Origin of the sequence: Paenibacillus sp. CF095 (assembly GCF_900101225.1) — a bacterium.
GTDB lineage: Bacteria > Bacillota > Bacilli > Paenibacillales > Paenibacillaceae > Paenibacillus.
Genome location: NZ_FMZN01000006.1, coordinates 173,015 through 260,272, shown reverse-complemented (window position 1 = coordinate 260,272; position 87,258 = coordinate 173,015). Strand labels below are relative to the sequence as shown.

79 protein-coding genes and 1 riboswitch (1 of these 80 running past the window's edge) are annotated in these 87,258 nt (G+C 46.4%); of the genes, 17 read left to right on the top strand and 62 right to left on the bottom strand.

Annotated features, from left to right (window positions below; genetic code table 11):
• Window positions 1-513: 513 nt before the first annotated feature.
• Window positions 514-1,392 carry a nucleotidyltransferase-like protein gene (locus BLS69_RS28625; RefSeq protein ID WP_240768309.1) on the bottom strand — a complete coding sequence of 293 codons (879 nt, stop codon included), beginning with the start codon at window positions 1,390-1,392 and terminating at the stop codon, window positions 514-516.
• A 122-nt stretch (window positions 1,393-1,514) separates the two neighbouring features.
• On the opposite strand from BLS69_RS28625, the gene BLS69_RS28620 reads away from it, so the two are divergent.
• Window positions 1,515-1,895, top strand: a complete 381-nt coding sequence (locus BLS69_RS28620) for a DUF2614 family zinc ribbon-containing protein (RefSeq protein WP_091038591.1) — start codon at window positions 1,515-1,517, stop codon at window positions 1,893-1,895.
• Between the two features lie 261 nt (window positions 1,896-2,156).
• Here BLS69_RS28620 and BLS69_RS28615 read toward each other — a convergent pair whose 3' ends face one another.
• The 17 genes from BLS69_RS28615 to BLS69_RS28535 all read right to left on the bottom strand — a co-directional run bounded on the left by BLS69_RS28615 (window position 2,157) and on the right by BLS69_RS28535 (window position 15,913).
• Window positions 2,157-3,887: a glycosyl hydrolase family 18 protein gene (locus tag BLS69_RS28615; protein ID WP_091038589.1), complete on the bottom strand. Its 1,731-nt coding sequence runs from the start codon at window positions 3,885-3,887 to the stop codon at window positions 2,157-2,159.
• Window positions 3,888-4,027: 140 nt separating this feature from the next.
• Window positions 4,028-4,450: a peroxide-responsive transcriptional repressor PerR gene (perR, locus tag BLS69_RS28610; RefSeq protein WP_026081471.1), complete on the bottom strand. Its 423-nt coding sequence runs from the start codon at window positions 4,448-4,450 to the stop codon at window positions 4,028-4,030.
• A 167-nt stretch (window positions 4,451-4,617) separates the two neighbouring features.
• A complete protein-coding gene (locus BLS69_RS28605; RefSeq protein WP_036667994.1) occupies window positions 4,618-6,027 on the bottom strand; it encodes a DUF4097 family beta strand repeat-containing protein in 1,410 nt (469 codons plus the stop codon).
• A 26-nt stretch (window positions 6,028-6,053) separates the two neighbouring features.
• On the bottom strand, window positions 6,054-6,647 hold the full coding sequence (locus BLS69_RS28600; protein WP_091038588.1) for a hypothetical protein: 594 nt from the start codon (window positions 6,645-6,647) through the stop codon (window positions 6,054-6,056).
• Between the two features lie 147 nt (window positions 6,648-6,794).
• Window positions 6,795-7,505 (bottom strand): MgtC/SapB family protein, encoded by a 711-nt coding sequence (locus tag BLS69_RS28595; protein WP_017692302.1) that lies wholly within the window; start codon window positions 7,503-7,505, stop codon window positions 6,795-6,797.
• Between the two features lie 32 nt (window positions 7,506-7,537).
• Window positions 7,538-8,002, bottom strand: a complete 465-nt coding sequence (locus BLS69_RS28590) for a GNAT family N-acetyltransferase (protein WP_091038586.1) — start codon at window positions 8,000-8,002, stop codon at window positions 7,538-7,540.
• A gap of 96 nt (window positions 8,003-8,098) precedes the next feature.
• A complete protein-coding gene (gatB, locus tag BLS69_RS28585) occupies window positions 8,099-9,538 on the bottom strand; it encodes an Asp-tRNA(Asn)/Glu-tRNA(Gln) amidotransferase subunit GatB (RefSeq protein WP_062836483.1) in 1,440 nt (479 codons plus the stop codon).
• Between the two features lie 26 nt (window positions 9,539-9,564).
• Complete coding sequence (gene gatA, locus BLS69_RS28580; protein WP_091038584.1) at window positions 9,565-11,022, bottom strand: Asp-tRNA(Asn)/Glu-tRNA(Gln) amidotransferase subunit GatA; 1,458 nt, start codon at window positions 11,020-11,022, stop codon at window positions 9,565-9,567.
• Window positions 11,023-11,049: 27 nt separating this feature from the next.
• Window positions 11,050-11,337: an Asp-tRNA(Asn)/Glu-tRNA(Gln) amidotransferase subunit GatC gene (gatC, locus tag BLS69_RS28575; protein WP_036607033.1), complete on the bottom strand. Its 288-nt coding sequence runs from the start codon at window positions 11,335-11,337 to the stop codon at window positions 11,050-11,052.
• 205 nt (window positions 11,338-11,542) lie between these two features.
• Window positions 11,543-11,926: a hypothetical protein gene (locus BLS69_RS28570; RefSeq protein ID WP_024631336.1), complete on the bottom strand. Its 384-nt coding sequence runs from the start codon at window positions 11,924-11,926 to the stop codon at window positions 11,543-11,545.
• A 132-nt stretch (window positions 11,927-12,058) separates the two neighbouring features.
• Window positions 12,059-12,289 carry a hypothetical protein gene (locus BLS69_RS28565; protein WP_176873114.1) on the bottom strand — a complete coding sequence of 77 codons (231 nt, stop codon included), beginning with the start codon at window positions 12,287-12,289 and terminating at the stop codon, window positions 12,059-12,061.
• Window positions 12,282-12,617, bottom strand: coding sequence for a YxlC family protein (locus BLS69_RS28560; RefSeq protein WP_091038582.1), 336 nt, complete (start codon window positions 12,615-12,617; stop codon window positions 12,282-12,284). The genes BLS69_RS28565 and BLS69_RS28560 overlap by 8 nt, the downstream gene beginning before the upstream one ends.
• A gap of 2 nt (window positions 12,618-12,619) precedes the next feature.
• Window positions 12,620-13,150: an RNA polymerase sigma factor SigY gene (sigY, locus tag BLS69_RS28555; RefSeq protein ID WP_091038580.1), complete on the bottom strand. Its 531-nt coding sequence runs from the start codon at window positions 13,148-13,150 to the stop codon at window positions 12,620-12,622.
• Window positions 13,151-13,253: 103 nt separating this feature from the next.
• Entirely contained in the window at window positions 13,254-13,499 is a 246-nt protein-coding gene (locus BLS69_RS28550) for a hypothetical protein (protein ID WP_091038578.1), read from the bottom strand.
• 588 nt (window positions 13,500-14,087) lie between these two features.
• Entirely contained in the window at window positions 14,088-14,720 is a 633-nt protein-coding gene (locus tag BLS69_RS28545) for an MBL fold metallo-hydrolase (protein WP_036607016.1), read from the bottom strand.
• 6 nt (window positions 14,721-14,726) lie between these two features.
• Window positions 14,727-15,296 carry a thioredoxin family protein gene (locus tag BLS69_RS28540; RefSeq protein ID WP_017692292.1) on the bottom strand — a complete coding sequence of 190 codons (570 nt, stop codon included), beginning with the start codon at window positions 15,294-15,296 and terminating at the stop codon, window positions 14,727-14,729.
• Between the two features lie 2 nt (window positions 15,297-15,298).
• Window positions 15,299-15,913: an undecaprenyl phosphate transporter UptA gene (locus tag BLS69_RS28535; protein WP_091019353.1), complete on the bottom strand. Its 615-nt coding sequence runs from the start codon at window positions 15,911-15,913 to the stop codon at window positions 15,299-15,301.
• Window positions 15,914-16,073: 160 nt separating this feature from the next.
• Here BLS69_RS28535 and BLS69_RS28530 point away from each other — a divergent pair, with 160 nt between their 5' ends.
• Complete coding sequence (locus BLS69_RS28530) at window positions 16,074-16,421, top strand: dehydrogenase (protein WP_074096436.1); 348 nt, start codon at window positions 16,074-16,076, stop codon at window positions 16,419-16,421.
• 658 nt (window positions 16,422-17,079) lie between these two features.
• Here the strand turns inward: BLS69_RS28530 and BLS69_RS28525 are convergent.
• The 5 genes from BLS69_RS28525 to yyaC form a co-directional block, all read right to left on the bottom strand.
• Window positions 17,080-19,662 carry an O-antigen ligase family protein gene (locus BLS69_RS28525; protein ID WP_176873111.1) on the bottom strand — a complete coding sequence of 861 codons (2,583 nt, stop codon included), beginning with the start codon at window positions 19,660-19,662 and terminating at the stop codon, window positions 17,080-17,082.
• Window positions 19,663-19,853: 191 nt separating this feature from the next.
• Complete coding sequence (locus BLS69_RS28520) at window positions 19,854-21,101, bottom strand: class I SAM-dependent methyltransferase (protein WP_051447021.1); 1,248 nt, start codon at window positions 21,099-21,101, stop codon at window positions 19,854-19,856.
• Between the two features lie 95 nt (window positions 21,102-21,196).
• Entirely contained in the window at window positions 21,197-21,901 is a 705-nt protein-coding gene (locus tag BLS69_RS28515; protein WP_091038575.1) for a DUF6483 family protein, read from the bottom strand.
• A 204-nt stretch (window positions 21,902-22,105) separates the two neighbouring features.
• Window positions 22,106-22,897, bottom strand: a complete 792-nt coding sequence (locus tag BLS69_RS28510) for an alpha/beta fold hydrolase (RefSeq protein WP_091038573.1) — start codon at window positions 22,895-22,897, stop codon at window positions 22,106-22,108.
• A 60-nt stretch (window positions 22,898-22,957) separates the two neighbouring features.
• Entirely contained in the window at window positions 22,958-23,515 is a 558-nt protein-coding gene (gene yyaC, locus BLS69_RS28505) for a spore protease YyaC (RefSeq protein WP_091038572.1), read from the bottom strand.
• Window positions 23,516-23,673: 158 nt separating this feature from the next.
• Between yyaC and BLS69_RS28500 the strand changes: the two genes are divergently transcribed.
• Entirely contained in the window at window positions 23,674-23,898 is a 225-nt protein-coding gene (locus BLS69_RS28500; RefSeq protein WP_017692283.1) for a DUF1128 domain-containing protein, read from the top strand.
• A gap of 151 nt (window positions 23,899-24,049) precedes the next feature.
• On the opposite strand, the gene BLS69_RS28495 is transcribed toward BLS69_RS28500, so the two are convergent.
• Window positions 24,050-24,775 (bottom strand): pirin family protein, encoded by a 726-nt coding sequence (locus tag BLS69_RS28495; RefSeq protein WP_036607001.1) that lies wholly within the window; start codon window positions 24,773-24,775, stop codon window positions 24,050-24,052.
• Window positions 24,776-24,914: 139 nt separating this feature from the next.
• Window positions 24,915-25,934 carry an asparaginase gene (locus BLS69_RS28490; protein WP_091038570.1) on the bottom strand — a complete coding sequence of 340 codons (1,020 nt, stop codon included), beginning with the start codon at window positions 25,932-25,934 and terminating at the stop codon, window positions 24,915-24,917.
• A gap of 177 nt (window positions 25,935-26,111) precedes the next feature.
• Between BLS69_RS28490 and BLS69_RS28485 the strand changes: the two genes are divergently transcribed.
• The 4 genes from BLS69_RS28485 to BLS69_RS28470 all read left to right on the top strand — a co-directional run bounded on the left by BLS69_RS28485 (window position 26,112) and on the right by BLS69_RS28470 (window position 28,127).
• Complete coding sequence (locus BLS69_RS28485) at window positions 26,112-26,813, top strand: phosphatase PAP2 family protein (protein WP_091038568.1); 702 nt, start codon at window positions 26,112-26,114, stop codon at window positions 26,811-26,813.
• A gap of 134 nt (window positions 26,814-26,947) precedes the next feature.
• Window positions 26,948-27,205 carry a GlsB/YeaQ/YmgE family stress response membrane protein gene (locus BLS69_RS28480; RefSeq protein ID WP_017692278.1) on the top strand — a complete coding sequence of 86 codons (258 nt, stop codon included), beginning with the start codon at window positions 26,948-26,950 and terminating at the stop codon, window positions 27,203-27,205.
• Window positions 27,206-27,269: 64 nt separating this feature from the next.
• Entirely contained in the window at window positions 27,270-27,677 is a 408-nt protein-coding gene (locus tag BLS69_RS28475; protein ID WP_076212649.1) for a YtxH domain-containing protein, read from the top strand.
• 84 nt (window positions 27,678-27,761) lie between these two features.
• Window positions 27,762-28,127, top strand: a complete 366-nt coding sequence (locus BLS69_RS28470; protein ID WP_091038566.1) for a DUF5665 domain-containing protein — start codon at window positions 27,762-27,764, stop codon at window positions 28,125-28,127.
• 20 nt (window positions 28,128-28,147) lie between these two features.
• On the opposite strand, the gene BLS69_RS28465 is transcribed toward BLS69_RS28470, so the two are convergent.
• From BLS69_RS28465 to BLS69_RS28415, 11 genes are all read right to left on the bottom strand, one after another.
• Window positions 28,148-29,209 (bottom strand): magnesium transporter CorA family protein, encoded by a 1,062-nt coding sequence (locus BLS69_RS28465; RefSeq protein ID WP_240768310.1) that lies wholly within the window; start codon window positions 29,207-29,209, stop codon window positions 28,148-28,150.
• Window positions 29,210-29,310: 101 nt separating this feature from the next.
• Window positions 29,311-30,084 carry a sigma-70 family RNA polymerase sigma factor gene (locus BLS69_RS28460; RefSeq protein WP_047841571.1) on the bottom strand — a complete coding sequence of 258 codons (774 nt, stop codon included), beginning with the start codon at window positions 30,082-30,084 and terminating at the stop codon, window positions 29,311-29,313.
• On the bottom strand, window positions 30,081-30,533 hold the full coding sequence (gene rsbW, locus BLS69_RS28455; RefSeq protein WP_036606993.1) for an anti-sigma B factor RsbW: 453 nt from the start codon (window positions 30,531-30,533) through the stop codon (window positions 30,081-30,083). The genes BLS69_RS28460 and rsbW overlap by 4 nt, the downstream gene beginning before the upstream one ends.
• Before the next feature lie 18 nt (window positions 30,534-30,551).
• On the bottom strand, window positions 30,552-30,890 hold the full coding sequence (locus BLS69_RS28450) for an STAS domain-containing protein (RefSeq protein WP_036606989.1): 339 nt from the start codon (window positions 30,888-30,890) through the stop codon (window positions 30,552-30,554).
• A gap of 86 nt (window positions 30,891-30,976) precedes the next feature.
• Window positions 30,977-32,653 carry a response regulator gene (locus tag BLS69_RS28445; protein WP_091038563.1) on the bottom strand — a complete coding sequence of 559 codons (1,677 nt, stop codon included), beginning with the start codon at window positions 32,651-32,653 and terminating at the stop codon, window positions 30,977-30,979.
• A gap of 16 nt (window positions 32,654-32,669) precedes the next feature.
• Window positions 32,670-33,542 carry a CheR family methyltransferase gene (locus BLS69_RS28440; RefSeq protein WP_074096446.1) on the bottom strand — a complete coding sequence of 291 codons (873 nt, stop codon included), beginning with the start codon at window positions 33,540-33,542 and terminating at the stop codon, window positions 32,670-32,672.
• Window positions 33,543-33,628: 86 nt separating this feature from the next.
• Window positions 33,629-37,354 (bottom strand): response regulator, encoded by a 3,726-nt coding sequence (locus BLS69_RS28435; RefSeq protein WP_091038562.1) that lies wholly within the window; start codon window positions 37,352-37,354, stop codon window positions 33,629-33,631.
• Entirely contained in the window at window positions 37,351-38,520 is a 1,170-nt protein-coding gene (locus BLS69_RS28430) for a PP2C family protein-serine/threonine phosphatase (protein WP_047841574.1), read from the bottom strand. The genes BLS69_RS28435 and BLS69_RS28430 overlap by 4 nt, the downstream gene beginning before the upstream one ends.
• Window positions 38,521-38,869: 349 nt before the next feature.
• Window positions 38,870-39,214, bottom strand: coding sequence for a YflT domain-containing protein (locus tag BLS69_RS28425; protein ID WP_017692267.1), 345 nt, complete (start codon window positions 39,212-39,214; stop codon window positions 38,870-38,872).
• A 94-nt stretch (window positions 39,215-39,308) separates the two neighbouring features.
• A complete protein-coding gene (locus BLS69_RS28420; protein WP_091019329.1) occupies window positions 39,309-39,842 on the bottom strand; it encodes a hypothetical protein in 534 nt (177 codons plus the stop codon).
• Window positions 39,843-39,909: 67 nt separating this feature from the next.
• Window positions 39,910-40,419: a DUF948 domain-containing protein gene (locus BLS69_RS28415; protein ID WP_017692265.1), complete on the bottom strand. Its 510-nt coding sequence runs from the start codon at window positions 40,417-40,419 to the stop codon at window positions 39,910-39,912.
• A gap of 220 nt (window positions 40,420-40,639) precedes the next feature.
• Between BLS69_RS28415 and BLS69_RS28410 the strand changes: the two genes are divergently transcribed.
• Both BLS69_RS28410 and BLS69_RS28405 read left to right on the top strand, forming a co-directional pair.
• Window positions 40,640-40,804: a DUF1328 domain-containing protein gene (locus BLS69_RS28410; RefSeq protein ID WP_017692264.1), complete on the top strand. Its 165-nt coding sequence runs from the start codon at window positions 40,640-40,642 to the stop codon at window positions 40,802-40,804.
• Window positions 40,805-41,176: 372 nt separating this feature from the next.
• Window positions 41,177-41,695 (top strand): hypothetical protein, encoded by a 519-nt coding sequence (locus BLS69_RS28405; RefSeq protein ID WP_091038561.1) that lies wholly within the window; start codon window positions 41,177-41,179, stop codon window positions 41,693-41,695.
• Between the two features lie 91 nt (window positions 41,696-41,786).
• Here the strand turns inward: BLS69_RS28405 and BLS69_RS28400 are convergent, their stop codons facing one another.
• Window positions 41,787-42,674, bottom strand: coding sequence for a cation diffusion facilitator family transporter (locus tag BLS69_RS28400; RefSeq protein ID WP_047841577.1), 888 nt, complete (start codon window positions 42,672-42,674; stop codon window positions 41,787-41,789).
• 290 nt (window positions 42,675-42,964) lie between these two features.
• On the opposite strand from BLS69_RS28400, the gene BLS69_RS28395 reads away from it, so the two are divergent.
• Window positions 42,965-43,153 (top strand): hypothetical protein, encoded by a 189-nt coding sequence (locus BLS69_RS28395; RefSeq protein WP_017692261.1) that lies wholly within the window; start codon window positions 42,965-42,967, stop codon window positions 43,151-43,153.
• A 114-nt stretch (window positions 43,154-43,267) separates the two neighbouring features.
• On the opposite strand, the gene BLS69_RS28390 is transcribed toward BLS69_RS28395, so the two are convergent.
• From BLS69_RS28390 to BLS69_RS28365, 6 genes are all read right to left on the bottom strand, one after another.
• A complete protein-coding gene (locus BLS69_RS28390; RefSeq protein ID WP_091038559.1) occupies window positions 43,268-44,893 on the bottom strand; it encodes an ABC-F family ATP-binding cassette domain-containing protein in 1,626 nt (541 codons plus the stop codon).
• Window positions 44,894-45,108: 215 nt separating this feature from the next.
• Window positions 45,109-46,155, bottom strand: a complete 1,047-nt coding sequence (locus BLS69_RS28385) for an MBL fold metallo-hydrolase (RefSeq protein ID WP_091038557.1) — start codon at window positions 46,153-46,155, stop codon at window positions 45,109-45,111.
• 71 nt (window positions 46,156-46,226) lie between these two features.
• A complete protein-coding gene (locus BLS69_RS28380; RefSeq protein WP_091038556.1) occupies window positions 46,227-46,424 on the bottom strand; it encodes a cytochrome bd oxidase small subunit CydS family protein in 198 nt (65 codons plus the stop codon).
• Window positions 46,425-46,432: 8 nt separating this feature from the next.
• Window positions 46,433-47,467: a cytochrome d ubiquinol oxidase subunit II gene (locus BLS69_RS28375; RefSeq protein ID WP_091038554.1), complete on the bottom strand. Its 1,035-nt coding sequence runs from the start codon at window positions 47,465-47,467 to the stop codon at window positions 46,433-46,435.
• Window positions 47,464-48,810, bottom strand: coding sequence for a cytochrome ubiquinol oxidase subunit I (locus tag BLS69_RS28370; protein WP_091038553.1), 1,347 nt, complete (start codon window positions 48,808-48,810; stop codon window positions 47,464-47,466). Before BLS69_RS28370 ends, BLS69_RS28375 begins: the two co-directional genes overlap by 4 nt.
• A 384-nt stretch (window positions 48,811-49,194) precedes the next feature.
• The gene (locus tag BLS69_RS28365) at window positions 49,195-52,041 is read right to left on the bottom strand and encodes an ATP-binding protein (protein WP_165980413.1); all 2,847 of its coding nucleotides are present in this window, start codon (window positions 52,039-52,041) and stop codon (window positions 49,195-49,197) included.
• 345 nt (window positions 52,042-52,386) lie between these two features.
• On the opposite strand from BLS69_RS28365, the gene BLS69_RS28360 reads away from it, so the two are divergent.
• Window positions 52,387-53,085: a response regulator transcription factor gene (locus tag BLS69_RS28360; RefSeq protein ID WP_036668013.1), complete on the top strand. Its 699-nt coding sequence runs from the start codon at window positions 52,387-52,389 to the stop codon at window positions 53,083-53,085.
• A 49-nt stretch (window positions 53,086-53,134) separates the two neighbouring features.
• Here the strand turns inward: BLS69_RS28360 and BLS69_RS28355 are convergent, their stop codons facing one another.
• On the bottom strand, window positions 53,135-53,554 hold the full coding sequence (locus BLS69_RS28355; RefSeq protein WP_091038549.1) for a hypothetical protein: 420 nt from the start codon (window positions 53,552-53,554) through the stop codon (window positions 53,135-53,137).
• A gap of 242 nt (window positions 53,555-53,796) precedes the next feature.
• On the opposite strand from BLS69_RS28355, the gene BLS69_RS28350 reads away from it, so the two are divergent.
• The 3 genes from BLS69_RS28350 to BLS69_RS28340 all read left to right on the top strand — a co-directional run bounded on the left by BLS69_RS28350 (window position 53,797) and on the right by BLS69_RS28340 (window position 57,818).
• Window positions 53,797-54,939 carry a virulence factor gene (locus tag BLS69_RS28350; protein ID WP_047841582.1) on the top strand — a complete coding sequence of 381 codons (1,143 nt, stop codon included), beginning with the start codon at window positions 53,797-53,799 and terminating at the stop codon, window positions 54,937-54,939.
• Between the two features lie 147 nt (window positions 54,940-55,086).
• Window positions 55,087-55,302: riboswitch (Lysine riboswitch) on the top strand.
• A 117-nt stretch (window positions 55,303-55,419) separates the two neighbouring features.
• Entirely contained in the window at window positions 55,420-56,901 is a 1,482-nt protein-coding gene (locus BLS69_RS28345) for an amino acid permease (RefSeq protein WP_091038548.1), read from the top strand.
• 275 nt (window positions 56,902-57,176) lie between these two features.
• Window positions 57,177-57,818, top strand: coding sequence for a class D sortase (locus BLS69_RS28340; RefSeq protein ID WP_091038547.1), 642 nt, complete (start codon window positions 57,177-57,179; stop codon window positions 57,816-57,818).
• A gap of 133 nt (window positions 57,819-57,951) precedes the next feature.
• On the opposite strand, the gene BLS69_RS28335 is transcribed toward BLS69_RS28340, so the two are convergent.
• The 9 genes from BLS69_RS28335 to xylA all read right to left on the bottom strand — a co-directional run bounded on the left by BLS69_RS28335 (window position 57,952) and on the right by xylA (window position 75,306).
• On the bottom strand, window positions 57,952-62,463 hold the full coding sequence (locus BLS69_RS28335; protein WP_176873108.1) for a collagen binding domain-containing protein: 4,512 nt from the start codon (window positions 62,461-62,463) through the stop codon (window positions 57,952-57,954).
• 163 nt (window positions 62,464-62,626) lie between these two features.
• The gene (locus BLS69_RS28330; protein WP_091038543.1) at window positions 62,627-63,754 is read right to left on the bottom strand and encodes a transglutaminase domain-containing protein; all 1,128 of its coding nucleotides are present in this window, start codon (window positions 63,752-63,754) and stop codon (window positions 62,627-62,629) included.
• 392 nt (window positions 63,755-64,146) lie between these two features.
• Window positions 64,147-66,540, bottom strand: coding sequence for an S-layer homology domain-containing protein (locus BLS69_RS28325; protein WP_091038542.1), 2,394 nt, complete (start codon window positions 66,538-66,540; stop codon window positions 64,147-64,149).
• Between the two features lie 226 nt (window positions 66,541-66,766).
• Window positions 66,767-67,693: an alpha/beta hydrolase gene (locus BLS69_RS28320; RefSeq protein WP_256332445.1), complete on the bottom strand. Its 927-nt coding sequence runs from the start codon at window positions 67,691-67,693 to the stop codon at window positions 66,767-66,769.
• A gap of 168 nt (window positions 67,694-67,861) precedes the next feature.
• The gene (locus BLS69_RS28315) at window positions 67,862-68,488 is read right to left on the bottom strand and encodes a bifunctional 4-hydroxy-2-oxoglutarate aldolase/2-dehydro-3-deoxy-phosphogluconate aldolase (protein ID WP_091038541.1); all 627 of its coding nucleotides are present in this window, start codon (window positions 68,486-68,488) and stop codon (window positions 67,862-67,864) included.
• A 246-nt stretch (window positions 68,489-68,734) separates the two neighbouring features.
• On the bottom strand, window positions 68,735-69,805 hold the full coding sequence (locus BLS69_RS33045; protein WP_200869389.1) for a glycosyltransferase: 1,071 nt from the start codon (window positions 69,803-69,805) through the stop codon (window positions 68,735-68,737).
• A gap of 1,070 nt (window positions 69,806-70,875) precedes the next feature.
• Complete coding sequence (locus tag BLS69_RS28305; RefSeq protein WP_249913187.1) at window positions 70,876-71,592, bottom strand: glycosyltransferase family 2 protein; 717 nt, start codon at window positions 71,590-71,592, stop codon at window positions 70,876-70,878.
• A 219-nt stretch (window positions 71,593-71,811) separates the two neighbouring features.
• On the bottom strand, window positions 71,812-73,305 hold the full coding sequence (xylB, locus tag BLS69_RS28300) for a xylulokinase (protein ID WP_091038538.1): 1,494 nt from the start codon (window positions 73,303-73,305) through the stop codon (window positions 71,812-71,814).
• 684 nt (window positions 73,306-73,989) lie between these two features.
• Window positions 73,990-75,306: a xylose isomerase gene (gene xylA, locus BLS69_RS28290; protein WP_036606941.1), complete on the bottom strand. Its 1,317-nt coding sequence runs from the start codon at window positions 75,304-75,306 to the stop codon at window positions 73,990-73,992.
• A gap of 198 nt (window positions 75,307-75,504) precedes the next feature.
• On the opposite strand from xylA, the gene BLS69_RS28285 reads away from it, so the two are divergent.
• The gene (locus BLS69_RS28285; RefSeq protein WP_091038534.1) at window positions 75,505-76,671 is read left to right on the top strand and encodes an ROK family transcriptional regulator; all 1,167 of its coding nucleotides are present in this window, start codon (window positions 75,505-75,507) and stop codon (window positions 76,669-76,671) included.
• A 147-nt stretch (window positions 76,672-76,818) separates the two neighbouring features.
• Entirely contained in the window at window positions 76,819-77,016 is a 198-nt protein-coding gene (locus BLS69_RS28280; RefSeq protein WP_017692236.1) for a hypothetical protein, read from the top strand.
• Window positions 77,017-77,155: 139 nt separating this feature from the next.
• Here the strand turns inward: BLS69_RS28280 and BLS69_RS28275 are convergent, their stop codons facing one another.
• Window positions 77,156-77,386 (bottom strand): glutaredoxin family protein, encoded by a 231-nt coding sequence (locus tag BLS69_RS28275; RefSeq protein WP_036668031.1) that lies wholly within the window; start codon window positions 77,384-77,386, stop codon window positions 77,156-77,158.
• A gap of 62 nt (window positions 77,387-77,448) precedes the next feature.
• Window positions 77,449-78,390: a thioredoxin-disulfide reductase gene (trxB, locus tag BLS69_RS28270; protein WP_047841589.1), complete on the bottom strand. Its 942-nt coding sequence runs from the start codon at window positions 78,388-78,390 to the stop codon at window positions 77,449-77,451.
• Window positions 78,391-78,646: 256 nt separating this feature from the next.
• On the opposite strand from trxB, the gene BLS69_RS28265 reads away from it, so the two are divergent.
• The gene (locus BLS69_RS28265) at window positions 78,647-79,378 is read left to right on the top strand and encodes a ZIP family metal transporter (protein ID WP_036606933.1); all 732 of its coding nucleotides are present in this window, start codon (window positions 78,647-78,649) and stop codon (window positions 79,376-79,378) included.
• 123 nt (window positions 79,379-79,501) lie between these two features.
• Here the strand turns inward: BLS69_RS28265 and BLS69_RS28260 are convergent, their stop codons facing one another.
• The 7 genes from BLS69_RS28260 to kduI all read right to left on the bottom strand — a co-directional run.
• Complete coding sequence (locus BLS69_RS28260; protein WP_091038533.1) at window positions 79,502-80,311, bottom strand: alpha/beta fold hydrolase; 810 nt, start codon at window positions 80,309-80,311, stop codon at window positions 79,502-79,504.
• Window positions 80,312-80,443: 132 nt separating this feature from the next.
• Entirely contained in the window at window positions 80,444-82,459 is a 2,016-nt protein-coding gene (locus BLS69_RS28255) for a heavy metal translocating P-type ATPase (RefSeq protein ID WP_091038531.1), read from the bottom strand.
• A 350-nt stretch (window positions 82,460-82,809) separates the two neighbouring features.
• Entirely contained in the window at window positions 82,810-84,117 is a 1,308-nt protein-coding gene (locus BLS69_RS28250) for a homocysteine synthase (protein WP_091038530.1), read from the bottom strand.
• Between the two features lie 238 nt (window positions 84,118-84,355).
• Window positions 84,356-85,201: a sugar phosphate isomerase/epimerase family protein gene (locus tag BLS69_RS28245; RefSeq protein ID WP_074096473.1), complete on the bottom strand. Its 846-nt coding sequence runs from the start codon at window positions 85,199-85,201 to the stop codon at window positions 84,356-84,358.
• 37 nt (window positions 85,202-85,238) lie between these two features.
• A complete protein-coding gene (kduD, locus tag BLS69_RS28240) occupies window positions 85,239-85,991 on the bottom strand; it encodes a 2-dehydro-3-deoxy-D-gluconate 5-dehydrogenase KduD (RefSeq protein ID WP_091019283.1) in 753 nt (250 codons plus the stop codon).
• A 77-nt stretch (window positions 85,992-86,068) separates the two neighbouring features.
• On the bottom strand, window positions 86,069-86,827 hold the full coding sequence (locus BLS69_RS28235; protein ID WP_176873132.1) for a DeoR/GlpR family DNA-binding transcription regulator: 759 nt from the start codon (window positions 86,825-86,827) through the stop codon (window positions 86,069-86,071).
• Between the two features lie 260 nt (window positions 86,828-87,087).
• A protein-coding gene (gene kduI, locus BLS69_RS28230) for a 5-dehydro-4-deoxy-D-glucuronate isomerase (RefSeq protein WP_091038526.1) crosses the window boundary here: on the bottom strand, window positions 87,088-87,258 show its final stretch. The gene runs 669 nt beyond the window's last position; the window shows 171 of its 840 coding nt (coding positions 670-840); its start codon lies off the right edge, out of view; the stop codon is at window positions 87,088-87,090.

Genomic DNA, 87,258 nt, shown 5'->3' with positions numbered 1-87,258 from the left:
TGTATTAGGCATGCCGCCAGCGTTCGTCCTGAGCCAGGATCAAACTCTCCAATAAAGTATTGAAAAGAGCGATAAGCTCATTTTGAATCTGACGAGATTAAAAATCTCATTTGTGCTCCAGCCGATCCAAACCAAGGCTTGTTTCCAACTTTCGCGTTCATTCTGCAAGCAGAATGTTTACTCACTCGTTGTTCAGTTTTCAAAGATCAAACACGATTTGTTTCACTTCTTTTTCGTCTCAACCAAGTTTCGGCGGCGACTTAAATAATGTAACACATTTCGTTTGTTTTCGTCAAGAACTTTTTTGGATTTCTTTTTTTGAAGCTTTAGTTCTTCACTTTTCCTCTGAAGAATTTATCGTTTGTTGGCGATAATCTCGTTTGAGGAACGAAATATAATGTATCATATATCGTGAATGAGAGTCAACCTCTTTTTATAAATTATTAAACAAACAAAAAAGGAAGGTTTCCCCTCCCTTATGTGATCAATATAGCGTCAGGCTTCGGGAGGAGGTTATGCCTCAATCCAATACCGAATTTCCCTACCTTCTCCTTCGATCGATGGCCATCCTGCCGATTCTTTTACAATAGAACGAAAGACCAGCTTACGTATAACCAAAGGCAGATCTTCTCGAACAAATCTTAACTGCGGATGATGAACAAGTTCATTCATGCTCCACGGCTCCTTGCGACTTCTTAACACACGCAGCAGCAGTTCTGAGCATTCACTCATTTTGGACATTACGGAAAATTCACAGGCAAGCAGGACAAGCTCCACTCGCTGCTCCAGCGTCTCCGAGCTTACGGTAAGCTCTTGATATAGTTTCCATAAAGCGCGATCCAGATTCTGCACATGTGTCCAGACGGCATGATCCGGGTATATCCCCTGTTCAATCAATACAATTCTTGCCCAGTTCCCCAGAGCCTCTAATACATTGTAGTAGGCGTCTACAACATGACCTTCCTGAATATGACGTTTGGCCTCCACATACATTCTCAAGAAACTGGTGAATTCATGTAGCAGCTTCTGCTCACGCAATTCTGCCCCAAAGGTAGACAGTTCTTCTCGCAAATCACTTAGGGCGCTGTCCGCTTCCCAGATAATCTCACCTTCAATCAGACACTGGGTGAGATTATTATGATTCCCGGTAACTACACTACTCTTTAATTCATGACGGCTTGCATAGATCATTTGATAACGAAGATCACCATATCTGTAATGTCCCACCGCCGACTTCAATTGATCATCATTATGAACAACAAGTACTAATAATTCGAAATCTTGAATTAGGGAGCCGTGGAATCGCTCTCCCGGGTGGGAATAAGCGATAGCCCCAACTGCCCCTGTCTCTTCCGACTGTTCGGACAAAAAAGCAAGGTTCTTTAATTCCACGATTCCCTCCATACATTTCATGGCAGATAAGCGCCAAGTCAGTTATAATGTAATTCTACATCCAGACTGAAGTTTCCTTCTTTTCCAGGTCCAATACTACTCATACGATAGGAGCATTTTTCATGATTTTTAAATCAGCAAAAATTAATGCTTTTCGCACTTGGGGATTACTACTGACCATGCTAGGTATGGGCCTAATGATACTGGGAACAGCCGGGATTGTTTTTTGGGGACATGCAGGCAAGGTATTCGCAGCTGTAGGCCTCGTCATCGGACTGATTGCCATGATGGCCAGTCTAGCCATTTATTTCTGGGCGGGTATGCTCTCCACCAGTGCAGTACAAGTCGACTGTCCGGAATGCGGGAAGTTAACCAAAATGCTTGGCAAAACGGATCGTTGTATGTTCTGTCATACCATCCTCACCCTGGACCCTACTAAAGCCAACATGACCAGTCAACAACTGAAAGCGCCTTCTACACAAGCTCCCCCCACCGATGGTTAGCACGAAATGATCTCCAACCGCTAAATGTTTTACCTTAATTTCATTGAAGAACAAAAAAAGGCCCGGTATGTTTACCGGACCTTTTTGTACTTGGCTTATAAGTAAGCCCTTGTTGCTGTTATCAATAGCTAAAATATGAAGTTAAGTTATAAGTTCTACGACCAATAAAACGGTAGACTGTACGTATGATGGTATCCTAGGAGAAACTTTGAGCTTAGCGAAAACAAATTGAACCAAGCAGACACTCTGAGTTCGAGTAAATTATTTCTGGTAACCGGCCTGCTTCAATACCTCCCATGCAGAAGCATTAGCAAAACTCCGATTCCATGCTGCTACTCCGCCCAGTTTCAACGAAGCAATCAAATCCACCCGCGCCTGAAGGGACACGGCATCTTCGATCCATATTTTCTTGGTAGCTCCGTCTTCCTTATATTCCACATAGTTCTGTCCACTTGCCTGATCCAATTCAGGTTTGAGTTTCTTCTCTTTGATCAGCTCCACGATGGTATTCATGCCCACCGCTTTGGAAGACACTTTAACCTCACCCTGATCATTCGTCTCTTCCGTCCATATCCGTGTATAGAGCGGAACCGCCATGATCAACTTGTTAGAAGGGACTTCATCCTCCTCAAGTATACGTCTCATGGAAGCCTCGGTCCAAGGCAGAGATGCAACCGAACCTGCCTTAGGACTGGCCGCCCAATGTTCATCATAAGCCATCACAATAACATAGTCTGCAAAAGAACCTAATGCACGGCGATCCAGAAAGGCAGACCACATCTCACTGTTCGATTTTGGTGTTACATCGATTGATAACATCAACCCATGTATACGAGCCATCGCCTTGATCTCGCGCACAAACTGCGTAATATTCGGCCCGTCATCGGTATACACGTTCTCAAAGTCGATGTTGATACCATCCAGTTGATACGTCTGTGCATACTCTAACATCTGCTCAATAATATGCGTGCGTGTCTCGTAAGAAGCTACAGCTTCTTTGGTAACGTCCGGATCAAAGCTGTTATCCATGAGTCCCCATACTTCCATACCCGAACGGTGAGCCCAGTTCACATAAGCTTGGTTTCCCTTGCTTTTCACAGTGCCCTGTCCATCCGTAATATGAAACCATGTGGGGCTGACCACATTCACACCGGGCATTTTACCGATAGAGCCCACATCAGGCTGACGATTGTACACAGCTTCCCAAACCAGATTTACCGGTTTATTCTGCCACTTCTTCTCTGCTGCAGTCAGCGTATACTTGGGCAAGTCCACCTTCTTTTTCTCGGTGAGGACAATATAATCATTATCTACATATCCGGCATATCCATTATCGAGTTGAACAAAACTCTGTTTATCACCCGTCTGCCATACACGTACCCTTGCATCCTTATCCATATCGGCAATGATTGGTGAGGATTCTCCCCCACGTTTATATAACGGTACCGTCTTGTCCGCTTTGGATGATAATGTATCAATCTCTGCATACTGTATCATGTCTCCTCCACGCATCAGCAGCACAGCACCTGTTACTGAATCTTCCTGTACGGTTATGCCATATACTTCTTTCAAAGGTTTGAGCGGAATATAGGCTTCTCCGTCCTTAACCTCAGGCTTAACTGTCATAGGATAATCTTTGTGATTAAGTTCTGCTTGTGTGCTTCCATCTTTCATATGAAGGACTCGCTGAGGAGAGGCAATGATGATATCTCCCGATTCTGATTCATAACGTATGCCTGCATCAATCGCTTCTTGCAGCACATCTACAGGCAACTTGAGTTGATCTCCTGTACCCAGAGCGTCTCCATCCATCAGTTGCCCGTCTACAAAAATAGGCTGGCTTCTTCCTACCCAGTCGGGGTCTTCATGGGTCTGGTTCAACCATACATTTGTTATAAGCCAGTAAGCCCCCCCGGCGATCAGACAAGCCCCCAGAAAACCGGGCCAAAATGAACGTCGCTTCTGACGTGTATATCTGCTTTTTCTACCCAAACGTCTACCTCCGTTAATTATGCTGATCATAAGGATGTGCGCATAAGTTGTTATAAAGATGAGCCTTTTGCATAAATGCTAAAAAAAAACGTGAAGAATCCATACTGAATTCTGCACGTTAATATTGTAATTCAACTCTCTTAATCCCTGCAACTTTTGCAAACGCCATATACTTCCAATCGGTGACCGTGTACTTCGAATCCTGTACTAGACTCCGCCTGAAGCTCTACACTTTTGAGTGAAGGATAGCTGAAGTCTTCAATCTTGCCGCATTGATCACAGATAACATGATAATGATCCGTCACATTGGCATCGAAGCGACTTGAATTATCTCCGTATGTCAATTCCCGGACCATGCCAGCTTCCAGAAACATCTTCAAATTATTATATACCGTTGCCACGCTCATACTGGGAAATTGGGGTTCAAGGGCTCGGTAAATTTCATCGGCTGTCGGATGCCCCATGGATTCCATCAGATAGTTCAATATGGCATGACGCTGGGGTGTAATACGGACACCGGTCGTTTTCAGATGCTCCAACGCATGTTGGACACGTGTTGCCATAAAACCCACCGCCTTACCTTTCATTCTCTGGTGAAGAGTAAGTTACTGTCTCCTCGCTCAGAGTTGATTCCCGGCCATTAAGAACGACAATCCATCTTTCATGCCGTGTAATCTTGCCAGTGTACATTTATTGTACGGCGATTACAAGTTTATTGTCAACGCGGCGGTCAAGGAACCTCTGTAGAATCCTCCTGGGAATTTGGTCCGTCCTCGGTAGTCTGTTCCAGATTCTCAGCCGTATCTTCAGAATCAGGTGTAACTGTTTCAGGCGTAGATACAGCCGGGTTACTCTGAATGGTGAGATCACTGTTGCCTTCAATTTTCACCCTGTACTCGCCCTCACCGAGCTGGCCTTCTATGGTTTTATTCTGTACTTTGAATGGCAGATCCGTACTTAGATCTCCATAACTGCTGGAACCCGCAAGGCTGTAGTCTCCACGATCAGGAAGTAATACGTTAATGGCTCCCACCGCACTGTACACATCCCAGTCCCCTCCGACTTTGGTAGATACGATGTTAATGCTGCCATTAAGCGATTGGGCTTTGATTCCCAGATTGGCTCCATCCAGCGTAATATTGCCGTTGCGTGTCTCTGCGATGAATTCACCAACGGAGTCCGCAATACTGATACTTCCCACTTGTGTAGCAAGATCTACATCGCCGGAAATACCGCGAGCCTTCATGTCTCCACGGTTACTGTCCAGATCGACATTACCAATGGCATTGGCTACAATGACATCCCCGTTCAACGTTTTCCCAGAGATATCCCCAACAGCATTGGTAATCCGGATACGTCCGTTACCCGTTTCGGCCAGTATGGTACTAATGGCTTCCGGACGGTTTAACAATATGGCTCCATTGGAAGTTCGAATATCCAGATTAAAACGACGATCATCCGGGATCGTAATGGTAAGATTCATACGCGGCTGCGTTTTTTCATTGTCTCCATACGTCTTGCCTGTAGCTTTGATATAAATTACTTTTGTACCATCCGCCTCTACAAAAGAGGCTGCTGCAACGGCCTTTGCCTGTACTTCCGTCGTCTGATCTACCCAGATCACCGTCCGTACTTCAATCTCATCCGTATCTCCGCGTTGTACCGAGATATCTCCGTTGACACCTTCGACCACGAGGTCCGACGTATCCATGCGAACAGGTACACGAATCGTGCCCTTATCCTCCATATATCCTGCCGCTTGACTGTAGTCCATGGATGCCGCTCCGAGATTTAGACTCACTCTATTCCATAAATGCATGTAGTGATCCTGCTCGGTGACGATAAATACGGAAGCCGCCAAAATCAATGAGGTTAGAATGCCTTTGGCATCGGGTCTGAAACGTACTTTGATTTGCTCATCAGGATTGCTCGGGTTATCCGATTGCACCTTGTTTCTTCTGCGTGTCCATAGGAACAGCACAATATATTCAACACCTAAAACAACGAGCAAAAATGGCCACCAGTCCACCATCTCATATACATAGTCAGTTCCCCACCGTTTATCCAAAATCAACAGCACACCGACCGCTATGATTAAGGCGGCAGCCGTATAGCGGCCAACCCGGACTTTACGGTTCATCACGTTCCCTCCTTGTGTCGTTTCCACTACAATTTTTTCTTGTTCAACATAACCCAGAACTCACGACCAAACAGAAGCAAACCGCCTACGATCATGAGAACCGCAAATGAATATCCGCCGTACATGGCGAGAATCTCTTGAAACCAACGTGGTTTGCGAAAAAACAGCACCATCAAAGACCCTCCCACAATCAGAAGTAATCCAAACGATATGCCTCTCTCCCAAACCATCATTGCATCTCTCGTAGAACGTTCATTGGATATCGGCTTGTCCGAAGTTGCCTGGGTTACGGCTCTACGTCTGCGCATCATGACCCAATCTGCAGATTGCAACACATCATATACATTGTAAAAGTAAATAACCGGAATACACAAAGCCAGTAAGATGAGCAATGGCACATTGATCTGTATTCCAATGGATGAGAAGTACAATACTGCTGACAGATCAAGCAAAACAAGCAGCATAAAGGTCAAACCTCTCATGTACAATCTCAGATAAATATGACCCAGACCAGGAATAATGGCACTCAGTAATCCCGCAATAAACTTGTGAGTACGATTTCTGACCGGTTTGGTCTGAACTGTACGGGACTTTTTGTTCAATTGACGTCTCCGTTTCATAACATACTCCTCTCTTCTGATCTGACCTTCCGCTCTTCATGCATTTGGTTAGATAGTACCCTAAAGAGCAAGGAGAGTAACTGGAAGAAATATGGATATGACCAAAAACCCTCCGGCACTACTGGCCTGGGGAGGGTTGTAATTCATTTATTCGATCGACACCTTGGTAACGTGTTCCCATTGTCTTAACTTGGATACCAAGCCAACTGTTTGGAAATCATGCGGTACCTGAACATGTAACACAATCTCAATTTTACGTTCGACCGACACCATCTCTGCATAAGCCAGGTCTTGTTCATTCACGGTAATTTTACGAATTTTGATCTTCTCCTGCTCCATACATGAAGACAGCTGTTCCAGGAAACCAGGTTCTGACAAGGTATGAAGTGTAACAACATGCAGTTTGTTCCCTCGTAAATACCTTAGCTCTAATTTGTTAAATACCCAGAGATTAAGCAATACCAGAACGGTTGAAACGATAGAGGCAAAAAAGAATCCCGCACCTGCTGCGAGCCCAATGGCTGCAACAACCCAGATTGAAGCAGCTGTAGTCAGTCCGGTAATGGATTTACCCGTGAAGAGAATTGTCCCTGCTCCCAGGAATCCGACACCAGTAATTACAGCAGTAGCCAGACGTGCTGGATCGATCCTTACATTTAATTCATTAGCAAAATCTTTAAAGCCATAAACAGACAACATCATAATCAGTGCAGAGCCAAGACATACCAGGATATGGGTACGCAAACCGGCAGCATGATTGGACCGTTCCCGCTCCAGGCCTACGAGCCCTCCAAGCAGCATAGCCAGCAATAATCGTAATAAAATGTGCCACTCATCAATGAACCAGGGATCGCCCAAAGTCGGTATTCCTCCTCAAGTTGTTAATATTATTAAAGTTTATTCTTGTGAAAAGTCGTTAATTCCACTCCAGGTGCAATCTGTGTGACCTCCACGGGATTAAAACCAAATTTGGTGTACAGATTGACTGCGGGTTGGTTCAGCGTTCCTGTGGAGACGATATAACGCGGAAGATCCGCATGCTGTTCCAACACATACGTCATCAAAGATGCCGCAATTCCCTTGCGAAAGTGATCCGGGTGCACCATCATTCGTGTGATGGTCAGTGTATTCTCCTCTTCCTCCGCCACAGCGACAGCCCCGATAAGATCTCCGTCATCATGGATACAACCATAAAAGCTCTCTCCACAATCCCGCAGTGTCTCCATCGTATCCATCAAAGGAGGAATCTCCTGAAATCCGATGATTTCGGCTTCCAATCGATAAGCTACATGTTGTAGTCTCCATAACTGTCCCAACATCTCCAGATCACTCAGTGACAATGGTTGAATGTTCATATCCGTTCCCCCGTCCGAAATACATTTGTATCTATCAATACCAAAAAGAGGCTGTCACAGGGACGAGCCTCTTTCTGTCCGGCCTCACCGGAAGGATTAGCGGTTCAGTACATCTGCAAGCAGTTGGTTGGCTAAAGCAGGATTCGCCTTGCCTTTACTTTCTTTCATAACCTGACCCACAAGGAAGCCAATGGCTTTTTGTTTACCAGCTTTATAGTCTTCCACGGATTGAGGGTTATTCGCTACAACCTGCTCAACGATGGCAAGAATGGCGCCTTCATCACTAATCTGCACAAGACCCTTCTCTTCAACGATCTGCTGTGGAAGCTTGCCGCTCTCCAGCATTTCCTTGAATACCGTTTTGGCGATTTTGCTGTTAATGGTGCCCTTCTCCAGCAGCCCGATCATCTCACCCAAACCCTGACCTGTCAGTGGGACCTGAGTCACCTCAAGATTGCTCGTATTCAGGTAACCCAGCAAGTCGCCCATGATCCAGTTGGATACGGATTTGGCATCCTGAGTGAATTTCAAGCTATCTTCGAAAAGATCAGCTATAGCCTTGGATGAAGTAATAACCTCTGCATCATAGCTAGGCAATCCGTAATCAGCCGTGTAACGAGCTTTACGTTCGTCTGGGAGCTCAGGTATGGTAGCCTTGATGCGCTCTTTCCAGGCTGCATCAATATGCAGCTTCACGAGATCGGGGTCCGGGAAATAACGGTAGTCATGCGCCTGTTCCTTACCACGCATCGACAGTGTTTTTCCTTGAGCTTCGTCCCAACGACGCGTCTCCTGAACCACTTCACCGCCATCATCCAGAATTTCAGCCTGACGATATTGTTCATATTCGAGACCACGCTGAACACCACGGAAGGAGTTCATATTTTTCAGCTCAGCTCTTGTTCCCAGCTTCTCCTGTCCATGTGGACGCAAACTGATGTTGGCGTCGCAACGCAGTGAACCTTCTTCCATCTTCACGTCCGATACATCACAGTACTGCATGATCGCGCGCAATTTTTCAAGATACGCACGTGCCTCTTCCGGAGAAGAAATCTCAGGTTCAGATACAATCTCCACCAGTGGAGTACCCACACGGTTGAAGTCCACCAAAGACGCGTATCCGCCATCGATATGTGTAAGCTTCCCTGCATCTTCTTCCAAGTGAAGACGTGTGATGCCAATTCGTTTCGTTTCACCATTCACTTCAATATCAATCCAGCCGTTCTCACCGATTGGTTGATCAAATTGCGAGATCTGATAAGCTTTTGGTGAATCGGGGTAAAAGTAGTTTTTACGGTCAAACTTGCTGACATCAGCAATCGTACAATTCAGGGCCATCGCTGCCTTCATGGCGTAGTCTACGGCCTGACGATTCAGTACAGGCAGTACGCCCGGATGTCCGAGACAGACCGGGCAGGTATGCGTGTTCGGCGGAGCTCCAAAAGCTGTGGAGCAGCCGCAGAAAATTTTGGAGTTGGTATGCAACTCCACGTGGACTTCAAGTCCAACGACCGTTTCATATTTAGATGCGGACATTTCTATATTCCTCCGTTCCGGGCAGTCTACAGCTGCGGACGCTGCTTGTGGAATTCTGTATTTTGTTCAAACGCATGCGCTACACGCAATACGGTTGTTTCATCAAAAGCTTTACCGATAATCTGCAGGCCAACAGGCAATCCATCCGAGAATCCACATGGAATACTAACGGCAGGTACACCAGCCAGATTGACTGGAATCGTTAGAATATCGTTCAAGTACATTGTGAGTGGATCATCCACCTGTGAACCCAGTTTGAACGCCGTAGTTGGTGCAGTTGGTCCGATAATCACATCATATTTGGCAAATACATTGTCGAAATCCTGTTTGATCAATGTACGTACCTTCTGTGCTTTCAGATAATAGGCATCATAGTAACCCGAGCTGAGTGCATACGTTCCGAGCATGATACGCCGTTTCACTTCGGGACCAAAGCCTTGACTGCGGGACTGATGATACAGATCCAGCAAGTTGTCCGGATTGTCTGCACGCACGCCATAACGTACACCATCAAATCGAGCCAGGTTTGAAGAAGCCTCTGAAGATGCCAGCAGGTAATACGTAGCCACCGCATATTCGGTATGCGGAAGGGATACTTCTTCCCATGTTGCCCCGAGTCCTTCAAGAACTTTCAATGCAGCCAGAACCGTTTCTTTCACTTGTGGATCGACGCCTTCACCGATGTATTCCTTCGGAACAGCAATACGAAGTCCTTTGACATCACCTGTCAGTCCGCTCAAATAATCCGGAATTTCTACTTTTGCAGATGTCGAATCTTTGGCGTCATAACCAGCAATGGCTTGCAATACATAAGCAGAATCTTCAACATTTTTCGTCAAAGGTCCAATCTGATCCAAGGATGATGCAAATGCAACCAATCCAAAGCGGGAAACAAGTCCGTACGTCGGCTTTAATCCAACAACACCGCAATATGAAGCAGGCTGTCTGATAGAACCACCTGTATCTGATCCAAGCGTGAAGTATGCTTCTCCCGCAGCCACAGCTGCTGCAGAACCACCACTGGAGCCTCCTGGAACACGATCAAGTGCCCATGGATTACGTACAGGGGAGAAACTTGAATTCTCATTGGAGCCGCCCATGGCAAATTCGTCCATGTTGAGTTTACCAATAGTTACGGTGTCCGCAGCTTTCAATTTCTCGACAACTGTCGCGTCATACACCGGGTCGAAATTACGAAGGAATTGGCTACCGCACGTCGTGCGCAGTCCGTTTGTAACGATGTTATCCTTAATACCTACAGGCAGACCAAAAAGCAAACCTTTCTCCTCGCCACTAACCAGACGGTCATCCAGTTGACGTGCACGAGCGCGTGCTTGTTCTTCATCTAGTGCCAAATATGCCTTAACTTTATCATCATGCGCGCCAATGTTCTGATACGCCTGATCCACCAGATCGCTGACCGACAGCTCTTTGGCATGCAGCTTGTTATGTAACTCAGGCAACGATTGTTCAAATAAACTCACAGTTTTTGTCCTCCTTCCGGTTATCCGTTATTCCATTACAGCAGGCACTTTAAACTGCCCGTCTTCTTCTTCCGGTGCATTGCGCATCACCTGTTCAATCGACAGGCTTTCTTTGGTCTCATCTTCACGCATAACATTGCTTACGTGCAGAACGTGAGTGGTGGGTTCGATGTCTTCTGTATCCAGCTCATTCAGCTTTTCTGCATATTTTAAAATCGCGTTCAGCTGACCTGTCAGGGTCTGTTCTTCTTCAGCAGTCAAGTTGAGCCGGGCCAGCTTGGCCACATGCTGAACGTCATTATTCGAAATACTCATTAGCGGATGCCTCCTTCATTCGTTCTGATTCCCGAAACGACCTGAAACGAATCGCTCGTTTAACGGGCTAAAGTCTCAAGATAACTTTTTTCATTATAGGTGAGATAGTTCGACAATTCAATGCAAATGACCTGACAGGCTTCCGGGAAGCTAAAATCAAACTTATAAAATAAAAAAGAGCCGGCATCAGCCGACTCTTAAAATTCTAAATCCATGCACGCAGATTAACCTGCTTTATAAAATCCGCCTGTGACATAACATCGTTCGCGGTTTCCTCTTCCTCTTCCACAGCTTGAAAATCTCCGTTCATCAAATGATGAAACAGCTTCTCATTGTGTGTCGCAAGGGCGTAATCTATCAACGCTTCTCGCTCGACCCGCTCAGCTTCCTGCTTCAGCAGAACCTCTTCCAGATCGACGTCGCCGGATGGAACAAAAAAGTTCCGGTTCACCTGCGGCACTCGAAGCACGTAATCGAACGCATTGTCCGGATTCCGGTCATAAGCGATGATGAAACCATATTCCCCCACAGGAAGATTCTGCTCAAACGCATCCGCGACGATGACAACCTTCTCTCCTAATCGCAGCATCGTCTAACCTCCTGGTAGTCTATCATTAATATTTATTTGTATAGTCTACTAGAAAAGAATAACGATGTCTAGGAATACTAGAATTAAACAACATATTTGTGCAAAATCTTTTTTTCCATTTTTAAAATGATGTTATTTCGGATTTCGTCCACCTGGCTTGCGCTGTGATCGAATCACGACAAACCAGTATATAATAAGCGGCGTGGGAAATCCGGTGATTCCCCATAATCCCCATAACCAAGGGAAACGTCCACGTCTGCGTGCGTCCTGAAAGATCCATGTGCCTTGAACCAGGAGGAAAATGCCAAGCAGTATAAGCCATAGTGGAGAAATTTCATCCAATGAATAATGCATTTTATTCATGACGAACCTCCTTCCGGCGCCATCCTGCCCAGATCACAACTAAAATCACGGCAACAGCTGTACCAAGAGCCTGGATACTCAAATATAGAGCTGGAGCAGATACGAACAATAATGCCCCGAACGTAATAGCAAGCAATCCAACCAACCAGAAACATATCATCTCGATCCAATTGGCTCGACGTCTAATCTGTCTCCGTTCCCTGACTTGGGCTTCAAGTGCACCCAAAGAAGGAATACTTGTCGGCTCAAATGCATCATCCAGCAATTTCATGTGTTGCTGCAATCGTTCTACAACTTCTTGTTCTTGTGTATCATCTGATCTGCTCATCCTTATTCCAGCTCCTTTCTTAACTGACGGAGACCATAAGCTGTGCGTGACTTCGCCGTTCCCGCAGGAATACCCAGCATTTCCCCGATCTCGTCATACCCGTATCCATAATAATGCTTCAGTAGCACTGCAACACGATGTTCGGGTGTCAGTCTTGTCATCGCATCCATGACATCTGTCCATTCTTCATTTCGAGTCTCAAGCTGCCAGCGGAATCGACGTACGGCCTGATCCCGGATGAGAGCAAGCCAGTTCTGTTCTCTCTTCTTACGTCTTGTCTTATCGATATAGATGCGGGTCGCAATGGTGATCATCCATGATGAAAAGGCAGACGTGCCATCATATCGATGGATATTTTCCATACAACGAATCATCGTATCCTGCACCGTCTCTTCTGCGAGGTTAGCGTCCATCGTAACTTTGACAAGATACTTATACACAAACGTGTAGTGACGTTGCAACAACGCTGCGAGTGCGCTATCGTCTCCCGATACTGCTCTGCGTACCTCTTCAAGCTCAGCTGCCTTTATCATGATTATCACCTGCTTCCCGTTCAATCTGGAGTTAATACGACAGGCTCTGCAGAAACGTTCAATGGAATCAAAAAAAATTAAAACCCGACAATTTCCCGGGCAATCAGACTTGTTTCCGGTAATCTTGCAGCTTGTCGAACCATGGTTGGTTGCGGGCTCCGTTTCTTAAAACACGGCTTGTCCATATATTCTGCTGAGACTTCATCATTTCATTGGCCACGCTAGGGTTATGTATTAAAGCTCGCTCAGTACCCGGTTCTCTTTTCCCACTTTCCAATATACGACGGTTTTCTTCAATGATCGGATGCTCGACACGCTGATTCAACGGAATAACTCTTGGTTTCTCCACTTTGATATTCCCCACTCTCATGATCTATATAAGTTGAACTAAAGATTATTTACACTGACACTAGGATGACAGAATAACCTTCCAATCGCTGTTATCCCCAGATTTTTTGATTCCCTTTTCTTAAAGGGGAAAATCCGGGGATAGCTTATGCTTCCGATGCAGCTTTCTTTCAGAAAGCTTTTAGGCGAAGTGTATGCTTTCGAAGTAGCTTTCTTGCAGAAAGCTTGTAGCTTCGCTTTTTCAGTTTTTTCTGTCCTCTCCGTTATCGTGTAAATGATTAGTTCAACTTATATAATATTTTCTTAAATTCTTTTTTTCTAAATCAATCTGTACTTGCTATTGCTCTAAAACTGGCTTGTTATGAAGCGCATCTTACATCTCTATGTAGCGCTAATTCTGTGATAAAAAGGGGCTGAAAACAAAAAAAGAACGCAAACCGGGTATAGACCACAGTCTGCGTGCTTCGCGAGGTTGGGTGTTTCTTGGTAATGCTTCAGTTAGATGATGCCTTAACGCTTGTAACAACTAATTGCTATTCTAATGAAAAAGTTGTCACTTGTCCAGACTTTCTTCACATATCATGTCGGATTATCTTGCGGACACGTAAGGATTGTTCTGTTTCTCATAACCAATGGTCGTTTTTGGACCATGACCTGGATATACTTTAACTTCATCTGCAAAGGTGTAAAGCTTGTTCTGGATTGAATCAATCAGATCCCGTTCACGCCCTCCTGTCAGGTCCGTTCTGCCCACACCCATGCGGAACAGCACATCACCGGCAAACAGGTCGTTATCACAAAGCAAACTTACACTGCCTGGTGAATGTCCAGGTGTATGGAACACTTTAAACGTATGACCAATCAGATTCAGCTTCTGCCCTTCGTCCATGGCATATTCAGCAGGATCTGTCGAAAGCGGTGGTGTCGCCTGCGGCCAATTCAAAGATCCATTTAATTTCGGGGTGGTAAGCCAGTCGCTCTCCAAGTCATGAAGATAAACGGGACATCCCTTCAATTTACGGATCTCATCTACCCCGCCCATATGATCAAAGTGAGCATGAGTGAGGAGAATGGCTTCAATCTCCAAGTCTTGGATCGCCTTAAGCAGCGGCCCTGGATTCATGCCTGGATCGATAATGACGGCTTTGCCCGGATCATCTCCTTGTAGGAGATAAGCATTGGTCTGAAGCGGGCCTAGTGTAAACGTACGAATATTAAGCATATCGGCTTAGTAACCCGAAATCAGTTCACGCAGCTCACGGATAATGGCCGCATGTGACTCGGTTCCTTCCCCATAACGTTTACCAATCTCTTGACGCGCCACAGCCAAATTTTCTTGATAATCTGCTGCTTCACGATCTGGATTAAGGCGTTTGAATTCAATCATGACTTCCTGGACATGCTGCGGACGTGGTCCCCACTGACCTAACACATGTCCACCTGTATCTGCAAAAATAACGACTGGCACGGAACGGCCACCCATCGTCAGGAACTCATCCATCACTTCAGGATGGTTCTCCATGATCAAAACTTCAGTTGGGATTCCTGAGATTTCAAGCGCCTGGAACACAACCGGAATATTACGGACAACATCCCCGCACCAGTCAGCAGCCAGAATTAACACACGCAGATCATCGCGATGGTTCAGACTCTCAAAAAACTCACGATCCTCTTCGTTCGACCAAGTAAAGCTATCATAATTGGCCTGAAATTCACTTTGGTTCTTGGTCATACTTTCAATAAAATCCTTCGGTGGCAGACCTTTACCGAATTTGTGAGACAAGTTGGGTTTACCCATGACTAGACACTTCCTTTCTTTTTACGAGCATTCATCCATTTAATAAGTACATAAACGATCATAAGGGCGAGAGCGACAAGCAAAATAGGCATAACATATGGTGCCGCTTTCTCATCAATATGCTTCCATTGGTCTCCAAGAATCATCCCTAAATATATAAACAATGCAGTCCAAGGTATAACAGCGAGTGTAGTAAGCAAGATGAATTTGCCTGTGTGCATTTTCGTGATGCCAGCCGGGATGGAGATTGCATGTCTTACCACCGGAACAAAACGCGCCGTGAAAATGACACCTGTACCATACTTGCGGAACCACTCCTCGGAATGGTCGATGTGTTTTTTCTGGATGAGTATGTATTTCCCATAGCGTTCAAGCACAGGTCTGCCGCCATAACGGCCAATCCAGTAGATAAATAACTGGGCAATCACACCGCCCACCGTACCAAAAATCATAGCACCGAAAAAGTTGATATTACCTTGTGAAACGAGAAAACCTCCATACGCCAGCACAATTTCGCTCGGGATAACTTCCAACATTAATCCAAGCATGATTCCAAAGTACCCAAGACTTTGAATCCAATCGAACAATTGGCCAACAAGGTTATGAATAAAGTCCATCTCAACCCTCTTTCTCCATCCTGATTGGCGGTGCCCCTCCGCACCATGGATGTTCGTCCCTATTTTATCACAGGGCTGTGGACGTTGCTACTTCACGAGGTTGGGATAGTGTCCCGTTCGCAGCAGTCCGCATATGGTATGGGGAGAGGAGCGTGAGAAGATGTCACACAAGTCAATACCCGGTTCTCCGCCGGTCAAACATACGCAATCCGGTCAAAACCTTCCTTCCGCCAGAGGAATTCGAAGAGCATGCAGCAAGGAATTGTACCGGACAGCCAAAAGGCTAAAAGTATATGTCTCTCCCGAACGGATGAAGCAGGCAGAAGAATATTATTACGGTAAGGTGATCACAAATCTGCTCTGGATTGGGGAGAATCGCGACAACCGCAAGAAATTATGTGAGTGGTGGAACACGGATGTCAGTGCAGAGATCGCCGCGATGTGGGAAGTAGATGTTGAACCATTAAAAGATGCGTTTCAGCACGCATTTGGCGGTTATCGTCTGTAGGAATGCAAAAATGAGGCAGGTAGGTGTGTCTTCAAACCTACTGAAAGACGCAGCAAAGCTAAAGCGAATCTGAACATGTTAGGAACAGTCAAGGGCACTGTGTCCTTAACGTGTGATGATGTTAATGTGTCCTTCACGTACGAGTAAGCGATAGAGACAACAAAAATGCGATTTTCTCTTCCCGATGTAAAGCTTCACTCTAGGTGGGATTCGAGGGCGACCCCTTGCGGTTGGAGCAGAGCATGGAGCCGACCTCCAGGTGGGCTTGAATATAAGCTGGGAGTATGAACATAAGCTGGAATTATATTTTCATGCTCATTACTCAAGGCCATACTCAAGCCCAAGCCCATGAGCGGTAATGAATTTGAGGCGTCTTATTCAAGGATTTGAAGCACTCTTAGAAATCTAAGGAATCTGAGGCACGTTATATCGGAAATTTGGACTTTTATAGGGCTTTTGTTAGGGAATTTCTGGAAATAACATGTCTGATGTTCCTTACAATTTAAAAAGAGAAGCTAAAGGCCAAATAAGACGTCCTGTGTTCCTTAGAAAATCGCATCCTCTCCGCCAAGGAGCAGCCAGCTTGGACTCCCAGACTTTTTAGACGCTGACATCCATCATCATATAACTTGGATAAACGTCAAAATCCAGCAGTGATTCAAGGGCTCCGCTTGGTCAACTCTGAAGTAAACGGAGGAGAAGAAGCTGAAGCAAGCCTGCGCAGGTTCTCTCCATAGCCTGGAGCATGTTCTTCCAGTACAAAACGACGATCATTGCGAACGTTTCCTGCTTCCACTTCCTCAGCCAACAGTTGATATCGTTCATACATCTGGACACCAGCGGCGGCAGTCTGTCGGGCTCGATCCGTGAATCCTGCCTTCCATTCCCGCCTCGCTGCCTGCTCCATCCAATACAAAGCCTCGGATTGGCCAATGGCATCATACCGATTCAATGCAATCGCTTGTTTAAAATATACTCCAGCCTGCTGTCCTTCGCCGGATTGGGCTGCCAATCGTCCCAGTTCAATGTAAATCTGAGGGTCCATTGTGGAATGGGACAGGCTATTCAAAAGGAGTGATTCTGCTTCTCGTCCCGTGAGCGTTCGCGCAAGAGATATCACGATATCCGATCGATTCGGATTCGATTGAAAAGCAGCCATAAGATGCACCTTCTGTGCTGGAGTGCCATCCAGTTCAGACATCGCCTGACGGTACTGCACTTCTGCTACGGCATATCGGGAGGTCAGCCAGACTGTTCCACCAAGCCATAAAAGGATGATCATCACTGTGGATACCCTTATTAGCCGAGCAGTTACTCGCTGAAGAATATGAAAGAAGGAACGCATCGGGACAGTAGCTGGACGGGATTGGGTTGGTAAATATCGCAAGAAAAGAGATCTGGATTTAGATCTCAGTTTGAATCTGGAGGGAGTGTAGTCCGCAATTCCTTCGGATCGCTGGACCCCCTCTGTTTCCGTCTTCAATGCAGTTGCCCAAGCACCAAGCCAGATGAAAAGCATCCAAAATAATGTAAAGCTCCAGTCAAAGTCCATCGCCCCATGCAGGCCAAAAACAAGCACGGATGGAAAGAGCTGTGGTGCAAAATAAAAGATGCTTCGCAGGGTGAGGAGAAACCACCCTGCGACAAGCACGATGCCGATCAAGCCCGTGTCCAGGGCAAGATCGAGCAAGCCGTTGTGGACCTCGCCTCCAACATAAGGCGAGGATTGAATGGCGCGGAACATGTTGCGCCATGTGTCTCCCCCGTGGCCAAGCCATGCGGCCTCGGTCCACAGCTGGAGGGCGTCCCGCCACATCTGTAGGCGGGACACCCCAGTGCCGACACCCGCCGCGAGGCGATCGGCGGTGGAGGCCACGGCCATCAGTGCGGCGGCGGCTCCCGCTAGCACGATGGCCGTCAAAGCAGCGGCGCGCGGAGCCTTGGCGGCGCCGCTGTGCCATAGACGGCACAGCAGCAGCGTGCCGAGCAGCGCAGCTGCCCATGCCCCGGCCAGTGCCAGCAGGCCGGGCACGGGTGCAGGCGCCAGCTGAGCAGCAGCCAGCTGGCGGTACAGCCAGGCCGCGCACGCCAGTGGCGCGGCCATGGCCAGCAGCAGCGGCAGGCGGGCACCGCGCCGCTGCAAAGCAAAGGCGGCGACCACGGCGCAGCCGGTCGCCAGCCAAGCGCCGCGCGACTCGCTCAGCAGGAGCGCGGCTTGCGCGGGCATGAGCGGCAGCACTGCCGCGATGAGTCGCCCGGCCGGCACAGGCCGGGCTATGACTCGCGCGGCGGCTGTCAGCCGCTCCAATGCGTACATGCCAACAATGGCACCGTACGCATTCGGGTACTGCAATAATCCGCCGAGCCTTGCTCCGGCGGAGCTGATCTCGGGGTCAGCAGTCCGCATCACCCCGAAGGGCAGCGGCAATATCCCGCACACGGCAAAGATGCCGCTGAGCACAAGCAAGCCGCCTGCCATCTGCCAACCGCAGGCTAACCATCGCGCACCATCCGTGCGCGCAGCCAGTATTGCAGTGAGCAGAGTAAACATCGCAAGCAGGCTCCATCGCAGCATCTCATCCATGCTGCCCTGTTTACTCACCGAGCCTGCCCATGCATGTAGACCAAAACAGGTCATCATCCCCAGCGGCCACAATACCCGCAACATTCCCGGAAATCGAAATATTTTTTCAATGATTTGTTCAATGTTCCACTGACCCTGTACCAATGACATGGGTATTCGTTCACTCGCCTTCTGTGGACAAATACCTACAAGGAAAAGAAAAAATAGGATCAATATGCTTCCTGCTGCGATCAAAAGGACAGGGTACAGATCGGCCGAATAATACAGTCCCCCACTCAGACATCCTGCAAGCAGCAAGACAATGGAGAGTATGCCCAACCCAACAGTCCACTCCGATCCTGAATAACGTTTACACTTCAAACTTTGAGAAAAACTCCCTGACGCATCGGTCTGAATAGCTCCATTTGGAATATTTTTGTCATCTTTTTTATACGTATCATCTTTGTTGTATGTATCTTCCCTATTATATGTACTGTCTCTACTGCCCTTACTGTCTCTACCGTCCCTCTTGCCCCCATTACATAAGTCCCTGTTATCTATATATTCTGTACCCTCTGTATGGCGAGACCCGTCAAACACCTGATCAATCATTTCCTCATTCGCCGCATACCCTCGTCTATACCTTACAACTCCCTTATCCATTGTCCTATTCTTCATCCTTGTACCCCCTCCTTCCTTCCACCGCTCCATATGCATAACAAAAAGACAGAAGATCCCGATAACGGGTCCTTCTGCCTGATATACATCTGACAGTTATGATGTTGCTTGCTACGAAGCATGTGCACTCTATTGAAGTTTACATTCAGAGACCCTAACTGTAGTATGTCCCTGTATAGGCGTTGGCACACTCAGCAAAGGTCGCAATTTGCGGAATCTTGAACGGTTTCTTTGCTCGATTTTGATTTCCCGTTGGCCTGCTTGCCATCGCCAGGAAGCAAATCGGCACAAGCCCGCTCCAAATATGGATCGGCATGAATGAAATCACGGAAAGCCGTGTATTCATTCCACATCTCCGTCACTTCGCCAGCCTGACCGCGAACAGCACGAATCAATATGTTTTTAGGCGTATTCTCCATATCGATGAATTCAAGCAATTGTGTTTTGTATCCCATCAGATCAAGCAACTTGGCACGAATCCCATCCGTAGCCAGTGCAGAAAAACGTTCCTTGAGGATGCCATGGGACAACAACGGATTCATCACGGAGGCCTCTACTTGATCAAACAGTTCATGCTGACAGCAAGGAACAGACAAAATAACAGAAGCTCCCCAACGAACTGCCTTCTCCAAAGCAGCATCGGTAGCTGTATCACAGGCATGCAGCGTGACAACCATATCCACTTCATTCAATTCATCGTAGTCCGCGATGTCTCCAACCAGAAACTTCAGATCGCCATAATGCAATCGATTAGCCAGATCATTACAGTGTTCAATTACATCTGCCTTCAAGTCCAACCCAATAATCTTGAGTGAACGCCGTTGTTGTACAGACAGATAATGATATAACGCAAATGTCAGATAAGACTTCCCACAACCAAAGTCAACGATGGTCAATGGACGTCCTTCCGGCAGATGCGGAATGACATCCTGCACCATTTCGAGGAAACGGTTGATCTGTCTGAACTTGTCATACTTGCGGGCCAGCACACGACCTTCTTCGTTCATAATACCAAGTTCAACGAGGAACGAGACGGGTACTCCCTCTTCCAATACATATTGCTTCTTGCGATTATGCGACAGATCCACTGCAGTTTTGGAAGCAGATTTGGTCAGAATGGATACTTTATATTTTTTGCTGATCAAAATTTGATAGTCTGCCTCGGTCGTACAGAGCAGGCCTTGACGAAACGTCTCTTCGCATAACAAAGTCATGCGCTCAGCCGCTTCAGCCGGAGTCAAATTCTCGTGCAGCACTTTGTTGTTATAATGAAATGCAAATTGATAATGCAGCTGATTCTTCAGTGTCACCGGCTTGACTTGCACTTTGGTATACGAGACATTGTCCCGTCTGCGCAGCTGGCTCCAGGTCGCTGTAATCAGCGAATTCTGTTCAAAGATGTCTTGTATAAGCTTTCGCAATGAATCCACGGGGTACATCTCACTTTCGGTTTGGTTTGGTCAACCGTTACCATACCACAATTACGTTCCCTCTCCAAGTAAGGGCATGTAACAGGACTTAATCCTATCCATATTTAGGAGCTCATCTCTTGACGACTTAGTTCGGCTAACCCCTCTTCAACTTCGTTCCGTGGCAGACCGCCATGCTCCAGCTGTTCATCCGTGAGTTGGCTCAACCTTTCATAGAACGCCTGTACATCATCTCGGTAGCTCACCGGGAATTCAACACCAAGCTGGAGCAGTCTGTACCAACTGTTCTCTGCCTGGTCGTAACGTCCTTGTTGTTCACGATAGAGGGCAAGCTGTCTTTCAGTCCGGGCAGGAAGTTCATATTCTTTCGTAAGCCCCAATACACCCTCCACCCGTTCCGGTGCATTCAATAACTGGGGATTAGCACCATGATTCAATGCATACAGGTAAAAATGAAGTGATCTCATCAATCGAATGACAGCCTCATCCTCTGCGTCCATTCTCTCCTGATCATCGATGCCTTCCACTTTGGCCTTCTCTTGATAAATATAAGCTTCTTCTTCAATCAGCCTCGCGGCTTGCTGCAGATTGTCTACCTCAATCATTCCGCGAAAACGGAACATTTCAATAACATCCTCGGCTGGCAATGAGTTCAGTAGCGATAAGTTCAACCCAAACTGCCTGCGCATCAGCTCATCCAGTTCAGACAATGCCTCGGTGTGTTTACGTTGCTGTTTGAGCGTGAACACTTTGCCAATTGCTTCAGTCATTTCCTCCATCATGCGGAGCAGATAATCTTTTCTGAACATGCTGTATGCCCCCTCATCATTCGACCCTATACATCCAATCGCCCTAATATCGTTCCTTTATATTTATTTTAATTCATGCCATGACAAAAAGCCAAAAACATGATGCACGCGTCTGTACTCTGGCCATGAACACACTAAGCCCCTGCCTATCCCAAAGGGACGTGGCAGGGGCTCGGTTGAAATCATCATAAATCACTTCATCAATTACTTCGATAATCCAGCCATAAATTGCTTAATGACCTGAATTAACTCTTCAGGAGCTTCATACATGCTCATATGACCCGCACCCGCGATAACGGCTTGCACGATATGTGGCTTGTCACTTGTAAATGTGCGTTCTGGCGGGATAACAGCATCCTTCTCTCCCGCTACCAGCAATACAGGTAGAGGTGTAGCGGACAGCACATCGCGGCGATCCGGACGTTCTCGCATAGCAAGTGCAGCACCAACAGCACCTTGAGGAGCAGTCTGGTAACCAATTTCCTTCACACGTGTTACATGCGTAGATAGCGATTCCACATGTTCCGGTGCAAAAAGTCCGGGAACCAGTCCATCTACAAAATTCACGATACCTTCGGTCTGAATGGTGGATACAGCACGAAGGCGTTTTTCCTTGGCTTCTTCACTGTCCGGATAGGCTGTCGAATGAATAAGACCAAATGCATTCAAACGCTCCGGGTGACGCTGTGCAATCGAGAGCGTAATGTATCCCCCCATCGAGTGTCCCAGAAGGACCGCTTTTTCCACATTCAACTCATCCATCAACTGTAATACATCGTTGCCCATCTGTTCGATGGTATAACTTCCTACAGGTGCATCTGTTTTTCCGTGTCCACGCAGATCGGGGACGATACAGCGATAGCTGCGTGCCAGTTCAGGTACGACCTCATCCCAATACGATGAACTGCCACAGTATCCGTGGAGCAAAATGAGTGCTTCTCCCTTACCTTGTTCGGCATAACAAATCGTCGTTCCATCACACATCACTTTTTCCATATGAATCCCTCTCTCTGCGCGAATTAAATAATTCAGGTTGTATATTATTAAGCCTACATATCATGAATGAAACGTTTGTCTCCATTTCCCTGCTTCAATTGCGGCGTCTGCAATCGTTCGGGACATCCCCATGACCAGGTGAAGCGAGGTCATCTGCAAAATGGAATAGGGCCTTGGTCCATTCGCATTAACCACAGCTGCTACACTGTATTGTCCAACAGGAGGTAGCTTGCCTCCGACCGATTGGGCCGGAATGAGTGGGTTATTCGAGAGATAGTATGTACCTACCGCCTGCTTTGGACCCAGACATGCATCAATCGCTATGATGGCATGGTGTGCAGGAATAAGTGCCAATTTCTTTTCCAGCGTATCTGCATCACAAGGGGAAGACAGCGTGCCAATAACGTTCTCCATTCCGCTCTCTTGCAGTAAACTTCCTGTCAGTGGACCCAGAGCATCCCCGGTGGAACGATCAGTACCGATGCAGACAAACGTGATTTCAGCTGGAGAATGAAGTTGAACGATGTTTTTGAAAAATAAGATCAAATTCTCTGCAGGCACGCCTTTACGGACTTCCCTTCCTTGATGGCGAACCATTTCTCGCTTATACGCTGCCAAGCTGTATTCCCTCCAGTACACTCAGGTTTCCATGAAATCCTGTTGTTGTATCCATCATTGTAACCGATGCTTGGTTTCCTCGCAAAAGCATTAGCCTGAGCGCTTCCAATCATGATACAATAACAAGAGTTTCCGATACGGAAGGGATGAACTTAACGATGGATTTAACACAAGCAACAGCAGCCAATATGGAATATATGATTGAAGCGATCAAAACCAAACTTCGTATGGCAAGCGGTGCCGCCATGCAAGCTTCTTCATTCCCACTTGAGAAATATGAAGATCTGTTTGACCTGTATGAAATGATTTTGAGCAAGGAACATCTCAGTATCTCTGAAGTGGAAGCTGTCGCTTCGGAACTGGGTAATCTTCGTAAATCTTAGCAAAGTGTTGCTTTTGATCATTTGTGACTTCTATATGAAGTCCTATTCAAAAGCAAGCCTAAAAAGGACCTGTTTCCACATCACCGTGGGAACAGGTCCTTTTTCACATATTTATATTTCCAGACTATCCTTAACGGAATACATCCCATCCTTAAGGCAGGTCAACCAAAACAAATTCGGCAGGTTCACTGTCTGTGCTCGTGATTTGCAGATCACAGCTTTTGCGAATTCGTGCGGCATCGCCCGGCTTGAGGTTGAAGTTACCATCCGAACAATGAATCTCTACATGCCCACTGATCAGGAAAAGATGTGTCCGTCGATCTTCGTGTTGCGGGTACATCAACTTTTTCCCGGACTCCAAATGGGAAAGGTAACAGGTTACATCCTGGGAAATAGGCAATGCGCCTTCGCTTCCCTCGCCCCCTTGCCCGGATACAATCGGACATAGACGATTCAAATGCTCCTGCGGTTCTATTCTCCGATTCGTATAGGAAGGTTTCAGCATACGCTCCGATGGCAAAAACCACATCTGGAGGAAACGTACCGGTTCATCCGCTGACGGATTGGTCTCGGAGTGTTCCACTCCCGTCCCCGCACTCATCACCTGGACCGTACCCGGTTCTAGCAATTGTTCTGTTCCCATACTATCCGTATGTTTGAGTGTACCCGAAATGACATAACTGACAAGTTCAAGATCATGATGTGGATGTTTCTTAAAGCCTTCTTGCGGCATCAGCGTGTTTTCATTATGAGCCAACAGACAGCCAAAATGGGCGTTGCTTGGATCATCATAATCAGCAAAGGAAAAGCTGAATTCACTGTGTATCCAACCTCGATCCGACGTGTGCCTTTCTTCCGATGTCACCACTTTAATCATGTTCATCCACCTCCAAGGGTTTAGAGCTGCCACATCACCGCGGCAGTCCATGCGTGTATATGAATTGTATAGATGAATACCAGTTGGTATGTCATCTTTACCCGGGGTCCGGCAACTCTAATCACGCCCCTTCTTAAGGTTATACGCTATCTTCAAGTGAGTGGAGAATGAACTCACTATCTGCATGACCTACAAGGGTACCCGCATCATTTCGGATGTCCGAAGGGAACACTTCAGCCAATCGTGCAATGGTTCTCTCATTGGAATAACCAATCTGTTTCAGTATGGATTGGGTGATGAAGGCCCACTCTTCCTCGGAACCATCAAGCACCTTGAAGGTGATTCCCAGTCTTTCTTTTTTCAGACCAAAACCGAATACCCCCTTGAATCCACCCTTCGCTACAATGTTATCGTCTTCCAGCAGCACTGAATCTACACGCTCCGTGCCACCCACCATCAACGGATGTTCATTCATAGCTGATGTTATGGTTTCTACAGCTGTTCTTGTGGAAGGATCAGCGATAAGATCCGGACAAGCGAGCTTCAGATAAGCGTTCGACAATGCCGACAACGGCAAAGAAAATACCGGAAAGCCGCAGCCATCCGTCCCAAGCTCAATCTCTTTTTCTTCAATACCTGCCAGGTCGGCAAAGGTTTCAAGAATTTCTCGTTGTACCGGATGATCCGGTTCAGCGTAACTACCCAGATCAACCTGCTTCATCTGACTGTACCCCAGAATCCCCAGATGTTTTCCGGAGCAGTTGTGCAAGATGCGCCGTTTCTCTCCCTGTCCACGTAACCATTGATTACGGCTTTCTTCATTAAGCGGATAACTTGGTGCACAGATCAGGCATTCTTCTCCCAATCCAATTTTACCGGATAACTGCTCCAGCACCCGAATGTGTTCCGGTTCCGAACGATGCGAAGAGGACATAATGGCAATCTCCTGTGCTGACAGACCATAGTGACTGGCAATTCCTGCCCGAATACCTGGAATGGCTTGAAAAGGTTTGGCAGATGAGCGAGTGAATGCTCTAAAATGAGGATCGCCAGCCGAGTATACGATTCGGCCATACTCATCCGTAATACTTATGTGTCCGTAATGGGCGCATTCCATAACGCCTGCACGGTATTCTTTAATTAACAAGGCACTCTCCATGCGAGTTCTCTCCTTTGTGCTCCCGATTTCATCTCTGCTTTGCGTCACGACGCCGCATGGGATATCTTAAATAGTATAGTACAAAAGCGACGTTTTTACAGTTTTTTCGACAGGCATTTCGGGTATAGCTTTATCATCTATGTTCATCTACTACAATAACTGAAGGAGAAACTCATTATGCCGCGCAAAACGTATTCACCAGCCTCATTCAGTTCAACTCCCGGCACGTTATTACGTCCACTCCTCAACTGGGGTTTGATTGGTCTGGCCCTCAGCGCTTCGGTTGTATTCATCCTGGCAGGTCTGGGTGCCTGGTTGGGTGCTGATGTTATTATTCGTCTGGATGATCAAATTCAGCAATTATTTTATCTGAATTCAGATTCACGTCTTCATCTATTCCCTTACACTGCATTCATAACCGCACTGGGCTCATTCAAAATCTCTGCTGTGGCTGCAGGAGGTTTTGCTCTTCTTTTCATCATACAACGTAGTCCAAGGTTTGTTATATATGGATATGCGCTCACGGGAAGTTTTGCCATGATGTGGATTCTAAACACGTTATTGAAGGAATTTTTCAGACGAAGCAGACCTGAACTGGATCATCTGTTGGTCGTTCACGGGTACAGCTTTCCCAGCGGACATGCCATGATCTCCATGGGCTTCTACGGTATGCTCTTTGTAATCTGGGCCATTGAACGACAGCGACATAACTCTTCCGGTGTGTGGCTTCCTGTTCTATGTGGTATCAGTTTTATTTTCTTGATTGGCCTCAGCCGAATCATGCTGGGCGTTCATTATCCTACGGATGTATTTACTGGATTTACTGCTGGATTGGCATGGATCTTCTGCATGGTTAAGGGCATTAAACAAAACCGCTAAAGAATGAATTCCTCTGATTTCCAGTTCATTCATCCTCATCTTTATTGTTTCACAGGGTTGCACGGGGTTTATATACGAAGTAAGCAAACGCGAACAGACAACATCCTACATCAAGTTTAAAGGAGGCGGTTGTTATGTGGGGCATCATTATCAGCATTGTGATGGCTGTCATCATCGGTTTGATCGGAGATGCACTTGCCGGTCACAACATGCCTGGAGGCATAATCGGTGCAATGATTGCAGGATTTGCCGGAGCCTGGCTGGGAGCACTTTTGCTTGGTAACTGGGGACCAGTTATCGGTAACTTTGCCATCATCCCTGCCATCATTGGTACAGCGCTCTTTGTTTTCTTGCTGGGGCTTGTGTCCAGACTGCTAAGACAGGCTGCCTGATTCGGGCAACAAGGTGTTCGTTGTTTCGTATTTGTTTCTTAAATTGAAGAAGGAGTGATTAGACATGAATAAAGCAGAAGAGCAATATCCTGTACAGACGGGTTCAACTTTCGCAAAAGGTATTTTCATCGGGGGTTTGCTGGGAGCTGCAGCAGCACTACTCTTTGCGCCTAAACCAGGACGTGAATTGCGTGGTGACCTTTCCGAGAAAGTGGGCATCGTTACTGACCGCACCAAAGAAGTGGCAACTGTTGTAAGTGACAAAGCCACTGAACTGGCTAAAACGGTCTCTTCCAAAACTTCCGATATTGCAAAAACGGTAAATCAAGGCCGCAATGATGTAATGGACTCTGTGAGAAAAGCGTCCGCTGATGTGGCTAACGAAGCATCCCGTGCATCTGATGAAGTGGCTGCCGCTTCCGTTGAAGCGAAGGAAGATGCACGTAAAGAACTTAACTCGACTAGCCTGTAAGGCGATACAGATCGAGTGACCAATAGCCAGCTGCACTCCAGCTGGCTATTTTTTATCCAATGAGAGTTGAGGAGGACGAATACTATGAGTAAAGTTACAATCAACGGTAATACTCCAATTAAGGGAGCAACACCGACACAGCAGTATGATACAAGCGAGCATCCTTTTGAATTACGTCATGAGGTAAAGCGATTGAACACCCGTTTGGACCAGATTGCGGACAGTCTGGAGAGAGCACAGATCAAGGATATTATTGAGAATTATAGCAGTCCCAAAAAGCGGATTATTACCAATTTCACAGCGGGCATGGCACGAGGTCTCGGGCTGACTGTGGGTACCTTTGTTGTTCTCGGTTTGCTGGCATTCATTCTCAGCCAATTCGTGAATATGCCGATTGTGGGCCAATATATCGCTGACTTGCTTGGTTATATTGAAGATTACAAAAACTAAGAGGACTAACCAATAGTAGGCTATCCCTTACGTTTTTCCGTAGCTCCTTTTTTCTCTGTCTCTTCAGCTGAAGGCTGTGAGGATTTCACTTTGAGCAGATCTCCTGTCCAGCCTTTCATCATCAGCCATACATACATGCTGATCATGCTTAAGATAATGACAACAAGGACCAGTACAACTCCCCATGATTTGTCGATAAAGGGCAGGTTCTCAAAGTTCATCCCCCATATTGCGCCAGCTGCCGTGGCAGGTATGAACACAGCAGTGACAATGGTCAGCGTCTTCATGATCTCATTGCCACGTACACCGGAGATTGCATTATCAATGGAGATTAACGTATCGATCTCTTTCTCGTAGTGACTAAACAAACGTTCCATTCGCTCTACTCGATGTTGGAGCTGCTGGAAATATCGATTTTCATTTATTTCATCAAGGTAAGCCTCATGTGAAGCAGCCATCAGTTCCGAGTAAGGGATGAACAGATTACTCCAATACAATAATTCAAATCGAGCGGCGAGAATCTGGTCCATCAAGGTGCGGGCATTGCGAGATTCCATCTTCCGTTCCAGATCACGCAGGTTCATCTCAAAATGATCCATTCCCACATGGTAGTAATGCAGTATAGCTCGAAAAAGTACAAACATCCCGTCCCTGGCCTCACTACATTGCTGTAACATATGGGCACGTTCATCCGTCTTCATAATACCTCGTGTATTGTCATCCATATTCAAGGTAACCAGGTTATTACGATCGACATAAAAGAACATCTGATTATCTTTTCTTTTGTCATCTCTCTCATTCTTGATCGCATACAACAATGAACCAAATATGACTGGTTCTTTACCATTCACGAAACGGACGGACAAATAATTCGATTCGACTTCCGGAATTTTATAAAGCCAATATCGCATATCCGGAAACGCCTCTGTCAGCTCCTCCAAAGCATCGTTCATGCTATCGGTGTCAGGTGCAACCCAATCCCACCATTGCCAATGGTCCGAGCAAGATAACTTGTCACGGCGAGCTTCCAACTTGATTTGGTTCACAATCACTTTATCCACTCCTGCACTCATGTTCTTCATTACATACCCATCTTTTTGATCCCAAAAAGGACACGTATGCATTTCAGTGCAATGACGTGTCCTTCTTTATGCCGTACTCAACAACATTAGGGTTCCATTTTTCATAACATTGAAGCATTAGACATAATCTGTTTCAATTTCTCTGTAGCTCGCTTCTGAATACGAGATACACTCATCTGTGAAACACCAAGCTTCTGAGCAATTGCCCGCTGAGATTGGCCATCCTGGAATGCTAGAATAAGTACCTGCTGCTCTTGTTCCTTCAATTGTCCCAATGCCTGTTGCAAGTCCATCCGTTTTTCGACCGAATCATAGTCATTAACATCTGCACTGATCAGTTCACCCAATGTTGCTGCACTGTCATCCTGAGATAAAGGAGAATCCAGTGATACATAGTGGTAACATTCCCGACCAGCCAGAACTTCAATCGTCTCTTCTGCAGTCAAATCAAGGTATTCAGCAATTTCGTTCACACCGGGTGAGCGCTCCAGCTTAACGGTTAACTCATCAATGGCATGTTGCACAAGTGCTCCCTTTTCCTTAATCCTCCGGGGCACCTGAATATACCAGGATTTATCGCGCAAGTAGTTTTTCATATGACCGATCATGCTCTTCATGGCATAAGGTTCAAACGGAATACCTAGATTGATATCGTATTGCTTAAGCAAACGAATCAAAGCCATCTGCCCGGTCTGATACAAGTCTTCGTATAGATCGGGGCGATTCCGAGCGATTTTACCTGCTGCCATCTTTACCATTGGTTCATACTTACGGATGAGAACTGTTGCAATTTCATTATCTTGGGTCTGCTGGTATTCCCAGATCAAACCTATAGCTTCAGACATGGACTCTGGGGGAGTCACTTTTTCATTCATACTTTCTCCTCACTTCTTGCAAGACGTTTTACGAGTACTACTTTCGTACCTTTGCCCGTCTCACTTTCCACACTGACATCGTCCATCAAGGCTTGCATCAGGTAGAACCCAAGTCCGCCAATCTGTGCTTCCGTCAGTTCTTTGTCGTGTAGACCGGCACGTGACACAGCAGGGTTCATGTTTTCGAAGCTGGCACCTTCGTCCTTGACAATAATGGACAATGTTTCGCCATCCACTTCGAATACAACTTCAACCATGCCGCCTTCGTGTGAGTAGGCATACAATACAGAGTTGTTACAGGCCTCGGATACAGCAACTTTCATATCCTCAATGTCTTCATAAGAAAATCCCATTTTGGATGCTACTCCATAGAGATTGAGTCTTACAATATCAACGTAATCAGCTGTCGCAGGTAAATTAAGGGTGACTCTTTGAACTTCTGCATTCATTCCTTTTTCGATCCTTTCCTATTGGGAATTCTTCTGTGTGACAAAGAATTTGGCAATGCCCGTCATATCAAAAAGTTTCTGAATCTGCGCAGGAACTTCCTGTACTTCAAAGCGAGCTTCCATTCCATGTCTTGCCTTCAGAACAGATAACAGGATACCAATCCCTGTACTATCGATATACTTCAATTCTTTCATGTTGATCACAAGATCCTGTTCCTTGTTATCCACGAGCGGCTCCATCACCAAGCGGAAGTCAGGAGCAACCGACAAATCCAGTTCGCCAGTCAGATACACCGTGCATACGCCGTCCTGTGTTTCAGTTCTTGCATTGAATTTTTCATTTTTATTTGTATTCATTAGACATCTCTCTCCTGATCAATGGTTTCCTTACCTAATAACCCAACTTCAGCACGAGTGAAACAGAAAGAAGTTTGGAAAATGTTTCAATTGGCCTGATTCATGGCTGAAGGGCCTGGATCTAACATTTGTCGTTGTTTCTGAAACTGGGCTATTTTCTGTTTCACATTGCCCATTTTCACCGGTTTACTAATATAATCATCCATGCCGGCAGCAATACAGCGCTGCTGAATACCTTCCATCACGTTAGCAGTCATGGCTATAATGATTGGCTGATCAGACTGGGACAGGCTCTCTCGAATCCGCCGTGTGCATTCCAAACCGTCCATCACAGGCATCTGCAGATCCATAAACACATAGTCATAGGGATAACGGCTGCCGTTTACCATATCGAGTGCGCTCTGCCCATCTTCAGCAATGTCTGAGAGCAACCCAAGCTTACCGAGCATAATCGCCATCAACTTCTGGTTAATAGGATGATCATCCACGATTAATACCGTAGGATATTTATTCTCATTTTTCACATCCGTTGGCTTCTCTTCCCCGTTCCTCTGGATCAGTTCAGTTTCTACATAACGTTTCGCCTGAATTGTAAATACAAACGTTGCTCCCCGTTGCTCTGTTGTATCCAGATAGATCTGTCCACCCATCATTTCAACCAGAGTCTTGCATATTGCCAGTCCTAAGCCAGTTCCACCGTACTTACGTGTCATGGATGTATCCAGCTGGGAAAACGGCTGGAACAGGCGATCAACTTTGTCTGAAGCGATACCTATCCCGGTGTCTTTAACGGCAAACTCCAATGCCATTTCTCCATCCTTTTCTTCCTTAACTGACACGATCAGATACACTCCACCCTGATCGGTAAATTTGATCGCATTTGCAATAAGATTCAAGAGAACTTGACGGAGCCTTGCCATATCTCCATAGATTAATTCAGGGACAGAATCCTCCAGGAAATAATCCAGTTCCAAGTTCTTTTTGCCTGCTTCTGCAGCAAACAATCCCAACACTTCCCGAACACAGGAGACAATTTCAAAAGGATGCTCTTCAAGTTCCATTTTGCCGGATTCCATCTTGGTAAAATCAAGAATGTCGTTGATGACCGTGACAAGTGCATCCGCGCTGCGACGAACGATGTCTGCATATTCCTTCTGATCTTCCCTCAGTTCCGTCTCCATCAGCAGATCAACCATACCGATAACTCCGTTCATCGGTGTACGAATCTCATGACTCATCATCGCCAGGAACTCGGTCTTTGCATTGGCTGCAATTTCTGCTTCTTCCTTGGCCTGAATGAGTTGTTGGTTCATCTTCTCCAGTTCCTGTGTCTTCTGGTGAAGAAGCATGGTCTGTGTCTTCAAACGTTTATTGGTGATAAACATCTCCACAAACCCCTCGATTTTAGATTTCAAAATCTGAGGAATAAATGGCTTAACCATGTAATCAATGGCCCCGGCTGAATATCCGGCAAACAAGTGCTCCGCTTCTCTACTATTCGCAGAGATGAATATAATCGGCACATCCTTGGACTTGTCCCGTGCCTTAATTAACTTTGCTGTCTCAATTCCGTCCATTCCAGGCATCTGCACATCGAGAACGATAACCGCAAATTCGTCTTTTAGCAGACAGCGGAGTGCCTCTTCTCCGGAAGTTGCCTTAACGAGTTTATATTGTTCCGATTCCAGAACTGCTTCAAGAGCAAGCAAGTTCTCAGGGCGGTCATCTACCAATAATATGTGGATTGGTTCATTGAGCCCCATGGCTAACCCTAACCCCCTATTTAATCTTCCGGTATATTTTTTCGGTCCGGTCTAACGGCTCATAGGTATCACTGAACTCTGTAAAATGTATCGATTCTTTCGACCCCAGAACCAGAATACCAAAGTGGCTCAAGCTCTCATGAAACAGCCCATGCACATGGTTCCGCAGTTCATCATTGAAATAAATCATGACATTACGGCAAAAGATAACATTAAACTCGTTAAATGACCGGTCTGTTGCCAGGTTGTGCTCGGCGAAAATGATGTTCTTCCTTAGAAAAGGATGAAATATCACCGAATTATATTTCGCTGTATAGTACTCGGAGAAGGCTCTGGTACCCCCTGCCTCCAAATAATTTGTAGTAAATAGTTTCATTTTCTCAATACCATATACGCCTTCTTTGGCCTGTTGCAAAGAGCGATCATTCATATCCGTTGCGTAGATTCTTGCCTTGTCATACAGTCCTTCCTCATGCAACATGATGGCCATGGAATAAACTTCCTCTCCCGTAGAGCATCCCGCATGCCATATTCGGATATACGGGTATGTTCTCAGGATAGGAATAATTTGTTCCCGAAACATTCGGAAAAGCGAAGGATCTCGAAACATTTCCGTTACAGGGATGGATAAGTTCTGTACAAAACGGTCAAACGCGGAACGGTCATGAAGAACACGCTCCTGCAAGCCGGATATGCTCTTAACACCTTCAGCATGTGCATGATGCCAGATTCTTCGTTTTAGGGATGGCAATGCATAGTTTCTAAAATCATATCCATATAAACGGTGCATGCCTTCCAACAGCAACTCAATCTCGATCAGCTCGCGTTCTTCATCTTGCGGCATACGGACCAAATCTGCCCCCGTCTCGGTAGGTTCCCACGGTGTCATAAGTTCTCTCCACTTCTTCATTTGTTACTTGCGTATTCGTCGTATTGTCTTTCATTACCCAAACAATCAACATACGAATAATGAACTTACGAATACAGCCATACGCGCATTAAGGATAACAATTGATCGGTCTGGATCGGTTTTTTCACATAATCAGATGCTCCGGCCTCAATACATTTACCGCGATCCTCTTTCATCGCTTTGGCCGTGAGCGCAATAATCGGCAACTTTTCAAACTGCGGGATCTGTCTGATTCGTGTCATTGCTTCATAACCGTCCATCTCTGGCATCATCATATCCATCAGTACCAGATCAAATTCAGGATTTTTGTCCAAAATCTCCAAAGCCTCTCGGCCGTTCTCCGCAAACGTCACATCCATCCGATAGCCTTCAAGGACACTTGAAAGGGCAAATACGTTACGGATATCGTCATCTACAAGCAATATTTTCTTGCCTTCAAACAACGTTTCCTTGTTGTGTAGTTTCTGTAAGATCCGACGCTTGTCTTCCGGCAAATTGGCTTCTACCCGATGCAGGAACAAAGTGGTCTCATCCAGCAGACGTTCCGGTGACTTCACATCTTTGATAATGATGGATTCCGCATATTTGCGCAGCTTCATTTCTTCCTTGGAATCCAGCTCTTTGCCTGTATAAATTATAATCGGCAGATCGTTCAGATATTCATCATCGCGAATCTGGTCGAGCAACTCAAACCCGGTCATATCCGTTAACATTAGATCCAGTACCATGCAGTCATAACGCTGGCTGTGTAATTCATTCAACGCCTCACTACCTGTCGATACAGCAGTGATTGCAACATCATCATGACCAATCAATTCTATAATGGCTTTACGCTGAATCTCATCATCTTCGACGATCAACAGTCGTTTTAATTGATTCTCGGTATATGATTTGATATGCGAGAATGCTTTATCCAGTGAATCCTTGCTCGAAGGTTTTTTCAGATACGCAATGGCGCCCATCATCAGACCTTGCTTCATATCATCAATAACTGAAATCACATGAACCGGAATGTGGCGTGTTGCCGAACTGCTCTTCAGCTCGCCCAGAATGGTCCAACCATCCATTACCGGCAATTGAATATCCAGGATAATGGCATCCGGCAAATATTGACGTGCCATTTCAAGTCCTTTATCACCTTGTAGGGCAACAAGTGCTTTGAATCCTCTTCCTCTCGCCATATCCATCAAAATATGTGCAAAGTTCACATCATCCTCAATGATGAGGAGGATTTTGTCGCCTTCCATGATATTCTCCCGATCATCTTCGATCTGCGTGACATCTGGAGTATGGGAAGGAGATAGATCTTTACCCACGCTACGCTCCGGATCAGGAGAGAGAATGGACTGATGACTTGAAAGCATGGTCCGTGCTTCGATGGACTGTTCATAAAGATCCTCTGAGGATACAGCCGCTTCTCTTGAAGCACCTTCTTCTGCCAAGGCTTCCTCTTCATGATTATCCGGCAGGTATAAGGTAAAGCAGCTACCTTCCCCTTCGGATGATTCCACCTGTATTGCGCCACCAAGCAAACGTGCCAGCTCCCTGCTAATGGACAATCCCAGGCCAGTTCCACCGTATTTCCGGCTTGTGGTCCCGTCTACTTGCTGGAACGCTTCAAAGATCAAATCCGTCTTATCCGATGGAATACCAATGCCGGTGTCTTTTACACTAAATCCGAGATATTCCTGATTGGTGTTCATATAACCCGGCAGCTCTTCCGGTTTCATTCGTCGTCCAATCAGACTAACCGAACCTCGATTGGTGAACTTAAATGCGTTCGACAACAAATTCCGTAAAATCTGTTTGACGCGATGACTGTCGGTGTATACCCATTCCGGTAGATCGCTGTCGAAATCGATATTCAAGTTCAATTCCTTTTTATTCGCCATCGGTCCGAAGTTCTGCTGAACAAAGCTGGTCAGCTCTTCCATTCGAACTGTCTCATAATTGATATCCATCTTACCTGCGTCCACCTTGGACAGATCCAGAATCTCATCAATCATCTTCAGCAGATCGGCGCCCGACATGTAGATGGTTTGCGCATATTCCTGCTGTTTGTCAGTCAGATTCCCACCCTTGTTCTCCGACAATAACTGGGACAAAATGAGCAGACTGTTCAATGGTGTACGGAGTTCATGTGACATATTCGCTAAAAATTCGGACTTGTACTTGCTTGTCATCGACAGCTGTGTAGCTTGCTGTTCCAACTGTGTCTTCGTTTTCTCAATTTCGTCATTTTTCTCTTCAACTTCACGCACCTGCTCTTCAAGCGCCCGCGTCTTGGCAATGAGTTCCGTATTGAAATGCTCCAATTCTTCCTGCTGACGCTGCAGCAATTCCTCGGAACGTTTAAGCGCCTCTGTCTGCTCCTCCAGATTCTCATTGGAACGACGAAGTTCTTCTTGCTGTGTCTGCAATTCTTCCGATTGAACCTGCAGTTCCTCAGTCAGTGCCTGGGATTCACGCAGCAACTCCTCCACACGCAAACGACGTCGAACGTTGTTCAAAATTACGCCCAGGTTCATAATCAGTTGTGTGAACAACTGCTTGTGAAGTTCATTGAAACCTTCAAAAGAAGCCATTTCAACTACACCAATCAGTTCATCTTCAAACACGACAGGATAGATCATGATACCCGCAGCACGTGTTGAACCTGAAGCTGAACCAATATGCACATAATCTTCAGGCGTATTTTCCAGAATAATTGGTGTCATATCCAGCGCGGCTTGACCAATCAAGCCTTCACCGATGCGATACATTTCTTTACCAACATCTTCGTTCTCTTCAAATGCGTATGCACCGTAACGTCTAAGTTCGTCGGGATGTTTCTCCTCATCGATCAGATAGACAACACCCAACTGAGCGCCAAGCACAGGTGTGAACTCACTGATAAACATCTGAGAAATTTGGCGAATGGAGCCAATCCCCCGAAGCAGTTCCGGGACTCTTGCGATATTCGAACTCATCCAGTTTTGATCCTGCTGAGCCTGTACATAAGCCCTCTCGATTTCCAGTTTTTCTTCCAGATCACTGGATACATCCTTGAACACACTGGCAATCTGACCAATCTCATCGGTTGATTTGACCTGTATGCGCCGAATGGTTCGGTAACGCCCTTTACCAAAGCTGGTAATCATCATAGACACCGTGTTCAGACCCCGTGTGATACTCGGCAGCACCCACATAATGACACCCAATGCAAGCAACAACCCCGCAATCATGATACCTATCGTGATCTGTACTGCTCTCGTATACGCTGCGTTAGCGTTTTTGATCTCGGCATCAATCTCTTGGTCCTGATAACGGGAAAGAGCATTCAAACTATCCACAGCTTCCTTTTGCACCGCGAGTCCTGTTGCATTGCGGTAGTTATTCGCATCTTCTACCCTGCTTTGGGACATCAAGTTGATCTGTCTTGTTGCATAGGAAGTATAAGCAGTCCACGCAGTATTCACACGATCCACCAGTTGATGTTCAGGTGCACTGTCTGCTCGGTTTCTCACTTCTACGAGGTAACCATCCCCCCGATCCTTCATCTCCTTCAGGTCACCTTCAGCAGCACTAATTGAATTGTTCGGATTCAATAACAAGTTAGCCAGCACTTTGGCAATATCATTGACCTCTCCGCGTACAGCAGAAGTGAACCTTACTTTGAGATAACGTTCCTGATACATCTGATCAATCTGTTTATTACTGCTGTTTAGCCGTTCATAACTCACAAACGTGAGCACGATCAAAATAGCCATCAGAGCGGTAAAACCAATCAGCAGTTTATTCCTGATCTTCATTCATCCCCCGCCCCTTTATCCAAAGTAATCCAGACCAGACATTTATCATCATCCCGCTCCTGGGGAATTTCGTCGTCAAAAAACATGGCCTGCATGGCAGCTTCATTCCACTGATGTGACCCGGTCAGTTTTTCGATCAGGAATTCATGTTGTTCTTCCTGCCCGCCCTGAACAGCTTCCAATAATCCATCCGTATATAGTGCAATATGCCCGTCACCCTCGTAATGGATCGTTTGTGGTTCAATATCCATCTTGTCAAATAAACCAACAGGACAGCAGACGCTGTCAAATGTGGTCACACTGCCGTCGTTTCGGAAAAATAAAGCAGGTGGATGCCCTGCGTTAACATAATCAATGCGCTTCATCCGTGTATCAACGACCAGATAAATTGCAGTGAAATAATACTGCACCAATTGTTTTTCCAGATGGAGCTGGTTAAAACGACGGTTCAACTCTTGAATGACCTTCTCTGGATCCACATAAGTGGTAACCGTATCTTTTAACACAGAAGCGATAAACATGGTAAACAGGGATGAAGATATCCCGTGTCCCATCATGTCGAGCAGCAGAACTCCGTAACGGCCTTCCCCAAGGGGGTACCAAGAATACAGATCACCCGCAAGCTCAAAAGATGGTTTATAGATGGCATGCACTTGGAACAACGGGTCCCTAATGGCCGGACTTAAAACAGCATTTTGGACCATCGCTGCCAACTTGAGCTCATCCTGAATACGTTGATCACGCTCTTTGTGCCAATCCTTCTCCTGTTTCAAACGAAGTGCAAGTCGAATTCTGGCCATCAGTTCGACTTTATTAATCGGTTTGGTCACGTAGTCAGATGCCCCTGCATCCAATGCTTCGGCAAGTTTCTTGGAATCTCCGATGGCAGTCACCATAATAATCGGTATATCCTTCAGATTCTCAAATTTCTGCACAATACTGCAGGCTTCGATACCATCCATCTCCGGCATCATCATATCTAGCAAAATCAGGTCAATATCCGACGGTCTTGGACGAAGTTCGTTGCTTTCCTCCCCAATTCCCAACACTTCAAACATTTCCATGGCGGAACTCGCCGTTACAATGTCACGATAGTTTTCTTTTTTCAGAATTTCTCGAATGATAATGACATTCGTCGGATTGTCGTCAACAATAAGTATTCTCATTGATATCTCCTTATCTGTGGCGTCCGGGTTTGTCGATTCTTATAGGTTAAAACAAACGTTGATTATACAAATTTTGCATACAAAACGGCAGTAGACATAATAATTCCTAGTATAACTATAATCGTAAAAACAAAAAACTTCTATCAGTAAATGGCACCATCGCTGGAGATTCTCCCCGCAACCCACCCTGTTTTTGCAGCGTCCTGATCCCGCTTCCAAACTTGCAAAAACATAGATAAGGAATGGGGAAAGCCCCATTCCTTATCTATGTTTTTGATTAAGCATTTTACATAAATGATTCAGAAGCTTGTCCATGTTCAGCAAACTTCAACTTGCAACGTATATCGGGTTAATCTTTCTTTTTAGCAATAACGAGTACTTTACCTTTGTCGAGTTCACTCTCGTAGAAGTCCGCTTCGGCTTCGGTAAAGCCCATCGAAACAATTTTGGCCCGGAGTTCATCACCACGTGAGCGGAACAGATTCGCCAAGGAATCAAATACGCCTTCTTCCTTTATGCCAATTTCTTTGGCATCTGCTGTATCGGCAATTCGATCTGTACGATCCTTCTCATGGGCGAGAACAAAGATTTGATCAGCAAGGTATCCGGTAATCTGCAATTCTTTCACCGCTTCTACCGCCTGGACTCCGTTTTCTACCACTTTTGCATAAGCTTGCTCATTGGTTGAATTCATCGTTTCCACTCTCCTCTGATTTAATCTTCTGTATCGAGCTACTTAATATATAACCATACTATATGGGGTTGAAACGATTCGGTAATAACCAATCCTAGGAAACTGTGTCATCAAAAAGATCAATGCCTTCAATCTGCTGAGAGCCTGACTTCATATATACTTTCAGAGCCTGGTCTCCACGGAGAAACACTTCTCCGTCCTCTGCCACATAATAAGGTTTCCCGAGAGCATGATGGATCGCTTCAATATTCATCTCAATTCTCTTTCCGTTTAACATGATGTGATTCTCAGATGCATCGATATGCACATATTGAATAACATCCGTATCTTCACACAAGCCAACCTTTACATCATGAAAGTGATATTCAGGACACCCCAGATAAGGATCTTCCTGCTTATGCCCCGGCTGGCCCTTCTTGGCCAACAAATCATCCATAGTATCATCCAGAGAAATGCCATTCAGAGTCCGAAAATGCTGGAAAGTCTCGGATCGATCAACAGCCAGAGTTACCTCTGACGCCTTCTCTTCCATTGCCGTCCATTGCATATCGTGAGCAGCGGGTACCGCTGCCGGTTGAACGGAAAAGGGAGAAATTACGCTAAACATCACAAGCAGTAGTTTCATCATGATTCTCACCCTTTCATCAGGTTCATCACCGCTCTGAAGGCTTCTTCATGGTTATAAAGCGGTCATGTTACTTGCGCATCCGTTGCCATACATTCGCTGCAACATCAATATACTTCATCCAGTTTTTCCCGCCCTTAGCTTCACCATTATATGTAGCTTCATAGGATTGCAGGGTACGATCCGTTGATGTAGCAGGCGGTGCAGTTACATGAACCGATTCAGCATGTTTGGTCTGTTCAGCGTTGTTACGTTTAGTCTGAAATTTCGCCATCAGCGTTGTGGAGACTTGTTTGGCTGCTGCCGTCACTTCATTCAACACTTCACCCAGATTCTCAACAGATTCCATAACAGGATCAATTTTTTTCATTTTGTGCTGTACATCCACTGTAATATCATTGGCATGCCTTACCGTCTGCTTCACTTCATAACTAAGTTCATCAATGGTTTTCTGTACCTCCTGCAGTGTCTGTGAGACATTGTCCAAAGAACCCTGAGCGGATTTCAAGGTACGAATTAAAAAGAAAACCAGTACTGCAAATGCCACTGCAATCAGGGCCACGCTAATTTGATAGATCATAGAAGAACCTCTCTTTCCATATGTGCATCAGTTTGTTATTGCTATAGTTACCCGGCGATTTCCCGGACGAAACAATATTATATATCCCTTCATATATGCCCTCGCTTGGAAAAAAAACCAATGTTTCAAGCGGTTAGCACCCGGTTAAAGTTAGACTACACAAGGCGGTGAGGTGAACACAACTCACTGCACAATCATTTATACGAAAGGATGAATACTTATGTTGAAATGGTCTGTATTATTTCTAATTATTGCACTGGTAGCAGGTATTTTTGGATTCTTCGGTATTGTTGAAGCAGCTGCTTCAATCGCGAAAGTACTCTTCTTCATCTTTGTTGTACTGTTCGTAATCTCCCTGATTACGGGACGCAGCCGAATGCGATAACCTCAGGCTCTGATATGACTGAGTGTTTACTAACGAATACATACAAAAGCCGATCGTGCTACCAAGCCGATTGGCTTTTGTGCGTTCAGGCATAGGTCAACTTTTCTATATTATGTATTGCACTCCCTTCTGCTTTATTCCAATCCGCTCTCGTATGAATCCCAAAAAAACAGGACCTTTTTGAGATAGCCAACCCGGTTTTATCCCACTGAAGTATGATATTTACAGGCTTGCTATATACCCACATATGAGCCAGTTGACACTGGAGAATGCAAGAAAATATTGTTATAATTTGTGATTCATAAGGTAGCTTGCTTGGTTACTTTTAACACAGGACAACAAATTACATAACAAACCGAGGAGGAAAAGAAAATGAAAAAAATCGTAAGTTTTGCTGCTGCTTTAACGTTGATGGGTTCGATGGCTGCCGCTGCAGGTGCTGAGGAAGCGGTTACTGGAACGGTAACTCCGGAAACAGGAACTGAGGCTACAACAACGCCAACGACCACAACAACTCCAGCTGTTGAAGTGAACAAACCTGCTGTAGACACAGTAGAAGGTACTGCTGAGACTGTAACAGGCACAACAACAGACACTACAGGTGCAGAAGGTACTTCAACTACAACTGAAACGCCAGCTACGACTACAGATGACAAAATGTTTGAAGAGCCACTCGTAAAACCAGGCGATGAAGTACTGGCACCAACGATGTTGCTGAACCTTCTGGAGCGCACTTGGTTCTATGATGCACCTAATGGTAAACCAATCGGTGCATTAGGCTCCCAAGTCATCGATACAACAGGTGAAGTGGTTGATGGATTCGATGGCGGCGAGTGGGTACAAGTATACACTTGGAAAGGCAAAGCGTGGATCCACGTTGCCATTCAGTAACATCGTATAATCGTTCTAATGATAAGTAAAGAGGACAGCACGCACAATCGCGGCTGTCCTCTTTTCATTTTCCAAGATGTTCACTCCCTGTTCAAGGGTTCCTTGTGACTTCTTCCGTCTTTGGTTCCACATGTACATGTACATGCATGATGTTATGCGATCGCTTCAACCGCTCTTCAACACGGTCACAGATCTGATGGCCTTCAATCAAGCTTAGGCCTCCGTCCACTTCAATGACTACGTCCACAAGTACATGACTGCCATGCACACGCGCCTTCACATCCTTGATCATCTCAACACCGGGAACGCGTGCTACTGAGGATCTGAGATCCGTCAGTTCCTTCTGGTCAAATCCATCGGTAAGACGATGTGTAGAATCCCGGAAAATCTCCCAAGCCGTTTTGCAGATCAACAGACCTACAGCAATGGCAGCTACTTTATCCAGCCATGGAAGTCCAAACTGCGCACCTATAATTCCAATTGCAGCGCCTATGCTGACCCAGGCATCCGAACGATTATCTTTCGCCGCAGCCATCAGAGCCTGACTATTAATTTGTTTAGCCAGACGGTTATTGTAACGATATACGCCTAACATCACCACAGCACAGACTACAGCCACCGCTGCCGCCCACAGATTTGGAGCAACAAAGGCTCCTTCATACCAGGAGCGAACGGCTTCAACCAATACTTGCAGCCCAACCATAGCCATAATAAATGAAGCCACCAAGGCAGCAACCGTCTCCGCTCTGAAATGACCATAGGCATGATCCGAATCAGGTGGTTTCTGGGAGATCCGAAGCCCGATCAATACAGCAATGGATGCCACAATATCCGTAAGGTTATTAAAACCATCGGCCAGCAAGGCGCTGGAAGCAAATAAATATCCACAGATCAGCTTAAAGGCGGACAAGACGAGATAGGCTGCAATACTAACCCAAGCTCCTCGCTCCCCTTTTCGAATTTCTTCATAAGCGTTCAAACCGGGCGACACCCCTTTAACGTTTCGTATTACGGTTTTTCCATGTTAACAAATGCGGAGCGTGTGGGTCTACAGAAACAGTGTTGCCAGGCTGCATTGCTGTAGGCAAGCCGAAACAAAGTTGCCAGACGGCAGGGCTGTAGTTAATGAGAAAAAATGTTGGCCTGGGTAAAACCAAAGGTTTTGAGCATTTTATCAGGTTGCCCTTGTAGGGCTTTTGTAAAACGTATAAAATAGGTACATCCCGTCCAATCTGGACGGCTCACTGTAAGACCGGGAGGGAAATAACGATGAGCGAAAATAACGAACCGAAAAAGGTCAGTTTGCAGGATGCTATACGCCAAAAGCTGGCGCAGAAGAAAGAACAAGCAAATTCCGGTAACCAATCCAGCGCCTACTTTGAAGGCGGACCTAAAGCGATGAAGAGTCAAAACAACAAGAAGCCTAACAACCAACGTCGCCGTACTGGTGGATCTTAGGTCTTAAACCCGCAGAGAAACCCATTGAATTACAAAAAGAACCGCAACCCCTCTTCACAGAGGCTTGCGGTTCTTTGTTGTTCCTATAATAATGTGCCGTAGATAATCCTTAGTTTAAGCTTCTACCGGATACATTTTATTGCGCAGTTCTTTGATTTCGTCACTTTCCAGATATTCGTCATAGCTCATTTGGCGATCAATGATGCCATTCGGCGTAATTTCGATAATCCGGTTAGCAATGGTTTGAATGAACTGATGGTCATGGGAAGTGAACAGCATGGTGCCGTCAAAATCAATCATACCATTGTTCAGCGCTGTAATGGATTCGAGATCCAAGTGGTTCGTAGGCTCATCCAGAATCAATGCGTTAGCACCAGTCTGCATCATTTTCGCCAGCATACAGCGAACTTTCTCGCCCCCGGAGAGTACACTTGCCTTTTTCAAGGATTCCTCACCTGAGAAGAGCATACGTCCCAAGAATCCACGCAGATACGTTTCATCCTGATCTTTGGAATATTGACGGAGCCAATCCACAAGAGTCATGTCTACACCGTCAAAATATTTGGAGTTGTCTTTCGGGAAATAAGCTTGAGTTGTTGTTACACCCCAAGTGTATTCGCCGCTATCCAATTCCGTTTCACCCATAAGAATATCAAACAACAGTGACTTGGCATTCCCGTTTGGACCAACAAATGCGATTTTATCCCCTTTGTTCACGACAAAGCTGATATCATTCAGCATTTTTACCCCATCAATGGATTTGCTGATGCGATCTACGGTCAACAATTGTTTACCGGCTTCACGCTCAGGTTTGAAGTTGATAAAAGGATATTTACGGTTCGATGGACGAAGGTCATCCAGCGTGATTTTGTCGAGTTGTTTCTTCCGGGAAGTTGCCTGTTTCGATTTCGAGGCGTTCGCAGAGAAACGTTGAATAAAGGCTTGAAGCTCTTTAATCTTCTCTTCTTTTTTCTTGTTGGCATCACGTTGCAACGCAAGTGCCAATTGGCTGGATTCATACCAGAAGTCATAGTTACCTACGTACAGCTGGATTTTACCAAAGTCGATATCCGCAATATGCGTACATACTTTGTTCAGGAAGTGACGGTCATGGGATACCACAATAACAGTACCTTCATAGTCCATCAAGAAGTTCTCAAGCCATTGAATGGATTCGAGATCCAAGTGGTTGGTAGGCTCATCGAGCAACAGGTTGTTTGGACGACCAAACAATGCTTGTGCAAGCAGGACACGAACTTTTTCGTTACCACTTAGTTCATTCATTTTCTTATCGTGCATGTCACGGTCGATACCCAGACCGATCAGGAGTGCCGCTGCATCCGGCTCAGCATCCCAGCCATTCAACTCGGCAAATTCACCTTCAAGCTCACCTGCACGCAGGCCGTCTTCTTCTGTGAAGTCCGCTTTGGCATACAGCGTATCTTTTTCTTTCATAATGGCATAGAGACGACTATGACCCATAATTACCGTTTCGAGAACCGGATACTCATCATATTCAAAGTGGTTTTGCTTCAAAACGGCCATACGTTCGCCCGGGGTGATGTGCACCTCTCCCGAGTTTGATTCAATTTCACCGGACAAAATTTTCAAGAATGTTGATTTACCGGCTCCATTGGCGCCGATGAGGCCGTAACAGTTTCCTGGTGTGAATTTGATATTTACATCTTCAAAAAGTGCACGTTTTCCGTAGCGGAGCGTGATGCCGCTTGTACTGATCATTAAGCATACCATCCTTTATTGGTTAATCTGCATACTGCATGAATAGCAAGTTGCGTAAATCATGGATTCAATATCCCGATGCCTATTCTGGCACCATATTATAACACAAAAAAGCGGCAAATTCGAAAATTGGCCGCTTTTTACTTATTAAAGATTTGGTAAATACACTGTTCATGCAGGCATACCCCTACATTAACATATTTGACTCATTTTTGTTAGCCCTGTTTGCCTTCCTCGTGGTGAATGCGGAGCGTCTCGCCATGACCAAGCACCCGAATCCGCTCTTTACCAATGCCTAGACGTTCACGTTCAACTTCCAGCCGATCCAGCGCTTCCTTGGGCGTATCATCCGCCAGCTTGAATGTGCCGTAATGCATTGGCACCATGAGCTGTGAACCGGATTCAACGAACCCCTGCAGCGCTTCTTCGGGTGTCACATGCTGAGAAGTCATGAACCATTCCGGATCGTAGGCACCGATGGGCATCAGGGTAACACCAATGTCAAAGCGTTCTCCAATCGTTTTGAAACCCTGGAAGTAACCTGTATCACCCACAAAATACAACACAGGCGGACCGCCTGATGTTTTGGATGTTTCGTTCTTCCCTGATTCCGTGGATGATTCATCCTGATTGTTCGTTGTTGCAGCACTTTCCGCTGCTGAAGTCGTTGCCGGATGGTTCGATTCCAATACATAACCGCCCCAATGGGACGTATTGGTATCAAACAACGTTCGGCGCGTCCAGTGCTGTGCAGGGACAAAAGTTATTTTGACTCCACCAAGTGTCATATGATCCCACCATTTCATCTCCTGGCATCGATGGAATCCTTTGCGAATCATCTTACGCTTCAGACCATCAGGTACGATGAGCAACGTCTTGGCTGTAATCAGCTTACGCAAGGAAGCCAGATGCAGATGATCATAGTGGGAATGGGATATCAGAATCACATCCAAAGGTGGAATATCCTGAATCGGAATGCCGGGGGCACCGAGCCTTCGTTGAAATCCCATTTTTTCGGCCCACACCGGGTCAGTCACGATGTTCAATCCATAATATTGAATGAAAAACGTGGAGTGACCAATCCAGGTGATACTTGTGTCCTCCCGGTTGGCATGCAGATAATCCAGTTCAGGCGGGTGTTTAGGCACGGTGTAGGAGTAGTCCTTCACTTTATTGCGCCGCTGCTCCCTCCATTGTTTGAATTCCTTCAGCGTTTTGTCCGTACTTACATTATCGATATTGTTATAACGGATTTTCGGCATGAAAGGGCTCTCCTCCCTTCCTCATTTCTTAACAAGAGATTACCCCAAACGGGAATGGACGTACCAGCCAATCAATCCTTTGGGTTCTTACATACGGCCAGATATACAAACAGAAAGACAATAGCAGCCGCAATGATCAGTGGAGGGGCGTACATAATGGTGAATGTCTCAAAAAAGCTTAATCCGGTTATACCGGGTATCCCCGTGACTCCCTCAGTAGATAGTGGATCCAGCAAGGGAGTCATGAGTAAGAACATGTTTGGGTGCATGAACAGACTCATCCTTTCTTTTTACCAGAATTACCGCGCACATAATTGGCATCAAACAGGAACAGCTTCATAATCAGCACAAGCGAAGGAATGAGCACGAGTAGCCCCAGGCTAAACGCTGTAATGAGCGCAATCCCCATCGTCCGATTTGTAAAGCTGTCGTAAATATTGATGTAAGGATACAGAATGTACGGAAGGTGGGATCGCCCGTAGCCATACCAGGCAAAGGCAAACTGAAGCATGACAGCGACAAAACACCAACCTAGATATTTACTTTTCCACACCAGCGACACGGCAATGACAAAACAAATAAACGAAGCGATGAACATCCACGAAATATCCACCATCTGCTCAAAGTGTGCGGGATTCTGTTTGTTAATCTGCAGAAAAGCCAGAAAGCTCGCAAAAATGGTAGGCAAACTCCAGAGCAGCGCGTACTCCCGAAGCACCTCATATGCCGGTTCATCCCCCGCCCGTTTTGCATAATAGGATAGAAACATCGCCGAGATGTAGAGCACACTAACCAGTGCAAGCAAAACGACCGACCAGGTATAGGGATTCGTCAAAAATTCACGCCAGCGAAAAAACACCTGATCGCCCACCTGCTCAATGATCCCGCCTTCGGATATCGCCAAAATGGTGGAGAATACCGCCGGAATCAGCAATCCCGTCGCTCCGTACAATGCCATATAGATCCGGCTGTTCTGCCCATGATTGCCATAGGTATTGTAGGCGTAATACACGCCCCGGATCGCAAGCAGTACAATAGCTAGGGAACCCGGAACCAGCAAAGCTGTCCCGTAATAAAAGGCGCTGTCCGGATAAAATCCGACCAGTCCAACCACAAAAAAGATCAAAAACACATTCGTCACTTCCCACACGGGAGACAGGTAGCGCTGAATGATGTTATGAATTTTGTTCTCATGCCCGGTCAAAATGCTATAAAAGCTGAAGAACCCGGCGCCAAAATCAATCGAAGCGACGATCAAATAACCGAACAAAAACGTCCACAATATCGCGATGCCTGCAATTTCGAAACTCAATGCACGATCCCTCCTTCAAGCCCCAGAGACTCCAGTTCCTTCTCTGCTTCCTTGTTACGGAACAGCTTGCTGAGTACCCGAATGCACGAGAAACACAGGATCAGATACAGCAAGATGAACAACACCAGCATCCATCCTACCGAAGTTGACGTCGTAGCCGCTTCCGCCACCTTCATATAACCGCGTAAGATCCAAGGCTGCCTGCCAACTTCGGCGAACATCCACCCCAGCTCGATGGCAATCATGGCCAGAGGCCCCAGCAAGACAATGCCAAGCAGCAGCCATTTGGGATACGGTTTGCGCCCTGGCAACCACCGCCGCAGTACATATAACACAGGAATCATCAGAATGATCACTCCCGTTGTGACTTTCAGATCGAACATATAATGAATGGATAGTGGTGGTCTCAGATCCGCCGGAAATTCTTCGAGACCCTTCACTTCCGTATCTGGACGATTACCCGCCAAAATGCTAAGGGCATAAGGAATCTCAATCGCGTATTTCACTTCATTATTTTCATCCAAAATCCCCCCATAAACGAGCGGTGCCTCTTTCATCGTCTTGAAATGCCATTCTGCGGCAGCCAACTTCTCCGGCTGATATTTCGCCAGAAATTTACCGGAGGAATCGCCGATCATGACGGTACTGACGGCAAATACGAGCGCAGATACCGTCGTGAGTTTCAGTGCTTTTTTGTAATACACATGATCCCGTCCCCGAAGCAAACTGAAGGCGGCTATCCCCGCCAGGATACCTGCACTCAAGGTGTAGGATGAGGCGAGTACATGGGACACTTTGGTTGGCGTTGCCGGATTCAACATGGCAGCAATCGGATGAATGTCCTTCATGATGCCATTAATCAGGGTGAATCCCTGAGGCTGGTTCATGAAGGAATTCACCGTTGTAATGAAAATCGCAGATGCAGATGAGCCGAGAGCTACCGGAATCAACAGCAGCATATGCGTATATTTCTTTTTGAAACGATCCCACGTATAGAGGTAAATCCCAAGAAAGATCGCCTCTATAAAAAACGCGAACGTCTCCATAAACAGTGGCAACGCAATCGCCTGACCCGCGACCCGCATAAACATCGGCCACAGCAGACTGAGCTGTAATCCGATCGAGGTGCCTGTAACGACGCCCACGGCAACGGTGATGACAAAACCTCGCGCCCACCTGCGTGCCAGCAGGGTGTAATGCATATCATTGGTTCGTAGTCCTCGCCACTCGGCCAAGGCAATCATGAGTGGAACACCTACACCAATAGATGCAAAAATAATGTGCACAAACAGGGTAAGGCCGGTTAGTATCCGGCTGAGCAAAACAGGGTCCAGAGATGACATGGTTACACTCCTCTTTCACATAATCGTTATGTACGACAGCAGTTACTCTGCTTGAACATGTATCTCAATAACTCATGATTCGGATGATGCTCTTCACAACGGCATACAGCACAACCACAGCTGCAACCAGACAGACGATAATGAGTGTTTTCTCTTGTTTACGGAACATATACCTGCCGTCCTCCTTTTGCATGGGATGCAAATTATGGCTCTATAGACAGTTTGCAAAAGAAGTTGTTTTTTTATCCGGGGAAATTGAAAAACAAAAAAAGCCTTTCCCCTTATCACGCTCACGCGCTGAAGGGCAAAGGCTCTATCCGTAGGTCTCGTAAATAATTATTATTTATAAAAAAGTGAAATACATTTCTTCATCCATCATTAAATTTACACCAATACGTCCTGCTTGGGCAGTCGAACCTTGAACGTACTTCCTTTGTCCGGTGCAGATATAAAGGTCAGTGTACCCTTGTGATCCTCTACAATTTTACGGGAAATGTACAACCCAATTCCTGTTCCACCAATCTGCCGATGATCTGAATTATCGACCCGATAGAATTTGTTGAACAGCATGTCCTTCTCTTGCTCCGCAATGCCTATTCCGTAGTCACGCACATCAAGACATAACCATTCCTCTTCTTCCCATAACGTCACATCGATACGATCGGCTCCCGGAGAATACTTGACTGCATTGCCCACCAGATTATGCAGAACCTGAACCATCCTGTTCTGGTCAGCATAAGCAAAAAAGTCTCCATTAAACGTATGCACGTAGATACGTTGGGCAGACTTCATATTCCACTGTTCGGCAACCCCTTCTACCAACTCAACCAGCGGTACATACGTCATGTGGTAAGTCATACCTTCGTTGTCGAGGCGCTGAATATCGAGTACATCATCGAGCAAACTGCTCAGCCGCTTGCCCTCCGAAGAGATGGTCTGCATGAATTCCCGCTGCTGAGCTGCCGGAAGGTCATACATCATCATTAATTCCACATATCCCATAATGGTGGCTACAGGCGTTCGAAGCTCATGAGATACCACACTGATCAGCTCATTTTTCATCCGATCCAGCCGTTCTTCTCCTGTCCGGTCACGGAACACTAGCAGAAACCCATGGTTTTTACCCGGGACATCCATCTGCTTCATGTACAAGGAAAATACACTTTTATCCACATTATTGAATATAAATTCGGTCTCGATAAACGCTGTTTCTCCATTCAGGAATGCTCTCGTCTGTTCCATCAGATTGAAGTTGTCCGTTAATACCATCGTATCAATCGCCTGCGCCAAATCTTCAATGGATCTGCCCATAAAATCACCCAAACCAAACATCTCTTCTATCCTTCGGTTGACGATGGTTATGGTCCCTGATCGATCAGACATCACAAGCCCTTCTCGTACGGATTCAATAAATTGCTCACTGATATCTCGCTGTTCCTGAATGGCAATCTTCTCATTGAACAACTCTGAGTTCAGCTTCTCCAGCGCCAGGGCATGACGTACACGATCTTCTTCTGCTCTGGTCCGCTCTGTAATATCCTTAATAAACAGGTTATATAATGTCTCATTTTTGCCCAACTGGATCTCAACAATTTTGTACTCAATCGGAAATACGGAACCATCCCGTCGAATACCTGAAATTTCTTCAACGATGGTGTATCTTTTACCTTCAACATATTCAAATCGCTCCAGCAAATTCTTGATCTCCTTGCAGCTGGCCCCTTGAAAAAGAGTCGGCGCTTCCTTGTGCAGAATCACTTCTTCCCGACGCAATCCAAACATTCTTTCAGCCTCCGGATTAAACTCAACGATCAACCCATTGGAGTCCACAGCGATAATCGCATCAATAGAGGATTCAATAATGGCACGTTTGACCTCTTCACTATTCTTGAGTTCCTTGGTACGCTCAATAACCCTGTCCTCCAGCGTTAACTTGTCGTGACGAATCTGTTCGAATTGTTCCAGCAGCACATCAGCCATTTTGCGCAAATTGCCAATCAGGATCTGTACTTCGGTTACATGGCTGGTTGGCCACTCCATCTTCCCATTTCGAAACAGCAGTCTCGGAAGAGAGCCTGTCATCCTAGTCAGTCTTAACAACGGGCTAACAACCTTACTGCTGAGAGGAGCCGCTACGATCATGGAAGCCACGATGATGATGAACAGGGATTGCAGCGTGGTCAGGTAAATGGATTCGATTCGGGGGTAATACTCGGACGAGTCGGTCACAATGAATACCCGATAAGGTGTTAACCTTGTCATTTCTGCTTCATAGATAAAAGAGGCTTGTTTCCAGTGATTCAATACATCGCTGTAATGGATATTTGCGGAACTTAACAGAAAGAGATTATCCCTTGATTTCAGAAGACGGAATCTGTCCATGTCCAGGTAATCGCCTGCCTGAAGTGTATTCAATCCAGAAGCGACGACCGTATCATTCCGATCCAGCAGAATCACATTCACGCCTAGTAGATGATGATAACGCGCCATATTCTGATCCATATTCTCGGAGGTAACATACTCTTCATCAATATCCTGAACAACCGCAGTCGCTGCATATTTCATATCACGTAATATGGCATCATTCATTTGATCCAATTGTCTGCGGCTATCTGCGGATAACAGTACGAGAGAAACAAATACCACAAAGGCGACTACATATTTAAACGCAATTCTTGTTAATGGGATGGTTCCCATGCGTTTTGATTTGTGTTCACCCGTAGTGATCCAAAAATCAACTACAATTCCCGCAATCAGCGCATTCACCATACCAATCACAGCAATATACATATACTCATACTTCAAATCGTCTATATTTAAACCCAACATAAAATGCCCGGTATAGATAACAGGAAGTAACATGACTACCCAAAAGACAGCATTAGCCTTGATTAAGCTGCCATTCTTCCAGCGGATCTGCCAAACGAGCATCCAGATTAATTCCATGAAGTGGGCAAGCATGACAGTTAGATTGTGCGGCACAAAGCCGACAAAGACAGTATTCAGCAGATGGATGACTGTAAGGGTGACAAATCCATAGATGGCCCCATGCAAACGAAGAGCAACGAGTGCTGCCGCGCTCCCAATCATAAACTGTACACCATAGAATAAAGTAAACGGAAAAATGGTGCTTAGTGAGCCCAGAATGATCAGAATGCTGGTCCCAATCCAGGGTATTCTCAGCTTCAACACGACCCAATCCAGCATTTGTCTTGCCTTTATACGATCCATAAGCATTTGCCCTCATGGATCATTTTTTCTTCTGTTTTCAACAACAACGTTGGTTCCCCCTATAAACTTAAGCGGATACAATATTACTTTTTTTCCCCTTAACTCGTTCTGATCCATTATACTGTAATTAATACTTGGTGTAGCTTTGGGAAATTCTGATTGATCGGCAACCAAACTGCATTCATGCTAGAATATTGAAGTTCATTCAAAAAGCGTATTCTTTCTCTACATATACATCCTATATTTTGGGATAGAAACATTAAAAAATTTGCGGCATTTATTCGCAATTCACCTTGTTTTTTTAGCATTTTCTTAACATATTATTTTCACCAGGAGTGTGACCCTATGACTATCAAAGTACTTCTTATAGAAGATGAGAAAAATCTGGCCGACATGATTGCTTTCTTTCTTGAGGAGGAAGGATACATCACTGAACGGGTTCATCATGCCCGCGAGGCACTTCAACTGTTTCCACAATTCCAGCCGGATATTGTTGTAACGGATCTCATGCTTCCTGAAATGGATGGAAATGATCTCGTAGAAGCCTTTCGCCAGCACTCCACTGTGCCCATTCTGATGATCTCGGCAAGCACCATGCTGAATGATCGACTTCGTGCATTACATAATGGTGCGGATGACTTTCTGTGCAAACCATTTAGTTTGAAAGAGTTGGATGCCCGGATTAAAGCACTGCTGCGAAGATCAATCATTTCCTATAAGGATAAACCGGTAAAAGAAGACAAGCAGGCAGAGGTTACTGGACATGTAAATGTGAATGAGTACAGAAGAACTCTGTTTGTGGATGGTGTTGAAATCGAGGTCACTCATATTGAGTTTGAGATTATGAAGGAATTGTACCGCAATCCGGGTAAAGTGTTCACCCGCAATGAGCTGATGGATCGGATCAAAGGCTCCGAACGGGCCTATCTGGATCGTACCATTGATGTTCATATCTCAAGTCTGCGAAAAAAAATTGAGCCTGACCCCAAAAACCCACGTTATATTAAGACGGTTTGGGGAACAGGCTATAAATATGTGATCTAATACGATCGTAACGATTAAAAAGTTAAACATCTTTGGCCATATCTCTCTTTTATCTCATGGATAAGATGGGTGGTATGGCTATTTCTGATTTATGGACAGACGAAGAATGCAACCAATTTTCCATATCCTTGATTAGTTGATTCGGGTCTTGCTCGTTCCAGAGAATCATCTTCATCTCACCTGTACCTGTAATCTGTTGCAGGTGACGCTTCCGAATTAGGGAATGGAAATCCGTAATGACCAGTAACGGAAGTTGTGGCATAAAAGCCCGAATGGCATTTGCTGCTGACACCGCTTCTTCGGCATTCTGATAGTCAACAATACAATAACGGGCATTTTCCCAACTTCCCCGATGTGTTTCTATCGCAGAACCGGATGTTGAGTCCTCAATCCAGTTCCTGAACAATTGAATAATATTCTCATATGCAATACGACGTTTTCCATCCGAGAGCACGGTAATGGGTTCCATAGGTATAACCTCCAGTTGATTCTTATCTTTATTGTGCCAATTTTCGTTTAAAAATGTTTGTGCGTGAACATGAAAGAAGTGTTAACAAATTTCGTACTTCTTCACATTAAGTGTTAGACACGTCCACTTCATTTCTGGATGATTTCGCAGATTCCACACATTGATGTAAAATAGAGAAATACCCGTGTGATTTAATTTACGGGAAGTGAAAGATGAATCTGGTACTATAGGAGGTTACATTGATGAATATTGTTTCCATTGAACCAACACCGAGTCCAAATACGATGATGCTACATCTCGATGAACGTCTGGAGGACGGAATTCGCAAAACATATACCCTGGACAACGAACGATCTGCTCCGGCGTTCATTCGCCAGATGCTTCATATTCCCGGTGTAAAGAGTGTGTTCCACACAACAGACTTTGTCGCACTTGATCGTAAAGGGAATGCCGACTGGTCCGTTATCTTGGGCGAAGTCCAAAATCGCCTTGGACAGCAAGGCATTGATCTGGACTGGATTGAATCCGAAGATGGTTCAGGCGAGCACTTCGGAGAAGCACAGGTATTTGTACAATTCTTCCGAGGTGTACCGATGCAAATTAGGGTCAAGGCCGGGGTCAAGGAAGAACGAATCTCGTTGTCGGACCGCTTTGTCAAAGCAGTGACGGAAGTCGCCAGTGCAACGATGATCAAAGAACGTAAACTGAGCGATTACGGCGTTCGATATGGCGAGTTACCGGACATCGCACGTGAAGTCGAACAGGAATTGGAAGCCGCTTATCCCCCGGAACGACTCGAGCAGGTTATCAAACAGGCCATTGAACATGGTACCAAATCCGAAGAGTTCGTCGAGCGCCGCCGTGAATTGGATGGAGCCGAACTTGAAGAGGCTCTGCGAAACGAGGATTGGAATGTTCGCTATGCGGCATTTGACGGCATGGAGCCTACGGCAGAAAGACTGCCTCTCGTAGCCCATGCCTTACATGACAACAAAATGCAGATACGTCGCTTGGCCGTGGTATACCTGGGTGACATCCGTACACCGGAAGCGATGGAACTGCTGTATGAAGCGCTTCAGGACAGTTCTCCTGCGGTACGCCGGACTGCTGGGGATACCTTGTCTGATATCGGTGATCCTGCCGCCACTCCAGCAATGACAGCTACGTTATCCGATAAAAGTAAACTTGTACGCTGGCGTGCAGCACGTTTTCTCTATGAGGTGGGAACTGAAGAAGCAGAGCAAGCGTTGCGAGTTGCAGCCGATGATCCTGAATTTGAAGTCAGCCTACAAGCCAAGATGGCTCTGGAGCGGATCGAATCGGGCGAACAGGCCGCTGGAACGGTATGGCAGCAGATGGCTGGCCGTAACAAAAAAGAGGAATAGTCCTCTCTCAGACCTCACATCCAACAATTGTTATTGCACTGGAAAACCATGCGCGTTATACTGATTGTCTGTTTACTAAACAGGACACACGGTGTTAAGTTGTGTTGTTCATAATTTCATAGACAATAGATACACCTCATCCATTGATGGTGAGGTAGAGGTCGCGGGTGCGATCAGTACGCTGATGGAGGCGCTAAGGAGCCGCTTATGAGATCAGCCGAAAGGTGTACCCGCCGAAGCTTACTGGACGTTCCTTATACGGTCCGGTGAGCTGGGGCTGCTGTCGAAAGGCGCAGAACTGTCACGGAAGTACATTTCCTTTATATAAAGGTATGAATTCTTCTGTGTTGAGCTATCTTAATCATCTGGGACATGGTGCGGACATTGAAATATTAAAGACCGCAGGCTGATGCCTGTGGTCTTTTTGTTTATGAATTCAAGTATCGCAAACATCAGTATATCGAATGAAGGAGTGTTTCCATGCAAGACCGCAGTAACCCAACAACAACTGGACCTTCCCTGAAAAAAGGATTACGCGCACGCCATATGACGATGATCGCCCTCGGTGGCTCGATTGGTACCGGGCTGTTTCTCGCAAGTGGTACCGCCATCTCAACCGCAGGCCCTGGTGGAGCATTAATTGCCTATGCGGCCGTTGGCATCATGGTTTATTTCCTAATGACCAGCCTTGGTGAACTTGCTACCTTTATGCCGGACTCCGGTTCATTTAATACGTATGCCGCACGTTTTGTCGATCCTGCTCTCGGGTTCGCCATGGGTTGGAACTTCTGGTACAACTGGGCGGTAACCATTGCAGCAGAGCTTGCTGCCGCTACTGTACTCATTAAGTACTGGTTCCCCGACAGTTCATCCATGTTATGGAGCTTATTGTTCCTCGTGCTGATCTTTGCCTTGAACGTGTTATCCGTTAAAGGCTATGGAGAGTCCGAGTACTGGTTCGCCATTATCAAAGTCGCTACTGTGATCATCTTCCTGGCCGTTGGTGTGCTCATGATCTTTGGTATTATGGGTGGAGAAGCGGTTGGTTTCAGCAACTTCACCATCGGTGATGCGCCCATCCATGGCGGATTCTTCGCTGTGCTTGGTGTGTTCATGGCTGCTGGATTCTCATTCCAAGGTACCGAACTTATCGGGGTAGCCGCCGGTGAAAGTGAAAACCCGCGCGAAAATGTACCTCGTGCAATTCGTCAGGTATTTTGGCGCATTCTGATTTTTTACATCTTGGCGATTACCGTGATCAGTCTGATCATTCCGTATACGCATCCGAATCTGCTCAAAGGTGATCTGGAAAATATCGGTGTCAGCCCGTTTACACTGGTGTTTGAGAAAGCTGGCCTCGCCATTGCAGCTTCCGTGATGAATGCCGTTATTCTGACTTCTGTACTCTCTGCCGGTAACTCAGGCATGTATGCTTCAAGCCGGGTTCTCTATGCCCTTGCCAGAGACGGTAAAGCCCCTCGTTTCCTGGGTAAGCTGAATAAAAAAGGCATTCCAATGAATGCACTTTTGCTTACAACAGCTGTTGGTATGTTGGCATTCCTTGCCTCCCTGTTCGGCGATGGGATTGTGTACACCTGGTTGTTGAATGCATCCGGTATGTGTGGTTTTATCACTTGGCTGGGTATCGCTATCAGTCATTATCGCTTCCGTCGTGCATACGTTGCACAAGGCAGGGATCTGAGCGATCTGCCTTACCGTGCACGCTGGTTCCCTTTTGGGCCGATCTTTGCTTTTGTCCTGTGTATCATCGTGATCATCGGACAGAACTACCAGGCATTCACGGGTGATCAGATCGACTGGAGTGGAGCCATCGTTGCCTACCTGAGCGTACCCCTGTTCCTGGTGTTGTGGCTCGGTTACAAATGGATCAAAAAGACCAAAGTGGTGCCGCTGAAGGAATGTGATTTCACACCTACCGATTCACCAAGTGACAAGCACTAACGAAACAATATTTACACTTGCCACTTCGATGACAGAATAACCTTCCGATCGCTGTTATCAACTTATACAGCGGATACGATTTAACATATTAAAAAACCTCCCCGTGGCGTTGCAGTTTTCCTACTGTAGCGAAACGGGGAGGTTTTGTTTTGGGGCGGCTTCCCCCTTCGAACATTTCTGTACGTCCTTTCGTCCCTGTCCATATTTTGTATAGATCCTTAAGTAGAATAGAGAAAGGTATACTATTTTTCTTGGACAACGGGAGTTGATGTATAATGAAAAAATTCTCTATTCTGCTCGTTCTACTGGGCATCCTGATCATCAGCTTTCCTTTCCTGCGGGAAACGTATTATGACTGGCAGCAAACCCGTGTCATGAACGATCTGGAGCAATTGCAAAACGGCTTGTCTACGCTTAATCACTCCTTCGAACAAGGCATACAGGATGCAACTTCTGCAGAGCCGACTACGGATAGTACAGATACAGTGCAAGAGGCCTCCTCGAATACGTTGGGGGTACTATCCATTGACAAGATTGATGTCCGCTTACCGATTCTGGAGGGTGCAACGGAAGCTAACATGAAGGTAGCTGCAACCCATCTTGTCGAAACCACTAGGATCGGTAACAAGGGTAATGCCGCCATAGCCGCTCATCGCGCCCACAAAAAAGGACGGCTGTTCAATCGTCTGGGAGAACTCCAGATTGGGGATTCGATGCAAGTCACCTTGGCAGATCGAACGATTATCCAGTACAAGGTAGATCAGATATCCGTTGTAGAGCCAAATGACTTGTCTGTGCTGGAAGACCCCGGACTTGGCCAGGTCCTTACCTTAATTACCTGTGATCCACTCGTCAATCCAACACATCGCCTAATTGTAAGAGCTATTGAAGTGAATCCGGAGGTTGCCGGATATTGATCCTCCCTAAGGTGCAGCTGAAATAAAATAAAACACCCTCTAGTAATTCACATGATGACGCTGAGTCACTTGTGAAAGTTAGAGGGTGTTTTTTTATCCAAATATGATCTGTTCCTGCATTACGTGCTGCGATCTAGCGCTGAAGCAATTGTCTGCGGCGGAAGTACATGAATCCCGCGCTACCTAGCGCCATCAGCATCATGCCCACAGCAGTGTAAGCCATTGTGCTCTCTTCACCTGTTTGTGGCAGCATTCCCTGAGATCCAGGACTTCCGTTTGGCTGTGATGCAGAATTTCCATTGCCCTGTGATCCATCTGTATCCGCTCCAGCAGGAGGTGCCAGTGCACCATCCCCATCCGGTGCATCTGTATCCCCAACAGGAGGTGCAGTGTCTTCACCGTTGGATACGCCTGGTGTCGGTGGCGCTACCCCGCCATCTTCATCTGTCGGGCTTTCGGTTCCTCCCCCAGACTCTGTAGGTTCAGTAACAACCGTGCCTGGAACCGATGGATTTGGTGTTCCTGGTTCCGGATTTACTGGTTTCTCCGGATCTGGTGTTCCCCCCGTAGTAGGGGTTCCCGGATTATAAGGTCCACTCGATCCACCACCCGATACCGGGATAGCCTGATTTGTTTTTTCCACAACTACAGCTTCCGTTTGTATGTTCGTAATTTCAAATGGTACTGGTGTTGTGTCCAAGATATATCCGTTAGGCGCTTTTATTTCAACCAACTGATATTTATTGATATCCAGGTCTTTAAGTACAATTTCACCTTGTTGATTGGTTGTCAGTGAAGCTTCATCTAGACCTGTTACCTTGTGGAACTCCCAATTCCCATTTGCATCCATCAATGCAGTTTGAGCCCGTAATTCAAATACAGCTCCTTGAAGGTGCTGAGTTCGACCCGCATTGGTTTTAATCAATTTCACAGAACGATCATTTTTTTTATTTTCAATGGTCAATTGAGTTTCCGGTTTGATAATAGATACAAGCGTCTCCGGCTGTTCAATAACAAAGCCTTCTGCCTTGGTCTCTACCAATGTATATGGGCCATACGGCAAGTTATCAAATTCAATGACCCCATTGATATTCGTAACCTGTGTGTCAACCACCGCATTTGTACCATTACGCAGTTCGAATTCAATTCCAGCTAACACGGATTGATCCTTGGCGTTCACTTTGGTCACCACCAGCTTGGCATTTGTGCCCTGCGTATTGGTATGTGTGAGCGTAACAATCTGAGTTTGATTGGTTACAATGGTAAGAGGTATGGGCGTTGAATCCAATTGATAGAATTCAGGTGCCTCGACCTCAATCAACTCATAATCCCCTGGCTCCAGATCTGTTGCTCCGATCTTTCCATCCTCACCCGAAGTTATCGTATCGATCAACTGGCTGGTTTGACCATTTTTCAGGTACAGTTCGAATGTTGCACCTTTTAGCGTTTTCGTGCTGTCAGCAGCATCCACCTTGGTTAATTCGAAGCCTTGACGAATCTTTTTATTTTCAATTTCAAAAGCGATATCCGCATCCTTAAATTCAATCGTTTTACCTGAGACAGAGCCATATTCAGGATCAACCAAGTATCCTGCAGGTGCAGATAATTCTTTTAACTTATAAGGTACACCATTGGTCAGATTGTTTAATCGATAGTTTCTGGAGCTTTCAACTACTCCATTCTCGTCCGTTGGTTTCAATGTTTCCAGAAGCGTAGTTCCAGACGCATTATAGATTGCGAAGATCGCTCCTTCCAGCGGAACTCCGGTATCACTGACTTTGTGAATTCTGATTTTGCCTAAACCAGTGGAGGCTCCTCCACCTGCTCCAGCTAATGAAACTTTAATCCCCGCCTGATTGCCTTCCCCTACCACCGAAGAAGATTGGCCTGCAAATTCAACCTTATTCTCAATTCGGGCGCCATGATCAGCATTAATATAGGACTGATATTCCAAAATGAATGCAGTATGGATATCTTTCTTGAAGGTGAAGGTAAATGTATTGCCCTCCACAATCAATTCATAATCAGCCGGATCAACCAGTCCAGCTTTGTTGGATACATTGCCTGAATTGTTGGCAGGCAGGTTCGTTGCATATAATTTCAATGAATCAGCCAATAAAATTTGGTTCTCCGACAAGGTATCTGTTAATTGAGAACCCGCTGGAATATAAGATTGACTTGGATTGATATTTACCGTCCATGATGCTTTATCCGTTGTACCGATCTGTTGACCTGTTTTTTGTACATACACACCACCGTGAACTGGCGTGACGCTCGCTGATCGATTAAAGCGTACCTCACCATCCTCACCGTCGGTTAGAACAGCCTGGTTAGCATACGTGCCTTCGACGGAATAAGGTCCATCCAGGCTCGTTTGATACTGAATGCGATAAGCTGTTTTGCCGATGTTACCCAGATCCAATGTAAAACCTTTACCGTCCGGGTTCAGCTGGAATTGACCAGGTATGAGCGGAACCTCGCTACCTACAGCAGTAACATTATTGGCTCCCTGTAACTCTAACTCATGAACTTTTAATGAACCGTCTACAAAAGATTGGTTACCCGTGTAGGCATCCTTGAGGATGGCTTCGTGAATATCAAACAAGTTGTAGTTTACATCAATTGTCCATGTGATTTTTTTGTCTTTGGCGCTGTATTCGCCCTTTTTGTTACCATTTTGAATGGTGTACTCTTGAGGTTTGACTACAGCAGATTTGGTAATCGCAGTCTGTGCTACATTGGATTCTTCCCAATCGATCTTGGCAGAGTTGCGATATTCATTATCCGTTGGCATACCTGCCGTCGGGTCAAAGCTTGTTGTATAGGTAATGACATGTTCCGTGTTAATTGTAACGCCGTCCTTCAGGCGAACGGAGAATCCTTTTTCATAGGTTGGATCAGCCGGGTCTGGAGTCAGTTCGAAGTCTTCTTTGTTAACCCCACTCACTTGAAGACTACCCGGAATCAGCTTCATGTGTCTGCCTTCGTAATTATCCGTGGTGATGATATCCGTCATGTCCTGCAAATCACGGTTCAAAACAATCTGCCATTCGATTTCTTTTGTGTTGAAGTTTTCACTTTTTACACTCTTTGCAAAAATGACTTCCTGAATGTCTCTTCGGCCTGTTTTGGAAGTACCATCATACATGTTCACTGTGTTCGTAATGGTGTCGTTTGTATAAACACGATGAATGGATTGTGTATCATATTCGATCTCATAGGCCTTGGTAATATCGTTCTTAAAATGTAATCTGAAGCCGTCATCAAATCCTGTATTCATCGCTTCAAGTGTGTACTCATTCGGATTGATCAGTGTTCTGTTCGAAGCCGCTCCACTTGCACTAATGTCCACTTGATATACTTTGACGGAATTGTTAATCAGTTGCTGTTTTGCCGTATCAAAACGGTCTTCAATCCATGCATTCGTTTGCATGATTTCTTGCTGATTGTAGTTATATTGAACTTTCCATGTGATCGTCTGTGTCACCGGATCATACGCACTATCTTGCCCTGACTTGTTCAAAGGCTCATTAAAACTCACACGAACTCGGCCAATATCTGTTTCGTTGTGCTCACTCTGATCCGTTGTAAGCGCAACCTGGTTTTGATACTCCACGTTGGTGAACGGAGCAGTGGTTGGTGCTTTAACACTTGTCGTGTAGGTCACACGATAGGCCTTATCTGTATCCCCCAATTGGATTGGAAACTGTGGTTCCGTTTGAACTACTGGACCTGCTTTTACAGATCCATTCAATTGCACTTCCAATTCGCGAATTTCGATATTGCCCTTGAGTTCAAGGTTTGTTGGCAACGTATCTGTAAGAACCGCATTTTTCAAAGCCTTCTCGCCTTGGTTAAAATCTACGGTCCATTCAATTTCGTCGGAGTTGAAGTTTTCTTTGTTTGCGCTTCCCGATTTCTTCAACTTATCTACGGCTGTGTTGGCAAAATGTACATCAATGATGCCCTGCCCTACGGAACTAAAGTCTATCTGTTGTTTCAAACCATCTTCCATCTTGCTCTCATCGAACTTAATCCACACGTAGAAGTTACCTTCTAGCTTCGCATGCTCGATCAGTTCATTAAAGGTAAAGATGATTGTGCCATCTGGATTCACCACATACTCCCCAACACCGCCATCCAGATTACCCTTAAGCTGCGACCCGATGATGAATTTATCGGGCAAGTTAAAGGTGAACGTAGAGCCATCGCTATAGTTGTGGTTGTCATCTGCAAGTCCCCATGTAAAGACTACAGCCACCTCATCCTGAATGCGTGGTCGAATATCTTTGATCATATCTCCTTTGACTTCAATCGTGCCATTCCCGTTGTCTTCTGGTACCTGATTGTACATCTGCACACTGGTAATCAATTGATCTGTAATTACCGGACCTGCAGCTGCCATTGCTAAACTGCTCTGGTTGAGGTTTCCCTCCCCCTCTTCTTCCGGAGTGGCTGCAACGTCAACGTTGTTCATCTCTTCCGAAACTGCCAAACCTTCTTCTGACGCTGTATCGCTGATTGCACTGGCTGGCAAATTAGTTAATTCATCCTGAGCATGCATTGTTGGTGTAAATATCCAACCCTGCATCATTTGCGTGACCAGTAACAGAGCAATGATCACTATGCTCACTTTTTTCCTCATTGTTTGCATATCCTCCTCGTACGTAGTGTTGGCATACGCCGAAGATTAGAATAGCAAAGCGACATATACAAAAAATAGACAACACTAAAATCCTCGTTTTTGAACACAAAATTGAACACAAAAAAGGATACTCCTCAAGCGGAGCATCCTGTTCAAACGGTTTTTATATTGTCCAGTTAATTTTGACGCGCAGATCCGTAGTACCTTCCATTTTGGACACATAATAAGAGATCGATTTCATGCCAAGCTGGTACAAATCCTGCAAATCTTCAATCAGTCCAGACTCCGTACCCTTGTACCTGAACGTGAGCGAGGTTCCGCCTTCCTTCAGTGTACTTTGAACCTTGGTCTTCAGCGCAGCATGGCCTTTGATGGCATCCTGTTCATCATACAGGGAATAGTCCAGAGCATGGTACAGCTTCTGATAAGCGGCTTTTTTGCTATCTCCGGCCTTCACCAGCTTTAATAAAGCTTCTCGATATGGGGCTGGCGCAGCGGGGTACTTGCTTTTGCCTGTCCAGATATGGTCACGTGCCATCTCATCATCGCTCAGCAAATAATAGCTATGGCTAACCTTACCTTTGCGGTCAGGGGTAGGATCATCCCAGGTCGTGTCCATGTGATACCACTTGCCGTCCAGGTTCACGATATTCCAGGCATGAAGCTGCCCACCTGCTGTACCTTCCACAATCCGGTTATCGATACCTACTCGCTCCAGCATTCGATATGCCAACAGTGAATATCCCTGACAGACGGTACTGCCTGTAACAAGCCCGTCGTAGGCCGTATATTTCTTCAACGAAGTATCGTAAGAAAGGTTAAGCACAATCCAATCATGGATGACCTTGACCTTCTCATGATCCGTCATGCCTGGTTTGATGATTTCTTTCAACACGTTTGTGACTTTACGATTCACATAATCGGTCTGTTCCTTGGTCTCCCGATAGGAGAGAGTCACATGGACCTCGGCCGACACATTGGAGCCTTTATAATTGAATGCATAACTTTTAACGGTATATTGGATATAAGGGTCACTCTTCATTGCCTCATCGATGGAGGTTTGTAACTGTTTTTTGAGGCCTTTCACATTACCTTTGTATGTAAAAACAAGTTCCTCCGTTCGCTGTGACATTGCGGTAAGCAAGGTCTGGCGCAAATCTGTTGCCGTGGATATATCTGATGTCCCTGATGCAGCATACAGTTGATCCAGATCAACCGTACGTGGTAAAGCTACAGCAATCAGACAGCCTGCCAGCAGTATGGTGATAATTCGTTTCCCGTTCTTACCCATGAAAGGAACCCACCCTTCTTTGCAAAGTTCTCACGCCCTATTGTATCACAAAAGGCTCTGTCGTCATTCTTCTATATCATTTCAACTAAAGAATATTTACACCAACACTCCGATGTCAGAACAACTTTCCGATCGCTGTTATCCCCAGATTTTTTTGATCCTTTATTCAAATGGGGAAATCCGGTGATAAATGCGTACGCTTCGCTTCCTCAAGTTATTTCTGACCTCTCCGTTATCGTGTAAATGTTAGTTGAAATGATATAATTTTTGTAAAAATTAAATCAAAAGAGACCTTCTAGGGAAGGTCTCTTTGATCTTCAGTTCATTGAATCACGATTACCCGTTATCTTCATCCTATGATTCGTTTGGTCACGATATGAGTGGTTCATCATCTAATACAGACGATTACCACTCATAAACGTATCTGTCTTACCTTGAAGCTTCGCGAGCCGTTCCAATACCTGTGACGCTTCAGCTACCGTCACTTTGCGTGCAGGCATGAATCGTCCTTCAATCGAAGGAAGCAATCCCAGCTTCAGACTCAGGGAGACTGCTCCCTTACTTGTAATGGCACTGGCATCCGCGATGTTGGGAAGATCCGATGGCAACGTATAGAATCCGGCCAGCTTCTCATAGCGTAAAATACGTACAAGTAACACTGCCAATTCTTCACGTGTCATCTCTTCTTGCGGATTCAAATTCTGTTCAGGGTCCGCTCCGGCAAGCCAACGCTGATCGATTAATGCCCGAACTGCCTTATAATAAGGGCTGTCAGGTGTCACATCAGCGTATAACTTGTCATCTCCGTCCCCACTGTAGTACAGATCCATATTTGGATTAATCGCTCTTGCCAGATAGTTAAACCAATCTCCTCGGGTGATTACACGATCCGGAAATACGCGCCCCTGCTCATCAGCAAGCAATACGCCATGCTGTGTCATATTGCGTAGAGCTGCTTCGGCCACATGACCCAAGATATCCGTAGGTTCAACCTTGGTTGCAGAGCTTGTGTCCCCGTATAAAAGCTTCCAGTCCCCTGTGTTCGCATCCAGCGCTTCATAGTTGCCATAGATCGAATTCTCATCACGTGTAGGCATATAAGCAAGATTCACCCCCGCTGGGATGACTTGACCACCGTTCATACCATATCCGCCATAACGGGAATATGCGAGGATCAGCTTGAACTCCTCCAGATAGAGTGCCTTGGCCTCTTCATAACTGATGGCTGGCTTAACATCTGCCGGCAGTTGTTCAGGCGTTGCCGCAATACGCGTATAGAACTCGTTAATCGTCCCGTTGTTCAACACCTGTACTTGTGCCGTATCTTCCTTAACCGGAATTCCGTTCAGATAACGCTGGAACAAAAATGTGCGAGCATCATCCACCTCAATCACGTTAGCCAGTCGGAACTGCTCCGTTGCGTCTGGAACTAGCGCAATCACCGTGTCCATCGCCAGTTTCTCAGCCTGCTTCCGGGTTAACGATTTGCCTGCCTTCTCCTCAGCCGGCTTCTCCTGTTCCATCTCCGGTCCCATTCGTTGCATCATCGTATAACTGTAGATCTGCCCAGTAACTGCATCTACCTGTGCTGAGATGTCCCGCATGAACATATAGGACATATTCGCACTTCGGTCGCTCCAGCTCAGACTCCATACCTGACTGTTCGGACTTGAGTAATATCCCTTGCCCAACTGGCTATGTTCCAGCTTATAACCCTTGGGAATATCAAAGTTTGTTGCGACCCGAGTGGCGGCCTGCTGAACATTTAACCTCGTACCATTGGCCGGGGCAAAAGGCGTTACATCACCTTTCAACTTCGTATCCTGCTGCAAAGAATCTTCATCTACAGCTTTACCTGTTAATGTATTAATCCGTTCCAACGTATTGGCTTCAATCGGAACGATACTGATATTTTTGGGTGTATATGCAAGGTAATACTGCTGACCCTGTTTGGAAGATAGACGATCTTTGGCGATATAAGCCAGTTCCACATCGAACTGTTCTTCAAACTGCTGTCTGGCCTTCTCTTCTGAAGCTGCCGGTTTCGATGAGGGATACTTGGCTTCGATCGTACCTCGTGAGTAACCTGTCACCAAACCACTTTCATCCACATTAATGTAGACTGTCTCTGCGTCAGATAACAATCCATCATGTTTTAACTGGTACCCGTATCGATACTCTGTTCTGCCAAACAATGACTCTTGTTCAATGGAAGAATACAGATCTCCAAGCGGAGCATATTCATTATCCTTAAGACCTGGAATCGCTTGGTACAACAATGCCACGGCCTTTTCTTCAGCTTCAGCTTTGGTTAACTTCACATCCGATTCCGAGACATGTTTATCCAGGATATCCGACGGCAAATGTACACTTAACACTTCCCCTGTGCCTGCATGTACAGTTCCACTGAATCCCGACGTATGATTGCCTTGTGTAATCTGAAACCCGATCTCCCATGCCTTGTAGTCTGGCGGTGGATAGGAATTAGGTGAATCGAATCGTGCAGATGAGATTGTTGCTTTTTTTAACAATGGAAATAATTTCAGTATATTTTCACTGGCTTGCCTGGATGAGATTTTCGCTCCCTCAGGCACGTCATTGCTCGTTGCGTCTAGTTGTTCATTTTCCCCCGTTGTCGCTTCGGTCAACTGCTCTGCTTGCGCGGCTGATGCACTGCCTGCAAAACCTGGTGTTTGCGAAGCAAGCAGCAGTGTTGCCATCGCTGCGGTTGTTGCTTTGGTTGCGAACATTTTCAAACGTAAATTAAACTTCCAATTCAAACTCAAATCTCGACCTCTCCCTTCAATTTCATACAAAGAAGCATAACAAATAACCTCGCATGAATATTGCCAGTCTATTCTATGATACCATAAGCTTCCTTTTTAATCGTCGTTTTCCGGGCAATTTTACAAATGTGAATTTCTGCATATTGCTAATAACAGCAAAAAAACGCCAACCACGTTGGCGTTTTCTCTGTTAGCCTGCACTCTTATGTAGGCTGATTCTACCTTATTAACTACTCGCTATAGACGAATCGTTCGACTTCTCCTGACCTTGGACATGGGTTTTCAAAAAGGGAATAACGGTATCCCAGAAGGCGGGATCTTCCTCGGAACAACTGTGTCCTCCGCTGTTGACCCATAAATGTTCAACAGGCGGATCGGCTTTGGACATAAAATATTCAAGCTCACTCGGGGGAATGAAATTATCTCCCTTGGAGTGCACCATAAGCATCGGCAGTTGCATCCCCCTGCGCCGTTCATTAAGCATCATCACCGGATCACGCTGACGATAGGATTTCAGAGATTCACCCAGTCGCCAGAACCAGATTCTCGGAATTAACTGGGCCAGTGGAAACAAGGGCAGACGCCGGCGTCTCAGCTCTGAACTGACGATTACCTCAAATTGCGATGGCATCGAGTCCGTAATCACTGCTGATACAGGAATTCCCTCCGTCACTGCAAGAATCGTACCCAGTCCACCCAAAGAATGTCCAAGCACTCCGATGGCATCCGCATCAATCTCTGGTCGTGCAGTCGTATACTGCAATGCCGCGAGCAGATCATCCCGGAACAGGTAGGCAGATGCAGCACGAACCGGATCACTGGCCCCATGACTACGAACATCATACATAAATAAGGCATATCCTGCTTCCCAGATCGGACGTGCGTAACGAAGAACACGGGAGCGATTGGAGCCCCAGCCATGTGCAATAATAACGAGCGGCCATGGTTTTGGAATGTCGGCTCTGGCCGGGATGAACCAGCCATGCACCAGACCTCCCCCACTGTCAAAGGTCACATCCTCAAATGGCACTGGGGGTGTCAGTGTGATTGGAATCTTCTTGGGTGTCTGGCTCTTTACCGCTGCCTTCCATAATCCACCTGCCGTTACTGCGGCTACGGCGAGCATGCCGCCTATCATTGTTTTAGCTTTCACAGGGCATCTCTCCTCTCCGAATTCTGGCATACATCCATCATAAAACAATAGAATGAACGGTACGTTAAAGGACATCGGTTTTTATGATAAAGATTGATCCAACAATTATTTTAAAGGCACCTTCATATATATACCCAAATATACATATCCCTCATATGACACTGGAGCCTAGGCTTCGGCTGCTTCCACAAATCTCCGTGCACATGCTGCAATCTGCTCATGATCTCCTGAGGCAAGGGCTTCTCGTGGCAAAAGTGCACTTCCCAGACCCACTGCAGCAGCGCCTGCTGCATAATAATCAGCAATATTCTCCAGTGTGGCACCACCTGTTGCCAGCAGTGGAATATGATTCAGTGGAGCTTTGATCTCCCGCAGATACGGTATACCCAGACTCGCCATCGGAAACAACTTCACAACTCGTGCTCCCGCTTCATGGGCAGCGACAATTTCCGTGGGTGTCATGGCTCCAGGCCAGATCTCGACACCATGTTCTACAGCATATTCAATGACAGACAGATCGACATTAGGAGACACCAGAAATTGTGCGCCTGCAGCGACCGCTTCCTTTGCCATCTGCACATTCAGTACCGTACCCGCTCCAACAAAAGCCTTTCCTTCATGCCGCTCACGCCAGTCTGCAATAATATCATGTGCTCCAGGTGTATTCAGTGTGACTTCCATCAGTCGGATGCCACCATTCGTCATACCTTGTCCAGCTGTTACTGCCGCCTCACGGCTTATACCTCGCACAATCGCGACTAGCCTCGACTCTAATAGAACTTCCGTCAGATTCATATCCAGTTCCCCTTGCTTCATCAATTCGGCAGCCGAAGACAGGCAATCATGGTCACCGCTTTTCCGTTATTCATTATTGTAAAGCATATCCTCCCCTGGATGAAATACATTAATCCATTTCAATGTGAATGCGTCTGTCACCAACTCTATGATGTGCTTTTATCACAATGCAAAAAACCTCTCCATGGAACATGGGCTGATTCACCCATTCAATTCCACAAAAGAGGCATCATTTCCGTCGGAAACCTAAGCGTTTTCCAATACGTTATCCTTCTCCAAATCTTTAAAGTATCGATCGTTATATAACATGCTTGGATGTGTTGGATGATAGGCGAGTGCGATATCATTATGTTCTCGGGCCTTGGCACGGTTACCCATCCGGTCATAACACACACATAATTGCAGATGCGGCATCCAGGTCCAGGCTGCTTCATTCAGCACTACCATAGGATCATCAGGACGTACAGCACGAGTCGCCTGTTCGTACCAGAACAGGGCCTTGCGATAATCTTCACGGTCGGCAAAATAACCACCCAATCGACAGCAAATCTCGGCTCTTGGCAAATCATAGGCAAATGATCGGAACAACGCCGTGACTTCCTGTTCCGGATGTTCAAGTGCAGCTTCACAATCCGCAATTTTCTGGCAAGCAGCGATCTGATCTTCCACCCAGCCCAGCCCGGTATCCAGAAACTTCTCATAGTACTTCACCGCATCCTCATGCTGTCCATGGTCCTTCAGTTCATTACCGAAATAGTACAAGTCACGCGGCCCAAATTCCTCTCCGGCCTGTTCCCTTTTGCGATAGATCCGCAGATTACGATCGGTATACTCCTTATCTTTCTTGTGGGTAACCGCTATATCACTATGCAGCAGATTACCCGCTACAGCCAGATATTCATGCACCGCACCAATCCAGCGAAATTGCCGGTCCCGACGCACCAGACGATTCCGCCGCAGGCTGTAGGCTACCTTGCCATCTGCTGTGAATGACAGATTGTAATCCATCGTGACACTATCAACATCCGGGTCCAGCGAACGTTTCAAGGCGATCAGTTTCGCCCGATCTTCCGGTTCGAACACATCATCGGCATCCAGCCAAAGAATATATTCACTCTTTGCCTGATCGAAGGCATAATTGCGTGCTGCTGCAAAGTCATCCACCCATTCAAAATCAACGATACGATCCGTATATCTGGAAGCGATCTGACGAGTGCGATCCGTTGATCCGGTATCCACAATTACAATCTCATCGGCAATACCGTTGACCGAGTCCAGACATCTGGCGAGGGAAGCTTCTTCATTTTTCACAATCATACACAGGGTAATACTGATCGTCTCTTCGCCTCGTCTGGCCCTGCGGTTAAAGGCGGAAACCCCCGGCAGTTCGGACAATCGATAGATGTGGTATGCGGGGAAATGAGTATCAACGAACAAACGAAAACCCAGTGCTTGAGCACGGATGCAGAAATGACGATCTTCGCCCCAGAAGGATACATTGGGAATCTGGTCATATGAAACTCCTGCTGCCAGAACATTTTTGCGAATAAGGGTACATGCCCCCAGCCCTCCAACTTCATAACAACCCGGGATCCGTAGCTGATTTAGAAAAGCAGTCGTTTGCGTGCCCTCGTCCTCCGTCTCGGTTCCGTCTACTGTTTTGCCACCGCGGCGATATAAAGCATACTCATCTTGCAGCCATACCTGCGGCATTTCCCTGGCATCCGGCTGCCAGCGGGTCCAAAAGATATTGGATACAATGTCTTTGCCACTCGATACAAGTTGCTCCAGCGTCCGCGGATGCAGCACCAAGTCAGAATCAATCAGGAAAACTGCATCATAGTGATTGTCGCGTGCATATTGCAATATGCGATTTTTCAAACCGGCTACACGCCAAATCTGCTCATCCTGCCAATAATGTCCTCCCTCATCCTTGCTGTACACCCCTTTGTTGTCAGGACTACCGCTACCATGTTCATCTGCTTGAATAACCGTCCCTTCATGCTGAAGCACAAATTCACGCAATATATTTGATGCAGCTTCTTCCACGTTATCGTCAACAAACAGATAATCCGTCTTTACTGTTGTTCGTTCCAATGCATGCAGAGAATCCAGAAATTCACGGAGCACCGGAGTTGTCTGGCGAACCGGGCTGGCGATCAGTATTCTTTCTTGCTCAAACGCTTCATGCTCTTCCGATTGGCGGGTTTCCAGCAATTTATCAGAACGTCTGGACGGTCGATGATTACTCTGGCTCTCTTTCTCGCTCTCATGTTGCTTCTCATTCTGATTCTCTTTCTCATGTGAATTCAGCTCTATTAGAGGTTGGGATTCTTCTTGCGATTTGCGTAACGGGTCTTTCTTCAACGTGCTCACTCCCCCTCTCCTTACTCGAACCATGCCAACAGTCGTGGCTCTTGATCCAATATCGATTCGTACTGTTCCTTCCAACCGTATCTTGCTTCAGGGTCCAGTGCTTGATAGCGTTCATATTTGCGGATGCGGTCTTCTTCCCGCGCCCAACCATAGTGCTTCACCCGGGGAGCATGACATCCATAGGACCAATGCTGGATCGTTAACGGAAAACGACCACAATGCTGGGGTGTCTCCTTCCATTCATAGCTCATCCCCGGGTGATAACGAATCAGAAATGGCCGGTAATAGGCATGCGCCTGCCAGAACTCATCTTCCCGGTAATGCGTCTCACTCCACATATCAAACAATCTGAAATAGATCGCATCTTCATTGCCACTGAGCAGCAGATCCCGTACCACCCCAAAGTCACTGGTTAGAATCTCATCCGCATCCAGATTCAAAATCCACTCCGGATTGGTCGCCACCGTCTCTTCCCATTGTTGTTTTCTCAAGCTTACCTCGTCTTCAAAACGTGAAGCAGCGTTCTCCACTAATACGAGTGGAATACCGTTCAGAAGTTCCCTGCACAGCGCGACCGTTCCATCCGTGCTTCCGTCATCAATGATTACCGCCCGATCAATCCAGGGGCGATGTCTCTCCAGTGCCTGCCTGAGATAGCGATTCTCTTCATTACGAACGATCATCGACAAGGTAATATGTGGTCTTCCATGTTCTTCATGTCCATCCAAATCTTCACCCCCATGCTCAAGCTTCTACCTATTAAAATGTCGGACACACGATGCCTAGACGAATCACAATCCTCTATTTCCAATCTATGCAGAGCCGGAATGCGGATATGCAGGCCAAGTAAACCTTTCATGGGGTTAATCTTGATGAACGACAAAAAAGCACCCGCCTCGCGGATGCTTTTAATGTGATCACAAGATTAATGTAGTGAAATAAATGAATTAACGGTATTCAGCCAAACGATCATTGAGACTACGTGTCTGTCCATAGACTTCCTGATACAGTGCAAACAGTCCATCATAGACGGCAACCGTTTCCGGGTTCGGCTCATAGGACTTCGCTGGACGAATAAACGCTGTTGCACATTCCTGCAAGGACGGGAACCAGCCACAGCCATAGGCAGCCAGCATTGCTGCACCCATCGCGGGACCCTGTTCGCTCTCAAGCTTCACAATCGTGGCGTTAAAGACATCAGCCTGCATTTGCAACCAAGCTTCGTTCTTGGCACCGCCACCAATGGAGATGACTTCATTGACTGTTTTGCCTGCACCACGCAGAATATCAATGGACTCGCGCAGCGAGAAGGTAATGCCCTCCATCACCGCGCGTCCAAAGTGCTCCAGCTTGTGCCCCGCATCCATACCGATGAAGCTGCCACGGATATTCGCATCCGGATGAGGTGTACGCTCCCCAACGATATACGGTGTGAACAATAATCCGTTGCTGCCCGCCGGAATCTGATCAATGCCCTGCAAGAGCACATCAAATGATTTGTCCGCTGCAAATGTATCCTTGAACCAGGACAGGCTGTATCCTGCGGCAAGCGTTACCCCCATAATATAGAAGGCATCTTTCTCTCCGTGGTTAAAAAAGTGTACTTTGCCTTCGAAGTCGAGATCTTTACGCTCTTCGTAGGAAAGCACAACCCCGGACGTTCCGATGCTGCACATCGTCTGTCCTTCACTCAGAATACCTGCGCCAATGGCACCACAAGCATTATCCGCACCCCCTGCGTATACTTTCGTCGCAGCTGCCAGACCCGTTTGATCTGCAATCTCAGGCAGCAACGTGCCCACTTCCTCAAACGATTCCACAAGACGTGGACAAAGGGAGATTGGTAGCTCGAATGCTTCTGCAATCTCGTTGCTCCACTGTTTGCCTGCAACGTCTAGCAACAAAGTTCCCGCTGCATCGGAATAATCCATAGCGTAATCACCCGTCAGGCGATAACGCACATAGTCTTTTGGCAACAAGAACAAGGATGCTTGCTGTAACAATTCAGGCTCGTTTTCCTGAACCCACAAAATTTTTGGCAAGGTAAAGCCTTCCAATGCACGGTTCCGGGCAATACTTAACAGCTTGCCATCCAGTACTTTTTCGATCCGGCGGCACTGAGCCGTTGTGCGTGTATCGTTCCACAGGATTGCGTTACGCAGCGGTTTACCTTCAGCATCCACCAACACCAGTCCGTGCATCTGACCGGAGAAGCTCAATCCCTCGATTTCCGAAGGTTGCACGCCAGACACTTCCAGCAACTTGCGCAAGGAAAGAATGGTTTGCTCTACCCAATCTTCGGGATTTTGTTCACTGTATCCAGCCTTGGGCTGGTACAACGGATATGCCTCGGATGCTTCAAATGCCACTTTTCCTTCACGATTGACCAACACGGTTTTGACCGCGCTGGTTCCAAGATCGACACCAATTACGTAACTCATAGGTTAACTCCTCTCGTTTATCACAGGTTATATCCACGAAAGATCCAAGTACACATGAAAGTCACTCCGTGATCAGAAAACCCTTGGATCGCCGTTACCCCCAGATTTCCTTTAATCCCTTTGAAAAGGGAGAAATCCGGGGATAAATGCGCACGCTCCGCTTCCTCGGGTCCTTTCTGCTCACTCCGTTTTGCATGCATGATCCTGGACACACATGGATATGAAACGAGTAAAACATACTCGTTCTTATAACAGAAAGATTGATCCAATGACCTTGATTCGTCATTGGTTATAAATGAAACCTCTCAATTAAACATGTAACCACTTCGTGATCAGAAAACCTTCAGATCGCCGTTACCCCCGGATTTTTCTCATTCCCTTTCCAAGGGTAAAATCCGGGGATAAATGCGAACGCTTCGCTTCTTCAGGTCCTTTCTGATCTCTTCGTTTAGCATGTAATTATTCATTTATATCAAAAATTTAAAAACCGCGTTGTTTGTTTAATCAAAAAACCGTCCCCGTCTTCCCAAGGGAAAGTCGGGGACGGTCCGAATGTCATGCTTGTTCAGGCGTTCCATGGTACAAGCTAATCTTGTGCATAGGCTAGTTTGGACACTAATGTCCAACACATATGAGTTGAGTAACCATCGGTGGTCGACATGCACCCACCCTGCCTATCCGATATTAGTCAGCCAGGATGTACTGGTTGAGTTGCGCTCTCAGCAATTCCTGACGTCCGGATTGGTTTTTGCGTGGGCTTTCGTTGTTGAGTGCATACTCAGCAAGGGAAGCAAGTGTTGCTTTACCTGCAACCACATCTGCACCGATACCTTCGCTGAAGCTGCTGTAACGTTTTTCGATGAAGTCATCGAATACGCGATCTTCGATCAGTTTTGCTGCTACTTTCAGACCTTTTGCATACGTGTCCATACCTGCGATGTGTGCCAGGAACAGATCGTCTGCTTCGAAGGAACCACGACGTACTTTTGCGTCAAAGTTCACACCACCGCGGCCGATACCGCCGTTTTTCAATACTTCATACATTGTCAACGTAGCATCGTACATGTCAACCGGGAACTCATCTGTATCCCAACCGATCAGCATATCGCCTTGGTTCGCATCGAGGGAACCGAGCATACCGTTTGTACGAGCAACGCGGATTTCGTGATCAAATGTGTGACCAGCCAGTGTAGCATGGTTCGCTTCCAGGTTGAGTTTGAAGTGTTTGTCCAAACCGTATTTTTGCAAGAAAGCAATGGAAGTTGCTGCATCATAATCATATTGGTGTTTCGTTGGCTCTTTTGGTTTAGGCTCGATCAGGAATTGTGCGTCAAAGCCAATTTCCTTCGCGTAGTCTACAGCCATGTGGAACATACGAGCAATGTTGTCTTGCTCCAGTTGCATGTCTGTGTTCAGCAATGTGTCGTAACCTTCACGACCGCCCCAGAATACATAGTTTTCAGCGCCCAGGCGTTTACCAACTTCCAGACCTTTTTTGATCTGTGCTGCAGCGTGAGCATACACGTCTGCGTTGCAAGTGGAAGCTGCACCAAACATGAAGCGTGGGTTCGAGAACATGTTCGCCGTGTTCCAGAGCAGTTTTTTGCCGCTGGATTTCATATGATCTTCAATCAGATCAACGATTGTATCAATGTTGCTGTAGAACTCGCGCAGGTTGTTGCCTTCTGGTGCGATGTCCACATCGTGGAAACAGAAGAACGGGAGATTCATTTTTTCCAAAAATTCAAATGCCGCTTCCACGCGTACTTTCGCGAGGTCCAGACCTGAGTATTTATCCCACGAACGAACAGCTGTCTCCGCACCAAATGGGTCACTGCCGCCTGCAGTTAATGTATGCCAGTAAGCCATGCCAAAACGGAAATGTTCTTCCATCGATTTGCCGGCTACCACTTCTTCCGGATTATAATGTTTAAAAGCAAAAGGATTCTTGGAATCTTTACCTTCAAATGCAATTTTATTAACGGATTCAAAATAGGCCATGTGTAAAATGCCTCCTCAATAGTTTTAAGAAATCGTTTACACCGTTATCCTATCACATCGAATTTACTTTGTCTATTGGTTAAACAAAGTAAAATAAAATTGTTTTTTACATGTTTGTTTACGCTATAATAGTCGAATAACTTGTTTCGGATGTGGGTCAGAACCCTTTTATCAGAAGAATAGGAGTGCCTTAACCATATGAAAATTACCGGAGACCAGATGCTGGTCAAAAAAATAAACAAGTCGATCGTTCTGGATACGATCCGGCGCCATGCCCCTCTTTCTCGCGCACGAGTGTCCGAGGTTACGGGGCTGAACAAAGCAACGGTATCCAACCTGGTTGCTGATCTGATCAGTGATGACCTGGTGCAGGAGATCGGCCCTGGGGAATCCAGCGGCGGACGTAAACCACTTATGCTGCTGTTTCGAGGGACATCCGGCTATGCAGTCGGTCTGGAACTCAGTGTGACCCATTTGAAAGGCGTGCTTACTGATCTGGAAGGACACATCATTACAGAGTACGCAGTGGCCTTGGAACATCATGACGTGTCCTCTGTGCTGGAGCAATTGAAATTGGCAGCAAAACAGCTCATTGAAGCAGCTCCTGCTTCCCCTCACGGTGTCATTGGCATCGGTATCGGAGTGCCCGGCATGGTGGATGAGGCAGGAACGGTCCTGTTTGCACCCAACCTAGGGTGGGAGAAGGTAGCTCTGCGCTCCATGCTTGAAGAAGAATTTGAACTGCCTGTAACGATCGATAATGAAGCCAATGCTGGCGCTCATGGAGAGTTGAATTTTGGCGCAGGTATCGGTGTCCGCCACATGATCTACATCAGTGCAGGCATGGGGATTGGTTCAGGCATCATGGTAGATGGTGAATTATACAAAGGCGCGTGGGGCTACGCAGGAGAAACAGGCCATATGTCCATTGAAGCGGAAGGTCTGCCCTGCTCCTGTGGTAATCGTGGTTGCTGGGAGTTATACGCATCGGAAAAAGCCTACGAGCACCCGGACCATCAGCTAAAATTACCTGCTCATACCACACGCGAGCTTATTTATCATGCGGAGCAAGGCCACGAGACTGTTCAGGAATTATACAACACGATTGGACGCAAACTGGGGATTGGCATAACCAACATCGTTAACAGTTTCAATCCGGAACGTATTATCATTGGTGGTCCGCTTTCTGAAGCAGGTCCCTGGATTGAAACGGCGTTAAAACAAGTTGTCGAGGAACGTACATTACCTTATCACCGCCGCAGTTTGCAGATTGAATGGGCAGCTCTGGGCAGCCGTTCCACCCGTGTTGGTGCCGCTTACTCTGCGATATCCCAGTTTTTAGGTAAAATTAGGGTGTCTGTCTAATAACAGTTGAAAATTGACATCATTTCGCCCCATTTCCTCCCTTTTTGTTAAAGAAATCCAGATGTATAATGGGGTTATGTGATTTTTGTCATGGCTGTGTGAATCAAGCTGTGTTAATTCCGATAACGAAACGGAGTGAAAAAAAGCGTGACCTACGTGGATACTTCAGATATCTCGGCGCAAATGTTTGTCACCGTACTCCTGTTCCTGATTGTGCTTGCGCCCCTGTTCAGCCTTGGCATACTCCGATTGTTCCAGAGCAAAAAGAAGGCTGGTTTCATGTACATGCTGTCAGGATTGCTGGTGTATGTTGTATTTCAGACTTTCATGAGTATTTTTTTCTAGATCATATTCTGCGTTTGCACAAAAAACCGTACCCTTCCGGGTACGGTTCTTTCTATATCCTAACGGCTCGCGAAAACCGGAATTGCATATGAATCGAAAATTTCTTTCAACACATGATAATTCAGATAATCAGCCTGATTTAAGCGTCCAATGCTTTGGCAAATTGAGTTTTGTTCATACCCAGAATGCGGTGTTCACCAATGACAGTCAATGGCACGGCACGTACACCCATGTCCCATACTTGTTGAGCAAATTCATCGCTAGTTTCGATGTTGCGCTCTTCATATGAAATACCTTTGTCAGCCAGGAACGTTTTTACGGATTTGCAGTTCGGGCAGTTCGTTGATGTATATACAATTACGTTTTCCATGTTTAATTCACCTCATATGGTTTTATATTAATCTATAGTTTGGTTGGAATCAGCTCATTCTATTACAGAACAACTGCGCTGTGCTCCAAGCTCTCAATGTATTTCTCTGTGTCCATGGCAGCCATACATCCGCTACCTGCAGCTGTGATCGCTTGTTTGTAACGTGTATCCTGAACGTCACCACATGCAAATACGCCTGGGATGTTTGTCTCGGATGTACCTGGTGTAGTCAGGATATATCCATGTTCGTCCGTAGTGATCTGTCCGCCAAGGAAACCAGTGTTTGGTGTGTGACCGATCGCTACGAATACGCCGCTTGCCGGAATCACTTCTTCTTCACCTGTTTCGTTGTTCAACACTTTCAGTCCGGTTACGCCGTTGTCGCCAGCAAGTACTTCGAGTGGTGTACGGTTCAAAGCCATTTCTACTTTTTCGTTGCTGCGTGCACGATCTTGCATGATTTTGGAGCCACGCAGTTCTTCACGACGGTGTACCAGTGTTACTTTGGAACCGAAACGGGACAGGAAGCTTGCTTCCTCAAGAGCAGAGTCGCCACCACCGATGACGATAATTTCTTTGTTACGGAAGAAGAATCCATCACATGTTGCACATGTGCTGACACCGCGGCCTACATTCGTTTCTTCGCCAGGGATACCCAGGTATTTAGCAGTTGCGCCTGTAGACAGGATCAATGTTTCCGATACGAGTTCACCCATACCTTCAACTTGAATCTTGAATGGACGCTCACTCATGTCGATGTTGTTCACCCAGCCTGTGCGGAATTCAGCACCGAAGCGCTCAGCTTGTTTACGCATGTTATCCATCAGCTCAGGACCCATAATACCATCAGGGAAACCTGGGAAGTTCTCCACTTCAGTCGTTGTTGTCAGTTGGCCACCAGGTTGTGGTCCTTCAATAACGAGTGGGTTCAAGTTGGCACGTGCCAGATAGATTGCTGCTGTAAGCCCTGCAGGGCCTGTTCCAATAATAATTGATTTATACATGTATAGTTCCTCCCCCGGGTTCTGCAAAAAGGTTAGACCCTCCGGCATCAAAAGCTTAGGCTTTTGCATACACTAGAACGAAAAGCCTACATCATGTCCACAAGTCCTGCCTGTGAAATGACAATGGCCCTATGCAGAAACGGAATTCTAATTTATAATCATTCTAATCTGTTGTTCATTATGATCTCTTTTATGTACGGTGTCAATGCTCGGCAGCGATTATGAAGAAGTCTTCATCAGGAGGGAAAATGGAAGCATGAACGATGCACTCATTGGCAGTTTTATATCAGCCATGTCTACCGGCCTAGGGGCCGTACCAATTCTATTTATGCGCAAAATATCGCACCGTCTACGTGATATCTTGCTGGCATACGCCGCAGGTATTATGACCTCGGCCTCGGTGTATAATCTCATTCCGGAAGCGCTTGGCCAATCAAATCTCTTTGTACTTGCATTTGGTATTATGCTTGGTAGCCTGGTTCTACTGGTGCTGGAGATGAAGATTCCACACGTCGATCTGGAGAATCCCGAGAAAATGCCTTTTAAAATTGAAACCAAAGCCTTCATGATTATTGCAGCCATCACCATGCATAACCTGCCAGAAGGGTTATCCGTTGGCGTTAGCTATGCAAGCTCGGATGAGAACCTGGGCAATCTCATTGCCTTCTCCATCGGATTGCAGAATGCACCGGAAGGATTCTTGGTGGCCCTCTTTCTTGTGAACCAGAACATTGGCCGCTTCAAAGCACTGGGTATTGCCACCCTGACCGGAGCGGTAGAGATTATTACAGCTATGATTGGTTACACCTTGAGCAGTCTCGTAGCTGGTCTTGTGCCTTATGGTCTGGCCTTTGCAGCCGGTGCGATGATGTTCATTGTTTATAAGGAACTTATTCCCGAGAGTCACGGCGATGGCAATGCACGTGTGGCGACGATGTCCTTTTTGCTCGGGCTCATCACGATGATTGGTCTAACCGAACTGTTTTAATTGAAGACTAAAGAACCCGAGCGAACAGTCCAAGACTGTCGACCGGGTTCTTTGTTTAGCCACAAATGAAGATTCCATGAAATTACTGGGATCGTCTGTCAGAGGTATTGCGCCCTCTCCTGATCAGGATTGGAGGAAACGAATCAGTTCCGAATTGAATTTTTCCAATTCATCATAGAATGCACCATGACCGCTCTCTTCAAAAGCAATCAGTTGAGACGAAGCGATACCTTGGTGCATCTGCTCGGCGAATTCAAACGGACAGATCTCATCCTTTTTCCCGTGCAAAATGGCTGTCGGCACCTGAATGGAACTCAGTTCACCTCGTAAGTCCTCATCCCGCAACGCAATTGCACTGCGAATGGTACCATAAGATGAAGCCTCCATGCCAAGCGCGTGGAACCAATCCATGAATGGCTGGCTGTGTTTCTTCGCAAAGAACATGCCGCCAAACGTCTCCAGCAACTTCGGACGATCTGCGAAGATCGGCTCAATGATCTGCTCGTTCAACTGCTCTGGAGTCAATCCATATGGATAACCTTCACGCTGTGTGAACACAGGTGCTGCCGCAGATAACAAGGCCAGCTTGGAGACACCATGTCCCTTATGGCGAGCCATGTAATGAACTGCGATCGCTCCACCCATGGAGAACCCTGTGAGTACCGCGTCTGTCAGCTCCAACTCATCGATAACGGCACGAACATCGTCTGCCATGCGATCATAATCATATCCTGTGGAAGGTTTATCCGATAAGCCATATCCTCTAAAATCTATCGCGATGGCACGAATGCCATGGTTCGGAAGTACGTTCAATTGGTATTCAAACATTTTATAATTAACAGGCCAGCCGTGCAAAAAGACAACCGGGGTTCCTTCGCCAATATCTTCAACATATACTTTTACATTTGGTTCCACTTGTACATAACGTCCCATATTTCACAGCTCCCTTATTATCGAATCGTCTCTTCGAAACATTACCCGCTGACCCAAGGTTCAAACGTGAGCCGTTCAATCAGCCGCATACTACAGGCGAAACCAATTAACGATTTTCCTCTCCAAATCTGATTACCGCAGCAGCCTAAGCCCATTCAGAATAACCAGAATTGTACTGCCTTCATGACCTACCACACCTAGAGGCAATGCAACGTCTTGGAGGAAGTTACCCGCAATTAAAGCCAGAATAACGGTAATGGCAAAAAACATATTCTGCTTCACCGTGCGCTGTGCTCGACGAGCCTGCCCAATCACCCAAGCGATCTCTTCAATGTTATCGTTCATGAGTACCGCATCGGCGACCTCGAGTGCAGTTCCGCTGCCGGACAATCCCATCCCCATACCCACAGTAGCTGCAGCAAGTGCTGGTGCATCATTGACGCCATCCCCTACCATTAACACAGGACCATACTTTTTGCGGAGCGCTTGGACCTGCTTCACTTTATCTTCAGGCAGCAAATCTGCATAGACCATACTTACCCCCGTTTCACGTGCAATCACAGAAGCTGATCTGACTCGATCTCCTGTTAACATCGCAACTTTAACACCCATCGCTTCAAGCTTTCTCACTGCAGCTGCTGCCTGAGGCCGTACCGTATCCCGCATGGCGATCAGCCCGACCAATTCACCATCAGCCATCACAACGGATACGGTTTTTCCTTCCCCCTCAAGACGGGAGCGTACATCGTCCCACTCAGAAGACACATTCACAGGGTTAACACCCTGTTTATCTGGATCATCAACGTTAGCGTCTTTTATCTTCTCTGACTGCATTGATCCCAGTACATCTGTTTTGCCAATGCTCCAGACCACACCATTTATAGTTCCTTCGATACCCCAGCCTGTTAGAGCCTGTACGTGCTCCGCTTCCTGAAGTGTAATGTTCTCCTTGTTCGCCTGATCTACGATGGCACGAGCCAAGGGGTGCATGGAGATGTTCTCAATCGCCGCTACCGCAGCTAACAGCTGGGTACGATCTACATGTTCAGCCGTAATAATATCGGTGACTTGCGGGGTGCCCATGGTCAATGTACCTGTTTTGTCAAAAGCCACGACCTGCGTGCGAGCCATATTCTCCATATGGGCACCTCCCTTGAAAAGAATGCCCCGGCGGGCGCTGCTGGACATCGCGGACAGCATAACAGGCATGATGGAAGACACCAATGCACAAGGAGAAGCAACCACCAGAAATACCATCGCTTTGTAAAATGCCTCATTCCATGTCCAGCCAAGCAGCAGCGGAGTTCCTGCAATGACAAGTAAAGTCACCCCTACAACAATACGTGCGTAAATTCCTTCAAACCGCTCCATGAAACGCTGGGAATCCGGCACTTCTGCCTGCGCTTCTTCCACCATTTTAATGATTTTGCCAAACAGTGACCCTTCAGCCGATTTTGTAACCTCTACGTATAAGGCGCCCTCCCCGTTTACCGTACCTGCATAGACTTCATCCCCCGCAACTTTGTCCACAGGCAGGGATTCTCCAGTAATGGACGACTGATTGATAAAAGAACTCCCCCGGTACACCACGCCATCCGCAGGAATCAGTTCTCCCGGTTTGACCAACAGCAGATCACCCGGCTGCAGATCATCAATAGCCACGAGATTCATCTGTCCATCTTCAATACGCAGTGCAGTCTCCGGCTTAAGTGCGAGCAACGATGAGATATCCTCATGACTGCGCTCTGTCGCATAACTTTCCAACGCACCACTGAGTGCAAAAATAAAGATAAGCATCGCGCCTTCATTCCAGTAACCGATGGCTGCTGCCCCAAGGGATGCGGCAATCATCAGCAGATTTACATCCAGATCACGGTCCTTAACCAGTGTCTCGATACCTTCCTTCGCTTTGGTCCAACCGCCCACGGCATACGCCACAATGTAGAGCATGATGGATAAGGTACCAAAATACGGTGCAGTTCCCCAGGCAATCAGCATCAACAGCCCGCTGCCCAATGCAGATTGCATCTCTTTATTCTGCATCATGGCTTTAAAATCAGGTTTCTTGCCCCGATTGGGGCCGGGTGTTTGGGATGAGCGTTGTTCTGCTTGTTTCTGTCTGTGTAGAGGTTGATGTATCGCTTGCATATGAATCACGTTCCTTTCGAATGGTAGGTTTGCGGATAGTGAATGTGCTCAAGTTCCGCTTCCAGAAATGAAGTTGTATTGAGAATGAGAGCCATTGTTAATGCCCTAAAAATGACACATGCTGCTGCGGGAATCCCGCAGCAGCATGGTTTTGTGAATGATTTTACAATAATCTCGAATGAGAATGATAATCATTTTTGTACTTGTGCAATTATTTTTACCCAATACAACTTTTAATCAGTATATGCCTGTGATCCTCATTTGTAAATGGGTATTTTCTTGATATTCTGCAAATAGATAAATAAAAGCCGCCAGTCCTTAAAGGATGGCGACTACCAGATTATTTATTTTTACGCGCCTACACTTGCTCCCTGACTTGCTTTGATGGCTTGCTCCAGATCATAGATAATGTCTTGAATGTTCTCCGTACCCACAGACAGACGAATCAACTCCGGATTAACCCCTGCTGCGGTTTGTTCATCTTCGGTCAACTGCGCGTGAGTTGTACTTGCCGGGTGAATAATCAGTGACTTGGAATCGCCCACGTTCGCAAGGTGAGAGAACAGTTTTACACTTTCAATCAATTTGCGACCTGCGTCCGCACCACCTTTGATTCCAAAGGTCAGAATGGCACCCTGCCCTCTTGGCAGATACTTCTGTGCAAGCTCGTAAGAACCGTGGCTCGGCAGACCTGCATAACTAACCCAAGACACGTCCTCATGTTTCTCAAGGAATTGCGCAACCGCAAGGGCGTTGCTACTATGACGCTCTACGCGCAGATGTAACGTCTCCAGTCCTTGCAGCAACAACCAGGAGTTGAATGGAGAGATCGTTGCACCCAGGTCACGCAATAGCTGTACACGAGCTTTGATAATATAAGCAATCGGTCCAACCGCTTCCGTATATACAACACCGTTATAACTGGAGTCCGGCTCCGTCAATCCAGGGAACTTGCCACTTGCTTTCCAGTCAAATTTTCCGCTATCCACGATAACGCCACCAATGGATGTACCATGACCCCCAATAAATTTCGTTGCAGAGTGAACGACAATATCTGCGCCATGTTCGATGGGACGAAGCAGGTACGGACTTGGGAACGTATTATCCACGATCAAAGGAATTCCATGTTCATGAGCGATAGCTGCTACCGCTTCAATATCAAGTACATTCCCCTTTGGATTACCGATCGTTTCGGCATACAATGCTTTCGTTTTCTCCGTAATCGCTGCCCGGAAATTCTCAGGATCACTGGAATCCACAAATTTCACGTCCAAACCCAGTTTCGGCAAAGTTGTCGAGAACAGATTGTATGTACCTCCATACAAACTCGCCGAAGACACGATCTCATCACCTGCACCAGCAATATTCAGAAGTGAAAACGTAATGGCTGCTTGACCAGAAGCTGTAGCCAGCGCGCCAGCTCCGCCTTCCAACGCTGCAATCCGTTGCTCAAACACGTCGGTTGTTGGATTCATCAAACGGGTATAGATGTTGCCAAACTCTTTCAAACCAAACAGGTTAGCTGCATGCTCGGTGTCCTTGAATCCATAGGATGTTGTCTGATACAAGGGTACAGCTCGTGCGTTGGTGGTTGGATCAATCTCCTGGCCTGCATGAATTGCCAATGTTTCAAATGAAAGCTCACGTTCGTTTGACATAAATCTGAATCCTCCCTCGATATATACGTTCTTGAAGTTCCTGATGTCTTCACATGGTGGCATATGTTTTCCATATTCTCTCACAAGATGTCGTATTTGAAAAGACTTATTTCCGATTGTTCCGATAAGAAAAATTAAATATGTACACTATTTATTTCTGTACTAAAAAAACCTTTGCCCTCGCAAAGGTTTTTCAGCTACTTTGGCTTAGGTATGCAATACCGAAGCCAGGGTTTGGTTAGACCCGAACTGCACTCCATACTTCACGCAAATGTTTGGCTGCAGGTACAGCTTCCTCCGCAGTTACGCCTTCAAGTGAAATATCGATATGTGGCTTATACGTTTTTAGCAATTCAAAAAATAACGGGTAATCCAGTATTCCTGCCCCAGGTACTGGGTTGAACTTCTCTCCCTGTGCATCAAAGGCTACATCTTTGGCATGGATCACAATCATGCGCTGATACAGCGATTCCATCACCTCGCGCAAGAAAGCCCCTTGATCTGCAGCATGTGGTTGCTTGATCAGATTACACGGGTCGAACAGCATCCCCAGATTCGATGAAGGAATCTCTTCAAACAAACGTGTCATATGTTCATGGGTATGAAGAGTATGTGTGGACACAGGCTCAATCGCCGCATGCACGCCCCATTTCTCCGCTTCCTCAGCCAACTCCTCAACCGTTTCTTTCAGCACACTCCACGCCTTCTCTTCATATCCATCCGGATGTGTATCCTGATAGGTGTCCAAGCCCCCGGTCTCCGTTGCTACCATGCTGCAACCAAAATCCCGGGCATAACGCAGATGCTCCTTGAATCGATCAATGTCCGCACGTCGTCTTACTGGATCAGGGTCAATCGGATTAATATAACAGCCCAGTACTGCAATCTTCACCCCGCGCTGTGCAAATTGATCTCCGATCTCATTTGCCAGTCCGGGGCTCAGCTTGCCATTTGATGAGTCCACATCTGATAATGCTTTGGCCAGCGCCAGCTGTACGGAATTAAATCCGTTATCCGCAATCGTCTGTGCAAGCTGTGCTGTAGGCTGTTTGCCAAATGTATGTGCCAGAATACCAAGTTTCATCTCACTGCCTCCTTATGCTAATCCGATTATCAAACGATTAACGTGCCATCCAGCCTCCATCGACATTCAGCACATGACCATTCAGATAATCCGAAGCGGCAGATGCCAGAAAGACAACCGGGCCTTTCAGATCTTCTGGTGTTCCCCAACGCCCCGCAGGAATACGGGCTGTAATATCCCGGTACCGATTCTCGTCCGCACGGATCTGGGTAGTATTATCGGTTTCCATATAACCAGGTGCGATACCGTTAATCTGGATTCCCTTCCCTGCCCATTCATTGGCGAGTGCTTTGGTTAAACCGGCAACGCCATGTTTACTGGCTGTATATCCTGGCACGTTGATCCCACCTTGATAGGACAACATGGAAGCAATATTAATGATTTTGCCACTTCCGCGTTCAATCATATGTCTGCCTGCCAATTGGCTTAGGAAAAATACAGTGTTCAGGTTCAGACCAATTACATCATGCCAGTCCTGCCCTGCATGATCAGCCGCAGGTGTGCGACGGATGATTCCGGCATTGTTGACGAGAATGTCAATTCTGCCCTGGAACGCAAGCGCCTGTTCGAACACAGCCGACAACTCATCTTCACGACTTAAATCCGCTTCAATCACATAAGCCTTGCGTCCGAGTGCTTCAATGGCACTTGCCGTTGCCGCAGGCTTGGAATAAGAGACCAGCACCACATCAGCACCTGCTTCTGCCAAACCAATGGCCATCCCTTGTCCAAGTCCTCCCGAGGTACCTGTCACCAGTGCAACTTGTCCGCTTAAATCAAATGGGTTCATGAATGATTCCTCCGCATGGTTTTGATATGCAATCCTTAGAGCCGTCCGTTCTTTAATCCCATGAATTATGAATGAGGTTAACTTTGATAATCCACTGTGACACCGCTCTGCTCGTATAAGGCAGCCGTCTCTTCATCCAGACGACTATCGCTGATAATGTAGTCCAGTTCCGAACACTGGGCAAAAGTCCGAAGTGCAAATTGTCCAAATTTATAATGATCCACAACGCCGTATACTTGCTGCGAGGCAGATATCATTGCTTTTTTCAAAGGAACCAGATCTCCCGTGTATATGGATAATCCAAATTCGGGATGAAGGGCTGTCGTGGATATAAAGGCTTTATGAATGTTAAGACTGGATATAAACGCAGCCGTATCATCCCCAACCAACATATTCCGTACACGCGCCCCGCCAGGCACAACCAGTCGCACTTGCTCCTTTTTGGTCAACTCCGCAATAATGAACAGGTCATTGGTCACCACCGTCAGTGGTTGATTATCGAGACGTTTGGCCATCTCCAGCGTGGTGCTGCCACCATCGAGGGCAACGATATCTCCAGGTCGAATGTAAGTAAGGGCACGTTCAGCAATCTCCGTCTTCTCCGGATGATGCTTCTCGGTAACTCCGCGGCTATTCAAGATGCCATACTGATCATTCTGAGCCAGCATAGCACCACCGTGGACACGTACGAGCAGTCCCATACTCTCCAACTTGTCGAGATCCTCTCGCACTGTTTTCCCAGTCACCTGCAGCAACTCACTCAGATCACTGACGGTTACTTCCTGGCGCTCCAGCAGAGCCTCCATAATTTTTTCATGTCTTTTCAATGGATTCATCATAATCAACTTCCTATACTACCTGAGTAAAATGATAGTTTCACACTTACACTTCGGGTACAGAAAACCTTCCGATCACTCTTATCCCCATATTTCCTTTGATCCCTTATTTAAAGGGAGAAATCTGGTGATAAAGGCAAGCTTATGCTTTCGAAGCAGCTTTCTTTCCAGAAAGCTTTTAGCTTCGCTTCTTCTGGTCCTTTCTGTACCCTCCGTTCTAGTGTCTACCCTGTCAATTTAACTCAGACATCTGTAATTTATTATTTCAGGTCTTTCATGGCTACGCCGTCCATATCTTCGAACGTCTGGTTCTCGCCAGCCATCGCCCAACAGAAGGTGTAATTGCTTGTACCCACACCACTGTGAATGGACCAGCTTGGGGAAATAATCGCCTGGCGATCACGTACAACCAGATGGCGTGTTTCGTTTGG

What these genes read in the sequence shown, in the direction of transcription:
- BLS69_RS28620 (WP_091038591.1), top strand. Translation starts at nt 1,515, where the DNA reads ATGATTTTTAAATCAGCAAAAATTAATGCTTTTCGCACTTGGGGATTA.
- perR (WP_026081471.1), bottom strand. Translation starts at nt 4,450, where the DNA reads ATGGCAACACGTGTCCAACATGCGTTGGAGCATCTGAAAACGACCGGT.
- BLS69_RS28605 (WP_036667994.1), bottom strand. Translation starts at nt 6,027, where the DNA reads ATGAACCGTAAAGTCCGGGTTGGCCGCTATACGGCTGCCGCCTTAATC.
- BLS69_RS28600 (WP_091038588.1), bottom strand. Translation starts at nt 6,647, where the DNA reads ATGAAACGGAGACGTCAATTGAACAAAAAGTCCCGTACAGTTCAGACC.
- BLS69_RS28590 (WP_091038586.1), bottom strand. Translation starts at nt 8,002, where the DNA reads ATGAACATTCAACCATTGTCACTGAGTGATCTGGAGATGTTGGGACAG.
- gatB (WP_062836483.1), bottom strand. Translation starts at nt 9,538, where the DNA reads ATGTCCGCATCTAAATATGAAACGGTCGTTGGACTTGAAGTCCACGTG.
- gatC (WP_036607033.1), bottom strand. Translation starts at nt 11,337, where the DNA reads ATGAGTATTTCGAATAATGACGTTCAGCATGTGGCCAAGCTGGCCCGG.
- BLS69_RS28570 (WP_024631336.1), bottom strand. Translation starts at nt 11,926, where the DNA reads ATGCTGCGATTAGGAGAGAAGGTTGTCATCGTCGCGGATGCGTTTGAG.
- BLS69_RS28565 (WP_176873114.1), bottom strand. Translation starts at nt 12,289, where the DNA reads ATGAATAAAATGCATTATTCATTGGATGAAATTTCTCCACTATGGCTT.
- BLS69_RS28560 (WP_091038582.1), bottom strand. Translation starts at nt 12,617, where the DNA reads ATGAGCAGATCAGATGATACACAAGAACAAGAAGTTGTAGAACGATTG.
- sigY (WP_091038580.1), bottom strand. Translation starts at nt 13,150, where the DNA reads ATGATAAAGGCAGCTGAGCTTGAAGAGGTACGCAGAGCAGTATCGGGA.
- BLS69_RS28545 (WP_036607016.1), bottom strand. Translation starts at nt 14,720, where the DNA reads ATGCTTAATATTCGTACGTTTACACTAGGCCCGCTTCAGACCAATGCT.
- BLS69_RS28540 (WP_017692292.1), bottom strand. Translation starts at nt 15,296, where the DNA reads ATGGGTAAACCCAACTTGTCTCACAAATTCGGTAAAGGTCTGCCACCG.
- BLS69_RS28535 (WP_091019353.1), bottom strand. Translation starts at nt 15,913, where the DNA reads ATGGACTTTATTCATAACCTTGTTGGCCAATTGTTCGATTGGATTCAA.
- BLS69_RS28530 (WP_074096436.1), top strand. Translation starts at nt 16,074, where the DNA reads ATGTCACACAAGTCAATACCCGGTTCTCCGCCGGTCAAACATACGCAA.
- BLS69_RS28525 (WP_176873111.1), bottom strand. Translation starts at nt 19,662, where the DNA reads ATGAAGAATAGGACAATGGATAAGGGAGTTGTAAGGTATAGACGAGGG.
- BLS69_RS28520 (WP_051447021.1), bottom strand. Translation starts at nt 21,101, where the DNA reads ATGTACCCCGTGGATTCATTGCGAAAGCTTATACAAGACATCTTTGAA.
- BLS69_RS28515 (WP_091038575.1), bottom strand. Translation starts at nt 21,901, where the DNA reads ATGTTCAGAAAAGATTATCTGCTCCGCATGATGGAGGAAATGACTGAA.
- BLS69_RS28510 (WP_091038573.1), bottom strand. Translation starts at nt 22,897, where the DNA reads ATGGAAAAAGTGATGTGTGATGGAACGACGATTTGTTATGCCGAACAA.
- BLS69_RS28500 (WP_017692283.1), top strand. Translation starts at nt 23,674, where the DNA reads ATGGATTTAACACAAGCAACAGCAGCCAATATGGAATATATGATTGAA.
- BLS69_RS28495 (WP_036607001.1), bottom strand. Translation starts at nt 24,775, where the DNA reads ATGATTAAAGTGGTGACATCGGAAGAAAGGCACACGTCGGATCGAGGT.
- BLS69_RS28490 (WP_091038570.1), bottom strand. Translation starts at nt 25,934, where the DNA reads ATGGAGAGTGCCTTGTTAATTAAAGAATACCGTGCAGGCGTTATGGAA.
- BLS69_RS28485 (WP_091038568.1), top strand. Translation starts at nt 26,112, where the DNA reads ATGCCGCGCAAAACGTATTCACCAGCCTCATTCAGTTCAACTCCCGGC.
- BLS69_RS28480 (WP_017692278.1), top strand. Translation starts at nt 26,948, where the DNA reads ATGTGGGGCATCATTATCAGCATTGTGATGGCTGTCATCATCGGTTTG.
- BLS69_RS28475 (WP_076212649.1), top strand. Translation starts at nt 27,270, where the DNA reads ATGAATAAAGCAGAAGAGCAATATCCTGTACAGACGGGTTCAACTTTC.
- BLS69_RS28470 (WP_091038566.1), top strand. Translation starts at nt 27,762, where the DNA reads ATGAGTAAAGTTACAATCAACGGTAATACTCCAATTAAGGGAGCAACA.
- BLS69_RS28465 (WP_240768310.1), bottom strand. Translation starts at nt 29,209, where the DNA reads ATGAAGAACATGAGTGCAGGAGTGGATAAAGTGATTGTGAACCAAATC.
- BLS69_RS28460 (WP_047841571.1), bottom strand. Translation starts at nt 30,084, where the DNA reads ATGAATGAAAAAGTGACTCCCCCAGAGTCCATGTCTGAAGCTATAGGT.
- rsbW (WP_036606993.1), bottom strand. Translation starts at nt 30,533, where the DNA reads ATGAATGCAGAAGTTCAAAGAGTCACCCTTAATTTACCTGCGACAGCT.
- BLS69_RS28450 (WP_036606989.1), bottom strand. Translation starts at nt 30,890, where the DNA reads ATGAATACAAATAAAAATGAAAAATTCAATGCAAGAACTGAAACACAG.
- BLS69_RS28445 (WP_091038563.1), bottom strand. Translation starts at nt 32,653, where the DNA reads ATGGGGCTCAATGAACCAATCCACATATTATTGGTAGATGACCGCCCT.
- BLS69_RS28440 (WP_074096446.1), bottom strand. Translation starts at nt 33,542, where the DNA reads ATGACACCGTGGGAACCTACCGAGACGGGGGCAGATTTGGTCCGTATG.
- BLS69_RS28435 (WP_091038562.1), bottom strand. Translation starts at nt 37,354, where the DNA reads ATGAAGATCAGGAATAAACTGCTGATTGGTTTTACCGCTCTGATGGCT.
- BLS69_RS28430 (WP_047841574.1), bottom strand. Translation starts at nt 38,520, where the DNA reads ATGAGAATACTTATTGTTGACGACAATCCGACGAATGTCATTATCATT.
- BLS69_RS28425 (WP_017692267.1), bottom strand. Translation starts at nt 39,214, where the DNA reads ATGAATTCAACCAATGAGCAAGCTTATGCAAAAGTGGTAGAAAACGGA.
- BLS69_RS28420 (WP_091019329.1), bottom strand. Translation starts at nt 39,842, where the DNA reads ATGATGAAACTACTGCTTGTGATGTTTAGCGTAATTTCTCCCTTTTCC.
- BLS69_RS28415 (WP_017692265.1), bottom strand. Translation starts at nt 40,419, where the DNA reads ATGATCTATCAAATTAGCGTGGCCCTGATTGCAGTGGCATTTGCAGTA.
- BLS69_RS28410 (WP_017692264.1), top strand. Translation starts at nt 40,640, where the DNA reads ATGTTGAAATGGTCTGTATTATTTCTAATTATTGCACTGGTAGCAGGT.
- BLS69_RS28405 (WP_091038561.1), top strand. Translation starts at nt 41,177, where the DNA reads ATGAAAAAAATCGTAAGTTTTGCTGCTGCTTTAACGTTGATGGGTTCG.
- BLS69_RS28395 (WP_017692261.1), top strand. Translation starts at nt 42,965, where the DNA reads ATGAGCGAAAATAACGAACCGAAAAAGGTCAGTTTGCAGGATGCTATA.
- BLS69_RS28390 (WP_091038559.1), bottom strand. Translation starts at nt 44,893, where the DNA reads ATGATCAGTACAAGCGGCATCACGCTCCGCTACGGAAAACGTGCACTT.
- BLS69_RS28385 (WP_091038557.1), bottom strand. Translation starts at nt 46,155, where the DNA reads ATGCCGAAAATCCGTTATAACAATATCGATAATGTAAGTACGGACAAA.
- BLS69_RS28380 (WP_091038556.1), bottom strand. Translation starts at nt 46,424, where the DNA reads ATGCACCCAAACATGTTCTTACTCATGACTCCCTTGCTGGATCCACTA.
- BLS69_RS28370 (WP_091038553.1), bottom strand. Translation starts at nt 48,810, where the DNA reads ATGTCATCTCTGGACCCTGTTTTGCTCAGCCGGATACTAACCGGCCTT.
- BLS69_RS28365 (WP_165980413.1), bottom strand. Translation starts at nt 52,041, where the DNA reads ATGGATCGTATAAAGGCAAGACAAATGCTGGATTGGGTCGTGTTGAAG.
- BLS69_RS28360 (WP_036668013.1), top strand. Translation starts at nt 52,387, where the DNA reads ATGACTATCAAAGTACTTCTTATAGAAGATGAGAAAAATCTGGCCGAC.
- BLS69_RS28355 (WP_091038549.1), bottom strand. Translation starts at nt 53,554, where the DNA reads ATGGAACCCATTACCGTGCTCTCGGATGGAAAACGTCGTATTGCATAT.
- BLS69_RS28350 (WP_047841582.1), top strand. Translation starts at nt 53,797, where the DNA reads ATGAATATTGTTTCCATTGAACCAACACCGAGTCCAAATACGATGATG.
- BLS69_RS28345 (WP_091038548.1), top strand. Translation starts at nt 55,420, where the DNA reads ATGCAAGACCGCAGTAACCCAACAACAACTGGACCTTCCCTGAAAAAA.
- BLS69_RS28340 (WP_091038547.1), top strand. Translation starts at nt 57,177, where the DNA reads ATGAAAAAATTCTCTATTCTGCTCGTTCTACTGGGCATCCTGATCATC.
- BLS69_RS28335 (WP_176873108.1), bottom strand. Translation starts at nt 62,463, where the DNA reads ATGAGGAAAAAAGTGAGCATAGTGATCATTGCTCTGTTACTGGTCACG.
- BLS69_RS28330 (WP_091038543.1), bottom strand. Translation starts at nt 63,754, where the DNA reads ATGGGTAAGAACGGGAAACGAATTATCACCATACTGCTGGCAGGCTGT.
- BLS69_RS28315 (WP_091038541.1), bottom strand. Translation starts at nt 68,488, where the DNA reads ATGAATCTGACGGAAGTTCTATTAGAGTCGAGGCTAGTCGCGATTGTG.
- BLS69_RS33045 (WP_200869389.1), bottom strand. Translation starts at nt 69,805, where the DNA reads ATGATTGTGAAAAATGAAGAAGCTTCCCTCGCCAGATGTCTGGACTCG.
- xylB (WP_091038538.1), bottom strand. Translation starts at nt 73,305, where the DNA reads ATGAGTTACGTAATTGGTGTCGATCTTGGAACCAGCGCGGTCAAAACC.
- xylA (WP_036606941.1), bottom strand. Translation starts at nt 75,306, where the DNA reads ATGGCCTATTTTGAATCCGTTAATAAAATTGCATTTGAAGGTAAAGAT.
- BLS69_RS28285 (WP_091038534.1), top strand. Translation starts at nt 75,505, where the DNA reads ATGAAAATTACCGGAGACCAGATGCTGGTCAAAAAAATAAACAAGTCG.
- BLS69_RS28275 (WP_036668031.1), bottom strand. Translation starts at nt 77,386, where the DNA reads ATGGAAAACGTAATTGTATATACATCAACGAACTGCCCGAACTGCAAA.
- trxB (WP_047841589.1), bottom strand. Translation starts at nt 78,390, where the DNA reads ATGTATAAATCAATTATTATTGGAACAGGCCCTGCAGGGCTTACAGCA.
- BLS69_RS28265 (WP_036606933.1), top strand. Translation starts at nt 78,647, where the DNA reads ATGAACGATGCACTCATTGGCAGTTTTATATCAGCCATGTCTACCGGC.
- BLS69_RS28260 (WP_091038533.1), bottom strand. Translation starts at nt 80,311, where the DNA reads ATGGGACGTTATGTACAAGTGGAACCAAATGTAAAAGTATATGTTGAA.
- BLS69_RS28255 (WP_091038531.1), bottom strand. Translation starts at nt 82,459, where the DNA reads ATGCAAGCGATACATCAACCTCTACACAGACAGAAACAAGCAGAACAA.
- BLS69_RS28250 (WP_091038530.1), bottom strand. Translation starts at nt 84,117, where the DNA reads ATGTCAAACGAACGTGAGCTTTCATTTGAAACATTGGCAATTCATGCA.
- BLS69_RS28245 (WP_074096473.1), bottom strand. Translation starts at nt 85,201, where the DNA reads ATGAAACTTGGTATTCTGGCACATACATTTGGCAAACAGCCTACAGCA.
- kduD (WP_091019283.1), bottom strand. Translation starts at nt 85,991, where the DNA reads ATGAACCCATTTGATTTAAGCGGACAAGTTGCACTGGTGACAGGTACC.
- BLS69_RS28235 (WP_176873132.1), bottom strand. Translation starts at nt 86,827, where the DNA reads ATGAATCCATTGAAAAGACATGAAAAAATTATGGAGGCTCTGCTGGAG.